We start from the raw sequence: 115,343 nt of genomic DNA, 5'->3' as shown, positions 1-115,343 counted from the left end.
GGAGCCCGCGCGGGACTGATCGCTCCTGATGAAACGACGATCGAATACTGCAGAAACCGTAAATACGCGCCAAAAGACGAAGAGTTTGAAAAAGCCGCTGCAGAATGGAAAGCGTTAAAAACCGATCCGGGAGCCGTCTACGATCGTTCCATCGTGTTAGACGGCAGCGAGATTTCTCCAATGGTCACATGGGGCATCAACCCCGGCATGGTTCTTCCGGTAGATGCTCAAATACCGGCGCCGGAAAGCATTGATTCTGACGACGGTAAAAAAGAAGCCATCCGCGCGTACGAATACATGGGGATTGAACCGAATCAAAAAATTGAAGATATAAAAGTCGAACATGTATTTATCGGCTCCTGTACAAATTCGCGGATGACCGACCTTCGCCAGGCTGCTGATATGATTAAAGGCCGAAAAGTCGCCGACAGCGTCAGAGCGATTGTGGTGCCGGGCTCTCAAAGCGTGAAACAGCAGGCTGAGGAAGAAGGGCTGCACCGCGTGTTTCTCGAGGCCGGCTTTGAATGGAGAGAATCAGGCTGCAGCATGTGCCTCAGTATGAACAATGATGTCGTGCCTGAAGGTGAACGATGCGCTTCCACATCCAACCGCAACTTCGAAGGCAGACAGGGAAAAGGCGCGAGAACACACCTTGTCAGTCCTGCCATGGCGGCAATGGCAGCCATTCACGGGCATTTCGTCGATGTAAGAAAGTTTTATCAAGAAAAAACAGTTGTGTAAGGAGTGCGCGAAAGATGGAACCTTTAAAAACGCATACAGGAAAAGCGGCCGTCTTAAACCGGATCAACGTCGACACGGACCAGATTATTCCGAAGCAGTTTCTGAAAAGAATTGAAAGAACCGGATACGGCAGATTCGCGTTTTTTGATTGGAGATACCTTGAGAACGGTGAGCCTGATCCTGAATTTGAATTAAACCGCCAGGTCTATGAAGGCGCGTCTATATTAATTGCCGGAGAGAATTTCGGCTGCGGCTCATCCCGGGAGCACGCTCCTTGGGCGCTGGATGATTACGGATTCAAAATCATCATCGCCCCGTCATTTGCCGATATTTTTCATCAAAACTGTTTTAAAAACGGTATGCTTCCCATCCGTATGCCGTATGATCAGTGGAAAAAACTCGCCGGTCAATATGAAAATCAGTCCCTTAATATGACGGTTGATCTGGAAAACCAGCTCATTCACGACAGCGAAGGACGAGAGATTTCGTTTGAAGTCGATCCTCACTGGAAGGAAATGCTGATTAACGGCTATGATGAAATTTCATTAACGCTTCTGCTGGAGGACGACATTCAGCAGTTTGAATCGAAAAGAAGTTCTTGGCTTCGAGCCTGAAAAAAGCCGTCCGGCATCTGTCCGGCGGCTTTTTTTGCTGTGCGCGTCATCCTTTCTTGTGTTTCCTGACGCGTGTTGATACACTTGAACAAAATAAGCGCCTGAAAGGAAATAAAGTATGACGCATGACAAGAAAAAAGCTGATATCATTCCTTTCCCCCGTCTGAAAGAACGCTTGGTTGATAAAGGGATGGCGGCCATGAAGGATAAACAGTATCAGGAGGCCCTCGAACTGTTTTCAGAAGCGGCAAGCCACGGTGATACCGAGTCCGACGTACATTTAGGCATGGCGATTTGTTTTCTGGAACTCGGGGAATTGGAAGAAGCAAAACAAGTTTGCGAGAAAATGCTGAATGAAGGGTACGGCCATTATTTTACCGTGCTGCAGGTGTATATGACCATTTTAATTCAGCTGAAACAATATGAAGAAGTCAAAAGCACAATTGAAGCTGTGCTGGAGGAAAACCAGCTGCCAGCAGAAAGTGCGGAACAATTCTACCGGCTGCTCGAATTCAGCCGCAAAATGACCGATCCCGATCAGCAGGATGAGGCGTGGGAGGAGGAATATGAGGACGTTCTTGATGCGGAAAAAGTGCTGAAAAGCCCCGCTGAACAAATGAATCTGATTCATTCTCTCAAAGACCGCAATATTGCGAAATACACGGGCCTTTTAAAAACGATCCTTCAAGATCCGGGCGCGCATCCGCTGATCAAAACGATGATTTTGACGCTTATGGCGGAGCACGACTATAGCAAACCGGTCCATATTACAAAATTCGGCGATTCAATGACCGCGATTCCGAGTGAAACGGTTCAGCCTGATGCGGCTCCGATTTTGCATCGTGTTCTCCGGGTGCTTGATGAAACGCTCGGCAATGAAAATCCTACATTATACGCCGCCGTTGAGGAGCTGTGGAGAAGGCATCTGTCCGTCCTGCACCCTTTTATGCCGAAGTTTTTGAACGCAGATTTATGGGCCGCGGCGCTTCATAAGGTCGGTTACGAGATGCACGGCATTGACATTGAGCCGGAGGAACTTCATATGATGTATGAGTTTGACAGCCGTGAACTCGAAGAAGCCTGCGCGATGATTAAGGATATTGAAGAAATTTCTTATTTGTAAATCACGCCATATAGTTGAAAGCGATAGGCGTTATGTTATAATATAGTGGTTGTATTTATGTATAGCGGTTTAACTGAAATGGGAATTACGGTTGGACAGGCTGCCAGTTCATTACATAATGATTCTGATTCAAAGCGGTTTTTTCTTTGACAAAGCCGCGGATTGCTTTAGAATGGAAGACCGACACAACCTGAATAGATTTTTGGAGGGAAACACATGTCTGTAAAATGGGAAAAACAAGAAGGCAACGAAGGCGTATTAACGGTTGAAGTTGATGCGGAAACGTTTAAAACAGCTCTTGATGATGCATTTAAAAAAGTAGTAAAACAGGTTTCTATTCCTGGATTCCGCAAAGGGAAAGTTCCCCGCGGTTTATTCGAACAGCGTTTCGGCGTTGAAGCTCTTTACCAGGATGCTTTAGATATTTTACTTCCTGTAGAATACCCTAAAGCGGTTGAAGAAGCCGGCATTGAGCCTGTAGACCGCCCTGAAATCGATGTTGAAAAAATCGAAAAAGGCGAAAGCTTAATTTTCACTGCAAAAGTGACTGTAAAACCGGAAGTGAAACTCGGTGACTACAAAGGCTTAGGTATCGAAAAAGATGACACGGCCGTTACTGACGAAGACGTACAAAACGAACTTAAAGCGCTTCAGGAGCGTCAGGCTGAGCTTGTCGTGAAAGAAGAAGGCGCTGTTGAAAACGGCGATACAGTCGTTCTTGACTTCGAAGGTTTCGTTGACGGAGAAGCATTTGAAGGCGGAAAAGCTGAGAACTACTCACTTGAAGTAGGATCAGGTTCATTCATCCCGGGCTTCGAAGAGCAGTTAACAGGTCTTGAAGCAGGTGCTGAAAAGGATGTTGAAGTGACATTCCCTGAAGAGTACCATGCTGAAGAGCTTGCCGGAAAACCAGCTGTTTTCAAAGTGAAAATTCATGAAATCAAAGCGAAAGAGCTTCCTGAGCTTAACGACGAATTCGCAAAAGACATTGACGAAGAAGTTGAAACGCTTGCTGAATTAACTGAGAAAACAAAAAAACGCCTTGAAGAAGCAAAAGAAAACGAAGCTGACGCTAAATTGCGTGAAGAGCTTGTTCTGAAAGCATCTGAAAACGCTGAAGCTGATGTTCCTCAAGCGATGATCGACACTGAGCTTGACCGTATGCTGAAAGAATTCGAACAGCGTCTGCAAATGCAAGGCATGAACCTTGAGCTTTACACTCAATTCTCAGGTCAAGATGAAAACGCGTTAAAAGAGCAAATGAAAGAAGATGCTGCAAAACGCGTAAAATCAAACCTGACGCTTGAAGCGATCGCTCAAGCTGAAAATCTTGAAGTGACTGACGAAGAAGTTGAAGCTGAGCTGACTAAAATGGCTGAAGCTTACAACATGCCGGTTGAAAACATCAAGCAGGCAATCGGTTCAACTGACGCGATGAAAGAAGATTTAAAAGTTCGAAAAGCAATTGATTTTCTTGTAGAAAACCGTTAATATGGTTCATAATAATAGACATAATAAAACAGGGCGCGATTAATTCGTGCCTTGTTTTGTACAATTATGATATAACTCTTTTTCTTGGGGCAAGATAGTCATTGCCGGGCTGTTTTTTGTCATACATATAGAATGTGCAAGCGCGAAACACATTGTTACCGTCTTACTGGAAAGTATGGTAAAATGCAATACATACTCGATCGTAGCAAGAACCGTTTTCTTTTGCCCTTCAGGTAAAAGAAAAAGTGAGACAAGATTAAGGGGTGAAAGAATGTTTAAATTCAACGAGGAAAAAGGACAATTAAAATGCTCGTTCTGCGGAAAAACGCAAGATCAGGTTCGTAAGCTGGTTGCAGGACCGGGTGTATATATATGCGACGAATGCATCGAGCTCTGTACAGAAATCGTAGAGGAAGAGCTGGGCACAGAAGAAGAAGTCGAATTTAAAGACGTTCCGAAGCCGCAGGAAATCCGTGAGATTCTGAATGAATATGTCATCGGACAGGATCAGGCGAAGAAATCACTTGCGGTTGCGGTATACAACCATTACAAACGCATCAACTCCAACAGTAAAGTGGATGATGTCGAGCTTTCTAAAAGTAATATTTCATTAATCGGGCCGACTGGAAGCGGGAAAACACTTCTTGCCCAGACACTCGCTCGTATTCTGAACGTGCCGTTTGCGATCGCGGACGCTACATCTCTGACTGAAGCCGGATATGTCGGTGAGGACGTAGAAAACATTCTCCTCAAACTGATTCAGGCAGCAGACTATGATGTAGAAAAAGCGGAAAAAGGCATTATTTATATCGATGAAATCGATAAAGTAGCGCGTAAATCTGAAAACCCGTCCATCACACGTGACGTATCAGGCGAAGGCGTTCAGCAGGCGCTGCTGAAAATTCTTGAAGGAACGGTTGCAAGCGTGCCGCCTCAAGGAGGACGCAAACATCCTCATCAGGAATTCATTCAGATCGATACGACGAACATTCTGTTCATTTGCGGCGGTGCATTTGACGGTATCGAACAAATCATTAAACGCCGTCTCGGACAAAAAGTCATCGGCTTCGGCTCTGATAATAAAGTTGCAGATCTGGAAAAAGAAGAACTGCTTTCTAAAGTTCTTCCGGAAGACTTGCTTCGTTTCGGGCTGATTCCTGAATTCATCGGCCGTCTTCCTGTCATTGCAAGCCTTGAGCAGCTTGACGAAACGGCACTGGTTGAAATTCTGACTAAACCTAAAAACGCACTCGTCAAACAATACAAGAAAATGTTAGAACTAGATGATGTCGAGCTTGATTTTGAAGAAGAGGCATTATCTGAAATTGCGAAAAAAGCGATCGAGCGAAAAACAGGCGCACGCGGCCTGCGTTCTATCATTGAAGGCATCATGCTTGACGTCATGTTTGATCTGCCGTCCCGCGATGACATTGAAAAATGTGTCATTACCGGAGCGACAGTGGCAGACGGAGAAGCACCGCGTCTTGTATTAAAAGACGGCACTGTTGTCGGTCAAGATAAAACATCAGCGTAACGTTACAAAACCTCCTGACTCGGATTGATCAGGAGGTTTTTTTCTTGTCCTGACCCTTCTGAAAAATGTTTATTCCGGGCTTTGCTGGGAGATACTAGCGGACAGAGGAATGAATTGGATACATAAATCGTTTTTTCAGGAGGGACCAGCATGAGTTGGACAGGGATCGCATTATTTGTACAGCTGTTTTTCGGGATAGTCATCGGATTATATTTTTGGAATCTGCTCAAAAACCAGCGTACACAAAAAGTGACGATAGATAAAGAATCAAAAAAGGAAATGGAACAGCTTCGCAAAATGCGCGCCATCAGTTTATCAGAACCTTTATCAGAGAAGGTGCGGCCGAAAAGCTTTCAGGATATTGTCGGCCAGGAGGACGGGATTAAAGCATTAAAAGCAGCGCTTTGCGGTCCGAACCCGCAGCATGTCATAATTTACGGGCCTCCGGGAGTCGGCAAAACGGCTGCGGCGCGTCTCGTATTGGAGGAAGCGAAAAAACATAAACAGTCACCATTTCAAAAGCAGGCCGTTTTTGTTGAGCTTGATGCGACGACCGCGCGATTTGATGAACGGGGTATTGCCGATCCGCTTATCGGTTCTGTGCATGATCCGATTTATCAGGGAGCGGGGGCAATGGGTCAGGCGGGCATTCCGCAGCCGAAGCAGGGGGCTGTGACCCATGCGCACGGCGGTGTATTGTTTATTGATGAAATCGGCGAGCTTCACCCGATTCAGATGAATAAAATGCTGAAGGTGCTTGAAGATCGGAAAGTATTTTTAGACAGTGCCTATTACAGTGAGGAAAATACGCAGATACCGAATCATATTCATGATATTTTTCAAAACGGGCTTCCCGCGGATTTCCGCCTGATCGGAGCGACAACGAGAATGCCGAATGAAATTCCGCCGGCCATCCGGTCCCGCTGTCTTGAAGTGTTTTTCCGCGAGCTGGAAAAGGATGAACTTAAAACCGTTGCGAAAAAAGCGGCCGACAAAATTCAGAAAGAGATTTCTGAGGAGGCTCTCGGTGTGCTGACCGCATATACGAGAAACGGACGCGAAGCCGTCAATATGATTCAGATTGCCGCCGGTATGGCGGTGACCGAGGACAGAAAAGAAATTACGACAGAAGATATAGAGTGGGTTGTTCATTCCAGTCAGCTTACGCCGAAAAATGAGCAGAAAATCGCTGATGAACCGCAAGTCGGTATCGTGAACGGACTTGCCGTTTACGGGCCGAACAGCGGCGCATTGCTGGAAATCGAAGTTAATGTTACGCCTGCACAGGACAAAGGCAGCCTGAATATTACGGGAATCGCAGAGGAAGAGAGCATCGGCAGCCAATCAAAGTCGATCCGCCGCAAAAGTATGGCGAAGGGGTCAGTGGAAAATGTTCTGACGGTTCTTCGCACAATGGGCATCAAACCTTCAGACTATGACATTCATGTCAATTTTCCAGGCGGAGGTCCGATTGACGGACCTTCGGCGGGTATCGCGATGGCTGCGGGGATTTTTTCCGCGATTCACCGCATCCCTATCGACCATACGGTGGCGATGACGGGAGAGATCAGCCTGACAGGGCTTGTCAAACCGATCGGCGGCGTCATCCCGAAAATTAAAGCCGCAAAACAGGCCGGAGCAAAAACGGTCATTATCCCTTATGAAAATCAGCAGTCCATTCTGAAACGAATAGACGGAATCACCATTAAAGCGGTAAAAACGTTTCAGGAAGTGCTTGACGTCATATTGGTAGACCCGCCTTCAGAACAGAAACCGTTTGATATCCAAATGAATAAGGAATCCGTATAAACCCCATTTTTATAATGGGGTTTTTTTATGGAGGACATCTTTTCCTTTTTCAGAACAGAAAGAAAGGGTATACTACGAAGAGACTGTTTTATATACAGGGCAGGCGGTAAGCCGATGATTGCCCGATCCCGGAATTGTACAACGATGAAAAAGTTGTATTATAATGGTTCATACTAAAGTCACGGAGGTGTCAGTCACATGGCAGAAGATACAAAACGCAGCATCCCGCTCCTCCCTTTAAGAGGTTTATTGGTATACCCGACGATGGTTTTACATTTAGATGTAGGCCGGGACAAGTCGGTTCAAGCTCTTGAACAGGCAATGATGCATGATCATATGATTTTTTTAGCCACTCAGCAGGATATTTCGATAGACGAACCGGGTGAAGAGGACATTTTCACCGTCGGCACTTATACAAAAATTAAACAAATGCTGAAGCTGCCCAACGGTACGATCAGAGTGCTTGTGGAAGGAATTCAGCGGGCGCAGATCCTTGAATACACCGAGCTCGAAGATTATACTTCGGTCGATATACAGCTGATGCATGAGGACGATTCGAAAGACGTGGAAGATGAAGCGCTTATGCGGACTCTGCTGGACCATTTTGACCAGTACATAAAAATTTCTAAAAAAATCTCCGCAGAAACGTATGCAGCCGTGACTGATATTGAAGAGCCCGGCAGAATGGCGGATATCGTCGCTTCTCATCTCCCGCTGAAATTAAAGGACAAGCAGGATATTTTAGAAACGGCGGATGTTAAAGAACGTCTGAATAAGGTCATCCGTTCTATTCATAATGAAAAAGAAGTGCTGGAAATTGAGAAAAAAATCGGACAGCGCGTCAAACGTTCGATGGAACGCACTCAAAAGGAATACTACTTGCGTGAACAGATGAAAGCCATTCAGAAGGAGCTTGGCGACAAAGAAGGGAAAACCGGCGAAGTTCAGTCGCTCACGGAGAAGATAGAAGAAGCCGGCATGCCTGAGCGTGTCAAAGAAACGGCGCTTAAGGAATTAAGCCGTTACGAAAAAGTGCCGTCAAGCTCAGCAGAAAGCTCTGTTATCCGCAACTATATAGACTGGCTTATCGCCCTGCCGTGGTCGGACGAAACAGAAGATAAACTGGATATTAAAAAAGCCGGGGAAATCTTAGACAAAGAGCATCACGGTTTAGAGAAAGTGAAAGAACGGATTCTGGAGTATTTGGCTGTGAAACAGCTGACGAAAACGCTGAAAGGGCCGATTCTTTGTCTGGCCGGACCTCCGGGAGTCGGAAAAACATCTCTTGCAAAATCAATCAGTACGAGCATGGGGCGCCGTTTTGTGAGAATTTCACTGGGCGGAGTGCGCGATGAATCTGAAATCCGCGGGCATCGGCGTACATACGTCGGAGCAATGCCGGGCCGTATTATACAGGGGATGAAAAAAGCCGGGAAACAAAATCCGGTCTTTCTCCTTGATGAGATTGATAAAATGTCGTCTGATTTCAGAGGCGATCCGTCTTCGGCAATGCTTGAGGTGCTGGATCCGGAACAAAACAGCACATTCAGCGACCATTATATTGAAGAGACGTTCGATTTATCGAAAGTGCTTTTTATCGCGACTGCGAATAACCTTGCTTCAATACCGGGCCCTCTCAGAGACAGAATGGAGATTATCAGCCTGTCAGGCTATACTGAAAACGAAAAGCTGGAGATCGTAAAAGACCACCTGCTTCCGAAGCAGATCAAAGAGCACGGGCTCACAAAGAGCAACCTGCAGATTCGGGATCAGGCGATTACCGACATCATCCGCTATTATACGAGGGAAGCCGGCGTGAGAACGCTTGAACGCCAGGTTGCCGCCATTTGCCGAAAAGCTGCGAAAGCCATCGTTTCTGAGGAAAGAAAACGCATTACCGTTACAGAGAAAAATTTGGCAGACTACCTCGGAAAACGGATATTCAGATACGGACAGGCGGAAACTGAAGATCAAATCGGGGTTGTCACGGGGCTTGCCTATACGACGGTCGGCGGAGACACGCTTTCAATCGAAGTGTCATTGTCACCGGGAAAAGGAAAGCTGATTCTGACCGGGAAGCTGGGAGATGTCATGCGGGAATCCGCCCAGGCGGCTTTCAGTTATGTCCGCTCAAAAGCGGAACAGCTCGGAATCGATCCGACATTCCATGAGAACCATGACATTCATATTCATGTCCCTGAAGGAGCGGTGCCGAAAGACGGCCCTTCTGCGGGAATTACGATGGCTACGGCGCTCGTTTCGGCATTAACGGACCGTGCGGTAAAACGCGAAGTCGGTATGACGGGAGAAATCACGCTGCGGGGCCGCGTGCTTCCGATCGGCGGACTGAAAGAAAAGGCGCTCGGTGCCCACAGAGCGGGCCTGACTACGATTATTGCGCCTAAAGATAACGAAAAAGATATAGAGGATATTCCTGAAAGCGTCAGAGAAGGACTGAAGTTTATATTCGTGTCACATCTGGATGACGTTTTGGAACATGCCTTAGTAGGAGAGAAGAAATGAAAGTTACAAAGTCAGAAATCGTGATCAGCGCGGTTAAACCGGAGCAGTACCCTGATGGGGGGCTTCCGGAAATCGCGCTGGCGGGAAGATCAAATGTAGGAAAGTCATCTTTTATCAATTCATTAATCAATCGGAAAAACCTGGCCAGAACGTCATCAAAACCGGGGAAAACACAGACCTTAAACTTTTACATCATCAATGATGAATTGCATTTTGTCGACGTTCCCGGGTACGGATTTGCCAAAGTTTCAAAAAGCGAGCGGGAAGCATGGGGGAGAATGATTGAAACCTATATGACGACCCGTGAAGAGCTGAAAGCCTGCGTGCAGATTGTCGACCTCAGACACGCGCCGTCTGCTGAGGACGTGAACATGTATGAATTCTTGAAATATTACGGCATTCCCGTTATCGTCATTGCGACAAAAGCGGATAAGATTCCAAAAGGAAAATGGGACAAGCACTTAAAGGTTGTCAAACAGACGCTTGATATGGACCCTGAAGATGAGCTGATTTTATTCTCCTCTGAAACAAAAAAAGGAAAAGATGAGGCATGGGGAGCCATTAAAAAAATGATCAGCAGGTAATGAAAAACCCAAAACGCAGCCGCGTTTTGGGTTTTATCGTATAGTTTTGTTCCGCTTGATAAACAATAAGAAAAGGCTGATTCCGATGAAAACATACGGCCAGTATGTTTTGAAATGTTCCGTCGGAATATTCAAGGATTCCATCCACGCCGTAATTTGTTTAAAGAAGTATAAAAAGAGGGAAAAACCAATCATGGCAACCGCTTCGTATACATATTCTTTTCTGGCGGCCGCAAATAAGGAGAAACCGAGTACGAAGAGCAGCATTTCGAAATCTCCCGGCCACCAAGAGAGCTCTGGTTTGGCGAAAAAGTGTAAACCTATTCCGAACAGAAGGATACCGATAAGGACGTGAGGCCCAGCCGCTTCCTTTTTGCCCTGATACAAGAACACGGCACCCAAAAGCATAAGGAGCACCGGCCATTCTCCCTGATTCGCAAAGAGGCGGACCTGTCCGCTCTGAAGCCATGCGAATAATGAAGCGGCAAGCAGAAGTCCCGGTAATAAAATTGATGTTTTTTTCATCCTGTCACCTACCCGCAGTAAAGGATTTTTAGTATGATGATTACAGAGGAAACGAAGCTTTTTATACTATAGCATAACATTTTTGAAATCTGTTCACATTTTCACGAAGAAACTATGTTATAATTATTATAAATAATAAATTCTATGTTAGAATGATTACAAATAAATTGCGATGTACGGGGGTGCATGAACGGCTATGCATATTCTTGTAGTGGGAGTAGATTATAAATCCGCCCCTATTGAAATACGCGAAAAAATAAGTTTTCAGCCGGATGAGCTTGCAGAAGCGATGCTCCGTTTAAAAGAAGAAAAAAGCGTTCTTGAAAACATTATCGTGTCAACCTGCAACCGCACTGAAATATATGCGGTGGTCGACCAGCTTCATACCGGCCGTTATTATATAAAGACATTTTTATCCGAATGGTTCTCGCTGCCGAAAGAAGAACTGTCTCCGTTTCTGAAATTTTATGAGAGCGATGCGGCGATCGAGCATTTATTCCGTGTGGCGTGCGGTTTGGATTCCATGGTCATCGGAGAAACACAAATACTCGGCCAGGTCCGTTCGAGCTTTAAAACGGCGCAGACAGAAAAGACAATCGGCACCATTTTCAATGAGCTCTTTAAACAGGCGGTGACTGTCGGCAAACGCACGCATGCTGAAACCGATATCGGCGCCAATGCCGTCTCCGTCAGTTACGCGGCCGTTGAGCTCGCGAAAAAAATCTTCGGCTCTCTGTCAAATAAGCACATTTTGATTCTCGGTGCGGGGAAAATGGGCGAGCTCGCCGCAGAAAACCTGCACGGCCAGGGCATCGGCAAAGTAACGGTCATCAACAGAACGTTTTTGAAGGCAAAAGAGCTTGCTGACCGTTTCTCCGGAGAAGCTCGCAGCTTAAACCAGCTTGAACATGCACTTGCTGAAGCTGATATTTTAATCAGCTCAACAGGCGCGAGTGATTTTGTCGTGTCTAAAGATATGATGGAGAGAGCGGGCAGACAGCGGAAGGGCCGCCCGTTATTTATGGTGGACATCGCTGTGCCGAGAGATCTTGATCCTGCGCTGAACGATCTTGAAGGTGTTTTTCTGTACGATATTGATGACCTTGAAGGAATCGTTGAAGCCAACTTAAAAGAACGCCGTGAAACCGCTGAAAAAGTCGAGCTGTTCATTGAAGCGGCAATTGTTGAGTTTAAGCAGTGGCTTAATACGCTCGGCGTCGTGCCGGTCATTTCAGCGCTGCGTGAAAAGGCGCTGTCGATCCAGTCCGATACGATGCAGAGCATTGAGCGCAAGCTGCCTAATCTGACGGTAAGAGAGAAAAAGCTGCTTAGCAAACATACGAAAAGCATCATTAACCAGATGCTGCGCGACCCGATTCTGAAGGCGAAAGAGATTGCGGCTGAAGCGGATTCCGAGGAAAAGCTGAAGCTGTTTATGCAGATTTTCGATATTGAGGATGAGGCCGGCCGCCAGCTGGACAAAAGCCTGGATAACCGCCAGACGGTTCATTCGTTTCAAAAGGCAGAAGCAAAAACGGGCTTACGTCCGCTTGTAAGTGAGTGAGGCTGTATGATTGATACAGCAATGGCAAGACTTAATGAAGCGACAATTGTTATTTATGCAGTAAGCGTCCTTTTTTACTTTATAGATTTTCTTCAACACAACCGGAAGGCTGGGAAAATGGCCTTCTGGTTGCTTTCTATTGTCTGGACTCTGCAAACCGTCTATCTGTCTTATTTTATGTGGCAGACGGGCAGATTTCCGGTCTTAAATATTACAGAGGCCCTTTACTTTTATGCGTGGGTGCTTGTTACGCTCTCACTTGTTGTCACGCAGATTCTGCGGGTTGATTTTATCGTGTTTTTCACGAATGTCATCGGTTTCTCGATGATTGCGATCCATACGTTTTCACCGACTGATCAGCATTCGGCTGCTTTTTCCGGCCAGCTGGTCTCAGAGCTTTTGGTCATCCATATCACAATGGCGATTCTCTCATACGGCGCTTTTTCCCTTTCTTTTGTTTTTTCGCTTCTTTATCAATTTCAATATTCTTTATTAAAGAAGAAAAAATGGGGAAAATGGCTGTTGAGAATTGAAGATTTGTCAAAACTTGATTATATGGCTTACGTTTTGAATGTCATCGGAGTTCCGATGCTGCTGTTAAGTTTGATATTAGGCGTGATCTGGGCGTATGTGTCTCTGGAAACGCTGTATTGGTTTGATTCAAAAGTGCTCGGCTCGTTTATTGTGCTGCTTTTATACAGCTACTATTTATATATCAGAATGATTAAGGAACTGCAGGGAAAAGTGGCGGCGTTATGGAATTCAGCATGTTTTCTCGTGCTGATGATTAATTACTTCCTGCTCGGAAGCCTGTCGCAATTCCATTGGTTCAGTTAACGTCACGCGCCAAACAGATTCGGGAGGAAAGAAAATGAGAACGATTAAGGTAGGTTCCAGACGGAGCAAATTGGCTATGACCCAGACAAAATGGGTGATTAACAAACTGAAGGAATTGAATCCTTCGTATAACTTTGAAATCCGGGAGATTGTCACAAAAGGCGACCGCATCCTTGATGTCACACTGTCAAAAGTAGGCGGCAAAGGTCTGTTTGTCAAAGAGATTGAACAGGCGCTGTTACATCAGGAGATTGATATGGCGGTCCACAGCATGAAAGACATGCCCGCTGTTTTGCCTGAGGGTCTGGTCATCGGCTGCATACCGAAACGTGAGGACCCGCGTGATGCGCTGATTTCCAAGGGGCATCAAAAGCTGGACGACATAAAAGAAGGCGGCATCATCGGCACGAGCAGTTTAAGAAGAAGCGCCCAGATTCTTGCTGAGCGTCCTGATCTTACCATTAAATGGATCAGAGGCAACATAGATACGAGACTTCAAAAGCTTGAGACGGAAGATTATGATGCTATTATTTTAGCTGCTGCGGGTCTTTCAAGAATGGGCTGGAAAGATGATGTCGTATCTGAATTCCTCGAACCGGACCGCTGTCTGCCTGCGGTAGGCCAAGGCGCTCTTGCCATTGAATGCAGAGAGTCGGATGAGGAGCTTTTGAAGCTGTTTGCGCAATTCACCGATGAGTATACGAAACGCACGGTGGCAGCCGAACGGGCTTTCTTACACGCGATGGAAGGGGGCTGCCAAGTGCCGATTGCCGGGTATGCGTCAGTCAATGACCGGGATGAGGTTGAATTGGTCGGTCTTGTTGCGTCTCCGGACGGAAAGACGATTTATAAAGAAACAGCGGCGGGACATGATCCGGAAGAAATCGGGAAACGCTGTGCGGCGATGATGTCTGAAAAAGGAGCCAAAGCATTAATCGACAGCGTAAAACAGGAGCTCGATCAGGATGGCAAATGATCTTCCTTTACAAGGAAAGACCGTGCTTGTCACCCGGAACAAAAGACAGGCCGCCCCGTTTCAAAAAAAAGTGGAGGCGCTCGGCGGAACGGCTGTTTCCGCTTCGCTGATCGCTTTTCAGGAAGCACTCCCGGGTGAATGTGCGGACAGTCTCCGGGAAGACCTTTCTGAGCCGGGGTGGCTTGTGTTTACAAGCGTAAACGGCGTCCGATTCTTTTTTTCCTACCTCGATGAGCACGGCCTTGCGCTTTCGGGACGGAAAAAAATCGCAGCCGTCGGTGAAAAGACTGCGCGCGCTCTTAAAGAGCGGGGAGCCGGGACGGATGCGATGCCTGATGAGTATGTGGCTGAATGTCTGGCTGATACATTAAAGCGGCACGCGGCGGCAGCCGAACCCATTTCAGTGATAAAGGGCAATTTATCACGCGATGTCATAAAAGCGGAGCTTGAGCCGCTTGGCTATCAAATAAGGGAATGGGTGCTGTACAATACCATTCAGGATGAAAAAGGAATGGACGAGCTGAGACAGGCTGCATCCCGCTCTCATTTTGATTTTATTACGTTTACCAGTTCTTCGGCGGTGCATACGTTTATGCATGCAGTCGGAGACGGAAAAAAAGCTTTGGAAAACAGCGGTGCGAGCTGCATCAGCATCGGCCCTTTGACGGAAAAAGCGCTATTGGAATACGGGATCTCATCCCATGTGCCTGACACCTATACGATTGAAGGCATGCTGGACGTCATGTGCAGCATGTCGGGAAAGGATAGATAATGATGAATCAAACATTTAACAGACACCGCCGTTTGCGCGCGAACGCTGCGATGAGAGATTTAGTAAGAGAAACACGTCTTCACCCTTCAGATTTTATTTACCCTTTATTTGTCGTTGAAGGGCTTGAAGGAAAAAAAGAAGTTCCTTCCATGCCGGGGGTTTATCATGTGTCACTCGATTTATTAAAGGATGAAATGGCTGAGCTCATATCACTCGGTATTAAGTCGGTCATCGTTTTCGGCGTGCCGGAAGAAAAAGATGACTGCGGAACTCAGGCTTTTCACGATCACGGCATTGTGCAAAAAGGGATTGCCGAAATTAAAAAGCATTATCCTGAAATGATCGTAATCGCTGATACATGCCTCTGTGAATATACGGATCACGGCCATTGCGGCGTTGTGAAAGACGGAGTAATCCTGAATGACGAGTCGCTTGAACTGCTGGCGCAGACAGCCGTCAGCCAGGCTAAAGCCGGCGCTGATATCATCGCTCCTTCAAATATGATGGACGGTTTTGTCACAGTGATCAGAGAAGCGCTTGATAAAGAAGGATTCACAAATATTCCGATCATGTCTTATGCCGTGAAATATTCAAGTGAATTTTACGGTCCGTTCCGCGACGCGGCTGACAGCACGCCGCAGTTCGGCGACCGAAAAACATATCAGATGGATCCGGCCAACCGCTTGGAAGCGCTCCGTGAGGCCGAATCAGACGCCGCAGAAGGCGCTGACTTTTTAATCGTCAAACCGTCTATGTCATACTTAGATATTATGCGTGATGTGAAAAACCGCCATCACCTGCCACTGGTCGCTTATAATGTAAGCGGGGAGTATTCCATGGTGAAAGCTGCTGCCCAAAACGGCTGGATTAAAGAAAAAGAAATGGTGCTTGAAATTTTAACGAGCATGAAACGTGCAGGAGCCGACCTCATTATGACGTATCATGCAAAAGACGCAGCAAAATGGCTTGCTGAATAAGAATTTCATTTGACGGGAGCTGAGGCAGATGAGAAGCTATGAAAAATCAAAAGCCGCTTTTAAAGAAGCGCAGAAACTGATGCCGGGCGGAGTGAACAGCCCGGTGCGCGCATTTAAATCAGTTGATATGGATCCGATTTTTATGCAGCGCGGCAAAGGATCGAAAATTTTTGATATTGACGGCAATGAATATATCGACTATGTGCTGAGCTGGGGGCCGCTCATTTTGGGCCACACCAACGACCGCGTCGTTGAAAGCCTGAAAAAAGTAGCGGAAAACGGGACAAGTTTCGGGGCTTCTACTGAGGTGGAAAACGAACTGGCCAAATTGGTAATTGACCGTGTGCCGTCTGTTGAAATCGTACGGATGGTCAGCTCCGGAACAGAGGCGACAATGAGCGCTCTTCGTCTGGCAAGAGGATATACCGGCCGTAATAAAATTTTGAAATTCGAAGGGTGTTATCACGGCCACGGTGATTCGCTGCTGATCAAAGCGGGATCCGGGGTGGCGACACTCGGCCTTCCGGACAGCCCGGGCGTTCCTGAAGGGATCGCGATGAATACGATTACCGTTCCGTATAACGACTTGGAAAGCGTTGCACTCGCATTCCGTGAGTACGGTGAAGATATCGCCGGGGTCATTGTTGAGCCGGTAGCCGGCAATATGGGCGTTGTTCCGCCGCAGGAAGGCTTTTTGCAAGGGCTTCGTAACATCACGGAACAAAATGGCGCGCTGTTAATTTTTGATGAAGTTATGACCGGTTTTCGCGTGGACTATAACTGTGCGCAAGGATATTTCGGTGTGACGCCTGACTTAACGTGTCTTGGCAAAGTAATTGGCGGCGGTCTTCCTGTCGGTGCGTATGGCGGCAAAGCCGAAATCATGGAACGAATCGCTCCGAGCGGTCCGATCTATCAGGCGGGAACATTGTCAGGAAATCCGCTTGCCATGACAGCGGGGCTTGAGACGTTACAGCAGCTCACACCTGAATCTTACCAAGAATTTGTGAAAAAAGGCGATATGCTTGAAGAAGGCATTTCCAAAGCCGCTGAAGCACATGGCATTCCGCACACGTTTAACCGCGCGGGCTCAATGATCGGATTCTTCTTCACAAATGAGCCTGTCATTAACTATGAAACAGCTAAATCATCTGATTTAGAGCTGTTCGCCAAATATTATAAAGGGATGGCTGACGCAGGCGTATTTCTTCCGCCGTCTCAATTTGAAGGATTGTTTCTCTCCACTGCGCATACAATGGAGGATATTGAAAAAACCATTCAAGCCGCTGAGAAAGTGTTCCAGACTATCAGCCGCTGATACCGAAAAGCCGATGCAAGCAAGTCTTGTATCGGCTTTTTTCAATGCCTCCTTTATCATATTTATCCGGATTGCGGCATACACCTTTAGTGACATCTAATTGTATGGATTAGATGAAAGGAGGATATGAACTTGCCGCATAATCACCGGTTGCAATTTTCTGTTGAAGAATCAATCTGTTTCCAAAAAGGACAGGAAGTTTCTGAATTACTTTCGATTTCATTAGACCCTGATATCAGGGTGCAGGAAGTAAATGATTATGTCTCAATTAAAGGATCATTAGAACTTACTGGCGAGTACAACATAGATCACAGCAGTCATTTCGAAGAGCTTGATAGAGAGCTGAGACATGTAGAGGAAGTGAGGGCGAGGGAGGATGGCACTGCCGAGCTTCTTCATTGTTTCCCGGTGGACATCACGATTCCGAAAAATAAAGTGAGCCACCTCAATGATGTTTTCGTTTTTATTGATGCCTTTGATTATCAGTTGACGGATTCAAGAATCTTAACCATTCAGGCTGATTTGGCAATTGAAGGACTGCTTGAGGAAACCGAGCCAAAAGAGCCGGAGATCCCTCTGTATGTGGCGCCTGAATTTGCCAGAGAAGAAATGATCAATCTTGCTGAACATCGTTCCGAGGAAGAAAATGAACCAGAATTAATGATACGTCAGATGCCTGAAGAGCCGCTGAGTGTATCGGAAGAAGAAACAACACAAGAAACCGTGGAGAATGAGGAAGAAACTCCGCCTATACTCAGGCAGGAAGAGGAAGAAGAAAAAGAGGAGGAGGAAACCGCCCCTGTTCTGAGGCTGGAAGAGGTGCCGGAACCTGTTTCAATTACTGAGCCTCCTCCTCCTGCTGCCGTCGAAGACGAAGAAGAGCCGGAAGAAGCTGAGGAGCCTGCAATCATGTCGGCTGAAAGGAATGAACCTGTATCTGAGGCGGACGAAGCGGAAGTGCTGGAAGAGCCAAAAGATGATGTTGAACCGGTTTCCCCTGCTTTTACTCTGACCCCGCATGCAGAAAAAACAGAGGTTGAGGAACAGCCCGCCCTTCAAATAGAAGAGCAGCCAGAGGCCGAACCGCTTCTCCGTCAGAGTGATCAAGAGGAGGCAGAAGACGAAGAGGAGCCTGCGGTTTTGGAAGACGAAGAGGAGTCTGCGGTATTTGAAGAAGAACAGGAGCCCGCTTATCGCGAGTTCGTTCCGGAACCGCGGGAAGAGGAATTTTACAGCGCTCCTAAGTTTCTTGAGGAAGAAACCCAGACTGATGAAGGGTTTGAAATTGAGGTAAGGAAGATGGCGCAGCCGGAGGAGGAAACCGGGGAGCCTCTTGATTTGTCTTTTCAGTTTTCAAAACTGCCGCCTGAAGAACCGGCGGCATCTGAACGGCCTGAGCCGCTTATGTCCGAAAGAGAGAATGAAGAACCGGCACCGAAAACGGATCAGAAGGAAAATGACAACTCTCATTATTTGACAAAATTATTTACAAGAGAAGAAGAAAAGTTTTCGAGAATGAAAATTTGCATTGTACAGCAGCAAGATACAATCGACCGGGTGTGCGAACGATATGACATCACATCCCAGCAGCTTATCAGAACGAATTCTTTATCGTTTGATGACGAGCTTGAAGAAGGTCAGCTTCTGTATATACCTGAATATAAAAACAGCCATGCGTAAGCACAAAGAGGCAGTAAAAATGTGGTGAATGGAATGGAAGCAGTCCAATCAGTGCTTCAGGAATACGGGCTGGCGGCTGAGTATATTGAGCCTGTCAGCCCGCATGTATGGAAAGTCTACTCAAACCACGGCATTTTTGCTTTGAAACAGCTCAAGCCGGCCCGCAGCAATGAATTTACGGACCATATGATTGAGATTGAGGAGAAAGGCTACCGTTCATTTGTTCCGATCTACCGCACGCATGCAGGCGATTTTTTTGCCGGAAGCCAGACGGAGGATTCTTATTATTTAATGCCTTGGCTTCAGTACGATCAGGAAGAAGAACGGGATCAAAAGCATGTTTACCTTTTTAAAGAGGTTGCGAAGCTCCACTCCGCGACCGTGCGGGACATCCAAATCAGTACTGAAGATATCAGCAGCTTTTATGAAGCAACGAAAAGAGATTGGGAAAATGATAAGCTTGTCTATGAACAATTTGCCGACCGGGCGGAAAAAGAGTGGTACCTTTCTCCTTTTGAACTGCAGGCCGTTACGTATCTTACAGAAACGGTTTCCGCCGTCAATTTTGCTCTGGAGCGTCTGGAAGAGTGGTTCGAAGCGGCAAAGGATCTTGATAAGACAAGGGCGGTGATCAATCACGGCAGCTTATCGAGCCGCCATTTTCTATATAATGACGTGGGAGCGGGGTTTTTCACCAATTTCGAGAAAGCTGCGCTGGGACCTCCGCAAAATGATCTGCTCGGCTTTTATTCCAGAATGTTCAGAAGCTATCCGAAAGCGTGTCCGGAGTGTCTTGACTGGTTTTATACGTATCATAAATCATTTCCGCTCCGTGAAGCGGAAATCAGCCTGTTTCTCAGCTATATGGCTTATCCGTCCGGCATGTACAAAGTGCTGAAACGGTATCAGACCGCCCAAAGGGGCTCTGAAAAAGAAGAGTGCTCGCAATTATTAAGGGCGTTTTGGCAGATGAAAAATGTTGAACCTTTTCTCATGAAGGTGTATCAGATTGAGCAGGAGAAAAAAATAAAGGCGGAAAACGAGTCCTCTTCATAACGGGACTCGTTTTTTTATATCCATTCCAAATGCAGGGCGCACGCTAAAAACAGCAGGATGGCAAGCAGCAGGACATCAAAAGTCGTCGGAAAGAAAATCGTCCTGATTCCCTGAAAGATCGTAATCGGTATAATGACTTGCGCGGATACAAGGCGGACCTGTCTGGCCCACTGGGGGAGCGAATAAGAATTGAATCTTTTTTTCACGGCAATTCCTCCTCACATTCGCCTTTCTCTGTATCGTATGTGAGGAAAAGGGCGGGGTGCATGCCCATTTATGTATGACGGCAGCGGTTTTTGGAAAAGATGATTGACGAATCAAAAACACTTTTACTATAATAAAGAACATAATAAATAAGATCATGAGCTGATAGAATACACCTGCTTTGAACGGGAAGAGTACAAGAAAGACGCATGAAGAGAGAGAAGCTACTGTGCTGAAAGGCTTCTTATGCCGTCTCATTGGAAGGTCGCCCGGGAGCATAATTTCTTGAACATACAGTAGAGAAATTCGGGCCGCACCCGTTATCCGTTTAAGTGCATGAACAGATCTGTTCATGAAAAAAGGTGGTACCGCGAAAGAGCTTTTCGTCCTTTATCAGGATGAAGGCTCTTTTTTAGTTGCTCAGCCATTTCTAAACATGCTGGAGGGTTATCATGGATACAAACGAACAAACAATGCCGACAAAATATGATCCGTCTGCGATTGAAAAAGGCCGCTATGATTTTTGGCTGAAAGGAAAATACTTTGAAGCGGGCGGCGATCAAACGAAACAGCCGTATTCTGTCGTCATTCCGCCGCCGAACGTGACGGGCAGGCTGCACCTCGGTCATGCGTGGGATACGACGCTGCAAGATATCGTTACGCGTATGAAACGCATGCAGGGCTATGACGTGCTCTGGCTTCCGGGGATGGACCATGCCGGCATCGCCACTCAGGCAAAAGTCGAAGCGAAACTCCGCGAACAGGGCACGAGCCGTTATGACCTTGGCCGCGAAAAATTTCTCGAAGAAACATGGAAGTGGAAGGAAGAGTATGCTGATTTCATCCGCAGCCAATGGGCCAAAATGGGACTTGGACTCGATTATTCTCGCGAACGTTTCACTCTTGATGAAGGGCTGAACAAAGCCGTGCGTGAAGTATTCGTCAAATTGTACGAAAAAGGCTTGATTTACAGAGGCGAATATATCATCAACTGGGACCCTGCCACAAAAACGGCTTTATCCGATATTGAAGTGATTTACAAAGACGTACAGGGCGCGTTTTATCATTTGCGCTATCCGTTAGCAGACGGTTCAGGCTCAATTGAAATCGCGACCACCCGTCCGGAAACGATGCTTGGCGACACGGCTGTCGCGGTTCATCCTGAAGATGAGCGCTACAAGCACTTAATCGGCAAAACGGTGATTCTGCCGATTACAAACCGCGAAATTCCGATCGTCGGCGATGATTATGTTGATATGGAATTCGGATCAGGTGCCGTTAAAATCACGCCAGCCCATGACCCGAATGATTTTGAACTCGGAAACCGCCACAATTTAGAGCGGATTCTCGTCATGAATGAAGACGGAACAATGAATGAAAAAGCGCTCGAATATAACGGCATGGACCGGTTTGAATGCCGCAAAAAACTCGTCAAAGATCTCCAGGAGGCAGGCGTTCTCTTTAAAATCGAAGACCATATGCATTCTGTCGGCCACAGTGAGAGAAGCGGCGCCGTTGTTGAGCCGTACCTGTCCACACAATGGTTTGTCAAAATGCAGCCGCTGGCAGATGCGGCGGTTGACCTTCAGTCAAAAGAAGAGAAAGTTCACTTTGTTCCTGACCGTTTCGAGAAAACGTACCTCCACTGGATGGAAAACATCCGTGATTGGTGTATTTCCCGTCAGCTGTGGTGGGGCCACCGCATCCCGGCTTGGTATCATAAAGAAACCAAAGAAGTGTATGTCGGCCTTGAGGCGCCTGAAGACAGCGAAAATTGGGAACAGGATTCAGACGTGCTTGATACATGGTTCAGCTCCGCGCTGTGGCCGTTTTCCACAATGGGCTGGCCTGATGAAAGCGCTGAAGACTTTAAGCGGTATTACTCAACCGATGTTCTTGTGACAGGGTATGACATCATCTTCTTCTGGGTATCCCGGATGATTTTCCAAGGTCTTGAGTTTACCGGCGAGCGCCCGTTCAAAGACGTGCTGATTCACGGCTTAATCCGTGACGAGCAGGGCAGAAAAATGAGTAAATCCCTTGGGAACGGCGTTGATCCGATGGATGTCATCGACAAGTACGGAGCGGATTCCCTCCGCTATTTCCTGGCAACCGGAAGTTCACCGGGGCAGGATCTGCGTTTCAGCTATGAAAAAGTGGAATCCACATGGAATTTCGCAAATAAAATTTGGAACGCCTCCCGTTTTGCCTTAATGAACATGGATGGCATGACGTATGACGAGCTTGATCTGTCCGGGGAGAAATCAGTTGCTGATAAGTGGATTCTCACAAGACTGAATGAAACGATTGAAGATGTAACACAGCTTGCGGACCGTTATGAATTCGGAGAAGTCGGACGCCACCTGTATAACTTTATCTGGGACGATGTGTGCGACTGGTACATTGAAATGGCGAAGCTTCCGCTGTACGGTGATGATGAAGCGGCGAAGAAAACAACACGCTCTGTCCTGGCGTACGTGCTTGACCAAACGATGCGTCTTCTTCACCCGTTTATGCCGTTCTTAACGGAGGAAATCTGGCAGCACCTTCCTCATGAAGGCGAGTCAATCACGATCAGCTCTTGGCCGGTTCCGGTGCCGGAACATACGGATAAAGAGGCGGCTGCTGATATGAAACTGCTCGTTGAATTAATCCGTTCTGTCCGCAATATCCGGAGCGAAGTCAACACACCGATGAGTAAGCAGGTTGAGCTTTACATTAAAACATCTACGGAAGACATTGCCGGCCGCCTAGAGAAGAACCGTTCTTACGTTGAGCGTTTCACGAATCCGAGCACGCTGAAAATCGGGACGGATATCACTGCGGCAGACAAAGCGATGACAGCAGTCGTCACTGGAGCGGAAGTCATTCTGCCGCTTGAAGGGCTGATTAACATTGATGAGGAAATCGCCCGTCTGCAAAAAGAATTCGACAAGCTGACAAAAGAAGTCGAACGCGTTCAGAAAAAACTCGGCAACGAAGGATTCATCAAAAAAGCTCCTGAGCATGTCATTGAAGAAGAACGCGCAAAAGAGAAAGACTACACGGCAAAACGCGAAGCTGTCCGGCAGCGGATTGCAGAGCTGAAAGGCTGATAAACCAGCGGGGCGGTTTCCTAAGAAACCGCCTTGTCGTATAAAAGAGGGGATTTCATTGTTTAATACGTACAAAGAAGCGATCAGTTGGATTCACGGCAGACTCAAGTTCGGCGTTAAACCGGGCCTTCTCCGTATGGAAAGGCTGATGGAAAAATTGGAACACCCGGAAAAGAACATCCGCGCCATTCATGTGGCGGGCACGAACGGCAAAGGATCAACCGTCTCTTTTATCCGTTCCGTGCTTCAGGAAGCCGGTTATACGGTCGGCACATTCACATCTCCTTACATCATTACGTTCAATGAGCGTATCAGCGTCAACGGCACGCCGATTTCTGATGAGGAATGGAGAGCGCTCGTTAATGAAATAAAACCGATAGTCGATGAGCTTGATAAGACCGATGCCGGAACGGCGACAGAATTTGAAATCATTACAGCGTGTGCATTTTTATATTTTGCGAAGCGGGATGATATCGATTTTGTCATTTTTGAAGCGGGGCTGGGCGGCACATTTGATTCAACCAATATAGTGCAACCGCTCTTGTCGGTCATTACAAGTATCGGACATGATCATATGGCGATTTTAGGAAATACCATCGAGGAGATCGCCGGGCAGAAAGCCGGTATTATCAAAAAATCCATTCCTGTCATTACAGGCGTCAATCAGCCGGAAGCACTCGGCGTTATTGAAGCGGAAGCCGAAAAGAAGCAGGCTCCGTGCCAGTCGCTATATAAAACGTGCAGACTTTTTAATGAAGCGGCGCTTCCGTCCGGTGAAAGCTTTTCGCTCGAAACGGAAACGAAATGCTATGATGACATTCAAACATCGCTGATCGGCATTCATCAAAGGCAGAATGCGGCATTGGCGATATTGGCCGCTGAATGGCTGAATCGCCTGACAGTCGCCGCCATTTCTGAAGAAGCATTGCGAAACGGTCTGAAAAAAGCTTCGTGGCCGGGCCGATTTGAACGGATTCAAAGCCGTCCTTTAGTATTTGCAGACGGTGCGCATAACGAAGAGGGCGTTGAAACGCTGACAGAAACGATCAGGCAGCGCTTTGCTGATAAAAACATCCATGTCGTATTCAGCGCATTAAAAGACAAACCGTATCAGGAAATGATTAAAAAGCTTGAAACCGAGGCAGACTCCATTCATTTTATTTCATTTGATTTTCCGCGTGCTTCAAGCGCAGAAGACCTTTACAATGCAAGCAGTCTTGCGAACAAAAGCTTCGATGAAAACCCGGACAGTGTGACAGAATGGATTAAGCAAAAAGACGGCGCGGATGATGTCATCATCATTACCGGGTCCTTATATTTTATTTCAGAAATGAGAAAGCGGCTTATCTGACAGCTCTTCGGATACCCGGCAAACCATTTTACGGTTTTGCCGGGTGTTTTATGAGGAAAATATAGTTTCAGCCATTTCAGGCATGATTTTTTCTATGCTACAATCTGAGCCAGATTGATAGAAAAGGTGTGGTCTGAGTGCTTTTGATTCTGTTTTTGCTCGGTTTGATTTTCGGTTCTTTTTTTTATACAGCAGCGTGCCGTATCCCGCTTCGAATCTCGGTTATTTCGCCGCGCTCATCCTGTTCCTTTTGCGGCTTGCCGCTCTCCTGGGGTGAGCTGGTGCCCGTCGTTTCTTATGTCCTGCAAAAAGGGAGATGCAGAAACTGCAATGGGAAGCTGTCGATTATGTATCCGGCGGCGGAATGCTGGACGGCATGTTTATTTACGGCTGCCGGTATTCATTTCGGTTTCTCAACAGAACTGTTAGTCGCGCTTTTATTTCTGTCTCTATTAATGATTGTTACCATGACAGATCTGCAATATATGCTGATTCCTGACAAGGTTCTGCTGTTTTTTCTGCCGCTTCTCATCGTCGGCCGTATTTTTTCTCCGCTGGATTCATGGTATGCAGGGTTTGCCGGAGCCGTTTGCGGATTTTTTCTGCTTATTTTTATCATGTTTGTCAGTAAAGGAGGCATCGGTGCGGGTGATGTGAAACTGTTTGGGGTGATCGGCCTTGCGCTGGGCGTGAAGCTCGTACTCATTGCATTCTTTCTTTCCGTTATAATCGGAGCCGTATACGGGATGTGCGCCGCAGCGGGCGGCAGGCTTGGAAAAAAGCAGCCTTTCCCATTTGCGCCTGCCATCGCGGCCGGGAGCGCTGTGAGTTATTTATACGGTGATGAACTGTTTTCGTTTTACATCAAACTCGCTTCCGGAGGAGCTTGAAAAATTTGGCGAACGTTTTTTGGACAAGACGACAAAAGTCTTGTTCTTTTTTTTTTCGCCTATGCTAAAGTGTGAACCATGATCAGTTCAAGGTACGGCCAAGACGAATGCAAGGGGGAAGAGACGTTGAAAAAAAGGAAGAGCAAAAAGAACAGCAAAGCCAAAAACAGTGCCCTTAAAGTAACGATTAACGGAAAAGAAGAAACGATGTATGGACAAGAAGATGTGAAAGAAGGCGGGGAGAAAACCGTCACATTTTCAAATTGGGAAGAAACAAAGAAGGCGGAGCAGGAGATCGCAGCTTCCCATGAAGATCCGAAGGAAGAAGATTTCAATTGGGATGATGAGAAGAATCATGAGGTATTTGAAGATGATCCGAAAGTTGTCCCGCCATATCAAAAGAAAAACGCAGGCCCTCATTTTCCGAAAAAGAAGCAGCCGTCTTCTCCCGTAAAAAAAGCGGTCACGACAATTGCCGTTGCGGCTGTTTTAGGCACCGGGCTCGGCCTCGTCGCCTTAAATATGTCGGGAAGTAAAGAAGCCGCCGCTCCAGCTTCCGCCGACAAAGGTTCACAAGGGCAGACGGTGAAAGCGGGGGATGTTTCAAAAGACAAAAAAGAAACAAGCGGCACAGGAAATACGGAAGAGTCAGGCGGAAACTATAAAACATATGCGGTGCAGGCCGGAAAATTTTCATCAGAAAAAGGAGCGCAAACGCTCGTTGACCAGCTGACTGAAAAAGGTTACTCGGCCGTCTCTTTGGCAAAAGAAGACGGATACACATACGTGATCGCCGGTCTTGCAGCGGAAAAAAGCTTATCACAGCAATTGGGTCAGGCGTTGATAGACCATGATTTTGAGGCATGGGGCGGAAAAGAGCTCAGCTTTGCGGTCGATTCAGGCTTGGAAGACTCTTTTAAACAGGCATCTGAGCTCTCGGCCAAAGCAATTACCGGTAAAGATATTTCAAAAACAGATGTGGCTGAAGCAGCCAAAGCGGCAGATGGCGCAGCCGCCGCTGACAAAAAGCAGAAAGAGGCCGTCCTTCAAGCGCTGAAAGAACTGGAAACGTCCGGTTCCGAATCCGGCTGGAAAGCCCAGAAAGAGCTTTTAAGCGTTGTAAAATAATATTTCTTTCTCCCGTCATGCGGCGGGATTTTTTATTTTGTCATCAAAAAGTTATTTTTCTGAAATTGTGGTTGTCCGTTTGATTTGGTAGGATAGACGAGTATCTTTTTTTCTTAAGCAAACCCTGAAAGGATGACAATCATGACAATACGCTTAATACTCGCATCACAATCTCCGCGAAGAAAAGAACTCCTTAATCTTCTTCAGATTCCTTACAGCATTATTGCGAGCCGCACAGATGAAAAATTAAATCGAAACCTTTCGCCGGAAGAAAACGTCCAATGTTTGGCCGAGCAAAAAGCCGGTGCTGTATTGGCCGAAAATCCCGATGCAGTCGTTATCGGGGCTGACACGATGGTGTGCATAGACGGTGAATGCCTCGGCAAACCGCGTGACAGAGAAGAAGCGGCACACATGCTGCGGAGGCTTTCCGGCCGAAGCCATCAAGTCATTACGGCGGTCAGCATTCAGACGCATGACCGGAAAGAAACGTTCTGTGACAAGACGGAAGTGACGTTTTGGCCGCTCAGTGAAGACGAAATACAGCTCTACATTGAAACAAAAGAACCGATGGATAAAGCAGGTGCATACGGCATCCAAGGAAAAGGCGCGCTTTTAGTGAAAAAAATAGACGGTGATTTCTATTCTGTCGTCGGGCTTCCTGTCGCTAAAACAATGAGAGCCCTGAAAGAATTTAATATAAAAGCTTGATGTTCAAACCGGGAAGGGGAACAAGGAGGGGTTGATCATCCGTGATCTGCCGTTGAAATTAAGAGATTTCCCCGAAAAAGAAAAACCGAGAGAGCGGCTTCTGCACTGTGGGGCCGAACATCTTTCTAACAATGAATTGCTCGCCATCCTGCTGAGGACGGGAACGAAACATGAGTCCGTTATGAATCTCTCTCACCGGCTGCTGAGGACGTTTGACGGGCTGCGTCTGTTAAAAGGCGCTTCTGCCCAGGAGCTTTCCAGCATCCCCGGAATCGGCACGGTGAAAGCCGTTCAGATCCTTGCTGCAATTGAGCTGGGGAGCCGTATTCATAAGACATCCGCCGGAGAGCATTGCGTCATCCGTTCTCCCGAAGACGGGGCGAAGTATGTGATGGAGGATATGCGCTTTTTATCCCAGGAGCATTTTGTCTGTTTATATTTAAATACCAAAAATCAAGTCATTCATAAACGCACCGTTTTTATCGGAAGTCTGAATTCATCTATTGTCCACCCGCGGGAGGTGTTTAAAGAAGCTTTCAAACGATCCGCCGCGTCCTTCATTTGCGTTCACAATCATCCTTCAGGAGATCCCACACCGAGCAGGGAAGATATAGAAGTAACTAGACGGCTTTTTGAGTGCGGAAATTTAATCGGCATCGAGCTGCTGGATCATTTGGTCATTGGTGACAAAAAATTTGTGAGTTTAAAGGAAAAAGGATATTTGTAACACTTTTTTTTTCGTTGATTTAAGATATAATAGATTTTATGAGTTTTTCCCTTTAGGGTATTTTTGCTTTAAGAAAGGAAGATACATACATATGTTCGGAATTGGTACAAGAGACCTTGGTATAGATTTGGGAACCGCGAATACGCTTGTGTTTGTTAAAGGTAAAGGAATCGTAGTGAGAGAGCCGTCAGTGGTTGCTCTGCAAACGGATACGAAATCAATCGTTGCGGTCGGTAACGATGCTAAAAACATGATCGGAAGAACTCCGGGCAACGTGGTTGCGCTCCGTCCGATGAAAGACGGCGTTATCGCTGATTATGAAACAACTGCGACAATGATGAAATACTACATTAATCAGGCTGTGAAAAATAAAGGATTGTTTGCGAGAAAGCCGTACGTTATGGTGTGTGTGCCGTCAGGTATTACTGCCGTTGAAGAACGGGCGGTTATCGACGCGACAAGACAAGCTGGCGCACGTGACGCTTATCCGATTGAAGAACCGTTTGCGGCAGCAATCGGCGCGAATCTTCCGGTATGGGAGCCGACGGGCAGCATGGTCGTTGATATCGGCGGCGGAACAACTGAAGTGGCGATCATTTCTTTAGGAGGCATTGTCACGTCTCAGTCAATCCGCGTAGCCGGTGACGAAATGGACGACTCAATCATCAGCTATATCAGAAAAACATATAATCTGATGATTGGTGACCGTACGGCGGAAGCCATTAAAATGGAAATCGGCTCAGCGGAAACCGGTGAAGAAAATACGTCTATGGAAATCCGCGGCCGCGATCTCCTGACAGGTCTGCCGAAAACGATCGAAATTACGGCAACGGAAATTGCAAACGCGCTGCGTGATACAGTTCTCTCAATTGTTGACGCGGTGAAGAGCACGCTTGAAAAAACACCGCCTGAGCTGGCCGCTGACATTATGGACAGAGGTATTGTGTTAACTGGGGGAGGCGCCCTGCTCCGCAATCTCGACAAGGTCATCAGCGACGAAACGAAAATGCCTGTTCTTATCGCTGAAGATCCGCTGGATTGTGTTGCGATCGGCACGGGAAAAGCACTGGAGCACATCCATCTTTTCAAAGGAAAAACAAGATAATCAGGAGTTAAATAGAAGAGGTGTATCACGATGCCGAACAAACGGTTAATGCTATTACTTCTGTGTATTATCATATTGGTGGCTATGATTGGATTCTCGCTGAAGAACGGCCGTAATACCACCTGGCCTGAAAAGCTGATCGGTGATACGACGGGAGTATTTCAAAATATTTTTCACACGCCTGCCGAGTATTTTGCAGGGTTCTTCGGGGACATAAAAGACCTGAAAAACACGTACAAAGAAAACGAACGCTTAAGACAAAAGCTGGACGGACAGACGCAATATGAAGCGAAGCTCCAAGAACTCAAAGATGAAAACAAGAAGCTGCGTGATGAACTCGGGCATGTCAAATCGATTTCCGACTATGATCCGATTTTAGCAACCGTTATCGCCAGAAATCCTGATCAATGGTACAAGCAGATCATGATCAATAAGGGAACAAAGCAGAAAGTGGCCAAGGACATGGCTGTCACAAACGAAAAGGGTGCGCTTGTCGGGAAGATCAAAAGCAGCGGACTCAACAGTTTCACATCCGCCGTTCAGCTGCTGAGTGATGTTGACCGCAATAACAGAGTGGCCACCAAAATCTCCGGCAAAAAGGGAAGCAAAGGCTACGGTTTAATTGAGGGGTATGACAAAAAGAAGCAGACTCTCAAAATGACCATCCTTGAACCGGATGAAAAACGTGAAGTGAAAAAAGGCGACCTTGTGGAAACCTCCGGAACGGGCGGCGTATTCCCTCAAGGGCTGACGGTCGGTGAAGTAACAGATGTAGAATCGGATGCGTACGGCCTGACGAAAATCGCTTACGTGAAACCGGCTGCGGACCTGTATGATCTCGACCATGTCATCGTCGTGAACCGAAGCGTAGCAACAGGGGAGGAAGGATCGTGAAACGTTTCCTTCTCCCTTTGATTATGATTGTGGTCTTTTGTGCGGAAAGCATCTATACAGATCTGGTGCATTTTCCGTTCGTTTCCGACGAGCAGCAGGTCGTTCCGCACTTTCTTTTGCTCGCGCTGATTTTTATGTCCGCTTATATCAACCAAAAGCATGGGGTGATCTACGGTTTCATTTTCGGGCTCCTTTATGACATCAATTATACGGGTGTTTTAGGCGTTTATATGTTTGGTTTTGCCGGCTTATGCTACCTGGCGGCCAAAGCGTTTAAGGTGCTGCAGACAAACGCCCTGATGGTCATTCTGGTCGCTGTGCTGAGCGTATGTGTGCTTGAATTTTACGTCTTTGGCATTCAGACGTTGATCCGCAGCGGCACAATGACGTTTAACGATTTTGTCATTCAGCGGTTTTTGCCGACTGCTGTGCTGAATATTGCGGGAGCCATTATATTAGTCCTGCCCTTTAGGCTGTTTTATATAAGTCTGAAGAAAGAATTAAGAGATGAGTAAAAAGGATTTTATCTTTTTTTGACGAAAAGAGTATGTTGTTGAGGTGAACATTGATGAAGACCAAAAAGCAGCAATATGTAACAATAAAAGGAACAAAAAACGGCTTAACATTACATCTTGATGATGCGTGTTCTTTTGATGAGCTACTCGATGGTCTTCAAAATATGCTGTCAATTGAACAATATACTGATGGCAAAGGCCAAAAAATCAGTGTTCATATTAAACTCGGGCATCGGTATCTGTATCAGGAACAGGCAGAGCAGCTTACTGAACTGATCGCGTCAAAGAAAGATTTAGTCGTGCATTCAATCGACAGTGAAGTCATCGCCAAAGAAGAAGCGCAACGGATAAAAGAGGAGCAGGAAATTGTTTCTGTTTCTAAAATTGTCCGTTCAGGTCAGGTGCTTCACGTGACGGGAGATTTGCTTTTAATCGGAGATGTGAATCCCGGCGGTACGATCAGAGCCGGAGGAAATATATTTGTTCTCGGTTCATTAAAAGGGATTGCCCATGCGGGTTATAACGGAAATAACCGGGCTGTGATCGCCGCATCCGAAATGATGCCGACACAATTGAGGATCAATCACGTGTTAAATCGCTCCCCAGACCACATTCAAAAAGGGAACGACATGGAATGTGCTTATTTAGATACTGACGGAAATATGGTCATTGAACGCCTTCAGCAATTGGCTCATTTAAGACCTGATCTAACAAGGCTTGAGGGAGGAATGTGAAATTGGGTGAGGCTATCGTAATAACTTCGGGAAAAGGCGGAGTAGGTAAAACAACAACATCTGCAAACCTCGGTACCGCCTTAGCCATTTTAGGGAAGCGCGTCTGTTTGGTAGACACAGATATCGGACTGCGCAACCTTGATGTCGTAATGGGTCTTGAAAACAGAATTATTTACGACTTAGTAGATGTAATTGAAGGCAGATGCAAGACGCATCAGGCGCTTGTCAAAGACAAACGTTTTGATGATCTGCTTCATTTAATGCCGGCTGCCCAGACAAGCGACAAAACGGCTGTTGTCCCTGAGCAGATCAAATCGCTTGTGCAGGAGCTTAAGCAGGAATTTGATTACGTCATTATTGATTGTCCGGCCGGAATTGAACAAGGCTATAAAAATGCCGTTTCCGGAGCTGATAAGGCGATTGTGGTGACGACGCCGGAAATATCAGCGGTGCGGGACGCTGACCGCATTATCGGACTTTTGGAGCAGGAAGATATCGAACCGCCGCGCCTCATCGTCAACCGCATCAGAAATCACCTGGTGAAAAACGGTGATACGATGGATGTGGATGAGGTTGTTCATCATCTGTCTATTGATCTCCTCGGAATCGTTGCTGACGATGATGAAGTGATCAGAGCTTCAAATATCGGCGAACCGATTGCCATGAATTCCAAAAACCGCGCCAGCATTGCTTACCGCAATATCGCCCGGCGCATTTTAGGAGAATCCGTTCCTTTGCAGGTGCTTGAAGAGCAGCAAAAAGGGATGATGGCGAAAATTAAGTCATTTTTCGGTGTGCGATCATAAATATACTAGAATACAAAGATCTGATGAAGCCCAGCTTATCAGGTCTTTTTTGTTTTTCAACAGGGCGCATATTTGCAATGGACAAGGCATAGGATGTACAAACCCAACGATTGCAAAGGATGATAGCGATGAGTCACAGAGCTGATGAAATTAGAAAAAGACTGGCCAAAAGGAGAAAACCGCGCCCAGAATCAAAACGGACTTTCGTTCATAACGCCCAGACGCAGAAGCCTCCCGCATGGCAGACGTCCAAGGAGCAGGAAAAGCACGGGCTTCTTCCGGACTATGAATATCAAACGGAACATCCGCCCGAATTCAACGGACGGCATCCATTGATCAGCGCTAATTCTATTATTTTAAAATGCCTGCTGGCCGCCTGTCTCGTGCTGGTTTCCGCTATCGCCTATAAAACTGACAAACAGCCGCTGAGTCAGATCAAACCGGCGATCGCACAGACTTTTCAAAAAGAATTTCAGTTTGCTGCCGTAAACAATTGGTTTGTATCCTCCTTCGGAAACCCGCTCGCATTTCTCACTCCGGGAACAAAAAAGAAAGACGGTCAGGTGGCGGTCAGCCAGGAGATGGCCGTTCCTGCCGCGGGGAAAATCCAGCAGAACTTTCAAAATAACGGAGAAGGCGTCGTTGTCGAAACGGCCAGTGAAACCATTGACAGCGTAAAAGAAGGGTACATTATGGAAGTGAGCAAAGATAAAAAAACAGGGCTGACGGTGAAGGTGCAGCATGCCGACAATACCAGCAGCATTTACGGCCGGCTCAAAGATGTTGACGTATCATTGTATGACTTTGTCGATAAAGGGAAGAAGATCGGTTCGATCAAGCTCAGCGATAAAGGTAAAGGCCAGTACTATTTCGCGATTCAGGATGGCGATAAATTCATAGATCCGATCCAGGTGATCACATTTGATGAATAAATGGCTCAGCCTTCTTTTCAAAATTCATGTCCATCCTTTTCTTTGGATTATCATGGGGCTTGGTTTTCTGACGGGGCACATCAAAGCGCTGCTGTGTCTTTTGCTGGTCGTATCCGTTCATGAGCTGGGGCATGCTGCTCTGGCTGTGTTTTTTTCGTGGCGCATTAAACGCGTCTTTTTGCTCCCTTTCGGCGGGATGGTTGAGGTGGAAGAGCACGGAAACCGGCCGCTGAAAGAAGAATTTGCTGTCATTCTGGCGGGCCCGCTTCAGCACGTATGGCTTCAGGCGGCAGCTTGGCTCCTTTTCATCTCCGGATTTGCAAGTCAGCAGACATTTGAGATGTTTACCTTTTATAATCTCTCCATTCTTTTGATCAATCTGTTGCCGATCTGGCCGCTTGACGGCGGAAAGTTCGTGTTCTTATACTTTTCTAAACAAATGGCTTTTCAAAAAGCGCATCTCCTCAGCCTGCAGACTTCGGCCGTTTCCGCGCTTTTGCTCTGCTGCTGGATTGTACTGGCCGTCCCCCTGCAGGTCAGTGCATGGGTGCTGTTCGTCTTTCTCGCCGCTTCCTTATGGGATGAATACCGAAAGCGGCATTATATTCAGCTGAGGTTTCTTTTAGAGAGATATTACGGCAAAAACCGCGATGTCGCCATGCTGCATCCTTTGACGGTCGCGGCCGATGCCAAAGTAAAGCATGTCATGGCTGAATTCAAACGGGGATGCAAGCACCCCATTATCATTGAGAAAGCCGGCGAGAAGCTCAGCCAGCTTGATGAAAATGAAGTGCTTCATGCATATTTTGCCGATAAGCGGACTGATTCCTCAATGGAAGACTTGCTGCTGCCTTACTAAATAGATTGACATATCCTTTTGGTTCTGATATATTTTTTAATGTTATGGATGTAGCACCAATGCTACAACCGCTCAGTACAGGTGATAAGAGCTTTTAAAGCCCCCTGCTGCTGGCGAGTCTTAGTCTAATAGGAGGTGCAGAGAATGTACGCAATCATTAAAACAGGCGGAAAACAAATCAAAGTTGAAGAAGGTCAAACTGTTTACATCGAAAAACTTGCTGCTGAAGCAGGTGAAACAGTGACGTTTGAAGACGTATTGTTTGTTGGCGGAGACAGCGTGAAAGTCGGCAACCCAACAGTTGCAGGCGCGACAGTTACAGCTAAAGTTGAAAAACAAGGCCGTGCGAAAAAAATCACCGTTTTCCGTTACAAGCCAAAGAAAAATGTTCATAAAAAACAAGGTCATCGTCAGCCTTATACTAAATTGACAATCGAAAAAATCAACGCGTAAGCATGATTGAGGCAACAATTCGAAGATCCCGGAATGACGGGGGCATTTTGTCCTTTGAAATGACGGGACATGCCGATTTTGCTGAACATGGACGAGATCTCGTTTGCGCCGGGGTTACGGCTGTCGTTTTCGGAGCGGTCAATGCGGTTATCGCGCTGGCTCCTCTCGAACCGATTCTTGATATAGGCGAGGACGGGGGTTATTTCTACTTTGAATTCCCTGAATCCGCTGATCAGGAAGCTTTGCAAAAAGCGCAGCTGCTGATTGAAGGCATGATTGTTTCTCTTGAAACGATCGAACGGGATTACAGTGAACACTTACGGTTGACTGCAAACCAAATATAGGAGGTGAGTTACATGCTTAGATTAGATCTTCAGTTTTTCGCTTCTAAAAAAGGTGTAGGTTCTACAAAGAACGGACGTGACTCTGAATCTAAACGTTTAGGCGCTAAACGTGCAGACGGTCAATTCGTAACAGGCGGATCTATCCTTTACCGTCAACGCGGAACGAAAATCTACCCAGGTGAAAACGTGGGCCGCGGAGGAGATGACACTCTTTTTGCTAAAATCGACGGAACTGTTAAATTCGAACGTTTCGGACGTGACCGCAAAAAAGTGAGCGTATATCCTGTAGCTCAATAATGACACAAAAAACTCCGGTCGTTGACTGGAGTTTTTTTTGCAGTAAGCGGAGTAACATCAAGAATGAAAAGCAGAGGACGCGTGAGTGAACCCCGCCTTGAATGAGGACATCAGCTTCTCATACCCACTGGATATGTTCCCCAAGCAGTGATACCAAAAATGTTTCTGCCTGGCATCCGCATGCATGCGATCCGAAAAAGGAACATGATGAACCAGGAAAAACAAGTGTTTTTCTAACAAAGCCTTCTCTGTTATAATTCATAGTACACACTTATCAAGACTCCTAAAAAGAAATAAAACGATTGGGAGTGCGAAAATGAAGGATGTATCGAAGAAACAAGAAGAACCAGTAAGCGAGGCGGCTCTGATCAATGAGCTGATCCAATTAATGGGTCATTTCCGTCATGATTGGATGAATAAGCTGCAGCTGATAAAAGGAAACTTAAGTTTGCAGAAGTATGACAGGGTCGTTGAAATAATTGACGAAATGGTCATAGATGCAAAACACGAATCAAAGCTCTCAAACCTGAAAACCCCGCACTTGGCGTTTGACTTTTTGACATTTAATTGGAAGTCCCGTTATATGAGGCTCGAATACGAAGTGCTCGGAGAAATAAAAGATTTATCGGCATATGATCAAAAGCTGTCGAACCTGATGAGAAAACTGTTTCATCTGTTCGGGCTGGCGGTAAGCAATGAAAGTGAAAATCATCTGACCGTATCGCTGCAGACGGATCACCCTGACAGACAGCTTATTGTATATCTCGATTTTCATGGAACGATTGCTAATGCAGATGTGTTTGATGAATTTCGCAAATCCCGGTATGAGGACTTTGATGTCATGCAATTTGAGCTGACCGGCCATGAATGTGTGGCCGAAATTGGAATGAACTAGCGGTTTTTTACGGTTTAGAACGGAGGAAATTATGTTTGTAGATCAGGTGAAAGTATATGTAAAAGGCGGCGACGGCGGTAACGGAATGGTTGCGTTCCGCCGTGAAAAATACGTGCCGAAAGGCGGTCCTGCCGGCGGTGACGGAGGCAATGGAGGCGACGTCATTTTTGAGGTGGACGAAGGACTGCGCACGCTTATGGACTTCCGGTATCAGCGGCATTTCAAAGCGATACGCGGCGAGCACGGCATGTCTAAAAATCAGCACGGCAGAAACGCGGAAGATATGGTTGTTAAAGTTCCCCCCGGTACAGTCGTGACAGATGACGACACAAAACAGGTCATTGCCGATCTGACTGAACACGGACAGCGCGCCGTCATCGCAAAAGGCGGACGCGGCGGACGCGGGAATACCCGCTTTGCGACACCGGCCAACCCGGCACCGCAGCTGTCAGAGCACGGAGAGCCCGGAAAAGAGCGCTATATCGTGCTTGAACTGAAGGTGCTTGCAGACGTAGGTCTCGTCGGCTTCCCGAGCGTCGGAAAATCTACGCTTCTGTCTGTCGTTTCATCAGCAAAGCCGAAAATCGCCGATTATCATTTTACAACGCTTGTTCCGAATCTGGGCATGGTGGAAACAGATGACGGAAGAAGCTTCGTCATGGCGGATCTGCCCGGCCTGATTGAAGGGGCGCACGAAGGGGTCGGCTTAGGCCACCAATTTCTCCGTCATATCGAACGGACGCGCGTCATCGTTCACGTCATTGACATGTCAGCGATGGAAGGCCGTGATCCGTATGAGGATTATGTGACCATAAATCAGGAGCTCAGTGAATATAACCTGCGGCTGACGGAGCGCCCGCAAATTATCGTTGCGAATAAAATGGACATGCCTGAGGCGGCTGAAAATCTTAAAGCGTTTAAAGAAAAGCTTCAGGATGACCACCCTGTCTTCCCGATCAGCGCGGTGACAAGAGAAGGGCTTCGCGATCTTCTGTTTGAAGTCGCCAACCAGCTGGAAACAACGCCTGAATTCCCGCTCTATGATGAAGAAGAGCTGGCGGAAAACCGCGTGATGTACACGATGGAAGACGAAGAAATTCCATTTAACATTACCCGTGATCCGGACGGTGCATTTGTGCTTTCGGGTGACAGCCTGGAACGCCTCTTTAAAATGACTGACTTCTCCCGTGATGAATCCGTCAAGCGTTTTGCAAGACAGATGCGCGGAATGGGCGTTGATGAAGCGCTCAGAGAACGCGGTGCTAAAGATGGCGATATCATCCGGCTTCTTGAATTTGAATTTGAATTTATTGATTAAAAAGACGGAGAGCTTGCGATGCAGGCTCTCTGATGTAAGAGGGAGGGGTGCAGGTGAAAGAAGAGACATTTTATTTAGTGCGTGAAGACGTTCTGCCTGATGCGATGCGGAAAACCCTTGAAGTCAAAAAGCTGCTGGACAGAAAAAAGGCTGAATCGGTTGCAGATGCCGTGCAGAAAGTCGATTTAAGCAGAAGCGCTTTTTACAAATACCGAGATGCGGTTTTCCCTTTTTACACCATGGTTAAAGAACAAATAATCACACTTTTCTTTCATTTGGAGGATCGGTCAGGCGCATTATCCCAGCTTTTGCAGGCGGTGGCTGACTCAGGAAGCAACGTGCTTTCCATTCACCAGACGATTCCGCTTCAGGGCAGGGCGAATGTCACGCTCTCAATCAGCACGTCCGCAATGGAAGAAAACATTCATACGTTAATGAATAAACTGAGAAAATTTGATTTTATAGAAAAAGTTGAGATCTTAGGGTCAGGCGCGTAAGGAGAGAAGAGAAACATGAAAGTCGGTTATTTAGGGCCAGAAGCCACATTTACACATCTAGCAGTCAGTTCCTGCTTTCAAAACAGCGTGACACAAGCACCTTATCATACAATACCGGCATGCATGGATGCGGCGGTTGCGGGAGAAGTTGATCTTGCGTTTGTTCCCTTGGAAAACGCGCTGGAGGGCTCTGTTAACTTAACGATTGACTATTTAATTCATGAGCAGCCCCTTGCGATCGTGGGGGAAATGACGCTGCCGATCCACCAGCACCTGCTCGTTCACCCTTCGAAAGAAAATGAGTGGAAACAGCTTGAGAAAATTTATTCTCATTCACATGCGATTGCACAATGTCACAAATTTCTTCATCGGCATTTTTCGTCCGTTCCTTATGAGTATGCGAAGTCAACAGGTGCGGCTGCCAAGTATGTGAGTGAGCATCCGGAACTTCCGATCGGCGTGATTGCAAATGAAATGGCGGCTGCTACATACGGATTGCGCATCGTGAAGCGGGACATTCAGGATTATCAGGACAACCACACGAGGTTTGTCATTCTTTCACCTGAAAAAGACGTTTCATTTGAAGTGAGTGCCAAACTGTCTTCACGACCAAAAACGACGATGATGGTGACGCTTCCCCAAGATGACCAATCAGGCGCGCTGCACAGGGTGCTGTCGGCTTTTTCATGGAGAAACCTGAATTTATCAAAGATCGAATCGCGCCCGACAAAAACGGGTCTCGGCAACTATTTCTTTATTATTGATATTGAACAGGCGATGGATCAGGTGCTGATTCCCGGTGCCGTTCAAGAGATGGAAGCCCTCGGCTGTCGGGTCAAGCTTCTGGGAACATATCAATCCTATTCCATATAAAAAAAGCCCTTTCAGAGGGCTTTTTTTAATCTTTTATTAATATTCCTGCCTCATCCAGCGCTTGGCATGCTTGGTCAATCCGCTCTTTTGTCGGTGCGCTTAACGTATGGAGATGAACGCCTTCGGTCAGCTGTGAAAGGTAAGCGGCATTTGTCGAGTTAATGTGGTCCATGAATTGTTTGACTTCTTTCCGTGTGCTGACTCTTATGGCGGCGGTTAAATCGCCGTATACGGGGTGTTCAATGATGACGTCCTTTATGGTGACACCTTCATCGACAATGAGTTCAAGCTCTTCTTCCGTTCGCTCCGGTCCATGCAGACAGGCGACAATCCGTTCGGCATGATTTTCGCTGCCGGCATTCATGCTGATGTATAAATAACCTTGGCTTGTTGCGATAATCGGCTCGTTTTTTGCTTTCAAGAGTGATATGTCCTGCACGATCACCTGTCTTGAGACATTTGCTTTTTTGGCCAATTCGCCCCCTGTTAATGGTGAGCCGGCTTCTTTCAGCCAAAGAAGCAGCATGTCGCGTCTTTTCGCCCCCGTAAGCTTCGTTCCTTCTGTCAAATTGCTGATTCTCCTTTCTTTTGCTCCCATAGCGCCGTTAATGTATGTATCAGCATATCAAGCTGTTCACATGTTGTTTCATTTCCGAATGAGATCCGGAAAAACTGCCGCGCTTCCCGTTCGGTTTTTCTCAGCGCCTTCATAGCTGAAGAAGGGCCTTGACTGCCGGCGGAACATGCGCTCCCGGTTGAGATGCAAATATCGTTACGATTACATTCTAACATAATATATTGTCCTTCAAAGGAGTGAAAAAAACACCCGACGATGTGGGGCAGGCATTCACCGCCGGTTTCTTCCTCCGAAAATGAAATGGGAAGGCCCTGAAGCCGAATTTGTTCATAAAAATAATTCCTCAGCCTGTCAGCGTGCTCACGGTGTTCCTCCATGTGTTTCACCGCATACTCCGCAGCCGCAGTAAAAGCGCCGATGGCCGGCACATTCACCGTACCGGGCCTGAACCCGTTTTCATGCACGGTATGCGGATAAACCGGCTTCCAGCTGATGCCGGGCCGAATGTAAACAGCCCCGGTGCCTTTCGGGCCGTATACTTTATGGCCGGAGACGGAAAGGGCGTCGATTCCCGCCTGATCCGCATCAATCGGCAGTTTGCCGAAACTTTGAACACAATCGCAATGAAGAAAAATGTTTCTCTTATGGAGAAAAGCGGCCAGACGATCCACAGGCTGGATGAGGCCGGTTTCTGAATTCGCGTGCTGTATGGAAACGAGCCCTGTGTCAGGACGCACATGAGCCGCCAAAATGTCCTCGGTTATAAGGCCGTTTTTGTCGGGATAAATGACAGTGACGTCAATTCCCTGATCAGCTAAAAACGCCGCGGCATTATGGATCGAATGGTGCTCCATTGCGGTCGTAATAAAATGTTTTTTGCTTGCGGGGAGACCGTGCAGCAATGATTGGACGGCCAGAATGTTCGCTTCCGTGCCGCCGCTTGTAAAATAAATGCCGTCTGCCGCGCCCCCGATCAATCTTCCGGCAGACTGTCTGCAATATTCCAGCACATCCGCCGCTCTTCCCCCGGCGTCATGAAGGCTGCTTGCATTTCCGTATACCTCTGTACTGAGCTGCTGAAAGACTTCAGCCGCTTCTTTACTTAAAGGCGCTCCCGCCGCGTAATCAAGATAAATCATACAGGCCGTCTCCTATCCGTTTATGTTAAAAAAAGCTTGAGTTTATTTTATCGTTGTGTAAATATAGGTGTCAAGACAGGTGTAAATATAACAGGAGGGTGATGTATGTCTGAAAAAACAATTATCGTCATTGGTTCGGGGACGGCGGCCCTCGCCTGTGCTTCTTCATTTCCTCCGTCATACCAAGTAACCGTCATTACGAAAAGAAACGTAACGAACAGCAATTCGCATTATGCTCAAGGCGGGATTGCCGTTTCATACGCAACAGATGACTCCATTGAATCCCATGTAAACGATACACTGTATGCGGGATGCGGCCACAATGACGTGACAGCCGTGCGGCATTTGCTGCAAAGCGGACAAAGCATGATAAACAGGCTGATAGAAAGTCAATTTCCATTTGATATGAAGTCAGACGGAACGTTTTGTCTCGGCAGGGAAGGTGCTCATTCCAAAAGAAGGATTCTTCACGCCGGGGGAGATGCGACTGGGAGGATTTTGGTTGGGTTTCTGCTTCAGCAGCTGAGGGACGGAATCCGGATCATTGAACACGAAACGGCGGTTGATCTTTTGATTGAACACGGACGATGCGCAGGCGTTGCCGTAAAAGATGCTTCAGGTTCAGTTTCTTACAGAAGAGCGGATTGTGTAGTGCTGGCATCAGGCGGTTGCGGCAGTCTGTATCAGTATCACACAAATGATTCCTCCATAACGGGCGACGGCATTGCTCTTGCCTATCGTGCGGGAGCCGAGATCACAGATATGGAGTTCACCCAATTTCACCCGACCCTCCTTGTGAAAAGCGGGACTGCGTACGGGCTGATTTCTGAAGCGGTGAGGGGGGAAGGCGGATATTTAACGGATCGCTCCGGCCGCAGGATCATGGCGGGCAGACACGCGCTTGAAGATTTAGCGCCGCGGGATGTCGTGTCACGGGCGATTTTTGAAGAAATAATGAAAGAAAACCCCGTTTTTATGAATTGCAGCCGCATAGCTGACTTTAACAAACGCTTTCCGACCATATCAGGCATTTGTAAATCAGCGGGTGTTGATTTTGAAAGCGGGATTCCCGTAGCTCCGGGAATGCATTTTTTAATGGGCGGAGTAAGAGCCGATACATGGGGAAAAACGTCTGTGCCTGATCTTTATGCCATTGGCGAGACCGCCTGTACAGGCTTGCACGGGGCAAACCGCCTTGCGAGCAACTCACTTCTGGAAGCGCTGGCAAGCGGACAAAGATGTGCTGAACATATCACGCAAACGCCATTAAATGGAAGGTATAAAAAAGCTTCGAAGAAATCTGACGTCATCTTACAAGTGCCGGATACAACGCTTCACAAGCTCCAAGCCAAAATGACAAACGGAGCCGGCATCATCAGGGAGAAAGAAAACATGCGGGCGCTGGCATCCTGGCTTAACAAAGTATCTGTGCATCATATAAATGTGAAGGATATCACAATAGAACAAGCCGAGCTATCCTGCTTATGGCAGACTGCACAACTCGTCGTGTCCTCTGCTCTTATCCGGGAAGAAAGCAGAGGCGCTCATTATCGCGCTGATTTTCCTAGGGCAGAGAAAAAGTGGCACGGAAAACAAATCATTCATTCAACATCTGGAACAGTTATCAGAAAAAACGAAGGGATTGGGGAAATATGGACATTCTGCAGCTGAAACAAATGCTGACACGTTTTTTTCAGGAAGATATCGGAACGGGTGATGTGACGTCACAAGCGATTTTTTCTGATGAGCATTGTAAGGCGAAGATTATCGCAAAAACGGACGGCGTGTTTGCCGGGGAAGCTGTTATCCGTGAAGGATGGGGGCTTTTACACAATGACATTCGCATCCGTTCCCTGAAAAAAGACGGAGAGCGGATGAAAAAAGAAGACGTGCTCGCTGAAATGGAAGGCCCTGCGGCGGCTCTTCTAACGGGAGAACGGGTCATTCTGAATCTTATACAAAGAATGTCAGGCATTGCGACAATGACGGATGAGGCCAAAAGGCGTCTTGATGATCCGACCATTAAGCTTTGCGATACGAGAAAAACAACACCCGGGCTCAGAATGCTGGAAAAATACGCGGTCCGAATCGGAGGCGGCTGTAATCATCGCTTCGGCTTATATGACGGCATCATGATTAAAGATAATCATATTGCCGCCTGCGGATCGATAAAAGCGGCGATGGAGCGGGCACGAAAAGTAGCGGGGCAGATGCTTGCGGCAGAAGTCGAAATTGAAACCGAACAGCAGCTGCTGGAGGCAATAGACGCAGGCGCAGACGTTATTATGTTTGACAACTGCCCGCCAGAGACCGTCCGGCGTTTTGCAGGCATGACACCGGGCCATATCAAAACGGAAGCATCCGGCGGCATAACGCTGGACACATTGCCCGATTATAGAGGAACAGGCGTACACTATATTTCACTGGGATTTCTGACTCATTCAGTAAAAAGCGCCGATATCAGCATGGATGTCGCGACGGAACAGGGGGCTTTTTCATAATGTCTATTTTTGACGTATTAACTGCATCAGCTGAAATGATGCCGAGCCATTATAAAAACATGAGCATCGGAGAAATGGAGGAGCGGGTCGCCGAAATTAAACGGTCCTTCGGAAAGCGCCTGTTCATTCCGGGACATCACTATCAAAAAGATGAAGTCATACAATTCGCCGATACGGCTGGTGACTCCCTGCAGCTTGCCCAAGTGGCCGAAAAAAATAAAGATGCGGAATACATTGTGTTTTGCGGCGTGCATTTTATGGCGGAAACGGCTGATATGCTGACCGATGATAACCAAACCGTGATTTTGCCCGACATGCGCGCCGGATGCTCGATGGCTGATATGGCAGATATACAGCAGACGGACAAAGCATGGCAAGAGCTTCAAGAGCTGTACGGTAACACCATCATTCCGTTAACATATGTTAACTCGACGGCGGAAATTAAAGCGTTCGTCGGACGGCACGGCGGAGCGACCGTCACCTCTTCGAATGCCCGGAGCGTGCTGAAATGGGCTTTTAAACAAAAAGAAAGAATTTTATTTTTGCCGGATCAGCATTTAGGCAGAAATACAGCTTATGACCTCGGCATTCCGCTGACTGAAATGGCTGTATGGGACCCTGCGCAGAACCGATTGCTTACTGATCACCCGGAAAGCATTAAGGTCATCCTTTGGAAAGGACATTGCTCCGTACATGAAAAGTTTACAGCGGAAAATATCTCTCAGCTGCGGCAGCGGGACGCTGACATCCGCATTATCGTTCATCCCGAATGTTCGCGGGAAGTGGTCTCGCTCAGTGACGACAGCGGATCTACCAAATACATTATTGATACGATTGAACAGGCTGAACCGGGAAGCAAGTGGGCAATCGGCACGGAAATGAATCTTGTTCAGCGCCTCATTCACTCGCACCCGGATAAACAGATTGAATCATTGAATCCGGATATGTGTCCGTGTCTGACAATGAACAGAATCGACCTCCCGCATTTATTGTGGTCGCTTGAGCAGCTTGAAAAAGGCGAGCCGAAAGGTGTCATTAAAGTGCCGAAAGCGGTTCGGACAGAAGCGCTTCGTGCTTTGAACAGAATGCTGAGCCATACGTAAAAATAAAAAACTCCCCTCCTTTCCAATTTTTTTATCATCATGCCCAGCTCGCCTGCATATAGTGTGAAGAAACGTATTGTAATGACAAATGTACCGTTCACGTTTTGTGCATAGGAGGGGAAAACGTTGAAAATTCATATCGTTCAAAAAGGCGATTCGCTCTGGAAAATAGCTGAAAAATACGGAGTTGATTTTGAAGAATTAAAAAAATTGAATAATCAGCTTAGCAATCCAGACTTAATTATGCCTGGAATGAAGATAAAGGTGCCTTCAGAAGCCGTTCCGGTCAGAAAAGAACCAAATGCAAACTTCGGAACGTCTGCGCATAAGCATGAGCATCCATATGCTAAAGAAAAACCGAAAACAGTTGTGGACATCGAAGACACCATAGCGGAAGAACAAAAACCGTCAATTCCGTATGTGCCGCCGATCCCTGAAAAACATGAAAATGTGCTGCCGGAAGCTGATATGAATCAATATTATCCGTCCAATCAGCTGTTTCAGCCGTGGTCGCCTCCTAAGCCGGAGGAACCTGTGACACATTTTGTCGAGCCGAAAGAGAAAGAGTATGACAATAACATTCCACAACAGGAGGAAATGATCAACATGGAAAACGCGAATTACCCGAATATGCCAAAGGCGCCTGAAGTCGGAAAGATGGAAGAAGAAAACGCCGCTTATCATATGCCGAATATGCCAAACATTCCGAATGCTCCGTTTCCGAATATGCCGGCCGTTGAACCGTTTATGCATTACCCGATGCCGTGCATGCCTTGTCCTTGTCCGGTTCCGGTGACACCGATGCTGCCGGGTTCGGGGTTATGCCACCCGTTCTTCCCTGTAGGCGGAGGTTTCGGCGGTTTTGGAGGCTTTCCGGTAATGCCGATGCCATATTCGTACGGATTCCACCCGGGATTTGGCGGTTATGGTGAATTTGAAAACCAGGCTCATGAAAACGCAGAGCATTATGGTGGTTTCACATCAGGTTTCGGAGGTGCTTCGTACGCTCACATGCCGTATTACGGCGGATATCCGTCACATCACGCAAACGCGCCTCATCACGATGGGAAATATAAGGATGATGATTGCGGCTGCCATGATTCACATCATCACCATCATCACCACGGGTCTCATCATCATCACGCAAATATGCCTGTGCAGCCATTTCCGAATGTGGGGGCAAATGCCGGATATTTTATGCCTTACGGCGGAGCAAATCCCAATGTCTCGCCTAATCAGCCGAGTCCAAATCAAGTATTCGGACGGCCGGAGGAAGAAGAAGATTAATGTTTCGGGACGATGTATGTCGTTCCTTTTTTTATGTCCAAATGAGGAATGGTCATAACTGACAAGCTTAAACCCGCCGTCGGCAGCACATCCTAAACATGAGCGGAAAACGCTCACACAGCGATGAATCCACGGGGGGTTTTTCCATTGGGCAAAAAATTGATGACGATCGCAGGCGTTTTAGCCGTGACGGCAAGCTTAACGGCATGCGGAGCAAATAATGCCATGAATGACGGACGCTACAATCAGACAACACGTCCGGTCGGGTATTATTCAAATGATAATGATAACGGCAGACGCCAGTACGGCATGGACCATCAAGGACCTGTTTCCGAAATGATGGAAAACCGAAACGGCCGCCGAAATACGACAAACGTGTCTGACCAAAATACGCCGAATAACGGGGTTCCGTTAACAACGGACGGCACATACAACGGCCGCAACGTCAATACGCCGCCGGCCGCGATGTCTTATAATGGGTATGACAATGCCGAAAACATCAGAACGGCGGCAAAAATTGCAAACCGCGTGAAGAAAGTAAAAGGCGTTCAGGACAGTCAGGTCATCGTGACTGACACGAGAGTCGTCATTGCTGTCAGAACAAATCATCCATTTACGAAAAATAATGATAAACAAGTCAAGCATGCAGCCAAAAAATTCGCGGACGGCCGCACAATTAAAGTGTTTACCGATAACGCGACTTTTACAAAGCTTCAAGACATGAACAAAAACAGCCGTTAGACTTAGACTGCCGGATGATTCCATCCGGCAGTATTTTTTATCATTTCTTTACATATTTTTAAAACGCTCTTTATATTGTCCTGTTATCATAAAAGCAATATAAAATTGTAACGGAGGGGCCGGGATGAAAAAAACAGAGCATGACAATAGCTGCGGGACAAAAACCGTGTATCTGACTGTAAGAGGATACCGCCTCAAACTGACGCCCGGACAAATGAAATTGATTTCAGCCAGCCGGGCATAATCATCGGGGCAGCCTTCCATAGGAGGGCTGCTTTTTTTCGGCTGAAACAGACAATAGAAAGAAAACGATTAAGCACCGGCATCTTTGGTCAAACTAGCATCAAGAGTTTGATTGAATAAAGAGGTGTTATTGGTGAAACGAATTTGCGGTGTGCGTCTTTTGTTTATGCTTATCTTATCAGCAGCAGTCCTGATTTGCGGAGGAAACGCCGCATACGGGGCAGAGGTTGAGCATTACGGACCGCTTCGGGTGCATGTTCAGCTGGAAAAGGTCTATTTGGACGGTGATGTCGGCATTGAACATACGGATGAAACCGTTTTGGCGATGGAGGACTTTTGGGCCGCATATGCCGGCTGGACGCTCGTTGAGCAAAAAAAAGGCTTCGTCCTTTTCCGTAAGCATGTTGATGATATTTCTCCGCTCAGTAAAGTAAACGGTTATATCGGTGTCACAGACGGGGGCGTCATTTCCACTTTTCACGGCCGTCCCGGATCGCTGGCGGAACCGATCCAGTCTTTCTTCCAGATTGATTTAGAGCGGCTGGAAAGCCGATTGCAAAAGCACTTGGAACACGGTATACCATACAGGACAAAAGCGGAGTTTGAGAGCGTGATCGATCATATTAAGACTTACAGCGGCTGACTTTGACGCAAGACATGTTACACATGTCTTTTTTTTCTGAATGAAAGGTGTCAAAGCGAACATACGTTAACTTTTCTATAAGACTTTGGCTGTTTTTGTGTTACAATGATAAGCAGTCAAAGAGGTGAATAGGTGTGATTGAATTCGTGAAGGGGACGATTGATTATGTATCTCCCCAATACATCGTGATTGAAAACGGCGGGATCGGCTATCAGGTCTTCACTCCGAATCCGTTTATTTATAAGGTAAGCAATCAAGAGACCATTTTTACGTATCATCATATAAAAGAAGACGCCTTTTCTTTGTACGGCTTTTCAACCCGGGAAGAAAAAGCGCTTTTCACAAAGCTGCTGAATGTCACCGGCATCGGTCCGAAAGGGGCGCTCGCCATTCTCGGTTCCGGTGATCCGGGAGCCGTCATCGAAGCGATCGAACAGGAAGATGAAGCCTTTTTGGTGAAATTTCCTGGTGTGGGCAAAAAAACGGCACGGCAGATTATTCTTGATTTGAAAGGCAAACTGGCCGATGTCGTGCCTGAAATGATTGACAACCTGTTCAATCATGAAGCGCGCATTGAAAAACAAGAGGCTGAAACGGCGCTTGATGAGGCGCTTGAAGCGCTCAGGGTTCTCGGCTACGCCGAAAAAGAAATTAAAAAAGTGCTTCCTCACTTAAAAGAGGAAACGGCGCTTTCAACAGACCAATATGTGAAAAAAGCATTGCAAAAATTATTAAAGTAAGGTGATGTTCATGGATGAACGGCTCGTTTCAAGTGAAGCAGACAGCCATGAATCAATAATCGAGCAAAGCCTCAGGCCGCAGAACCTCGCCCAGTACATCGGGCAGCAGAAGGTAAAAGAAAATCTGCGCGTGTTTATCGATGCGGCGAAAATGAGGCAGGAAACGCTTGACCACGTTCTTTTATACGGGCCTCCGGGTCTCGGAAAAACAACGCTTGCGTCTATCGTGGCCAATGAGATGGGTGTGGAGATGCGGACGACGTCAGGACCCGCTATCGAAAGACCGGGAGACTTGGCAGCCATTCTGACGGCGCTCGAACCCGGGGATGTGCTGTTTATAGACGAAATTCACAGGCTGAACCGGTCAATCGAAGAAGTGCTGTACCCGGCGATGGAGGATTTCTGCCTTGATATCGTCATTGGTAAAGGCCCGTCCGCCCGCTCCGTCCGCCTTGACCTTCCGCCTTTTACGCTGGTAGGGGCGACGACCAGGGTCGGCTTATTGACCGCGCCGCTCAGAGACCGGTTCGGGGTGCTGTCCCGCCTTGAATACTATACGAAGGAAGAACTGACAGATATCGTGTCAAGAACGGCTGAAGTATTCGAAGTTGAAATCGAAGAAGCCCCGGCTTTGGAAATCGCCAGACGGTCAAGGGGAACGCCGCGGGTTGCAAACCGGCTTCTCAGAAGGGTGAGAGATTTTGCCCAGGTGCTCGGCGACAGCCGCATCACGGAAGAAATCGCTCACGACGCGCTCGAACGTCTTCAAGTCGACGCGCTCGGCCTTGACCATATTGACCATAAGCTGCTGATGGGCATGATTGAAAAATTCAGCGGCGGTCCCGTCGGCCTTGATACGATTTCCGCGACAATCGGAGAAGAACCGCATACAATAGAAGATGTGTACGAACCGTATCTTCTTCAGATCGGATTTCTCCAAAGGACGCCGAGAGGACGGGTCGTGACCCCGGCTGTGTATGAGCATTTTCGATTGGAGGCACCCGCCTGTGACTGACTTTCCGAAGATTCTCATGGTTCTCGGTGCTGTTTTGCTTATTGCCGGCGCAGTCTGGCACTTTGTCGGAAGGCTGCCCGGAGATATTTTCGTTAAGAAGGGAAATGTCACATTTTTCTTTCCCGTTGTCACTTGTATTGTGATCAGTGTGATACTATCCATTCTGCTCAATTTTTTCGGCAGAATGAAATAACAATAGACAGAATAAAGGTGAAATGATGAAAGTCGATTTATTTGATTTTGAACTGCCTGAACGCCTCATTGCCCAAGTGCCGCTGAAAGAGCGTGACGCATCGCGTCTGATGGTGCTTGACAAACAGACGGGCGGACTGACGGACAGTTCATTTAAAGAGATTGTCAGCTTTTTTAAAGAAGGGGATTGTCTCGTTTTGAACAATACCCGTGTGCTGCCCGCCAGATTATTCGGCACAAAAGAAGATACGGGAGCGAAAGTGGAGCTCCTTTTATTAAAACAGGAAGAAAACGATACATGGGAAACGCTCGTAAAGCCGGCGAAACGCGTAAGAAAAGGTACGGTTCTGACATTTGGCGACGGCCGGCTGACAGCAGTCTGTACGGAGGAGCTTGATCATGGCGGCCGAAAAATAAAATTCCGGTATGACGGGATTTTTTATGAAGTGCTTGAATCTCTCGGTGAAATGCCGCTGCCTCCTTATATTAAAGAGCAGCTTGATGATAAAGAGCGGTATCAGACCGTCTTTTCAAAAGAAATCGGTTCTGCCGCCGCCCCGACGGCCGGACTTCATTTTACGGAAGAGATTCTGGACGAGCTGAAGCAAAAGGGCGTGCGGATTGAATTTATCACCCTTCACGTGGGGCTCGGCACTTTCCGCCCAGTCAGTGCAGATGATGTGGAAGAGCATAACATGCATGCGGAATTTTATGAAATGACGGAAGAAACCGCCGCCTCTTTAAATGAGGTCAGAAAGGCGGGCGGGCGCATCGTGTCGGTCGGAACGACATCAACGCGCACCCTTGAAACCATTGCCGGCGAGCATGACGGCGTATTCACCGCTTCAAGCGGCTGGACGTCCATCTTCATTTATCCGGGATATGAATTTAAAGCGATTGACGGCATGATCACTAATTTTCATCTGCCGAAATCCTCGCTTATCATGCTTGTTTCTGCGCTTGCCGGCAGAGAGCATGTGCTTTCCGCCTACCGTCATGCGGTAGAAGAGGAATACCGTTTCTTCAGCTTTGGCGACGCCATGCTGATTATCTAATTTGAATGACAGGAGGCCTCATACAAAGTGGCTGAACAACCGATACGTTATGAATTTATAAAGGAATGTAAACAAACGGGAGCGCGTCTGGGCAGAGTTCATACGCCCCACGGCTCCTTTGAGACGCCTGTATTTATGCCGGTCGGCACGCTTGCTACGGTGAAAACGATGTCTCCGGACGAGCTGAAATCTATGGATGCGGGTATTATTTTAAGCAATACGTACCATTTATGGCTCCGCCCGGGACATGACATCGTAAAAGAAGCAGGCGGTCTTCATCAGTTTATGAACTGGGACCGCGCGATTTTAACGGATTCCGGCGGTTTTCAGGTCTTTTCATTGAGCAAGTTTCGTAATATAGAAGAAGAAGGCGTTCATTTCCGCAATCACTTAAACGGAGACAAGCTGTTTTTATCTCCGGAAAAAGCGATGGAAATTCAAAACGCCCTCGGTTCCGATATCATGATGGCGTTTGATGAATGCCCTCCGTACCCGGCAGAGTATGATTACATGAAGCGCTCTGTGGAACGGACCAGCCGCTGGGCCGAACGCTGCCTGAAGGCGCACGGACGCTCTGATGAGCAAGGGCTGTTCGGAATCGTACAGGGCGGAGAGTACGAAGACTTGCGGACACAAAGTGCCAAAGACTTGGTTTCGCTTGATTTTCCGGGCTATGCCATAGGCGGATTATCTGTCGGCGAGCCGAAGCACGTCATGAACAGAGTGCTTGAGTTTACAACTCCGCTTTTACCGAAGGACAAGCCGAGATATTTAATGGGTGTGGGTTCACCGGATGCCTTAATTGACGGCGCCATCCGCGGCGTTGATATGTTTGACTGCGTGCTGCCGACCCGGATTGCCCGAAACGGCACGGTGTTCACGAGTGAAGGGCGCCTGAATATGAAAAATGCCAAATATGAGCGCGATTTCCGTCCGATTGACGAAGAGTGCAGCTGCCATACATGCAAAAATTACTCCCGCGCTTACATCAGACATTTGATCCGCTGTAATGAAACGTTTGGAATTCGATTAACAACTTACCATAACCTTCATTTTCTGTTACACTTAATGGAGCAGGTCAGACAAGCTATCCGGGAGGATCGTCTTGGTGATTTCCGAGAAGAGTTCTTTGAGCGTTACGGCTATAATAAGCCAAATGCGAAAAGCTTCTAAATAAAAACCATTTTTGAAAGGAGGGAAACAGATGGGTACTTTAGGCACAATCGTTCCTATTATTTTAATGTTTGCAGTGCTTTATTTCCTGCTCATCCGTCCGCAACAAAAGCAGCAGAAGGCTGTGCGCCAGATGCAGGAAGAGCTGAAAAAAGGAGATTCAGTGGTGACAATCGGAGGATTGCACGGCACTGTTGATTCAATTGATGAGAGCAAGGTCGTCATTAAAACAGGTGATAACACCCGTTTAACTTTTGACCGTCGCGCAATCAGAGAAGCTTCCGCTGAGTAACAGCGAAGCTCATACATACTAAAAAAGAGCGGAGAATCCGCTCTTTTTTTATTACGCTGATCTGCTTCCTTTCAAATTCACTCCGAAAATGCCGCCCAGCATACTGACTCCCAAAAAGCCGAGGTGAAACAAAAGCTGACCGGATGTAAACGTTTTTCCGAACCCTAAATATTGAAACAGCAAGATGATTAACGAGAAACAAACGGCGGTTAACGCTCCGATCATCCAGCCTTTTTCTTTCGCTTTGCCGCCGGAAATAAAACCGCCCGCAAATAAAGATAGAAAAGAAAGCGCGGTGATCAGCCAGCTGAAAGATGACTCTTCCATTGAGGTGACCGTCAGTAACAGTGAAATCGCCAAACTCGTCAGCAGCATCACTGCAAAGATAGCCACTAAGCCGTACAAGACGCCTTTTCCCACTTGTTTCGTTTCTTCCATTTTTATCTCCTCCCCGCCCTGCGGCCTGACATATGACAAGCCGGAGCCTGTCTTTTTCTAAATGTATTCTCTGAATGTTCGGATTAGACGTAAAAGCATCATGTTCAGCTCATTTCTTACATAAAACAGAGCGGATGGCAAATGCTATGACCGTTGGAGGTGCGATATGGGAGATATTTTCATTATTACGTTTCGTACGATAGTGCTTTATATCATCATTCTTGTGATTTTCAGGCTGATGGGAAAGCGGGAAATCGGAGAGCTGAGCATTTTGGATTTTGTCGTTTCCATTATGATTGCTGAGATAGCGGTTTTGGCAATTGAAAATGTAGAGGATCAGCTTTTGCATACCATTGTGCCGATTGTCATTTTAATGATTATTCAGGTAAGCCTTGCTTTTGTCTCGCTCAAAAGCCAAAAAATACGGCAGCTGCTTGACGGCAAGCCAACCACTATCATTAAGCAGGGAAAAATCGACGAACGGGCGATGAGATCACAGCGCTACAATTTTGACGACCTTCTGATGCAGCTGAGGGAAAATAACATCGAAAGAATTTCTGACGTGTCATACGCCGTTTTAGAGTCATCAGGAAAACTGTCAATCGTCAAAAAGAAAAACAATAAGGATAAGCAGCTGGAAACGCCGCTCATCGTCGATGGAGTCGTTCAAAACGAGCATTTAGACAGAATCGGGAAAGACAAACACTGGCTCGAAAAAAATTTAGCAAAAAGAGGATATCGCGATCTTTCGGAAATATCATTCTGCACGTTTACAGACGGGGCTTTTTTTATTGATATCAAAAATGAAAAAGAGGAGCCTTAAACCGGACTCACCGCATTACAAACCGGCCGATGACCGGAATCCGGATCAGCTCCTCCCTTTTAATCAGTCTGAATATCAGCAGAAGCACAATGTACAGTATCACGGTCATTGCAATCCATCCTGTGAGATTAACAGCCTCTGACCCTGAAAAATGAACGGCGTGCTTTATAATGCGGCTCACATAACCGCAAATGAATATGACGGCAAAGCAGAGCGCGTATTCTTTTATTTTAATGCTGATCGGGAGCACTTTGCTTACAGTGGCCGCATGCAGCAGGGTGACGAGGACCATTCCCGTCACAATCGCCAATGCCGCGCCCATAATGCCGAGCGAAGGCCTGGTCGCCAGCACAAAAATAAGGCCTGTTTTAACAGCGGCTCCGATAAAACTGTTCATCATGGCGGCCCCGGCTAAATTAAGCGCCTGCAGCACCGCTTGAAGGGGCCCCTGAAAATAATAAAGCAGAAAAAACGGCGCCATCACTTTAATAAATACCGCCGCATTAGTTGATCCGTACATGACGGACATCAGCTCATCAGCGAAAGAGAATAAAATAACCACTGAAATGCCCCCGCTTAAAAGACACAGCCTCATCGCCTGTTCCAGACGGTATTCGACAACTTGCAGCTTTTTTTGCTCCATTCCTTCACTGATCGCAGGAACAAGCGCCGTTGACAGAGAATAGGTTATAAAGCTGGGCAGCGTCAAAACCGTCATGGCAAAACCGGTCAGCTCCCCGTACTGGCTGGTGGCAGCAGCGGTGGCCACTCCTGCAATCGCAAGGCTCTGCGCGACGACAATAGGCTCAAAAAACCAAGACAAGTTTCCGATGAAGCGGCTTCCGGTTGTCGGAAGCGATACGCTCATCAGCTGGCGAAAAGTTTCTTTTCCATTTGCAATCGACTTAAAAAATTGTTTTCTGATTCTGATTGTTTTTTTTGCTTTGAAACAAATGAATAAATAAATAAGAGAGGCGAGCTCCCCGATGACAGACGAAATCATGGCTCCGGCCGCGGCATATTCAATTCCGTACGGCAGAAACACCGTCGTGCAGACCGCTACAAGTGAAATCCGCACAATCTGTTCAAGCACTTGTGAAAACGCCAGCGGGTTCATATTCTGCCTGCCCTGAAAATAACCGCGCAGCACGCTGGAGATTGCGATAATCGGCACGACGGGCGTAATCGCCAAAAGCGGGTAAACCGTGCGTTGATCAGTCAGCATCGTTTCGGCCATAATCGGCGCAAAGCATAAAAACAGCGGCGTGAAGATGAGACTTAATATCCCGGTGATGGTAAGCGACATCACTAAAATATGTTTCATTTTTTCCCGGTCCCCCCGGGCGCTTGCTTCAGCGACAAGCTTGCTGATGGCAACAGGGAGGCCGAATTGGGTCAAAGTGGTGGCCAAGAAAAATGTCGGGGCAGCCATCATGTACAATCCGACCCCTTCTTCACCGATAAACCGGGCGATGACCACCCGGTTGACAAAGCCGAGCATTCTTGTAATCATCCCGGCTGCGATGAGAATAAGAGTGCCCCTTAAAAAAGTCTGTTTTGCCATTTTACAACCCCTGCCTTCTCAAACTACCTGGAATCATATACAATAAGGATATGCGCCGATGTCGTCCGAGCATGACAAGTCTTCGAGAAAAAGGGAAAAAGGGAAAAAGGAGCGAGCGCCCAGTGGAGAAACATCCCGCCGAAATGTATAAAGATCATTTGCGGCCTTTTTTGTACAGTAAACTTGAAGAGTTCAAAATCCTCGGATACGATGATGTTGAACATGAGAGTTTATGGTCATACCTAATACATAAAAAGTGGAAAAAGAAAACAGAACTGCCGCTGTATGAATTGGCCGGCGATATTTTATCAGTTAAAATTGGCGATTTTATGAACTATGCAACCGTCGAAGCTTTTAAGTCGTCTAATTGGCTGGAAAGCGATGAAGGTCAGGAAGCTTTGGATGAACTGCTGAGACAATGATTTGACGGCATAGGTTTAAGGAGGAAATACATAATGAAAAAAGGACGCTTGATTGCGTTTTTCCTGATCGTATTATTGATCGGCACAGGGCTGGGGTATTTTACAAAGCCGGCTGCCAATAATATTACGTTAGGATTGGATTTGCGCGGCGGGTTTGAAGTTCTGTACGATGTGCAGCCCGTCAAAAAAGGCGATAAAATCACAAAAGACGTGCTTGTCAGCACGGTGCAGGCGCTGAACCGCCGGGCTAACGTTCTCGGCGTAAGCGAGCCGAACATTCAGATTGAAGGGAACAACCGCATCCGCGTACAGCTTGCGGGCGTCACGAATCAGAACAGGGCACGCGAAATTCTGTCAACGGAAGCGCAGCTCTCGTTCAGAGACACGAATGATAAAGAGCTGTTAAACGGCTCTGATCTCGTGGAAAACGGAGCGAAGCAAACTTTCGATCCGACGACGAACGAACCGATTGTCAGCGTGAAGCTGAAGGATGCGGACAAGTTCGGAGAAGTGACGAAAAAAGTCAAGAAAATGGCGCCTAATAATCAGCTCGTCATCTGGCTTGATTATCAAAAAGGCGATTCATTTAAAAAAGAAGTCGGCAAAAAACATCCGAAATATGTATCCGCTCCGAATGTGAGCCAGGAATTAAATACGAAGGATGTCACAATTGAAGGCCAGTTCACCGTTCAAAAGGCAAAGGACTTGGCCAATATTTTAAACGCGGGCGCGCTGCCTGTGAAACTGACCGAAAAATACTCTACTTCAGTAGGGGCGCAATTCGGACAGCAGGCTTTACATGATACGGTAGAGGCCGGCATCATCGGGATTGCACTTGTTTTCTTATTTATGCTGCTTTATTACAGACTGCCGGGTCTCATTGCGGTTATCACGCTTTCTGTATATGTGTATATTACGCTTCAAGTGTTTGACTGGATGCAGGCGGTGCTGACGCTTCCGGGTATCGCGGCGCTCATTTTGGGTGTCGGGATGGCGGTTGACGCCAACATCATCACCTATGAACGGATAAAAGAAGAGCTGAAACTCGGCAAATCCGTCCGCTCGGCTTTCCGTTCAGGGAACAGACGGTCATTTGCGACGATTTTCGATGCGAATATCACAACAATCATCGCAGCGGTCGTGCTCTTTATTTTCGGGACAAGCTCTGTAAAAGGGTTTGCGACGATGCTGATTTTGTCAATTCTGACAAGCTTTATTACAGCTGTCTTCCTTTCAAGATTCCTGCTCTCTCTTCTTGTGGAAAGCAGATGGCTTGACCGGAAAAAAGGCTGGTTCGGCGTCAAGAAAAAACATATTATGGACATCCAGAAAACAGATGAAAATACTGAACCGCATACGGCGTTCCAAAAATGGGATTTCACGAGCAAGCGAAAATACTTCTTTATTTTCTCAAGCGCTGTAACCATTGCGGGAATTATCATCTTACTGATCTTTAAACTCAACTTGGGAATCGATTTTGCAAGCGGCGCGCGGATTGACGTGCAGAGCAATCATGCCTTGACGGCGCAGCAGGTTGAAAAAGACTTTGACTCTCTCGGCATGGATCCGGAAAACATCGTACTCTCAGGTAAAGAGAACCATGTTGCCGCGGCCCGGTTTGTCGGAGAGCCATCTAAAGAAAAGATCGCTGAAATCAAAACGTACTTTAAGGACAAATACGGAGCTGAACCGAACGTCAGCACGGTATCGCCGACAGTCGGAAAAGAACTGGCCCGTAACGCCTTATACGCCGTGGCAATTGCTTCACTCGGCATCATTATTTATGTGTCAATACGTTTCGAGTACAGAATGGCTGTCGCCGCAATTGTATCCCTGCTGTATGACGCTTTCTTTATCATCGCGTTTTTCAGCATCACAAGGCTGGAGGTTGACGTAACCTTTATCGCCGCTGTTCTCACCATTATCGGTTACTCGATAAATGATACGATCGTTACATTTGACCGGATACGCGAGCAGATGAAAAAACGCAAGCCGAAGTCATTTGCCGATCTGGAACACATCGTGAATCTGAGCTTGCAGCAAACCTTTACACGCTCGATTAATACGGTCTTAACCGTAGTGATTGTTGTCGTCGTGCTGCTCATTTTAGGCTCATCGTCAATTACAAACTTCTCCGTCGCCTTATTGATCGGTTTATTGACGGGTGTTTATTCTTCTCTTTACATCGCCGCACAGATGTGGCTTGTATGGAAAGGAAAAGAATTCAAATCGAAAAAATCAATCGAAGAGTAAAGGGAAACAGGCTGTCTTGCAGAAGACAGCCTGTTTTTTCAGGCTGCATTGAACTTAAAACCTGCATTTGCTATAATGACATACGCTTACATAATCAATCATCACTGTAAAAACATGTAGGAGGGTTCTTATGAACATTCGTGAGTCGGAGCTTCCGGGCATCGGCCAGAAAGTCGAAGTCATTACGAAAAATCGCGATAAAATCAGTATTATTCTTCATGATGACGGCAGAAGAGAGCTCTATTACTTCGATGAGAATGATCATGACGAGTGCTTGGCATCCGTTGAATTTAACGATGAAGAGGCGAGGCAGATCTCCGCTATTTTAGGGGGAATGACGTATAAACCGAAAGCGCTGGAATGTGTGGAAGTTGCGCTTGACGACCTCGTCATTGAGTGGTTTAAAGCCGAATCTCATGCACCGGCTGTCAGCCGCACAATCGGGGATTTGGATATCAAAGAACACTACAACGTCCAGGTAATTGCGATCGTGAAGAAAAACCGGCAAAAACAGCTGACCCCCGGCTTTGATACCGTGATTGATGAAGGGGACACCCTCGTCTTATCTGGGGAAAGAAGCGGATTGAAAAAGCTGGTCCGCGAGCAGTTAACGGCCCGGATGTCCTGAGCCTGGGGTTTACCCGCAGGAAAATGAGGGAAAAGATAAGAATTAATAAGTGGGGGCTGACGCATGAATAAACAATGGACTATTATATTCGCTTTATTATTTACTCTGATTGTCGCCATTTTTGCTGTCATTAACGTGCGGGCGGTTGAGGTTGATTATCTGTTCGGAACCGCTGAATGGCCGCTGATTTTAGTCATTTTAGGCTCTGTGTTAATGGGGGCGCTGATCGTGTTTTCAGCCGGTATATTTCAAGTGATGAAGCTGAAGCGCGAAATTAAGATGCTGCGGAAAGAAAACAGATCCGCCGCTGAATTGCCGGCTGATCCGGACGGCAGAAAACCAGCCGCGCCGCCGGAAGAAATGCTGGAAGAGAAAAAAGGATCAGAATAACATTTGAAACCCCTCAGTCCGCTCTAGTATAATAGGGTGGTTGAGGGGTGAATTTATGTTAGCGTCAAAAATGCGCTGGGAAATCCAGCAGCCGGATAAGGAAAAGGTCAAATCACTCACAGAACAATTGGACATAACACCTCTTGTGGCATCGCTGCTTGTAAAAAGAGGTTTTGATACTGCCGAAAGTGCAAGGCTGTTTTTACATACAAAGGATGCAGACTTTTATGACCCGTATGAATTAAAGGGAATGCGGGAAGCAGTTGATCGGATAAAGCTGGCGGTTTCCCGCGGGGAACCGATTATGATTTACGGAGATTACGATGCAGACGGCGTTACAAGCACGTCAGTGATGCTGACGGCGCTCAGACAGCTGTCAGCGAACGTTGACTTTTATATTCCCGACCGTTTCACAGAAGGCTACGGCCCGAATGAACAAGCTTTCCGCTCCATAAAAGAGCGGGGATTTTCACTTATCATTACAGTGGATACGGGTATCGCCGCCGTTCATGAAGCTGAAGTCGCAAAAGAGCTCGGTTTAGACGTCATTATTACCGACCACCATGAGCCGGGACCCGAGCTTCCTGACGTATTTGCGATTATCCACCCGAAGCAGCCGGGCTGCAGCTATCCGTTTAAAGAATTGGCCGGCGTCGGTGTAGCGTTTAAGCTTGCCCACGCGCTTACGGGTTCTTTGCCGGAAGCTATGCTGGACTTGGCGGCGATCGGTACGGTTGCTGATCTGGTGCCCCTGCATGATGAAAACAGATTAATAGCGTCGCTTGGGATCGAAAGGCTTCGGACGACAAATCGGCCGGGTCTCAAAGCTCTGATTAAGCTTTCCGGCGGCGATATCGGACAAGCTGATGAGGAAACGATCGGGTTTCAGGTCGCACCGAGGCTGAATGCCGTCGGAAGAATAGAACAGGCTGATCCCGCCGTGCACCTGTTGATGACCGATGACCAGTTTGAAGCGGAGGAGCTGGCTTCGGATATTGACCGGCTGAATAAAGAGCGGCAGAAAATGGTGAAAACCATGACCGAAGAGGCTGTTGAAATGGTTCAGCAGCAAGGCGGAAACCCTTCTGCCATTGTCGTGGCAAAAGCAGGCTGGAATCCGGGGGTTGTCGGTATTGTCGCATCGAAGCTGGCTGAACGCTTTTACCGGCCCGCTGTCGTGCTGGGGATTGATGAGGAGCAGGGAATCGCCAAAGGGTCGGCGCGAAGCATCAGAGGCTTTAACCTTTTTACGAGCCTATCACAGTGCAGAGACATTCTTCCTCATTTCGGCGGACATCCGATGGCCGCAGGAATGACTTTGAAGGCTGAAGATGTGGCGGATTTAAGGGACCGGCTGAATCAAATGGCTGAAGAAACCCTTACCGAAGAGGATTTTATCCCCGTTCAGGAGGTTGATCTTGTCTGCGGCGTCGAAGACATCACCGTTGAAAGCATTACAGAATTGAATATGCTGTCGCCGTTCGGCATGCTTAACCCTAAACCTCATGTGATGGTGGAAAACGCCGTGCTTGATGAAGTGCGGCTGATCGGAGCAAATAAAAATCACGTGAAAATGACGGTGAAAAATGATTCCGCCGTTCTCGACTGCGTCGGCTTTAACAAAGGAGAGCTTGAAGCCGGGATTGTTCCCGGATCAACGATTTCCATTGTCGGCGAGATGTCTATTAATGAATGGAACAACAGAAAAAAACCCCAGCTGATGATTAAAGATGCTGCGGTGCCGGAATGGCAGCTTTTTGATATCAGGGGCAAGCGGACGTGGGAAGACACGGTCACTGCGCTGCCTAAGGAAAAACGGGTGCTCATCAGCTTTAACGAAAAAACCGCCCAAAAGCTCCGTGCCGAGCTTTCGGGTGAGCTGGCTGAAATCACGTCGGAATCCGAAGCGGAAGCTCTTCCGCTTGACGGAAAGTATGCCGTTTTTCTGGATGTGCCGCCGTCAGCGGACCGCCTCCAGCGTATGCTTGACGGGAAGAGGCCGGAACGGATTTATTTTGTTTTTATTAATCATGAAGAACATTTCCTGTCCTCATTTCCATCGCGGAATGACTTCAAGTGGTTTTACGCATTTCTCTTGAAAAGGGGCACTTTTGACTTAGGCAGGCATGGTTCAGAGCTTGCAAGACACAGAGGATGGTCAATTGACACAATCAATTTCATGACAAAGGTGTTTTTTGATCTCGGTTTTGTTAAAATAGAAGATGGTGTGCTGTCTGTCGTGAGCGGCGCGAAAAAACGCGACCTCGCAGATTCGCAAACCTATCAGGTAAAACAGCAGCTGATGGAATTAGACCAGAAGCTCAATTATTCCGCAGCCCATGAGCTGAAGGAATGGCTGAATAAGCTGATGAACCAAGGTTCAGAGGCTTATGAAAGTACGAGGAGGACATAGAACAGATGGATCTTAAAAAATACGTAACAATTGTGCCCGATTACCCGAAAGAAGGCGTGCAATTTAAAGATATTACGACATTGATGGACAAGGGCGACGTATACCGTTACGCGACTGACCAAATTGTTGAATATGCAAAAGAAAAAGAAATTGATTTAGTTGTCGGGCCTGAAGCGCGCGGCTTCATTATCGGCTGTCCGGTCGCATATGCGCTCGGAGTCGGCTTTGCACCGGTTCGGAAAGAAGGAAAACTTCCGCGTGAGGTCATTAAAGTCGATTACGGTTTGGAGTACGGCAAAGACGTACTGACGATTCATAAAGATGCGATCCTGCCGGGACAGCGCGTTCTGATTACTGATGACTTATTGGCAACAGGCGGAACGATCGAAGCAACGATTAAGCTTGTGGAAGAGCTTGGCGGCGTCGTAGCCGGTATTGCGTTTTTAATTGAGCTTTCTTACCTTGACGGCAGAGCAAAGCTTGACGATTACGATATTTTAACACTAATGAAATATTAACCGCATATGGAAAAAAGCACTCGTGTCAGGGTGCTTTTTTCCTATTATTTCATCATCCTGACAGATTCTTTAGGTGTTTTGAACTTCTGCCCTTTACATCTCTCGTTTTTTTCTTGATAATAAACTAATACAGTTTACATTTAAAAAAGGTGATTCCATGGCGAACGAACAAGTATTGACTGCCGAGCAAGTAATAGATAAAGCGCGCACTTATCTGCCGGAGGAGCAGATTGCGTTTGTTGAGAAAGCTTACCTGTATGCGCAAGACGCGCATCGCGAACAGTACCGCAAATCAGGTGAGCCGTACATCATTCATCCGATTCAGGTGGCGGGAATCCTCGTGGATCTGGAAATGGACCCTTCCACGATTGCGGGCGGATTTCTGCATGACGTGGTCGAGGACACGGATGTCACCCTCGATGACCTGAAGGAAGCATTTTCTGAAGAAGTGGCGATGCTTGTCGACGGTGTAACGAAGCTCGGTAAAATTAAGTATAAATCTCAAGAGGAGCAGCAGGCGGAAAACCATCGAAAAATGTTTGTCGCTATGGCTCAGGATATCAGAGTCATATTGATCAAGCTGGCGGATCGCCTTCATAATATGCGGACGTTAAAACATCTTCCGCAGGAAAAGCAGCGGAGAATTTCAAATGAGACGCTGGAAATTTTCGCTCCGCTGGCCCATCGGCTCGGGATTTCTAAAATCAAATGGGAGCTTGAAGACACCGCTCTCCGTTATTTGAATCCTCAGCAATATTACAGAATCGTTAACCTCATGAAGAAAAAGCGCGCGGAACGCGAACTTTATGTCGAAGAGGTTGTCAATGAAGTGAAAAAACGCGTCGAAGAAGTGAATATCAAAGCGGACTTTTCAGGCCGTCCGAAGCACATCTACAGCATTTACCGCAAGATGGCGCTGCAAAATAAACAGTTCAATGAAATATATGATCTGCTCGCCGTCCGTATTCTTGTCGGAAGCATTAAAGACTGCTACGCCGTACTCGGCATTATTCATACGTGCTGGAAGCCGATGCCGGGCAGATTCAAAGATTATATTGCGATGCCTAAGCCTAATATGTATCAGTCTCTGCATACGACCGTAATCGGGCCTAAAGGCGATCCGCTGGAAGTGCAGATCAGAACGTTTGAGATGCATGAGATCGCTGAATACGGGGTGGCTGCACACTGGGCATATAAAGAAGGCAAGGCTGCAAACGAAGAAGCGACATTTGAGAAAAAACTGTCCTGGTTCCGCGAAATTCTGGAATTCCAAAACGAATCTACCGATGCGGAAGAATTTATGGAATCGCTGAAAATCGATTTATTTTCTGACATGGTATACGTATTTACGCCAAAAGGCGATGTCATTGAACTGCCGTCAGGCTCTGTACCGATTGATTTTTCCTATAGGATTCATTCGGAGATCGGCAACAAAACAATCGGAGCGAAAGTCAACGGGAAAATGGTGACGCTTGACCATAAGCTCCGGACGGGCGACATCGTCGAAATCCTGACGTCCAAGCATTCATACGGTCCGAGTCAAGACTGGGTCAAACTCGCACAGACGTCACAGGCGAAACACAAAATCCGCCAATTTTTCAAGAAACAGCGCCGTGAAGAAAACGTCGAAAAAGGCCGTGAGCTAGTCGAAAAAGAAATTAAAAATCTTGATTTTGAAGTGAAGGATGTTTTAACGCTCGAAAACCTTCAAAAGGTTGCCGACAAGTTCAATTTCTCAAATGAAGAGGATATGTACGCGGCGGTCGGGTATAACGGGATTACCGCTTTGCAGGTGGCCAACAGGCTCACCGAAAAAGAACGGAAGCTGCGTGATCAGGAAGAGCAGGAAAAAATCGTTCAGGAAGTCACTTCCGAGCCGAAACAGTATCCGCAAGGGAGAAAACGGGAAGCAGGTGTGCGCGTGAAAGGTATCGACAACCTTCTCGTCCGTTTGTCGAAATGCTGCAACCCGGTGCCAGGCGATCATATTGTCGGTTTTATTACAAAAGGGCGCGGTGTATCCGTTCACCGTGATGACTGTCCGAACGTAAAAACGAATGAAGCGCAGGAACGTTTGATCCCTGTTGAATGGGAGCATGAATCACAGGTTCAAAGACGCAAAGAATATAACGTTGAGATTGAGATTCTGGGGTATGACCGTCTCGGGCTGTTAAATGAAGTGCTTCAGGCCGTAAATGAAACGAAAACCAACATCTCGTCTGTCTCGGGCAAATCCGACCGCAATAAAGTCGCTACGATTCATATGGCGATTTTTATTCAAAACATCAATCATCTGCATAAAGTGGTCGAGCGGATTAAGCAGATCAGAGACATATATTCAGTCCGCCGGGTAATGAACTAAAAGGAGCTTGCTATGAAATTAGTTGTTCAGCGTGTAACAGATGCAAGTGTGACAGTTGACGGCGCTGTCGCCGGCCGGATCGGTCCCGGCATTATGGCGCTTGTCGGCGTCACTCATGAAGATACAGAGGAAGATGCCGCTTATTTGGCGGATAAAATCGTGAATCTCCGGATTTTTGATGACGAAAGCGGCAAGATGAATTTATCGCTTTTGGATACAGGCGGAGAGATTTTATCAGTTTCCCAGTTTACGCTTTACGGCGAAACGAAGAAAGGGAGGCGCCCGAATTTTATGAATGCGGCGAAACCGGATCAGGCTCTGCTCCTTTATGAAAAGTGGAACGAACTTCTTCGCGAAAAGGGAGTCAAAGTGGAAACCGGAATATTCGGGGCCATGATGGATGTTCAGCTGACGAATTCCGGGCCCGTTACATTGATTATGGATTCTAAACAATAAAAAAAGCTGCCGTTTGGCAGCTTTTTTTATGATTGAAAATAATGTTCCAATCCGCTTTCAATTCCGTCTGTCACTTTTTCCTGGTAAGAGCCGCTATGTATGATTGTTTCTTCTTGCGGTTGACTGAGATAGCCGAGCTCATACAGCATGGCAGGCCGTTTATTTTCTCTCAGGACGTAATAATCTCCAAACAGAACGCCGCGATCGGGGATAGGCGAACGCTTCACTACTTCAGAATGGACGTCTGAGGCAAGCTGCCGGTCTTTAGACGGACTGTAATAATAAGCGGTGCTTCCTCTTGTTGACGTATCGGCATAGCTGTCATAGTGGATGCTGATAAAGGCATCCGCATTCCTGTAATGAGAGGTTGAAACCCTGGCCTGCAGGCTGATAAATGTATCATCCTGTCTTGTGATATACACGTTTGCACCAGCCGCTCTCAATTTTCCGGCCAGCAGCTTAGCGGTTTTAATCGTTACGTTTTTTTCAAACTTTCCGGAGTAGCCGATCGTTCCGCTGTCTTTACCTCCGTGTCCGGGATCAACGACGATCGTTTTATTTTTAAGTGAGCCGCTGCCGCCTGACGTGTTGGGAGAAGGTGCTTCTCCTGTTTCTTCACCGCTTTTAGACGTTTGCACGACCCAGTTTGCCACATATGCCGTTTGTCCGTTTTCCAGCCGGACTTCATACCATTTGCCGCTTGAGCCGACAATCGGATAGGCTGAGCCTTTATCCGCTCTTTTTACGATAGAAGCGGAAGTCGAGGCTGAGCTCCTTAAGTTGGTGCCGCCGTAAACGATATACGCTTTTTTCGAGGTGTCTGAGCCGTCTCCCGAACCGGATGCGCTGTCCGATGAGTCAGAATCCTTTATGATGTAATGGCTTGCTGCCCAGCCTCTTTGCCCGTTTGCTTCAATTTTCAGCCAGCCGTGGTCTTCGCTTAAGATGGAAACCTTTGTTCCGCGTGATAATTTAGTCATAATGGCTGAATCATGTGACGCTGCACTTCTGACATTCAATGAAGAAACGCCGACGGTCCCGTTCTTTGAACCGCTTTGGGACGAATTTGCTTTCGTATCCGATCCGCCGCTGTCCGCGGTGACGTATTCGGAAGAAACCCATCCGGTTGTGCCTTGATAAGAAATGTTCACCCATCCGCTGTTCTTGTCCAGCATGGATGCATGTGCGCCTTGCGGAAACTTGCCGATGACTTCATATGATGTCCCCGGGCCTTTTCTGATGCGGAGGTCAGGGTCGGTGGAAGTGACCGTTCCGCTTTTTGCGGATGCATTGTCTGCTCCCCCGGCTGTTTTTGATATCAGCCAGGAAACGACCCATCCGGTTTTACCGGGGCTCAGCTGAAGCTGTACCCAGTCTCCCTCTTCCTTGAGGACGGGGTATCTTTCCCCTTTTTTTACTTCAGCCTTAATTCCGTAGCTCAGGCCGGGACCGCCTCTGACATTGATCTTGTCTGTCGCGATGACCGCTTCTCCCTCTGCGGCGACTGCGGTGTGGAATGACGGAAGAAGCGCTGTGATGATGACGCCGCATAAAATAAGAACAAGAGTTTTCTTATTCATGGCTGTCCTCCTTTCTGAACTAACTAAAATACATTCTTGTATAATATCGTATTTTCCTTGCTGAATGTTAAATAAAAATAAATTAGTTTGTTTATACTAGTCATAAATTCAGCGAAAAGGTGTGCAAATCATGAAATTTCAACCAAAAATGGGACGGGCGCTGCATGATGCGGAAGGAAATCTTCAGTTCAGTGATCAGAGCGATAGAGAGAAGGACGGTTTTCTTGAAGAGACGGCAACGGAGTTCGGTCTCTTATCGAAAGAAGCGGTCGCAAGGAAAAACAGACGGAATAAAACTTGACAGGGGCGTGCAATCCCATTATTATAATAGAAATTGATGTACATAAGTCATGATAACGATTTTGAACCGATAATGGAGAAGAGTAGGTCAGAATGCATGGAGAAGAGAGGAACCGTCCTGGGCTGAAAGCGGATCCGCACTGCATCTTTCTCGAAACAACACTCCGGAGGTTCCCTGCTGAACGCTTTGCCGGTAAAGGGCATCAGTCATTAGGCAGCGGACGTGAACCTGCGTTAACGGTCAGAGCGGGGATGCTTCGGCATTCCAACTAGGGTGGCACCACGGGTATAACTCTCGTCCCTACTATACATGTATAGTAGGGGCGGGAGTTTTTTTATTTCATGTTTTAATGAAGAAAGACATTAAGGAGGCCTGTAACATGGCATATCACATTCCAAGAGGCACACAGGACATACTGCCGGGTGAATCAGACAGATGGCAGTTCGTCGAACAAATTATGAGAGAGACGTGCCGCGCTTATCAATATAAAGAAATCCGCACGCCGATCTTCGAACATACGGAATTATTCGCAAGAGGCGTCGGTGAGTCTACAGATATCGTACAGAAAGAAATGTACACTTTTGAAGACCGTAAAGGGAGAAGCCTGACGCTTCGGCCGGAAGGAACGGCCGCTGCAGTACGCGCGTTCAATGAAAATAAATTATTTGCGAATCCGGTGCAGCCGACGAAGCTGTATTATGTCGGACCGATGTTCCGTTATGAACGTCCGCAGACGGGGCGCTTCCGTCAATTCTATCAATTCGGAATTGAAGCGATCGGCTCCAAAGATCCGGCCGTGGATGCAGAAGTCATCGCGCTTGCAATGAGTATTTACCGTAAAGCCGGTTTGAAAAATGTCAAGCTTGTTCTGAACAGCCTGGGCGACCAGGACAGCCGCAAAGCCTACCGGGAAGCGCTCGTCAAACATTTTGAACCGCGTATCGGAGAATTTTGCTCAGACTGCCAGTCACGGCTGCAAACAAACCCGCTCAGAATTCTTGATTGCAAGAAAGACAGAGAGCATGAGCTGATGAAAACGGCTCCGTCAATTCTTGATTACTTAAATGAAGAATCAGCCGCTTATTTCCAAAAGGTGCAGCAGTACATCACGGCGCTCGGCATTCCGTTTGAAATTGATCCGAACCTTGTCAGAGGGCTTGATTACTACAACCATACCGCTTTTGAAATCATGAGCAATGCGGAAGGCTTCGGAGCGATTACAACCCTTGCCGGAGGCGGCCGCTATGACGGTCTTGTCGAACAGATCGGCGGACCGGAAGCGCCGGGTATCGGATTTGCGATGAGCATCGAACGTCTGCTGGCAGCCATTGACGCTGAGAAAACAGAGCTTCCTGTCAATCAGGGGATTGACTGCTACATCGTGACGCTCGGAGAAAAAGCGAAGGATTATTCCGTTTCTCTCGTGTACAAACTGAGAGAAGCGGGCATCTCAAGTGAAATCGATTATGAAAACAAAAAAATGAAGGGCCAATTCAAAACGGCTGACCGTCTCGGCGCGCGCTTTATTGCGATTTTAGGGGAAGATGAACTCGCCCAAAATAAAATCAATGTAAAAGATGCGGAAACAGGAGAGCAGCGTGAAGTGGTGTTAGACGAGCTGATACAAGTGTTAAAGGCAGACCAAAAGCAGTGAAGGAGAGGAACGCTATGTTTGGAAGAACCTATTATTGTGGCGAGATAACTGAAAAAGCAATTGGCGAAACCGTCAAATTGAAAGGATGGGTGCAGAAACGGCGTGATCTCGGCGGCTTGATTTTTATTGATTTACGCGACCGTTCGGGTATTGTGCAAGTCGTGTTCAACCCTGACGTATCGAAAGAAGCCCTTGCCGCGGCAGAAGCAATCAGAAACGAATATGTGCTTGATATCGAAGGCACGGTTTCTGCCCGTGAAGAAGGCACGGTGAATCCCAACCTGAAAACCGGTAAAATTGAAATTAAAGCCGAAGCAGTGACGGTGCTCAGCACGGCGAAAACACCGCCGTTTCCGATCAGTGACCAGGCGGCTGACGTTTCAGAAGACGTCCGGTTAAAACACCGCTATTTGGATTTGCGCCGCCCGGCGATGTTTCAAACATTGCAAATGCGCCATCAAGTCACAAAATCCATCCGCCATTTCTTGGATGAAAACGGATTTCTTGATATTGAAACACCGATTTTAACAAAAAGCTCACCAGAAGGCGCCCGTGATTACTTAGTGCCGAGCCGGGTGCATGAAGGGGAATTTTACGCTCTTCCGCAATCGCCGCAGATTTTTAAACAGCTTCTGATGGTGTCGGGCTTTGAACGGTATTATCAAGTGGCCCGCTGTTTCCGCGATGAAGACTTGCGTGCCGACCGCCAGCCGGAATTTACGCAGATCGATATCGAAATGTCCTTTATGAGTCAAGAAGACATCATGGCTCTGGCCGAAGAGATGATGGCGAAAGTCATGCTCGAAACAAAAGGCGTCGAAGTATCGCTTCCGCTTGCGCGAATGACATATGAAGAAGCGATGAACAGCTACGGCTCCGACAAGCCTGACACCCGCTTCGGCATGCTGCTGACGGACGTATCAGACATTGTGAAAGATACTGAGTTTAAAGTGTTCTCATCAGCCGTTGCCAACGGCGGTGTTGTAAAAGCGATCAATGTCAAAGGCGCTGCCGGCGACTATTCCAGAAAAGATATTGATGCGCTCGGCGTTTTTGCCGGAAATTACGGTGCGAAAGGCCTCGCTTGGGTGAAAGTTGAAGCTGACGGCGTAAAAGGTCCGATTGCGAAATTCTTTGATGATGAGAAGCAGGCAAAACTGGCAGAAGCGCTTGATGCTTCTGAAGGCGACCTGCTCCTGTTCGGCGCTGATAAGTTTGAGGTTGTGGCCCAATCCCTCGGCGCGCTTCGCTTAAAGCTCGGTAAAGAACGCGGCCTGATTGACGAAAGCCTCTTCAACTTCCTGTGGGTTGTGGACTGGCCGTTACTGGAGCATGACGAGGAAGAAGGCCGTTTCTATGCGGCTCACCATCCGTTTACAATGCCTGTCCGTGAAGATCTTGACCTGATTGAAACGGCGCCTGAGGATATGAAAGCGCAGGCTTACGACCTTGTCTTAAACGGCTATGAACTCGGCGGAGGCTCAATCCGTATTTTTGAGAAAGATGTTCAGGAAAAAATGTTCGGGCTTCTCGGCTTTACAAAAGAAGAAGCGGAGGAGGAGTTCGGATACCTTCTCGAAGCTTTTGAATACGGCGCCCCTCCGCACGGCGGAATTGCGCTCGGCTTAGACCGTTTGGTTATGCTTCTTGCGGGCCGCACAAACTTAAGAGATACGATCGCTTTCCCGAAAACGGCAAGCGCAAGCTGCCTTCTTACGGAAGCGCCCGGCGAAGTGAGCGACGCCCAGCTTGAAGAACTTCACCTTTCTGTCAAAAGAAAAGTGAAACAGTAAAGATCAGCAGTTTGTTTCTTGAAAATCAAAATCTGCTGTGATATGATTTTGACAAGTTAAATAAAGTCCTGATGTGTTAGTTGTACACCTAGTTTTGACCGAACATTTTTTTGATTTGGGAGCCCGTATTTTTAAATGGCGTACATGCCTCTTTTCATTCGGTAAAGGGGACTTACAAAATTTAAAAAAGGGCACCCACCTGCTGAGAGCGGGTTCAAAACGAAGGAAAGCTGCAACGGCACAATTGGGACTTTATTTTTTGTGCGCTAAAACAGCGGCTTCTGACAAGCCGAGTTTATAAAACCAGAATGTGGAGTGAGGTTCTTGTTACATCAGTTTTCCAGAAATGAGCTAGCGATTGGAAAAGAAGGGCTGGACACGTTAAAAAACAGCACGGTGGCCGTTCTCGGCGTCGGCGGAGTCGGTTCATTCGCAGCCGAAGCATTGGCGAGGTCCGGAGTGGGACGGATCGTGCTTGTCGATAAAGATGATGTTGACATTACAAATGTAAACCGCCAGCTGCATGCGCTCTTGTCGACGGTGGGGCAGCCAAAAACGGACTTGATGAAAGCGCGGATCGCGGATATAAATCCGGATTGTGACGTCGTTGCCTTAAAAATGTTTTATACGGAAGAGACGTATGAGCAGTTCTTTGAGTATCCGCTCGATTACGTCATTGACGCGTCGGATACGATTCATTATAAAATTCATCTGATGAAAGAATGTCTGAAACGGGATGTTCCGCTGATTTCGAGCATGGGAGCGGCGAATAAAACAGACCCGACACGCTTTCAGATTGCTGATATTTCAAAAACCCATACTGATCCGATTGCCAAAGTCGTCCGTACTAGACTTCGCAAAGAGGGCATTAAAAAAGGCGTTCAGGTCATTTTTTCTGATGAAAGCCCGATCGTCATCCGTGAAGATGTCAGAAAAGAAGTCGGGAATGACGAAGCGAAAATCCGCAAAGCGCAAATGCCGCCGTCTTCCAACGCCTGGGTTCCGTCAGTGGCCGGTCTGATCATGGGCGGACATGTCATTATGGAGCTCTTAAAGGATATTGACATTAAACGGGTTAAAGATAAATAAAAAGAAAAACAGCCTTCTTCAGGAAAGGCTGTTTTTTATTTGAATAAAGCCGCCGTTCACACGAATGGCCGGCCGGTATAAAAAAAGACAAGAACACATTGGGTGTCCTTGCCGATTATTTCTTCTGTTTCATCAGTTTTTCATACACTTGTTTTATGGCGGCTTCAAATTTCCCCGTTTGTTTCGGTTTATAGTATTGTTTGTTTTTTAACGGATCAGGCAAATATTGCTGTTCGACCCATCCGTTCTCGAAATCGTGAGGATATTGATAGCCGATTCCGCGACCGAGCTCTTGGGCTCCTTTATAGTGAGCGTCTTTTAAATGTTTCGGCACATCGCCGATTTTACCCGATCTGATATCTTTGAGCGCTTCATCAACGGCTGAGATGGCGGAGTTTGATTTTGGCGAGAGGCATAATTCGATTACCGCATTCGCCAGCGGAATTCTCGCCTCGGGAAAGCCGATCCGCTCTGCGGTCTGAATCGCGCCCAGCACCCGGGGGCCTGCCTGCGGGCTTGCAAGGCCGATATCTTCATAGGCGATCACGAGAAGCCTTCTGGAAATGCTTTCAAGATCGCCGGCTTCGATCAGTCGGGCCAAATAATGCAGTGCGGCGTTTGCGTCTGAGCCGCGGATTGATTTTTGGAATGCCGATAAGACGTCATAATGCGCATCTCCGTCTTTATCATGGGTATAGCTTTTTTTCTGCAGACATTCTTCCGCTGTTTCCCGCGTAATGCGGATCGTGCCGTCACTTGATTCCTTTGTGGAAAGCACGGCAAGCTCCAGTGCATTCAAAGCGGAGCGGACGTCCCCTCCGCACCCTTGCGCGAAATGATCCATCGCGTCGTCGTCCACCGAAACACTGTAGGAACCGAGTCCCCGGTGTTCATCTGTGAGCGCTCTTCTCAATGCCTGCTTGATCAGATCCGGTGTTAACGGTTCGAGTTCGAATATCTGGGTACGGCTTCTGATGGCCGGGTTAATGGCATGATAAGGATTGGCGGTGGTCGCGCCGATTAAAATAATCATGCCGTTTTCTAAATAGGGCAGCAGAAAATCCTGCTTCCCCTTATCAAGCCTGTGCACTTCATCAAGTATTAAGATGACCTGGCCTGACATTTTCGCTTCCTGTACGACAATTTCCATGTCTTTTTTATTATGAATGACGGCATTCAATTTTCTGAATGCGATGCTTGTCGATCCTGCGATCGCTGTGGCGATGGACGTTTTTCCGATGCCCGGCGGTCCGTACAGGATCATGGATGATAGGTGCTTTGCGCGCACCATTCTGCCGATGATTTTATCTTCTTTGACCAAATGTTCCTGGCCGATAATGTCTTCGATATTGGCAGGCCGCATCCGATACGCCAATGGTTTCATGAACATCTCTCCTTACATATACAGGGTAACGGAAAACGGACGATTAGAAAAGCGAATTGCGGCGGGCCCCGTGTTTCAATGAAAATTAGGATAAGTTATGTTATAATAACAGTTGGTCTATAAGATACTAAACTGATTATTCATATCCATTTACTTGTATAAATTAACAATTAGAATTGACTGGGGTGTTCATATTGAAAATATCGACAAAGGGAAGATACGGGCTCACCATTATGATTGAATTGGCGAAAAAGCACGGAGAAGGTCCGACGTCGCTCAAAAGCATCGCCCAAACAAACAGCCTTTCTGAGCATTACTTGGAACAGCTTGTATCACCGCTCAGAAACGCGGGACTCGTAAAAAGCATCAGAGGCGCTTACGGCGGTTACGTGCTCGGCGGCCAGCCAGAAGAGATAACGGCCGGAGATATTATCAGAGTGCTGGAAGGCCCGATCAGTCCAGTAGAAGTGCTTGAGGATGAAGAGCCTGCCAAGCGGGAGTTATGGATCCGCATCCGGGACGCCGTAAAAGACGTGCTGGACAGCACGACGTTAGAAGACCTTGCGAGCTACACGGACGGTGAGCAGGAAGCTTATATGTTCTATATTTAAACCAGAGGTGTAAAGACAATGGAACGGATTTATTTAGATCACGCCGCGACTTCCCCGATGGATGAGCGTGTACTCGAAAAAATGAAGCCTCATTTCTTCGGCAGCTTCGGCAATCCGTCAAGCATTCATTCGTTCGGAAGAGAATCCCGGAAATGGGTCGACGAAGCGAGAGCGGACATCGCGCGTGAAATCAGTGCGAAAGAACAGGAAATCATTTTCACAAGCGGGGGCACGGAGGCTGATAATTTAGCGATTCTCGGAACGGCTGCCGCCCGGAAGAATGAAGGGAAACATATTATCACGACCGCTGTTGAGCATCATGCCGTATTACACGCCTGCGAAAAGCTGGAAGAAGACGGTTTTGAGGTGACATACCTCATCCCCGGCCCTTCAGGACGGATCAGTGCAAATCAGGTGAAAGAAGCGCTTCGTGATGATACAATCCTTGTTACCGTCATGTATGGCAATAACGAAGTCGGAACCATTCAGCCGATTGACGAAATCGGAGAGCTGTTAAGCGGGCATCATGCCTATTTTCACACAGATGCCGTCCAGGCATTCGGTTATATACCGATCGACGTGAAAAAAAGCAGAATTGACATGCTGTCTGTTTCCGGTCACAAGCTTAACGGGCCAAAAGGGACAGGCTTTTTATATGTAAATCAAGAGGTGAAGCTGTCACCGATTCTTCTTGGGGGCGAGCAGGAACGAAAGCGGCGCGCGGGTACGGAAAATGTACCGGGCATTGCCGGCTTAAAGGAAGCGGTCGTCCTTTCAAGCCGTGAACGGGAAGAGAAAACAGCGATGTTTAAGGAGTTTAAAAACATCATCATGAGAACGCTGGAAAAAGCCGGCGTCACAGCGGAGGTGAACGGAGATGCCGAGAACTGCCTGCCGCATATTTTAAACCTTTACTTTCCCGGTGTGCCGGTGGAAGCGCTGCTGGTCAATCTTGATATGGAAGGCATTGCCGTCTCAAGCGGATCTGCGTGTACGGCGGGGTCCGTTCTTCCGTCTCATGTACTTACGGCCATGTTCGGAAGTGAGAGCGGCAGGCTGACCTCGTCAATCCGCCTCAGCTTCGGCCTCGGCAATACGGCGGAACAAATCGAAACAGCCGCCGAAAAGCTTGCCGCCGTCGTCAAACGGCTTGCTTAAAACGGCGGACTTACGTTTTTAATGGAGTGAATGCAAATGGAAAAACGGCCGGAGGATACAAGAGTCGTAGTCGGCATGTCCGGCGGCGTGGACTCTTCCGTGGCGGCCCTTCTGCTGAAGGAGCAGGGCTACGATGTAATCGGAATCTTTATGAAAAACTGGGATGATACGGACGAAAACGGTTTTTGCACGGCGACGGAAGATTATGAAGACGTCATCCGCGTCTGCAACCAGATCGGAATTCCGTATTATGCCGTCAATTTTGAAAAACAATATTGGGAAAAGGTATTTCAATATTTCCTTGATGAATATAAAGCCGGAAGAACTCCAAATCCGGATGTCATGTGCAATAAAGAAATTAAGTTTAAGGCTTTCTTGGATCATGCTTTATCACTTGGCGCGGATTACCTCGCGACAGGCCATTACGCCCGCGTGGACCGAAGCGGAGATACAGTGCGCATGCTTCGCGGCCTGGATGAAAACAAGGATCAGACTTATTTTCTGAATCAGCTCAATCAGGAACAGCTCAGTAAAGTCATGTTCCCGATCGGTGATCTGCAAAAAAGCCGCGTGCGGGAAATTGCCAAAGAAGCAGAACTTGCGACAGCGGCGAAAAAAGACAGCACGGGAATCTGCTTTATCGGCGAACGCAACTTCAAGACGTTTCTCAGCCAATATCTCCCTGCTCAGCCGGGCGATATGATGACAATGGACGGGGAAGTAAAAGGGCGTCATGACGGACTGATGTATTATACGATCGGACAGCGCCACGGTCTTGGAATCGGCGGAAGCGGCGAGCCGTGGTTCGCCGTCGGTAAAGATCTTGAAAAAAACATTCTGTATGTTGATCAGGGATTCCATAACCCGCTTCTGTATTCTGATAAAATTACGGCGACAAATATCAGCTGGACACGTCCGGGTATGATGGACGGCGGCGAAATGACATGCACGGCGAAATTCCGCTACCGTCAGGAAGATCACAAAGTTACGGTGAAAATGACGGGTGCTGACGAAGCGGAAATCATTTTTGACGGGCAGGTCCGCGCTGTAACGCCGGGACAAGCCGTCGTTTTTTATGACGGAGAAGAGTGCCTCGGCGGCGGAACGATTGATGACGTCTATAAAGACGGAACAAAATTGTGGTACGTATAACACATGTAAAAAACCTCAACTCGCATGTTGGGGTTTTTTAGCGAAAGGAAGTTGAAAATGGATTATAATAAAATCGGAATCGACGCCATGCAGGAGGGCGATTTTGAAAAAGCGGCAGAGGCTTTTACGAAAGCGATTGAGGAAAACGGTCAAGATCCGGTGCCGTATATCAACTTCGCGAATCTGCTTTCTTCTGTGAACGAACTCGAACGCGCGCTTGCTTTTTACAACAGAGCGCTTGAATTGGACAATTCAGCGGCAGCCGCATATTACGGAGCGGGAAACGTATATGTGATGAAGGAATCGTTTTCTGAAGCGAAGGATATGTTTGAAAAAGCGCTTCGCTCCGGTATGGAAAACGGAGACTTGTTTTATATGCTGGGAACCGTTCTCGTTAAATTAGAGCAGCCGAAGCTTGCGCTGCCGTATTTGCAGCGGGCCGTTGAATTGAACGAAAACGATACGGAAGCGCGGTTCCAGTTCGGAATGTGTCTTGCAAACGAAGACATGCTGGATGAAGCATTGGCGCAGTTTGAGACGGTGATCGAGCAGGATCCAAGCCATGCAGACGCATTTTATAATGCCGGAGTCGCTTACGCCTACAAAGAAAATCGTGAAAAGGCGCTTGAGATGCTTGAAGGCGCAATCGGCATACAGCCTGATCATATGCTTGCGCTTCATGCGAAACAGCTTATCACCCAGTCATAACGAAAGGAGGGAAGGCTCGTGGATCAGCTGAAAATCGAGGAACAACCGTATGTAAAAGGCGTCATTCATACGGTCATTTACCACAATGACACCAACCTGTATACAGTGCTGAAAGTCAAGGTTGCAGAAACGTCTGAGGCGATCGAAGACAAGGTCGTATCCGTAACGGGCTACTTCCCTCTGCTGCAAGAAGATGAGACTTACACATTTTACGGAAAAACCGCCACACATCCCAAGTTCGGCCTGCAATTCCAGGCTGAACACTTTAAGAAAGAAATTCCGACCACAAAAGAAGGGATCATTCACTATTTATCAAGCGATCTGTTTGAAGGAATCGGAAAAAAAACGGCGGAAGAAATCGTCAAAAAGCTCGGAGACGGCGCGCTGAATAAAATTCTGGCTGATGCGTCGGTGCTTTACGATGTGCCGAAAATGTCCAAAAAGAAAGCGGATAAGCTTGCCGGAGAGCTGCAGCGGCATCAGGGGCTGGAGCAGATTATGATTTCTCTTAACCAATACGGTTTCGGACCTCAGCTTTCCATGAAAATTTATCAGGCTTACGAAACGGAAACCCTTGAGAAAATTCAGGAGAATCCTTATCAGCTTGTAAAGGACGTGGAAGGCATCGGCTTTGTAAAGGCCGACGAGCTGGGCGGAAAAATGGGTCTGTCAGGAAACCATCCCGAGCGGATCAAAGCGGCTATCTTATATACGATTGAATCGACCTGCCTTTCAGAAGGTCATACGTACATAGACACAAAGCAGCTGATTATCAATACGCAAACGCTTCTGAATCAGTCAGCTGGCGGAGGCCGCGTCACGGAAATGGATGCGGCTGAAGGCATCATCGCCCTCGGAGAGAGTAAGGATATCGTCATAGAAGGAGAACGCTGCTATTTTCCGTCTTTGTTTTACGCGGAACAAAATGTCGCAAAACGCGTGCTCGATATTGCGGCTCAGACGGAGTATGCCGATCAATTTCCTGAATCGGAATTTCTGCTTGCGCTCGGCGAACTGGAAGAACGGATGAAAGTTCAATACGCTCCGAGCCAAAAGGATGCTATTCAAAAAGCGCTGTCGTCGCCGATGCTTTTACTGACCGGGGGACCGGGTACGGGAAAAACGACCGTTATCAAAGGAATCGTGGAATTATACAGTGAACTCCACGGCGTATCGCTTGATCCCGGTGATTATAAAAAAGACGAGGCGTTTCCGGTGCTGCTTGCCGCGCCGACCGGAAGAGCCGCAAAACGGATGAGTGAATCTACGGGTCTGCCGGCTGTTACGATTCACAGGCTGCTCGGCTGGAATGGCGCTGAAGGCTTTACCTATAATGAGGATCAGCCGATTGAAGGGAAACTGATCATTATAGACGAAGCGAGTATGCTCGATATTTGGCTCGCCAGCCATTTGTTTAAGGCGCTCCCTAAGCACATTCAGCTCATCGTCGTCGGTGATGAAGACCAGCTTCCTTCCGTGGGGCCGGGGCAGGTGCTGAGAGACCTTTTGGCTTCTGAGGTGCTGCCGACCGTGCGCCTGACAGATATTTACCGTCAGGCGGAAGGGTCATCCATCGTCGAACTTGCCCATGATATGAAAAAAGGACTGCTTCCAAAAGGACTGACCGCGCCGACAAAGGACCGCTCGTTTATCCGCTGTAATTCTGCACAGATTAAAGAAGTCGTCGATCAAGTCGTTTCAAACGCGTTAAAGAAGGGATATACCTCCAGAGATATTCAAGTGCTTGCGCCGATGTACAGGGGAAAAGCGGGAATTAACGAGCTGAATATGCTTCTTCAAGACATCATGAATCCGCCGAAAGAAAAAAGGCGGGAGCTGAAATTCGGAGATGTCGTCTACAGAACGGGCGATAAAATATTGCAGCTTGTCAACCAGCCGGAAAACAATGTGTTTAACGGTGATATCGGCGAAATCGTGTCCATTTTTTATGCCAAAGAAAATACGGAAAAAGAAGACATGGTAGTCGTCTCGTTTGACGGCAATGAAATCACCTTTACGAAAAAGGATTTCAGCCAGTTTACCCATGCTTACTGCTGTTCCATCCATAAGTCTCAGGGAAGTGAATTTCCGATTGTCGTCCTGCCTGTCGTCAAAGGCTACTATCGTATGCTTAGGAGAAATCTCCTTTATACCGCCATTACAAGGGCCAAGAAATTTCTGATTCTTTGCGGAGAAGAAGAAGCGCTTGAATGGGGTGTCAAAAACAATGATGCCACCGTCAGACAGACGTCGCTTAAAAACAGGCTCACAGAGCAGACTGAAGAGATGGATGCAGAACTGGCCGCTCTGCAAAAAGAACTGCCGTTCAGTGTATATGATGCGAACATCGGAATGGAAGGCATTACGCCGTTTGACTTTATGGAAGAAAAAGCGTAAATAAAACCCGGCACATACGCCGGGTTTTATTGTGGAAGTCATTTCAAAGTATGGCGCCCGGCTTCTCGGCAAAACCTATACGTGTTCAACAAAAGGTGGTTGATCACACTTTGAGAACATGCCATGCAGCTGAAGGACGAACAGTTTATGACGAACACAACCGGCGCAGCCTCGGGATGATTTCGGATGTGTGTTTCTCTCTTGACGGCCGGTTTCTCGGTTTTGTGCTGGAGCAGAAACGCCTGTTTCACAACCGCCATCTTTTTTTAGCAGCCAGTGATATAAAAGAGATGGATCAAGAAGCCGTAGCTGCCGCCGAAGCTCATTTGCAGCCTTTGCCGAAGAGCTGTTTCACCTTTGAACAGATTAAGATGCAGCCGGTGAAATCGCCTGATGGTGAAATGTTCGGTTTGCTGGAAGATGTATACTTTTGTTTGGACAGGGGCATAATCGTAGCATATGAACTCACGGACGGTTTCTTTTCAGATCTGGCAGGCAGACGCCAAGTGCGCCGGGCCGCCGATACGCTTATTGAAGCGGGGAAAGACGGCATCGTCCTGAACGGATAAGAGGTGTAGTCTGTGCTTGTATGTCCGAACTGCAAAAGTAAAGATATCGGCAAAATCGGCGTAAACCAATACTATTGCTGGGGCTGCTTCATTGAGCTGACGGTGGCCAAAGGCAAAATTGCGACACATCAAGTAGAGGAAGACGGCACGTTAAGCAGTCTTGATGATTTGTTTTCTGAAGACGAACGCAGTATCAATTTTTAATTTTGAAAGGAGATACGCGCGATGGGCAGAACAATGACCTCTCTATTGGCTTTAGGAGCAGGAGCCGTTATGTATCGTATGGCTTCTCAGTCCGATATGCTGAATAAAAAAGGTATGAAACGGATGAGAAGACGAGTCATGAAAATGTTTTAAGTAAAAAAGGATACTTCTTCGGAAGTATCCTTTTTACGTTTGTCTCGCTTCCAGCCGTCTGGCTGCAAGAGACAGGCTGTAATTGACCGCAAAATACATCAGGGCCGCCAGCAGAAAGATCGGAAAAAAATACCCTCCGTCAGCGCTTTGTCCGTTTAAAATCTGCGCGTTATGAATCAGTTCGGGCAGAGCGATTACGACCGCAAGTGACGTATCCTTTAATAAAGAAATAAACTGGCTCACAATCGGAGGGACCATACGCCTGAGCGCCTGCGGCATCACGACGAGAAAAAGAGTCTGCGTATATGTCAGCCCTGAAGACCGCGCCGCTTCAATCTGTCCTTTTTCAACGGATTGCAAACCGCTTCTGATGATTTCTGACAGCATGGCCGATTCGAAAATTGTAAGCGCCGTGATGGCGGCCGCGGTAATTTCCAGTTTGATGCCGATTTCCGGGAGGGCAAAAAACGTAAAGAAAATGATTAATAACAGCGGCAGATTACGGATGGTTTCGACAATGGCGGCTATCACGCCTGAGACGGCGGGGATTTTCGCATAGCGCAAAGTGCCTGCGGCAAGCCCGAAAATAAAACTGAGAATAATGGAAATCAGCGCAACATAAAGTGTGATCAAAAAGCCGTTCCATAAAAACAGCAGATGATCCGGTGTATAGGCGCCGCTAAAATCCATGTTTTTCACTCTCCTTTTTTAATAACTTTTCCCGAGGCGTCTTTCCAAATAGTGAACTCCGATGCTGAGCGGTATTGTTAACAACAAATAAAAAAGCGCGACAAAGATATAGACATCAAACACGACAAGAGTGCTTGAGGAAACGAGATCCGCCTGATACATCAAATCCAGTCCCGCCACCACTCCGAGTATTGATGAGTTTTTGACAAGATTGAGAAATTGGTTTCCGAGCGGGGGAATCACGATTTTAACGGCCTGAGGGAGAATCACGTATCTCATCGCCTGACTGTAGGTGAAGCCTGACGATCTGGCCGCTTCCATTTGGCCCTTGGAGACAGTCTGAATTCCGGCTCTGATGGCTTCTGCGATAAAAGCGGACGTATATATCGTCAGCGCAATCGTCCCCGCCTGAAAGCCGTCCAGTCTCAATCCGGCGTTCGGAAGTCCGAAATAAAATACGAAGGTGATGAGGAGAAGCGGAATGTTCCGGATAAATTCCACATACGCAGTCCCGATCCATTGGATGGGTTTGAAAGCCGTGATTCTCATGACTGCGATCAGAACGCCCAGCGCGAAGCTGCCTGCCAGCGCGATGAAGCTCGCAAGCAATGTGTGCAGGAAACCGTCCATGTACATATCGAAGTTTTCCGTTAAAATTGAAAAGTTCATGCCATGTCACTCCTTATAAAACGGGGATGAGCATGCCTGCTCACCCCGCGGTCCGTTCTATTTTGCCGGTTCTTCTTTGATCCATTTTTTATAGATTTTGCCGTACCTGCCGTCGGCTTTCATTTTTTTCAAAGAAGCGTTGATTTCCTTGACGAGTCCGGATTGGCCTTTTTTGACGGCGATTCCGTAAGGCTCATCGGTGAATGTGCCGCCTGTCAGCTGATATTGTTTATTTTCATCCGCCATGCCGTATAAAATCGCATTATCAGTTGTGAGCGCATCTCCCTGTCCTGCTTTAAGCGCAGTAAACGCTTCGGCGTAATTTTCAAATTCCAGAACTGAGGCGTCAGGCGCTTTTTCTCTGATGTTTTGTGAGGAAGTGGAGCCTTTTACCGCCAACACTTTTGAACCTTTTTTGAGGTCTTCGGTGCTTTTGATGCTGCTTCCTTTTTTGACGAGCAGGGATTGCCCGGCTTCAAAATAAACGTCTGAGAAATCAACTTCTTTTTTCCGCTCATCCGTTATCGTCATCGTGGCCGTAATGGCATCGATATCGCCGTTTTGCAGCATCGGAATTCTCGTTTTCGACGTCACTTCCTTAAACTCCGCTTTTTTCTCATCCCCCAGAATATCTTTTGCGATCTGTTTGGCAATATCAATATCAAAGCCTTCAATATCGCCGGAGCTCGGGTTTTTCAGTCCGAATAATCTTGTATCAGTTTTGACGCCGAAGATGATCTTGTCTCTGTCTTTAATTGAGGCTAACGTGTCTTTTCCCGTACCCTTTGAATCGCCGGACGTTTCTTTCCCTCCGCAGGCGGCCAGCATAAAGACGGCCAGCAGAGATATCAAACCGACAGATAACCATTTTGTTACGCGTGACATAATCGTTCCCCCCCGTTTTCTTTTCAGTGATTTAAAATACGGCTTAAGAATAAACGCGCCCTCTCTTCACGAGGGCTTTCGTAAAACTCAGCCGGTGCAGCTTCTTCCAAGATGGCCCCCCCGTCGATAAACACGATGCGGTCCGCCACTTCTTTGGCGAATCCCATTTCATGGGTGACGACTACCATGGTCATGCCTTCTTTTGCGAGTGTTTTCATGACATCCAGCACTTCCCCGATCATTTCCGGATCAAGCGCGGATGTCGGTTCATCAAACAGCATAACCCCTGGCTTCATCGCAAGCCCTCTGGCAATGGCGACACGCTGCTGCTGGCCGCCTGAAAGCTGTGAAGGATAGGCGTCCGCTTTGTCCGGTATACCGACTTTTTTCAAATAATATAAGGCCGTTTCTTTTGCTTCTTCTTTTGATTGTTTGAGCACTTTGAGCGGTGCGAGCATGATGTTTTGCAGAACGGTTTTGTGCGGATACAGATGAAAATGCTGAAACACCATACCGATGTTGCGGCGGACTTTATTCATATCCGTTTTCTTGTCATGGATGGCGGCGCCATTTACCGTCAAGGCGCCTTCATCAACCGTTTCCAGCTGATTGATGCAGCGGAGAAGAGTGCTTTTTCCCGATCCTGAAGGTCCGATGATAACGACGACTTCCCCTTTTTTAATGTGCAGATTAATGTTCTTCAGCACGTGAAAATGTCCGTAGTGCTTATTTACATCCTGAAATGAGATCATGGCAATCCTCCTAGAAAAACATGTCATATAGACTAATGAGCTTTCGAATTAACTTAATGCTATGATAATTATTCAGATTTTTATGATTTATATTCAAACTTTTTCGTAATTTCTGATAATTATTTCCGTCAAGAGATCTGCGTCATAAGGCGGACTTTATGAAACGGGAATAATTCCGGCTTTCTGTCAAAAGATAAAGCAAGAGGTGAAACGTCATGCTTCAAAAACCGCTGCAGCTCTTAATGTGGACGGCTGTATGTCTGCTCGTTTTGTTAACAGTGTATGTCTTTTGTATGCTCGATATGTTATGGGCACCCATATGGCTTGTTATAAAATCTCTCTTTATTCCTATATTCATCGCAGTATTTATTGCTTATCTTTTACTTCCGATTACTGAATGGCTTCATGGGAAAGGGATGCCTAGAACTTTAAGCCTGCTTCTGATTTATTTCCTGTTTTTCGGCGGAATCGGCTGGGGGGTTTATAAAGGAGTTCCTGTTTTAATTGAACAGCTGCAGGATCTGTCTGAGAGCATTCCCGGGCTTGCTGAAAACTACAACAGCATGCTGAGGCATCTGCATAATCATACGGATCATTGGCCTGACGGAATGCACCACCGGATGGACAAAATGATTCAGCAGACAGAAACGTTCCTTGCCGGAACGATTGAGAGCACGATCAGAAGCATCCGTTTCGTGTTTGATTATATCCTGATTGCGGCGACGATTCCTTTTCTCGTTTTCTATATGGTGAAGGATATAGACGCCATGAAAAAGACGGTCTGGTATTTGACGCCGAAGTCCTGGAGGAAAAGGGGGAGCGAATTTCTGCGGGATGTCGACGACTCCCTCGGAGATTACATCCGCGGACAGCTTCTCGTTTGTTTTTTGCTCGGGTTAATAGCCGGCTGTTCGTTTTGGATGTTCGGCCTTCCTTATCCGCTGATCTTGGGCCTTGTCATCGGCATTACGAATGTCATACCGTATTTCGGCCCGTTTATCGGGGCTGTTCCGGCGCTGCTCCTTGCGCTGGCGCTTTCTGCAAAGGCTGTGATCATCGTGATTATCACGATTTTTATTCTTCAATTTATAGAAGGGAATATTTTGAGTCCGCTCATTGTCGGGCGAAGCCTCAGAATGCATCCCGTCGTGATTATGCTTGCACTTCTTGCCGGAGGAGAGCTTGCGGGGATTCCCGGCATGATTCTCGCCGTTCCGGCAGCAGCCGTTTTAAAAGTGACGGCCATTCACTTTTTGCGGATCAGGACGGAACATTGACATTCGGGTTCTGCTTGTCTATAATTTCGAGTAGAATACATACGAATCTCGAGTGACGGATATGAGTACGCCGAAGCCCTGTTTAAGAGAGAAGCTCCGATACGCTGAAAGGAGCTTCAGCAGAAGATTGGCCGAAGCTAATCCTGAGTGCAGTTAAAGGCTGCCGCAGTCCTGCGTTACGGGATGAAAGGTGACGGGTCTTTTTCGGCCTGTAATCAGGGTGGTACCGCGAGACAGCTCTCGTCCCTGTGTGAACGCATGGTTTGCATAGGGAGAGAGCTTTTTTGCTGTCGCAAAAGAGAATTTCGGGTAGTGATAAGGAGGAATATAGATGAAACACTTAACATCTGCTGAAGTGCGTCAAATGTTTTTAGATTTCTTTAAAGAAAAAGGCCATGCTGTTGAACCGAGCGCTTCATTGGTTCCGCATGAAGATCCGTCTTTATTGTGGATCAACAGCGGCGTTGCGACGCTGAAAAAATACTTTGACGGCCGCGTTGTGCCGGAGAATCCGAGAATTGTAAACGCGCAAAAATCAATCCGCACAAATGACATTGAAAATGTGGGGAAAACGGCGCGCCACCATACATTCTTTGAGATGCTCGGAAACTTTTCCATCGGTGATTATTTTAAAGAAGAAGCGATCACGTGGGCATGGGAGTTTTTAACGAGCGAAAAGTGGATCGGCTTTGATCCGGAGCTGCTGTCCGTAACGGTTCACCCGGAGGATGAAGAAGCCTATACGTTATGGGCGGAAAAAATCGGCGTTCCGGAAGAAAGAATCATCCGTCTGGAAGGGAACTTCTGGGATATCGGCGAAGGCCCGAGCGGACCGAATACGGAAATTTTCTATGACCGCGGCGAGAAATACGGTAATGACCCGTCAGATTCTGAATTGTATCCGGGGGGCGAAAATGACCGTTATCTTGAAGTGTGGAACCTGGTATTCTCAGAGTTTAACCACAATCCGGACGGCACGTACACACCGCTTCCGAAGAAAAACATTGATACGGGCATGGGGCTTGAACGGATGGTCTCCGTTATCCAGAATGTTCGGACAAACTTTGACACTGATTTGTTTATGCCGATTATTGAAGCGGCAGAGCGCATTTCCGGAGATGCTTACGGAAAGGATGCGTTGAAGGATACGGCCTTTAAAGTGATTGCCGATCATATCAGAACGGTCGCATTTGCGGTAAGCGACGGAGCGCTTCCGTCAAACGAAGGGCGCGGGTATGTACTGAGACGCCTCTTGCGCCGGGCTGTGCGATACGCGAAAACAATCGGTATCAGCCGTCCGTTTATGTACGAGTTAGTACCGACCGTTGCAGGAATTATGGACGCTTTCTATCCGGAGGTAAAAGAAAAGCAAGAGTTTATCGCCAAAGTCATCAAAACAGAGGAAGAGCGCTTCCATGAAACATTGAACGAAGGCCTGGCCATTTTATCTGACGTGATAAAGAAAGAGAAAGAAAACGGAAGCGGCATCATCTCAGGAAAAGACGTATTCAAACTGTACGATACGTACGGATTCCCGGTTGAATTGACGGAGGAATACGCGGAAGATGAACAAATGAAGGTTGACCATAAAGGCTTTGAAGCCGAAATGGAAAAACAGCGTGAACGGGCGAGAAATGCGCGCCAAGATGTAGGAAGCATGCAGGTGCAGGGCGGCGCATTACGCGACATTACCGCAGAAAGCACGTTTGTCGGCTACAGTGCCACAAAAGCTGAAGCCAAGGTGATCGAGCTTCTTCATGACGGACAATTAATCAGCGAGGCGCATGAAGGGGATACCGTTCAGATTCTTCTTGATGAGACGCCTTTCTATGCTGAAAGCGGCGGACAGATCGGTGACAGAGGTGTGCTGAGAAGCGCGCAGGCTGTCGTAACCATTAAAGATGTGAAAAAAGCTCCGAACGGCCAGCATGTACACGAAGGCACAGTGGATAGCGGCACGATTCAAAAAGGCGCAAGCGTGACGGCTGAAGTGGAAGATCAAATGAGAAGCGGCGTGGTGAAAAACCACACGGCAACCCACCTTTTGCACCAGGCGCTGAAAGACGTTCTCGGCACCCATGTCAACCAAGCCGGTTCACTTGTTACCGAAAATCGTCTTCGTTTTGACTTCTCTCACTTCGGTCAAGTGACTAAAGAGGAACTTGAGCGCATTGAAGGAATCGTCAACGAAAAGATCTGGGCGAGCATTCCGGTGGCGATTGACTTAAAACCGATCAATGAAGCAAAAGAAATGGGCGCAATGGCTCTGTTCGGCGAGAAATACGGCGATATCGTCCGTGTCGTACAAGTCGGCGATTACAGCCTTGAGCTTTGCGGCGGATGCCATGTCACGAATACGGCTGAAATCGGCCTGTTTAAAATCGTATCCGAATCAGGGATCGGCGCAGGTACGCGAAGAATCGAAGCCGTAACAGGAAAAGGCGCATATCAGGAAATGAACAGCCAGCTGAGCCTTTTGCAGTACGCTGCGGATGAGCTGAAATCAAACGTAAAAGACGTGCCGAAGCGGATCCAGTCTCTTCAAGCGGAGCTGAAAGAAGCGCAAAGAGAAAATGAATCATTACTAAGCAAACTCGGCAATGTGGAAGCCGGAGCCATTCTGTCTAAAGTAAAAGACATCGGCGGAGTAAAAGTGCTGGCTGAAAAAGTGAATGCGAAAGACATGAACCACCTTCGCACAATGGTGGATGACCTGAAGGCGAAGCTCGGTTCTGCGGTTATCATTCTCGGCGCCGTGCAAAATGATAAAGTCAACCTGTCAGCAGGCGTAACAAAAGACCTGATCGAAAAAGGCCTTCACGCCGGAAAAATGGTCAAACAAGCGGCTGAAGTCTGCGGAGGCGGAGGCGGAGGCCGTCCGGACATGGCGCAGGCCGGCGGAAAGCAGCCTGAGAAATTGGAAGAGGCGCTCACTTCTGCGGAAGATTGGATAAAATCCGTTTTATAATCCTTTCAACTAGTGTAGAATGATGATAAGATGAGGACCTCAGGCTGAACTTTGCCTGCGAATTTGGGAAAGAGGTGCAAAACGGTGAGCTCGTTTGATAAAACGATGAAATTTAATTTCTCCGATGATTCTGCTGAAACAAACGTCGAAGAAGTGCTGATTACGGTGTATGATGCGCTTCAGGAAAAAGGATACAATCCTATCAACCAGATTGTCGGATACTTGCTGTCAGGAGATCCTGCATACATTCCTAGGCATCGCGACGCCCGAAACTTAATTCGCAAACTGGAACGTGACGAATTAATTGAGGAATTGGTAAAATCCTATCTAGAACAGCATAAAGAGGCGTAAATACATTCATGAGAATATTGGGACTTGATCTGGGAACGAAAACACTCGGCGTAGCTTTAAGCGATGAAATGGGCTGGACCGCTCAGGGCATTGAGACGATAAAAATAAACGAGGCTGAAGGAGATTACGGTCTGGACCGTTTATCCGAGCTGATGAAAGACTATAATGTAGAGAAGATCGTACTCGGTTTTCCGAAAAACATGAACGGGACGATCGGTCCGAGAGGCGAAGCCAGCCAAACATTTGCGAAACTGCTTGAAACAGCGTACAATGTCCCTGTTGTGCTGTGGGACGAGCGTCTGACGACGATGGCGGCTGAAAAAATGCTGATCGCGGCTGACGTCAGCAGGCAAAAACGAAAAAAAGTCATTGATAAAATGGCGGCTGTCATGATACTTCAAGGGTTTCTGGACAGTCTAAACTAAGAGGTGAAAGAAATGGAACACGGTGAAAAACACATTACGATTGTCGATGATCAAGGCAACGAACAGCTTTGCGAAGTGCTGTTCACATTTGAAAACGACACATTCAACAAATCTTACGTACTTTATTATCCGATTGATGCTCAGGACGATGATGAAATCGAAATTCACGCTTCAAGCTTCGAGCCGAATGAAAACGGCGAAGACGGCGAACTGATGCCGATTGAAACTGATGAAGAGTGGGAAATGATCGAAGAAACGCTGAACACGTTTTTAGCGGAAGAAGACGAAGAATAAAATGAACAAAAAAGCCGGAGCGCATATGCCGCTTCGGCTTTTTTGTAATAAATTGCCGAATGCGCATGAATCATGTAGTATAAGAGCTGTTGGGAGGAAAATACTTGTATGAATATCAATCAGACTAAAAATTCATTTCTGCGTAAAAACAAAAAAACGACGATAATACTGTCCTCCGTGATCGCTCTTTTTATCATCATTTGCGGTGCTTTTTTCTATGGAAAATCACTGCTGTCTCCGGTTGACGAAGGCAGCAAAACGACAGTCAACATTAATATTCCGAGCGGTTCTTCGGTTTCGGCAATCGCTGAGATTCTTGAGGATCAGCATGTCATAAAAAGCAAAAAAGCATTTCAGCTGTATGTGAAGTATAAAGGCGCTTCTGGATTTCAGGCCGGATTTTACCATCTGAATAAAGGAATGGACGCGGATGCGATTATTAAAAAACTGACCGCGGGATCTGCGGGATATGCCTTTCAGATCACCGTTCCTGAAGGAAAACAGCTTACACAGATTGCTGATGCGATCGCAAACGAAACATCATATTCAAAAGAAGAGATCATGGCGAGACTGGACGACAAAACATTTATTAACAAACTGAAAAACAAGTTTCCTGATACGATAACGGACGCTCTTTCAAACAAGAAGCTTAAGCATCCGCTCGAAGGCTATCTGTATCCGGCTACATATCCGTTTAATGATCCGGATGCATCGCTTGACAAGATTTTGACGGCAATGGTTCAGGAAACAAACACCCGTATCGAAACGTATAAATCAGAACTGGAAAAAAAGAAACTTTCCGTCCATAATGCTTTGACGATGGCATCGCTTATCGAAGAGGAAGCCACCGCCAAAGCCGACCGTCACAAAATCGCAAGCGTTTTTTACAACAGGCTTGCAGAAAAAATGCCGCTGCAGACTGACCCGACGGTTTTATATGCGGCCGGCAAGCATAAAAGCCGCGTCTACTACAAAGACCTGAAAATTGATTCTCCGTATAATACGTATAAGAATAAGGGGCTGCCGCCGGGACCGATTGCAAATGCCGGGGATTCATCATGGGAAGCGGCTCTCAACCCTGACAAAACGGATTATCTCTATTTCCTGGCAAAATCAAACGGCGAGGTCGTTTTCACGAAAACATTAAAAGATCATAATAAAGCGAAGGAAAAGTATATTTCCAAAAAAGACAGCGAATAAAAGGAGGGCAAAAGCTCTCCTTTTATTCCATTCTGAAAGGTTTTATGATAAAATATATCGGGTTGTTTACTTATGAATAAAGAAGTGTCTTAAGAGAGTGTCCCCGCGGATTCGTCAGGGGCACTCCTTTTTAGAACGGAGGCTGTTTGCCGTGAATGATCGGTATGAACAAATAAACGAGTATATAAACGCGATGCTGAAGCCTCGGCCTGATAAAGTGAAAAAGCTTGAAGCCTATGCAAAAGAGCACCATGTTCCGATTATGGAAGAAGCGGGCATTGAAGTGCTGCTTCAAATGCTGTCGATTCAACAGGCGAAAAACATTTTGGAAATCGGCACGGCAATCGGGTATTCCGCCATACGGATGGCGCTTGAGCTTCCGGATGCGAATATTTACACGATTGAACGGGACGACAAACGCTATGAAGAAGCTGTGAACAATATAAAAGACTTTGAAATGGAAAATCGGATTCACGTACTGTACGGGGATGCGCTGACACTTTCTGAGTCTGTTCGTGTCACGGCTCCTTATGATGCCATTTTTATCGACGCGGCCAAAGGCCAGTACACGAACTTTTTTGAGCTCTATGAACCGATGCTTGCGCCGGATGGAGTCATTTTCACGGACAACGTCCTGTTTAAAGGGCTGGTGGCACAAGATCACTCGGAAATTGAGCCGAAAAGAAAACGGAAGCTTGTTGAAAAAATTGATCAATATAACCAATGGCTGATGAACCGCCCTGACTATCAAACGGTTATACTGCCGGTCGGAGACGGCATCGCCATCAGTAAAAAGAAGAGGTGAATGATCATGAAAAAACCTGAACTTTTGGTGACTCCGACTTCCGTACAGGATATTCTTCCGCTCATTCAAGCGGGCGCAACGGCGCTGTTAGTCGGAGAACAAAGATACGGCCTGAGACTGGCCGGAGAATTTTCAAGAGAAGATATAAAAGAAGCCGTAAAGACAGCTCACCAAGAAGGCGCGAAAGTGTACGCTGCTGTCAATGCTATTTTTCACAATGAAAAAGTGGACGAGCTGAACGGCTATCTTGCCTTTTTGCAGGAAGCCGGCGTTGATGCGGCTGTTTTCGGTGACCCGGCCGTTTTAATGGCGGCGCGGGAAGCGGCTCCCGAGCTCAAACTCCACTGGAGCACGGAAACAACGGGAACCAACTACTATTCCTGCAATTACTGGGGACGCAAAGGCGCACGGCGTGCAGTGCTGGCTAAGGAATTAAATATGGACAGCATCATTGACATAAAAGAAAACGCCGAAGTGGAAATTGAAATTCAAATCCACGGCATGACCTGCATGTTCCAATCCAAGCGTTCGTTAGTGGGCCATTACTTCGAATACCAGGGAAAAGTCATGGACATCGAACAGAAGAAAAAAGAAGCGGGCATGTTTCTGCATGACAAGGAACGGGGCAATAAATACCCGATTTTTGAAGACGAAAACGGCACGCACATCATGAGCCCGAACGATGTGTGCATGATTGATGAGTTAGAGGATCTGATGGACTCCGGCATTGATTCTTTCAAAATCGACGGAGTCTTGAAGTCTCCTGAATACTTAATTGAAGTAACCCGTATGTACAGAGAAGCAATCGATTTGTGCTTCGGCAGCCGGGAGACATATGAAGAGAAAAAAGAGAGCTGGATAGAACGGATTGAAAGCATTCAGCCTGTGAACAGAAGCATCGACACAGGATTCTTCTTTAAAGAAACGGTCTATTAAAAAGGAGGATGCAACGGATGACAGCCGTAAATCAAACCATTTCCAAAGTCGTAAACGGAAAACGCGTCATTACGAAAAAACCTGAACTCCTTGCTCCGGCAGGAAACCTTGAAAAATTAAAAATTGCCGTTCATTACGGAGCGGACGCGGTTTTTATCGGAGGACAGGAATACGGACTCCGCTCAAATGCGGATAACTTCTCTATAGAAGAAATCGCAGAGGGCGTAGAATTTGCCAAAAAATACGGGGCGAAAATATATGTGACAACAAACATTTTTGCCCATAATGAAAATATAGACGGTCTGGAAGAATACTTAAAAGCGTTGGGAGACGCGAAAGTTGCCGGAATTATCGTCGCTGATCCGCTGATTATTGAAACATGCCGGAGAGTGGCCCCGGATGTGGAAATTCATCTCAGCACACAGCAGTCCCTTTCAAACTGGAAAGCGGTGCAGTTCTGGAAAGAAGAAGGGCTTGACCGAGTGGTGCTTGCCCGCGAAACGAGCGGACTGGAAATTAAAGAAATGAAGGAAAAGGTGGATATTGAAATCGAAACCTTTATCCATGGGGCCATGTGTATCGCTTATTCAGGCCGATGCGTGCTGAGCAATCACATGACGGCCCGGGATTCCAACCGCGGCGGCTGCTGTCAGTCGTGCCGCTGGGATTATGACCTGTATCAGACAGACAGTTCGAACGCGGTCGCGCTTTACGGCGAAGAAGATGCTCCGTTTGCGATGAGCCCGAAAGATTTAAAATTGATTGAATCCATTCCGCAAATGATCGAGATGGGCATCGACAGCCTGAAAATTGAAGGCCGGATGAAATCGATTCATTACGTTGCGACGGTTGTCAGCGTGTATCGCAAAGTCATTGACGCATACTGCGCTGATCCTGAAAACTTTGTCATTCAGCAAGAATGGCTTGATGAGCTGGACAAATGTGCAAACCGGGATACTGCGCCTGCTTTCTTTGAAGGCACGCCCGGTTTTGAAGAGCAGATGTTCGGCGAACACGGAAAGAAAACAACATTTGATTTTGCCGGTCTCGTGCTCGCATATAACGAGGAAACTCAAATGGTGACGCTCCAGCAGCGCAATTTCTTTAAACAAGGTGACGAAGTGGAATTTTTCGGTCCCGAAATCGACAATTTCACATTCACCATCGGCACTATTTGGGACGAAGACGGAAACGAGCTTGATGCTGCCCGCCATCCCCTGCAAATCGTTACATTTAAAGTAGACAAAAAGATTTATCCGAGCAACATGATGAGAAAGGGGAAGTAATCACCAATGGGTAAGAGTCCTGTAGTTATAGGCATCGCAGGAGGTTCCGGATCAGGAAAAACAAGCGTCACACGTTCCATCTACGAACAGTTTAAAGGACACTCGATTTTAATGATCCAGCAAGACCTTTATTATAAAGACCAAAGCCATCTTCCGTTTGAAGAAAGACTGAACACAAACTATGATCATCCGCTCGCATTTGATAATGACTATTTAATCGAGCATATTCAAGAGCTTTTGAATTACCGGCCGATAGAAAAGCCGATTTATGATTATAAACTGCATACGCGTTCTGAGGAAACCATTCCGGTCGAGCCGAAGGATGTCATTATTCTTGAAGGCATTCTCGTTCTCGAAGATAAAAGGCTTCGCGACCTCATGGATATGAAACTTTATGTCGACACGGACGCGGATCTCCGTATCATCAGACGGATTATGAGAGATATTAATGAAAGAGGCCGTTCTATCGATTCTGTCATCGAGCAGTATGTCTCCGTCGTGAGGCCGATGCATAATCAGTTTGTTGAACCGACGAAACGCTACGCGGACATCATTATTCCGGAAGGCGGCCAAAATCACGTCGCTATTGATCTGATGGTCACGAAGATACAAACGATCCTTGAACAAAATGCAATTTTGTAATACCATAGCATAGACATAAATAACTCAGACCATATTATGTATAGGCTGGAAGGGAATGAGACAGTTCCCTTCTTTCCCTGTTTATAAACCGAAACATTTGCAGAAAACACACATTCAGTTTAAGATAAACAGTACCTATATGGGAGAGAAGAACGAGGACTGCCCTGTGTTCTCATTCTTGATTTTTTCGTTTATGCTCTCATACATAATCACACGTTATTGTTGAGGGACAACCACCAAGGAGTGAAGGAACATGGCACAAGAAAAAGTTTTTCCGATGACTCAAGAAGGAAAACAAAAACTTGAACAAGAATTAGAGCAATTGAAAACGGTTAAACGTAAAGAAGTAGTAGAACGCATTAAAATCGCAAGAAGCTTTGGAGATCTGTCAGAGAACTCTGAGTATGATTCTGCAAAAGAAGAACAGGCATTTGTGGAAGGGCGTATCACGACGCTTGAAAACATGATCCGCAATGCGAAAATCATCGAGGACGACGGCGGTTCAAATGTTGTCGGTTTGGGAAAAACCGTATCATTCATCGAATTGCCTGACGGTGAAGAAGAATCTTACACGATTGTCGGAAGCGCAGAAGCTGATCCGTTTGAAGGGAAAATTTCAAACGACTCGCCAATCGCCAAAAGCCTGCTCGGCAGAAAAGTGGACGAAGAAGTCACAGTTCAGACGCCGGGCGGAGAAATGCTCGTGAAAATTGTGAAAATTTCATAAGATCCGTTTAACAATGAAACACCTCGTCCAAAATGTGGATGAGGTGTTTTTTTATGATCGTATCAAAAAGGCTGAAAGCGGCCGTTATTTGTTTTCTGCTCGTGTTTTTCTTTCTGCTTGCCAGACTGGCTGAAATTCAGCTGTTTTTTACAGAATCTTTTTCAAAATCTAACATTAATCTGATTCAGGAAAGCGTCAAGCAGCGGACTGAAGAAGTTCTTATTTCAGACGGACGCGGCTCTTTTCTTGATCGGAACGGCGAAGAGCTGACCGGAAAAAAGCAGCCAGCCGTCGTTCTGTTTCCCTTCCTCGTGACTCAGGATTGGCCGGTTGACCGGGTATCCGCCATTCTCGGAATGAAACAGGAGGAGCTCAGGCAGCTGCTCACGAAGGCGAAAAAACCGGTGATCCTAAACAGCAAAAAAATCAAACATCTGACGAAACAATCTGTGTCAAATATCAATTCTTTGAAATATCCCGGCATTTACGGCGTATATATGAAAGACAGCAAAGAAACAAACATAGCCGCCCATCTGCTGGGCGCGACAAACCAGGACCCGGAGCTTTTGAAAAAGAAATACCCCGGCCGCAAGGAACTGCCGATCACGGCAAAAATCGGGACAAGCGGGATGGAGCGGACGTTTGATGAGTTTTTACTGGCGGATCAGGACACAAAACTTTTGTATCATGTCGACGGAAGGGGAAACCCTTTATTCGGAATGGACGTCAAATATACGGCTGAAGCAAACGCGTTTTATCCGCTGCAAGTCAAAACCTCCATCGACCGCAATATTCAAAAAGCAATGGAAGATGTATTGAAAGACCGCGGGTTAAAAAAGGGGGGAGCCGTCCTTTTAGACATTGAAAAAAGCAGTGTGCTCGGTATGGTATCAAAGCCTGACGCCGACATGTCAAAGCAGCAGACTCTGCAAAATTACATGCTGACGCCGATATATCCGGGATCAGTTTTTAAAACAGTGATCGCCGCAGCCGCAATTGAACAAAATGAAGTGAAGCCGAGCACTTCCTTTAACTGCAGTCTCAACCTGTACGGAGAGCCGGGTGACGACAAAGGCACGCTTAGTTTTGGAGAGAGCTTTGCCCAAAGCTGCAATTATACGTTTACAAGTCTTGCGGAAAAATTGGTCAAAAAAGATGACTCCGTTATTGAAAACATGGCGGAGAAGCTCGGTCTCACACAGCGGGCGGGCTGGGAAGGCAAGCTGTACCGGGAAGACGGATTCAGGCAATTGTATAATGAAAAAAGCGGCGTCATTTGGGGAGATGCCAAAGACAAAACCGTAAAAAGAGCAGTCGCACAGACGGCGATCGGGCAGAAAAATGTGAAAGTCACGCCTCTTGAAGTCGCCAATATGATGGCGACGATCGCACGCGGCGGTGAAAAAAAACAAGTCAAAATCGCAGACAAAATCGAATACAAAAACGGAACGACGATGGCGTCATTCAAAGATCAGCCGCTGAAGGGGAAAACCATTGATAAATATACGGCGCAGCAGCTTCAAAAAATTCTCAGAGAAGTCGTTACTTCACCGAAAGGAACCGGCAGGAGATTTCAGGATCTGCCGTATGCGGTGGCGGGCAAATCCGGAACGGCCCAGACGGGAATGTTCACAAAAGAAAAACAGACGCTTTACCACAAATGGTTTGCGGGATACTTTCCCGCGGACAAGCCGAAATACGCTCTCGTGGTGCTGCACATGGACACGCCGGGGGATAAGGCTCTGACAAATACAGTGTTTTATGATATTGTTAAAAAGGTACATGAAAATGAAACAAACTAGACATAGAACAACCGCTCAGCCCATGTTAAAATATATGCTGAGCAAGAGGGATAAAGGAGTGCAGAATGATTGAGCAATAAACAATCTCGTTTTGAAAACCGTGATAAGCGCAGAAAAGCAAATATGGTGCTTAACATTTTAATTGCTATCGTATCTATTCTTATTGTCGTCGTTGCAGTCAGCCTCTTCATCAACAGCCCGTCCAGCGACGTGAGCGAAAAAGCGGACACGAGCCAAAAGCAGGAAACACCTGCATCAGGCAAGACGAAGCAGACATCAGATGAAGACATAAAAGACAGCAAAAAAGATACGGCGTCAGACGATGACAAAAAAGATAAACAGGATAAGGACACATCTGATTCATCTTCAGACTCTGACAGCAAAAAAGATGATGATTCATCTAAAAGTGATGACAGCAGCAAAAAAGACTCTGATTCAAGCGATCCTTTTAAAGGAGCAGAAATAACAGAGGGCGGCTCATCCAGCAATGTCGATAAAACAATTGTTAACTCAAAATGGAAAGCGGTCGGCACAAAGCAGACTGGAGAACATACGGCGACGTATGATTCAAGCTCTGAAGACTGGTCTGAAATGCTCGACGCCATCTCTTATGCAACCGGCGTGTCAAAAGATAACATGACTGTGCTGTGGCTTGGAAACAATGGAAGCCCGCAAGATGCGAAGGGTAAAGTTTTAGACAAAACGAACGGCAAAAAGTATCAGGTCACCATCACTTGGCAAGACAAAAAAGGCTGGAAGCCGACAAAAGTAGAAACATTAAAATAACCGCAAAAAAGCAGCTGAAGAGTCAGCTGCTTTTTTCTGTCATACGTCAGCGGAAAAATGAACTGACGCGCTGTAAAGGATTCTGCCGTCAACGGCCGTCACCTGATGAGATACAGAACGGACGCGAAGCATAATCGCCTGGTTGTTTTCAATCTGAACGTTTATTTTCTTTTCAAGCTCCTGCAAAGATGCCGCTTCGAAAAATTCTACTTTATCTTTTATTAAATCCAATTGAAAATTCATCAGTACAGATCCTCCTGATTTTTCTTCTGAGTCAATGAAAGTATAAGCCTTTCTGCCGTAATTGCGCAATAATCCCAGAGTATTTTAGTACCCTTTCGTTCTTTTTTGTGATAGGATAGGAACTGTTCCACGATTAATCCATACTATACTCATAGGAATTATAAATTATGGAGAGTGAAAAATATGGGCCGTGAATTTATTCCTTTATTCGAAGATTGGGCAGCGACTTATGACGCCACGGTGCACGGGGCTGACAAACAATATGCCGATGTTTTTAAAGGATATGACAATATTCTGGACAGCATCGTCGCACTTTCGGGTTCAAACGTTTTAGAGTTCGGACCGGGCACTGGGAATTTGACGGCGAAATTAGCCGCCGCGAAAAAAAAGGTGTTTGGTGTAGAACCGTCTCCGTCAATGAGAAAACTGGCAGCTGACAAGCTTTCTGACAGAGCCGTGTTCAGTGACGGGGATTTTCTGGAGTTTCCCGCTCCGCCTTTTCAAATAGATACCATCGTCAGCTCGTACGCCTTTCATCATTTAACCGATGAAGAAAAGCAAACGGCTGTAAAGCAGTATGGCACAATCCTTCAGAAGCATGATAAAATAGTGTTTGCCGATACTGTCTTTAAAGATCAAGAAGCATACGATGAAGCTATAAAAAAAGCAAGCCGAAACGGCTATCATCAATTAGCGGACGATTTAAAGACGGAACATTATCCGACACTCGGGACAATGAAAAACATCTTTTCAGCTGAGGGGTTTGCCGCGCGATTTACGCAGCAAAATGACTTTGTCTGGATAATGGAGGCGATTAAACGGTAAATCGAAGGGATTGTGTATAAATGAAACTGGCAGTCATCGGAGCAATGGAAGAGGAAGTTACGATTTTAAGAAGCAAACTGAAAGACGCAAAACAAGAGATGATCGCGCACTGTGAGTTTACGACGGGCAGCTATGAAGGCGTCGAAGTCATATTGCTGAAATCAGGCATCGGAAAAGTCAACGCGGCGATCAGCACGACGCTTCTGCTTGACCGTTTCAAACCTGATTATGTGATTAACACAGGCTCAGCGGGCGGATTTCATCATACATTGAATGTAGGCGATGTCGTCATCTCAACAGATGTCCGCCACCATGACGTGGATGTGACGGCGTTTGACTATGAATACGGACAGGTGCCCGGTCTTCCGGCAGCATACAAAGCTGATGAAAAGCTGATCAGCATTACTGAGGAAGCGGTTTCTGAGCTGAACGGCATTCAAGTCGCCAAAGGCACAATTGCAACGGGAGATTCTTTTATGAATGATCCGAAGCGGGTTGAAGACGTGCGCGCCAAGTTTGCGGATTTGTACGCGGTTGAGATGGAGGCGGCGGCTGTCGCACAGGTGTGCCACCAGTTCAAAACGCCTTTTGTTGTCATCAGAGCTTTATCTGACATTGCCGGAAAAGAATCTGACGTTTCATTTGATAAATTTTTAGAACAGGCTGCCGTTCATTCAACTGAGCTTGTCCTGAATGTCATCAAACGAATTCACTAAGCGGGGGATTCTCGTTCTCCCCCGCTTCAGGGGGAGGACATATGTTGAACGTGATAACAGACATTACAGAACTGATCGGAAATACACCGCTGCTTCGCCTCAAGCATTTTGATATACCGGAGGGAACGGCGGTTTATGCTAAGCTTGAGATGATGAATCCGGGCGGAAGCATTAAAGACAGGCTGGGCGAGATGCTCATTGAAGATGCGCTTCGCACGGGAAAAGTAAAAGCGGGCGGCGTTATCATTGAAGCGACTGCCGGAAACACCGGAATCGGACTCGCTCTGTGCGCCAGAAAGCATCAGCTTCGCGCCGTTTTTTGCGTCCCGGAGCATTTCAGCAGGGAAAAGCAGCAGATTATGAAAGCACTCGGAGCTGACATCGTGCATACGCCGAGAGAAGAAGGCATGCAGGGAGCCATCCGGAAAGCGCTTGAGCTGGAGAGAGAAATCAGTAATTCTTATGCTGTTTTGCAATTTAAAAACCGAGTAAATCCATTGACTTACTACAAAACGCTCGGACCTGAAATATGGAACGCACTCGGCGGCAATATCCACGCTTTTGTCGCCGGAGCGGGTTCTGGCGGCACCTTTGCCGGCACGGCAGCTTATCTAAAAGAAAAAAGTCCTGCCGTCAAAACGGTTATCGTTGAACCGGAAGGCTCCATCCTGAACGGTGGAGAACCGCATGCCCATAAAACAGAAGGCATCGGCATGGAGTTTATTCCGGATTATATGGACGAGAGCCATTTTGACGCCATTTATACAGTAGAGGACGATAAGGCGTTTTCGTTCGTCAGAGAAGCGGCCGAAAAAGAAGGTCTCTTAATCGGCAGCTCATCAGGGGCGGCTCTGTATGCGGCGCTTGAGGAAGCAAAAAAAGCGCCCGCCGGGTCAAATATCGTCACTATTTTCCCTGACGGCAGCGATCGTTATATAAGCAAGAACATTTTCCAAGGAGGTCAGTAAGATGAAGAAAAAAACGCTGATGGTGCACGGAGGAATTACGGGAGATGAAAAAACCGGAGCGGTTTCCGTACCGATTTATCAAGTAAGCACATACCAGCAGCCGAAAGCGGGCGAGCACACGGGCTATGAATATTCAAGAACGGCCAATCCGACGCGGACTGCTCTTGAAAGTTTAATTACGGAGCTTGAAGGCGGCGCGGCGGGATATGCGTTCGGCTCAGGAATGGCTGCGATTACGGCCGTCATGATGCTGTTTGACAGCGGGGATCATGTTATTTTGACGGACGATGTATACGGCGGCACTTACCGGGTGATGACAGGTGTGCTGAACCGTTTCGGCATTGAAACGGATTTTGTTGATACGAGCAGCAAAGAAAAAGTCCAAAAAGCCATCCGTCCGAATACGAAAGCCATTTATATCGAAACACCGACAAATCCGCTTTTGAAAGTGACTGACCTCAAATTGATGTCTGACATCGCAAAAGAAGCGGGCGTATTGCTCATTGTCGATAATACGTTTTATACGCCGTATTTCCAGCAGCCGCTCAGTTTCGGCGCTGACATCGTGCTGCACAGCGCGACAAAATATCTCGGCGGCCACAGTGATGTCGTCGGCGGCTTAGTCGTAACGGCTGATAAAGAGCTTGGCGAAAAGCTTCATTATGTGCAAAACTCAACGGGCGGCGTTTTAGGACCGCAGGATTCATGGCTGTTGATGAGAGGCATTAAAACGCTTGGACTCAGAATGGACGCCATTAATCACAGCGCCGGAAAGATCGCCGAGCTGCTTGAAGCGCATGATGCCGTTCAGACGCTCTACTATCCGGGATCACCGAAACACCCGGGCCATGAGCTGACAAAAGCGCAAAGCTCCGGTTTCGGAGGAATGATTTCCTTTGATATCGGCAGCAGCGAACGCGTCGACGCATTTTTAGAAAAATTGAACCTGTTTACGATCGCGGAAAGCTTAGGAGCGGTTGAAAGCTTAATCTCCGTGCCGTCAAGAATGACACACGCTTCGATTCCGCGCGACCGCCGGCTTGCACTCGGCATTACGGACGGGCTCGTACGGATCTCAGTCGGTATTGAGGACACTGAGGATTTAACGGCGGATGTGAAACAGGCGCTTGATTCACTTTTATAAAGATTGGATAGATTTACATTCTCTGTCGGCTGTCAGCTTATATTATAATGTTGTTAGACTATAAAACTGGCAGGTGACCTTATATGGAGAAGAAAAGACTGAAATCATTAATAGAAGATTTTAAGCATTACGCATTTATTCTGCTTGCAGTCAGCACCTTCATTTATATCGGCGCGGTTCTTCCCGGACAAGGGCTGACTGCAGGCCAGAAAATGCTGATGTTTGTAACCGATTGTGTATTTTTAGCGGGCGCTTATTTCTGCGTTGACCGTTCACTTATTTATAAAAAGAGGCTGGACGAGGCCGATGAATAAAAAAAGCCATTGTCTTTTGACAATGGCTTTTTTCGTTTCTTATTCAGTTGGAGTTTTTCGTAATTCTTTTCCCATTCCTTTTAAAAACTGCAGCCCGAAGCCGAGCGCGCGGTTAATATCAGGGTCACCGGCGGCTTTCATCAGTTCAAACATACTGACTTTCCGGTCTTCTTTTAAAAAGCTTTGCGCCTGATCCGTTCCGGCCATGACGCTCTCTAAAAGTCTGCCCATAAATTCGGGGTCGGCTTTTGACAGCGCGCCTCCCGCGGCCATCATCGTATTCAGAAGATTTGTGACAGGTTCCCGGGAAATCTGACCGAGTGCGATTTTGGCAATTTCCTCTTTCGCCTGGAGCATATAGCCGGCGGCATCAAAAATGCCCAAGCCGTTCAGCTCTGCCATAATAGACATCGTTTTCGCGACGGCTTCTTCATTTTCTGCAAGAAGCGTCTTCAGCTCTTCCAGCTTTTCGGCTTTCAGCTGTTCCTCTGTTTTTGTTTCTTTATGAATTTCAGTAATTGGGCTTGCCATAATGCTTCCTCCTTTCCTTAATCAGTTAAATGCACATAGCCCGGACGGTTCCATTTTCGCTGCGCTTCCACACCGTTTTGCGGATGACGTTTTTTGTTCCGCGGATTCGTTTTCGGAAGAGGCGGAGTATCACAGGAACCGAGCACTTCCATGCGGACTTTTGTCTGCTTATAGGCAGGCGTATGTGTCCGTGAATCATACGCGGGCCCGGTCAGGAAATTAATCGCAGAATCTTTATCTGTAGAGTTCATCGGCAGATAAAGTTCGTTTGCACGGACGCGGTCTGTTACAAGCGCGTTTAATTTAACCGCTCCAAAAGGAGAGACGAGCCGGATCATTGTTCCGTCGCAAATTCCTCGTTCAGCCGCGAGTTCCGGCGATACTTCAACAAATACGTCCGGCACTTTAGACTGAATGCCTTTTGATTTGTTTGTCATATTTCCTTCGTGGAAATGTTCAAGCATCCGCCCGTTGTTAATGTGCAGGTCATATTCTTCAGGGAATACGGCAGGCTCCACCCAGTCGCTCAGCGCAAAACGGGCCTTTTTGTCAGGGAAGTTAAAGCCGTCTTCATAAAGAAGCGGAGTGCTTTCTCCTGTAAAGCTTCCCCATAGGAAGCTGTTCCAGCCGCTAAGAACGTCGTAGCTTGCTTTTCCGAAAAGCGGAGAAAGGCTCGCCATTTCTGAGAAAATGTCGCTTGGATGTGTGTAATTCCAATCAGCGCCTAAACGATTGGCTACTTCCTGAATAATCCACCAGTCGGGTTTTGCATCGCCAAGTGTCGGAAGCGCCTGATACAATCTTTGCACACGCCGCTCTGTGTTTGTAAATGTCCCGTCTTTTTCAAGAGAAGGAACCGCAGGCAGGATGACATCCGCGTATTGCGCCGTTCTTGAAAGGAAAATATCCTGCACAACAAAGAAATCAAGGCTGGATAAAATGTCATGAACATGGTTGGCGTTTGAATCGACGAGCGCCATGTCTTCACCGACAAGATACATGGCTTTCATGTTTCCTTCTTCAATCGCATGGAGCATTTCAATATTATCAAGACCCGGCTTGCCGTCAATTTTGACACCGTAAGCTTTTTCAAATTTAGCGCGTGCCGCATCATCGGTAATATGCTGATATCCCGGAAGCCAGCCCGGCAAAGTTCCCATATCACAAGCGCCTTGAACGTTGTTATGTCCCCGCAGCGGATAAGCTCCGGCACCCGGGCGGCGGTAGTTCCCTGTGGCAAGCAGCAGGTTGGAAATCGCCGCTGATGTATCAGACCCGCCTGTATTTTGGGTAACGCCCATCCCCCAAAGAACACAAGTGCCGTCTGCATCACGGATCATTTCGGCAATGCGGATCATCGTATCTTGAGAAAGTCCGGTGATGCGCTCTGCGTATTCTAATGTATATTTTTTCAGCGTTTCTTTATAATCATCAAAGTAATTGACGTTTTCATCAATAAACGCTTGATCGTGCCAGCCTTGGTCAATCATATATTTCGTCACTGCCATGAGCCAGACCTGGTCAGTCCCTTGTTTCGGGCTGATAAAGAGGTCGGACCGTTCAGCCATTTCATTTCTGCGCAGATCGGCAACAATTAATTTTTGGCCGTGCAGCTTATGCGCGCGTTTCACGCGTGTGGCGAGAACCGGGTGTCCTTCCGCCGGATTGGCGCCGACGATGAGCACGAGGCCCGCTTTGGCGATATCTTTAATTGTGCCGGCGTCACCGCCCATACCGACGGTGCGGAATAAGCCGTCCGTTGCCGGTGACTGGCAGTAGCGTGAGCAGTTATCCACGTTGTTGGTTTCAAATACTTGGCGCGCTAATTTTTGGATGACGTAATTGTCTTCATTCGTAATTTTAGAAGAAGAAATAAAACCGACAGAACCATTACCATACTCAGCCTTGATCGAACCGAGTCTTGAAGCGACAAGGTCAAGAGCTTCTTCCCATGACGATTCAACGAATGCGCCGTTTTTCCGGATGAGCGGTTTTGTAATCCGTTCTTCCGAATTCACGAAGTCCCAGCCGAATTTCCCTTTGACACAAGTGGAAATCGCGTTAACCGGAGCATCGGAAACAGGCTGAATTTTAAGGATGTCACGTCCTTTTGTCCATACTTCAAAAGAGCAGCCGACGCCGCAGAACGTGCAGACTGTTTTTGTTTTTCTCGTCCGTTTGTCGCGCATGGCCGCTTCCACTTCTGACACGGCGAAGATGCTTGTGTAGTCGGGTTCAACATTTTTCACTAAATCAATCATCGGTTCCATGACATCTTCTTTTATTCCTGTCATAAAACCGGCTTGGCCGAGCATTGATTTTTCCATCAGTGCGTTACAAGGGCAGACAGTGACACACTGGCCGCAGCTGACGCAGGAAGATTCATTAATGGCGACGCCTTCGTCCCAAATGACCCGCGGGCGGTCGCGCTCCCAATCAATTGAAAGTGTTTCATTCACCTGAAGGTTTTGGCACACTTCAACACATTGGCCGCAGGCGATGCATTGGTTCGGATCATAGCGGTAAAACGGATGAGACATATCAACCGCGCACTTTGAATCGTCTTTCGGCGTATACGGATATTTTTGATGCTCAATCCCCATCATTTCCGCTGTATTATGCAGTGTGCAGTTACCGTTGTTGTTATCGCATACCGTACAGTAAAGCAGGTGATTCTCGAGGAGGCGGTCCATGGCCTCCGTCTGAGCTTCTTTTACCCTTCCTGATGTAAGCGAGATTGACATTCCATTTTCTGCAGCCGTAGAACAAGAGCGCTGCAATTTCCCGTTTACTTCAACAATACAGGTGTCACATGTTTGAATCGGATCTACTTCAGGTACATGGCATATTTGCGGAATCTCAATTCCATTTTGATTTAAAATATCTAAAATCTTAGTCCCCTCTGGTGCTTCATACTCCGTGCCGTCAATTTTGACACGGATAGACTGAACGTCTGTCACTTCCAATTCCCCTCCATCTTTTAAACTCGAAAAAAGCCATGCACATAGATACCGGCCTCCTGTCCGGAGATCGGTAATAAATACGCATGGCGGAATAGTTCACTAGCAAGTCTTACTAACAGACCAATCCTATCTGTATAAAACGATAGACTCATAACACGTTTCCTATTACGAATCCATCTTCACTGCTTTTATTATAAGGTGATATTTATTATAATACAATACGAAAGGAAAACTTTAACCAGGTGAAATGTCACAAAGGGGAACCGGGAATGTCTTTCATAGGCTAAAATCGGAGGGGGACAATATGTCTAAAAAAATTCATGAATTTAACGATATTATCCGGAAATTGCGCAAAGAATTATTTGGAAAAGGACCGGAACGAATTCACACCGTCTTTGTAGATAACATGGCGGTATCTACGCTTTACGGCAATTTAAGCGCAAGTGAGCAGTTTATCGCACGCACGCCTGAAGGAAGGGAAATGGTTCACGCCGCACGGACCAGCTTAATTCAGGAGCTGTATTCAAAACAAACGCCTGACGGAATGGAAGAGCTTATCGGAGCAAAGCTCGTGCACCTGTTTTCAGATATTAAAATAGAGGAAAATATTGCTGTATCCGTGTTTGTATTTGACCGCCCAATTGAGGAGCATAAAGAAGAAATCAAGAGCTGATAATATTTAATTGACACTAAATTGTCACATTTGATATGATATGAACTGCCAGCAGTGGCTAAAGGACGATTTTTTATGGAATGTGTGCATGATCTGTACATGTTCTATAACGCATATTTTTATTCTGCTTGATATTGTTGTATGGGTATGCATACAAGTTAGGCAGCATTCAATCCCCCGTTTTCAGACGGGTTATTTGAATGCTGCCTTTTTTGTTGGGCGCCTTTTGAAACTGCCGGATGAATTGATAAATGGAGGGGTTATTATGGCTTTTCGTAAACCGGACGAAATAGCGGAGCTTGCGGTCGAAGCAGGGGTAAAAAAAGTGCATTCACCGCTTTCAGCATTGGTTGTATTAGGATTTTTGGGAGGAGCGTTTATCGCACTCGGTTATTTGCTTGATATTCGTGTCATCGGAGATCTTCCGAAAGAATGGGGCAGTTTGTCGAGTTTAATCGGCGCGTCCGTGTTTCCCATCGGGCTGGTGCTCGTCGTTCTTGCCGGGGCGGAGCTGATTACGGGAAATATGATGTCAGTATCCATGGCGCTGTTTTCCAGAAGAATATCAGCCGGTTCATTAGTGAAAAACTGGATCATCGTGACGCTGATGAATCTCGTCGGTGCGCTGTTTGTCGCTTACTTTTTCGGACATGTAGTCGGATTAACCGAAACGGGCCCGTATTTGGAAAAAACGATTGCAGTCGCACAAGGCAAATTGGATATGCCGTTTGGAAAAGTCATTGTTTCGGCGATTGGCTGCAACTGGCTTGTCTGTTTAGCCGTTTGGCTTTCTTTCGGCGCAGAAGACGGAGCCGGTAAAATCGCGGGTATATGGTTTCCGATAATGGCGTTTGTCGCAATTGGATTTCAGCACGTTGTCGCGAATATGTTTATCATCCCGGCTGCGATTTTTGCAGGCTCTTTTTCATGGGGAGATCTGATTCTTAATCTCATTCCGGCCTTTATCGGGAATGTGATCGGCGGCGCAGTGTTTGTCGGCCTTATTTATTTTATTGCATATTCAAAAAAGAATCAGAATAAACAAGGAATGAAAAGAGTTTCCTGAGGTAAGAAAGATGCCGGAAAACATGGACAATTGAAGCGGAATTCAAGCACATTTTCCGTCCAAATCTTGAAAAAAATGTTTACAAATTGGAAGTCGGTGGATATACTTACAAAGTAAGAAAAAAGCAAAGGGAGGTTGAGTCACATGACAATGTTAAACGGTAAACAAAACCCAAAATTGAATCGATTCAGCCTGTGGAAGAGTTCGTGTCCTTCCTTAACCTCTGCCTGTCAAGCACGTTAATTTCGGAGTATCAGGACATTCGCAGCTCCCCGCAGGGAAAGAAGCATCGGCTTCTTTTGTCTGCGGATTTAGTCTGCCCGCAGCGCATATGAAGTTTGCTGCGGGTTATTTTCGCTTGTGCGGATATTGAAAGGGGGTGAGCGATAATGACCATTAATCTTTTCTTTTTAACACTGACCATTTCAAAGCGTTTTAAAAGTGCGGAAGAGTACGAACGAGAACAGCAGGTCGAAGAGTTTTACAATGAAGCGAAAGAACGTCAGCTGAAACATTTTTATATGAACTAAGTGAACACGAAGAGCCAAAATGGAGGAGAAGGAGGAGATCATCATGTTCAGAATTGAACTGTTGAATCATTACACAATGGAGAAGGACCAGGTTTAGCGAAAATTTTTCTGTCACGGCGCAGACGGCCTGCATACCATGGTAAAGAAAGAAAAATTGGTAAGCGGGTGATAGCATGCAGGGCGGTCAGAACAGAATTCCATCCATCGGACACGGGTATGCGTCAATGCCCCATTCATTTAAACACGGCTACGGCAACCCGTACCGCCGTCAGAGAATGGCGGCGCTTTCCCGGCAGACAAGATATATGGCACCGTATTATTGGTACTAGAGCAGACGGAAAACATACGTTTTCCGTCTTTTTTTTATGAAATCTGAAATAAATTTCAAATAAATCGAAACGTTGATGAAGAGAACGCCGTCTAGTTAGCACCTCGTACTAATAGGAGGTAATATTATTTCTGAATAATAAATCACAGAAATAGAAAAGCGGGTGTTATACAATGTTGCAACATACATCTTCAGCATTAAAACGAATGCGCGCGAAATACTTTGCTAAATCAGAACCGGCACAACCGGTCATTCGACAAATCATGATGGATATACAGGAATACGACCGCATTCTGGAAATCGGAACAGGAAACGGCTCAATGTTTAAACAAATCATCGGACAGCTTGAAAAGGGCAGTCTTAAAAGTATAGAAACATCTAAACGTAAAATACGGAAAACACAGCGCGCAAACCGTTCGGCCATTAAGGCCGGGCTCGGAAACATTCAGCAGGGGCGGCCTGAAAGCATTCCGTTCCACGACCGCAGCTTTCATAAAGTCTTCTCTTTACATACTGCTGAAACAGTCAGCGATTACCGGATTGCATGTAAAGAAGTGTACCGCGTTCTTCAGATTGACGGGTGTTTTTACATCGTTTTGAAGCCTTCGCGGATGAGTGAAAATGATGTGATTCAGGTGCTGCGTGATCAGCATTTCAGAGACATTTCAGTTGTCAGCAGAGATTCATTCCATTTTATTACTGCCATTAAATAGAATATTTCTTGGGAAATAAAAAGAGCTGCTTAAGTCACTGCAGCTCTTTTTGTTAAATTGGGCATTTTTCCTTATTTTCGGTTATATCACACTTATTTTATATTAAAAAAAGTTTTTTTCTTATACAATGATTATCAGATGACCGTACATTTTAAATTTGAACAAGCGGAATGAATATTCATTCCGCTTTTGAAAGGGGGATTGGATGACAGCTTCAAACAAGGTTGAACTCATTATGAAAGCGTCGCTTACTTTGTTTACGGAAAGAGGTTTTGACGCGACGACGATTCCGATGATTGCCGCCCAGGCGGATGTCGGAACCGGCACCATTTACCGTTACTTTGACAGTAAAGAATCACTTGTAAATGTGCTGTATCAGGAAAGCGCGCAGCGTTTTATGAAAAAAGTCAAAACCGATTTTTCAAAAATATCTGTAAGAGAAGGGTTTCATCATCTTTTTTATTGTCTGATTGATTTTACAAAGGAAAGCGAGTACGCATTGTTTTTTCTTGAAACGAATAAGGACGCCTACTTTCTGAATGAAACGAGCCGTAAGCTTCTTGATGAATTAACACAGATGCTTGACGTCTTTTTTCAGCGCGGCAAGGCTGAAGGCGTGCTCCGCAGCCTCCCGTCCAATGTACTGATGGCGATTTTGCTCGGGGCATATCTTAAACTCTATCAGCTTGTCCGGACGGGAAGCGTCGAGATAACGAAACCGTTTCTGAAAGAATTGGAGCAATGCTCTTGGGATGCCATCAGGACTCATTAATTATTCGCCGAAGGAAGGAAGATCTATATGAAACAGCTAAGCGCAATACCGCAGCCGAAAACATACGGCCCTCTGAAAAATCTCCCTCACTTGGAAAAAGAAAAGCTTTCACAATCGCTTTGGAAAATAGCAGAGGAATACGGCCCGATCTTTCGTTTTGAATTCCCGAGCTCTGTCGGGGTCTTCGTATCAGGCCGCGAGCTCGCAGCAGAAGTCTGTGATGAGAAGCGATTTGACAAAAACCTCAGCAAAGCTTTGCTGAAAGTCCGTGAATTTGGCGGTGACGGATTATTTACGAGCTGGACAAACGAAAAGAATTGGCAGAAAGCGCATCGGATTTTATTGCCGAGCTTCAGTCAGAAAGCAATGAAAGGCTATCATTCAATGATGCTTGATATTGCCATGCAGCTCGTGCAGAAGTGGAGCAGATTAAATCCGAATGAAGAAATTGACGTCGCTGAAGATATGACGCGCCTGACGCTGGATACAATCGGCCTGTGCGGGTTTCATTACCGCTTTAACAGCTTTTACCGCGACACACAGCATCCTTTTATCACAAGCATGCTTCGTGCGCTGCAGGAGGCCATGCGCCAATCTCAACGGCACAGTCTGCAGGACAAGCTGATGATCAAAACGAGACATCAGTTCCAGCAGGATATTGAAGAGATGAATGCGCTTGTAGACCGGATCATTGCTGAGCGGAGGGAAAATCCGGATGAAAATCTGTCTGATCTTTTGGCATTGATGCTTGAAGCCAAAGACCCTGTAACGGGTGAAAGACTGGATGATGAAAATATCCGCTATCAAATTATTACCTTTTTGATCGCGGGACATGAAACGACAAGCGGGCTGCTTTCTTTTGCGATATACTGCCTGCTGAAAAATAAAGATAAATTGGAAAAAGCCGTTCAGGAAGCCGAACGGGTGCTGACGGGAGAAACCCCTGAATATAAGCAGATTCAGCAGCTGACCTATATCCGCATGGTGTTAAACGAAACATTGCGGCTTTATCCGACTGCACCGGCATTTTCTCTGTACGCGAAGGAAGATACGGTTCTCGGGGGGAAATATCCGATTGAGAAGGGACAGCCGGTGACGATTCTGACTCCGCAGCTGCACCGTGATAAAAGCGCGTGGGGAGAAGATGCCGAGTTATTCCGCCCTGAAAGGTTCAGTGATCCCGCGGCCATTCCGGCTGATGCATATAAGCCGTTTGGAAACGGACAGCGCGCCTGCATCGGGATGCAGTTTGCCCTTCAGGAAGCGACGATGGTGCTCGGTCTTGTGCTTAAGCATTTTGAACTGATTGATCATTCTGATTATGAGCTTACGATTAAAGAAGCTTTAACCATTAAGCCCGGCGATTTTAAAATCCGGGTGAAAAACAAGGACGTGTCCAATCAGCAGACCGCACAGAACCATAAAGCTGAAGGAAACGATCACAAAGAAGAAACGAAAGAAATACCGTCTCACGGAACCCCGCTTCTCGTCCTTTACGGATCAAATTTAGGAACAGCGGAAGGAATCGCGGAAGAGCTGGCTGACATCGGAAGAAGCAAAGGCTTTTCAACTGAAACCGGCCCGCTCGATGATTATGCCGGGAAATTGCCTGTGAAAGGCGCTGTCGTGATTGTAACGGCTTCTTACAACGGGGCGCCGCCTGATAACGCGGCGGGTTTTGTCAAGTGGATGGAAACTCTTGAAGATCAGGAATTAAAGGGTGTTTCTTACGCCGTCTTCGGATGCGGAGACCGCAACTGGGCCGCCACCTACCAGAAGATTCCCCGTCTTATAGACAAAGTGCTTGAAGAAAAAGGAGCAACACGGCTTACCTCTATCGGAGAGGGTGATAATGCCGATGATTTTGAGTACAGTCAAGAAGCCTGGGAAGATTCATTTTGGCAGGACATCATCAAGGCTTTTCATATAGAAGCCGCTCCTGAACAGCAAAACAAATCACAGCTATCAATAGAATATGTAAGTGAAGCAGCTGAGACGCCGATTGCCAAAACGTATAAAGCGTTTGAGGCCGAAGTCATCACAAACAAAGAGCTTCATACCGAAAGCAGCAAGCGATCAGTCCGGCACATTGAGCTGCGTCTCCCGGAAACAGAAACTTATCAGGAAGGAGACCATCTCGGGGTGCTTCCGCAAAACAGCGGGGAACTGATCAGCCGCGTCATTCACCGGTTCGGTCTCGACCCGAATCAGCACTTTAAAATCAGCGGACGGCATTTACCTCATCTGCCGATGGACCGGCCGGTTACTGCACCGGAGCTTTTGGCGTCATATGTAGAACTGCAGGAACCGGCTACGAGAGCCCAGCTTCGAGAACTTGCCGCACATACCGTGTGCCCGCCGCACCAAAAAGAATTGGAGCATCTTTATTCTGATGAAACGGCATATAAAGAAAACGTGCTGAAAAAACGAATGACCATGCTGGATCTGCTGGAAGATTATCCGGCATGTGAATTGCCGTTCGAGCGCTTTTTAGAACTTTTGCCGTCCTTAAAGGCGCGCTATTATTCAATCTCAAGCTCACCGAAGGCAAACAGCGGGGAACTCAGTATCACAGTCGGCGTTGTAACGGCTCCGGCTTGGAGCGGCCGGGGAGAATATCGCGGTGTTGCTTCGAACTACTTAGCCGGATTACAGAATGGCGATCATGCCGTCTGTTTCATCCGCTCACCGCAGTCCGGTTTTGCACTGCCTGAAAATACGAAAACTCCTCTCATTATGGTCGGAGCGGGCACCGGAATCGCGCCGTTCAGGGGATTTATCCAGGCGCGGGCTGCCGAAAAAATGTCCGGTAACAGCCTGGGTGAAGCTCATTTATACTTTGGCTGCAGACATCCTGAAGAAGACGATCTCTACAAAGATGAATTCGATCAGGCGGAGAAAACAGGCCTTGTCACCGTGCATCGGGCATATTCAAGGTTAGATCAGGACTGTAAAGTATACGTACAGGATGTCCTGCTTCGTGAGGCTGCACAGATTATTGCGCTTCTTGACCAAGGCGGCCATCTCTATATATGCGGTGACGGAAGCAAAATGGCTCCGGCCGTGGAAAATGTCCTGCTGCAGGCGTATGAAAAGGTGCATAACACTGATTCGAAAGTTTCCTTGAGTTGGCTTGAACAGCTGCAGGCGGAAGGAAGATATGCGAAAGATGTGTGGGCAGATGTGTAACAGAAGCGTGAGGTCACAACTGAAGAACGTCATATAATGGAAGAAAGCCGGCACGATATTTGAAATCTACTGAATCAAAAGGAATAGTTATAGGGAGTATCGTGCCGGCCTTAATTTTATTATCGGACAAAAGACACAAAACTTTAATGTTTTTATCAATTTATATGCAGGCGGCTATGTTTTCTTTTTTTAAATTCCGCCAAAAATAAAACCGGATAAGACAATAGCAGTAAAACCGAAATAAAAGAAATGATGCCGATCCAATGAAAATGCGTCCAAAAGAAACCGCCGCAAGACCCAGCCACGCTTGAACCGATATAATATGCAAGCAAATATAATGAAGAGGCTTGTGCGCGATGGTCACCGGCTGCGCGGCCGACCCAGGCGCTTGCAATCGAATGTGCCCCGAAGAACCCGAAGGTAAAGACGGCAATTCCCGCGATTTTAAGTGCAAGCTGGGGCAGAAGTGTCACCGCTGCGCCGGCCAGCATAACAAAAATCGCAATCTTTATCATTTTTGCGCTTCCGTAAAGGTCCGCTTTTTTCCCCATATAGACTGAGCTGAACGTTCCCGCGAGGTAGACAATAAAAATAAAACCGATCACAGTCTGCGACAAATGATAAGGAGCGGCCATTAAATGAAAGCCGATATAATTATATAATGTGACAAAACTCCCCATTAATATAAACCCCAGAGAAATTAACAAAAGCAGCCGTTTGCGGTGTATGACAGCTCCGTATTCCTTACATGCCGCTTTTAAGCCCGCATGCCGCTGAGATGAATGACGCGGAGCCGGAAGCAAGCGCCAAAACAAATAGCTTAATACAATAGAAAGAATACCGATGATGGCAAGCGCCGGCCGCCAGCCGAATAAATCGGTCAGAAGCCCCGTTAACAGCCTGCCGCTCATTCCCCCGATGCTTGTGCCGCTGATATACAGGCCCATCATTTTCCCGAGGCCCTTCGGATCAAACTCCTCGCCTACATACGTCATGGCGACAGCCGGAACGCCCGCCAGAAAAATACCGAGCAGCCCCCTCATCGCCAAAAGCGCCGGAAAAGCCGGACTGAATGCTGTTAACAGACCTAAAACAGAAGTGGCTGTTAATGAAAGCACCATTAACTTTTTTCTGCCGAAACCGTCAGATAACGAAGCGGCGGCCAATAATGAAAATGCCAAAACGGCTGTTGAGATGGATAAAGTTAAGCTCGCAGCCGCAGCGGAAATATGAAACTCTTCCGAAAACAAAGGCAAAAGCGGCTGTGTCGTGTAAAGAGTGGCGAATGTCACGAAGCCGCTGATAAACAGAGCCAAGCTGGCCTTTCTGTAAGCCTCTGTATGAGGCTGTATAAACGTCATGAATGTCCCTCTTTTCTCACTGTTGGTTATATATGTATCGTACGCTTTTCATTTCAATGTGTCTAATTTATAATAACTATGCAATTAATGCGTTTAGGTTATGAGGGAAGGGGAGAAGGAGAAATGGAGCTTCATCAAATTGACAACTTCATTGCGGCGGCAAAACATCAGCATTTCACAAATGCGGCAAAAGAAAGGATGATTTCTCAGCCGGCATTAAGCCGATCGATTATCAGGCTCGAAGAAGAATTAGGCGCGCCGTTATTTTACAGAGAGACGAAAGCAGTCCGGCTGACAAGGCACGGAGAGCAGTTCTTACTAAAAGCAAAACAAGCGAGACGCGCTTTAAATGAAGGCGTTGAACAAGTGAAAAAGAATATGAGTCTGGAGCACGGCGAAATATCCGTATCTTTTCTTCATACGCTCGGTTTGCGCTTAATGCCTCAGCTGATTGCCGAATTTAAAAAGCAATACCCAAACGTGACTTTCAGGCTCTACCAAGGCGCAAATGAAACGCTTCGCAAAATGGTGGAAACGGGAGATGCGGATATCTGTCTCAGCTCACCGCCGCTTCCCAGCGAGCTTTTACAATGGACGGTGCTGGAGAAAGAGCCTCTTTATGCGGTGCTTCCTGAAACCCATCCGCTTGCAGGGAAAAAAAGCATTCAAATGAAAGAAATGCAGGACGAGGATTTTGTCGGATTTAAACCGGGATACGGGCTGAGGTATATGTTTGACCTGATGTGCCGGGATTTGAATATACACCCGCATCTCGCATTTGAAGGGGAGGAAGTATCGACCATATTAGGGCTGACCGCCGCCGGCCTTGGAGCTGCAGTGCTGCCGAAAACCGCGGAGCATCAATATTTTCCGGTCGTTTTTCTTCCGGTGGCAGATTACCAATGCGAACGCACCATTGCGTTAGCCCAGTTAAAAAACCATGATCTCTCTCCGGCTGCGGAGCGTTTTAAACAGTTTGCACTTGAGTATTACAAAACACGAAATGCGCCGTCAGTCTCGTAAAATCGAAGTCACAATATGCTTTGAATCCCATTGCCCCTTCGAAAAAAATGTAATGGGATACTTGCGGGGAAACAGCTGCTGATGAATATCTTCAGCCGGCATCCCTGCCTTTGTTTTTGTGCTTACATATAAATCAACTGTACACATGCAATTTCACAGACAGAAACTGTATCGACCCGTTAGTCAAATGAATGTCATTGAACTTAGCTATCTTTTTTTGAGTGAATGGTCATTCACCATCTTTGTAATATCTTTCTTTCTGAAAATCCAGCATTGTAAATACGCGTCAGTAGAAGAGGTGACGAAACTGGTGTTACTATTGATATAAAGCAGAAAGAAATACGGATAACGGAGGAACACCATGGCGAAAAAAACGGTTAAAACAAATGCTGTCCGTATCATTGAACAGCAAAACATTCCCTATGAGCTTTTAGGTTACAAAACAGAAGGGGGACAGCCCGCAGACGGTCTTTCCGTTTCAGAGAAAATCGGATACTCTGCCGAATATGTTTATAAAACCTTAGTGGCCTCGGCAGGAACAGAACGTTATTACGTTTTTGTTGTTCCCGTTGCAAAAGAACTGGATCTGAAAAAGGCTGCAAAGGCAGTGGGTGAGAAGAAAGTGGAAATGATTGCCGTGAAAGACCTTTTAGGCGTGACCGGCTATATGCGAGGCGGCTGCTCTCCAATCGGCATGAAAAAATGGTTTCCGACTTTTATTGATAAATCCGCCGAAACACTGGAGTTTATGATTGTCAGTGCGGGGAAAATCGGAATGCAGCTGAAATTAGCGCCTCAACATTTAGCCGAAGCAAGCCGGGCAGCATTTGCAGATATTGTTTAAATGTCCGATAAATCCAATGAAATACACGTTTCAAGGGAGAATGATAATGAAAAAAAGATACGAAAACTTGAATGGCGTGAAGAATGAAAATGGATTCAGGGACATGTTGAGATGGATGAAAGAACGAAGAGAGAAAATAAAAGATTTAAGCGAGAACATTCCGAAAGCGGCCAATAGGGATGTTCACGAAGTTGCCGTCAATCGGACGGAAACGGCCATTACATGGATCGGCCATTCTTCATTTCTGATCCAAATACAGGGGCTTAACATAATCACCGACCCTGTATGGGCGCGGCGGATGGGTTTTCAAAAACGGCTGACAGAGCCGGGATATGAATTGAGCGAACTGCCTGATATTGATGCCGTGCTCATTTCACACGGACATTATGACCATCTTGATTTTCCGAGTATAAAAAAACTGAGAGGAACCCCGGATTTTTACGTGCCAGCGGGACTGAAAAAGCTATTATTAAAAAAAGGCTGCAAAAAGGTCTATGAAATGAATTGGTGGGATCGTTTTGAGGTGCGGGGAGTGAACATATCATTTGTTCCGGCCCAGCACTGGACACGGAGAACGCTCTGGGATACCGATACCTCTCATTGGGGAGGATGGGTCATAGAAAGCGAAAACGGCGAATCCATCTATTTTGCAGGAGATACAGGCTATTTCGATGGCTTCAAAGAAATCGGAGAAAGGTTTCATATTAAGGCGGCTCTGATGCCGATCGGAGCGTACGAACCGGAATGGTTTATGAAAGTGTCACATATCAATCCGGAAGACGCCGTGAAAGCGTTTTTGGAGCTGAAGGCTGACAGCTTCATTCCCATGCATTACGGGGCATTCCGGCTTGCTGATGATACAGGACCGGAAGCATTAAGCAGACTGCACAGCGAATGGACCCGTCTTGCGTTACATCCGCAAAAGCTGAAAGCATTAGCGCTCGGAGAAACATTTTGGCTGTAACAGCAGGTTTTCACTGCCGACACCAATCGTTTTTAAACGATTGGTGTTTTGTCGTCCAATGAACTCTGTATAAAATATGATTTTTCCGGAAACTGCGGTAAAAAACAAAACTTTTTACTCTTTTGTTTCCCTATATAATGTAAACGGTTTCGTGTGCGCAGTATTTTTATACTATCACAATTGTTCAAGCGGAAACGGACAGGAAGGATAGAAAAACAGATGAATTACATGAATTCAAGACAGAAAGAGATTTTGTATCTGTTGTTATCTGAACCTGATGACTGCTTAGTTGTGCAAGATTTCGCAGACAGGGTCCGATGTTCTGAAAAGACGATCAGGAATGATTTGAAAACGATTGAGGATTTTCTGAATGAACATTCTCACGCTCAGCTGATCCGAAAACCCGGATTAGGCGTCTATTTACATATATCAGAACAGGAAAGGTCATGGTTAAGCCGGCAAATGTATAATGAGCATTTCACTTGCAGGCATAAGACCGATGAAGAAAGAATACTTCACATTGCTTATGATTTATTAATGAATTCAAAGCCTGTTTCTGCAAAAGAATTAGCCGCACAGCACTTTGTGAACAGAGCATCCATTAAAAAGGATGTAAATGCGGTTGAAAAGTGGCTGAAGCGATTTGACCTCACGCTTGTTTCTAAACAGCGCCTCGGATTAAAGATTGAAGGGGACGAAAAAAACAAAAGAAAAGCATTGGCGCGAATTTCAGATTTGACTGATAATACGGAGTTTACAAGCCAATTTATAAAAAGTAAGTTCTTAAGCCATGAAGCGGATTTTGTGAGAAAAGAAATTAAATTATTACAAAAAACCCATTCTATCTATTTCACGGATGAAACATTTGAAAGTTTGCTGCTGCATACATTGCTGACAATCCGCCGGATCAAAATGAAGCAGCCGATCGCGATTTCTGCAAGACAGCTGGACGCAGTAAAAAAGAAGAAAGAATATGAATGGACACGGGCTTGTTTAAAACGGCTTGAGCCGGTATTTGCCATCCGGTTTCCTGAGGAAGAAGCCGTCTATTTAACTTTACATATTATAGGCGGGAAAGTCCGCTATCCATTGCAGCAAGAAAGGAAGCTTGATCTTGAAGATTCTGAGCTTCCAAAAGTCGTCAGGCATTTAATCAATCGAGTTTCAGAGCTGAAAATGCTGGATTTCCATAAAGACCAAGAATTGAT

115 protein-coding genes, 1 other RNA gene and 3 other annotated features (2 of these 119 running past the window's edge) are annotated in these 115,343 nt (G+C 46.9%); of the genes, 100 read left to right on the top strand and 16 right to left on the bottom strand.

Annotated elements, in window-relative coordinates; genetic code table 11:
- The 8 genes from leuC to yihA form a co-directional block, all read left to right on the top strand.
- Positions 1 to 741, top strand: the 3' portion of a protein-coding gene (gene leuC / locus QRX25_RS13155; protein ID WP_065982006.1) for a 3-isopropylmalate dehydratase large subunit. The gene continues 678 nt to the left of window position 1, outside the view; the window shows 741 of its 1,419 coding nt (coding positions 679–1,419); the start codon falls outside the window, past its left edge; its stop codon occupies positions 739 to 741.
- A gap of 14 nt (positions 742 to 755) precedes the next feature.
- Positions 756 to 1,355: a 3-isopropylmalate dehydratase small subunit gene (leuD, locus tag QRX25_RS13150; protein ID WP_065522614.1), complete on the top strand. Its 600-nt coding sequence runs from the start codon at positions 756 to 758 to the stop codon at positions 1,353 to 1,355.
- A gap of 118 nt (positions 1,356 to 1,473) precedes the next feature.
- Positions 1,474 to 2,478 (top strand): DNA damage checkpoint antagonist DdcA, encoded by a 1,005-nt coding sequence (gene ddcA / locus QRX25_RS13145; protein ID WP_065982005.1) that lies wholly within the window; start codon positions 1,474 to 1,476, stop codon positions 2,476 to 2,478.
- A gap of 216 nt (positions 2,479 to 2,694) precedes the next feature.
- Positions 2,695 to 3,969, top strand: a complete 1,275-nt coding sequence (gene tig / locus QRX25_RS13140; RefSeq protein WP_065522615.1) for a trigger factor — start codon at positions 2,695 to 2,697, stop codon at positions 3,967 to 3,969.
- Positions 3,970 to 4,240: 271 nt separating this feature from the next.
- A complete protein-coding gene (clpX, locus tag QRX25_RS13135) occupies positions 4,241 to 5,503 on the top strand; it encodes an ATP-dependent protease ATP-binding subunit ClpX (RefSeq protein WP_065982004.1) in 1,263 nt (420 codons plus the stop codon).
- Between the two features lie 150 nt (positions 5,504 to 5,653).
- On the top strand, positions 5,654 to 7,312 hold the full coding sequence (gene lonB, locus QRX25_RS13130; protein WP_212098577.1) for an ATP-dependent protease LonB: 1,659 nt from the start codon (positions 5,654 to 5,656) through the stop codon (positions 7,310 to 7,312).
- A 198-nt stretch (positions 7,313 to 7,510) separates the two neighbouring features.
- Complete coding sequence (gene lon, locus QRX25_RS13125) at positions 7,511 to 9,835, top strand: endopeptidase La (RefSeq protein ID WP_115997709.1); 2,325 nt, start codon at positions 7,511 to 7,513, stop codon at positions 9,833 to 9,835.
- Positions 9,832 to 10,419, top strand: a complete 588-nt coding sequence (gene yihA, locus QRX25_RS13120) for a ribosome biogenesis GTP-binding protein YihA/YsxC (RefSeq protein WP_003152626.1) — start codon at positions 9,832 to 9,834, stop codon at positions 10,417 to 10,419. Before lon ends, yihA begins: the two co-directional genes overlap by 4 nt.
- A gap of 33 nt (positions 10,420 to 10,452) precedes the next feature.
- On the opposite strand, the gene QRX25_RS13115 is transcribed toward yihA, so the two are convergent.
- Positions 10,453 to 10,944: a hypothetical protein gene (locus QRX25_RS13115; protein ID WP_065982001.1), complete on the bottom strand. Its 492-nt coding sequence runs from the start codon at positions 10,942 to 10,944 to the stop codon at positions 10,453 to 10,455.
- A gap of 196 nt (positions 10,945 to 11,140) precedes the next feature.
- Between QRX25_RS13115 and hemA the strand changes: the two genes are divergently transcribed.
- The 8 genes from hemA to ysxE all read left to right on the top strand — a co-directional run bounded on the left by hemA (position 11,141) and on the right by ysxE (position 20,124).
- On the top strand, positions 11,141 to 12,508 hold the full coding sequence (gene hemA / locus QRX25_RS13110; RefSeq protein WP_065982000.1) for a glutamyl-tRNA reductase: 1,368 nt from the start codon (positions 11,141 to 11,143) through the stop codon (positions 12,506 to 12,508).
- 6 nt (positions 12,509 to 12,514) lie between these two features.
- Positions 12,515 to 13,345 (top strand): cytochrome c biogenesis protein, encoded by an 831-nt coding sequence (locus QRX25_RS13105; protein WP_007408154.1) that lies wholly within the window; start codon positions 12,515 to 12,517, stop codon positions 13,343 to 13,345.
- A 34-nt stretch (positions 13,346 to 13,379) separates the two neighbouring features.
- The gene (gene hemC / locus QRX25_RS13100) at positions 13,380 to 14,321 is read left to right on the top strand and encodes a hydroxymethylbilane synthase (protein ID WP_065981999.1); all 942 of its coding nucleotides are present in this window, start codon (positions 13,380 to 13,382) and stop codon (positions 14,319 to 14,321) included.
- Complete coding sequence (locus tag QRX25_RS13095) at positions 14,311 to 15,093, top strand: uroporphyrinogen-III synthase (protein ID WP_115997708.1); 783 nt, start codon at positions 14,311 to 14,313, stop codon at positions 15,091 to 15,093. Before hemC ends, QRX25_RS13095 begins: the two co-directional genes overlap by 11 nt.
- A 2-nt stretch (positions 15,094 to 15,095) precedes the next feature.
- The gene (gene hemB / locus QRX25_RS13090) at positions 15,096 to 16,070 is read left to right on the top strand and encodes a porphobilinogen synthase (protein ID WP_088613212.1); all 975 of its coding nucleotides are present in this window, start codon (positions 15,096 to 15,098) and stop codon (positions 16,068 to 16,070) included.
- A 28-nt stretch (positions 16,071 to 16,098) separates the two neighbouring features.
- Positions 16,099 to 17,388: a glutamate-1-semialdehyde 2,1-aminomutase gene (hemL, locus tag QRX25_RS13085; protein WP_212098574.1), complete on the top strand. Its 1,290-nt coding sequence runs from the start codon at positions 16,099 to 16,101 to the stop codon at positions 17,386 to 17,388.
- A gap of 132 nt (positions 17,389 to 17,520) precedes the next feature.
- Positions 17,521 to 19,068 (top strand): LysM peptidoglycan-binding domain-containing protein, encoded by a 1,548-nt coding sequence (locus tag QRX25_RS13080; protein ID WP_212098570.1) that lies wholly within the window; start codon positions 17,521 to 17,523, stop codon positions 19,066 to 19,068.
- Positions 19,069 to 19,101: 33 nt separating this feature from the next.
- Entirely contained in the window at positions 19,102 to 20,124 is a 1,023-nt protein-coding gene (gene ysxE / locus QRX25_RS13075; protein ID WP_212101742.1) for a spore coat protein YsxE, read from the top strand.
- A 14-nt stretch (positions 20,125 to 20,138) separates the two neighbouring features.
- On the opposite strand, the gene QRX25_RS13070 is transcribed toward ysxE, so the two are convergent.
- Positions 20,139 to 20,330, bottom strand: coding sequence for a YszA family small membrane protein (locus QRX25_RS13070; RefSeq protein ID WP_013353069.1), 192 nt, complete (start codon positions 20,328 to 20,330; stop codon positions 20,139 to 20,141).
- 170 nt (positions 20,331 to 20,500) lie between these two features.
- Positions 20,501 to 20,722, top strand: a binding site (T-box leader).
- A gap of 58 nt (positions 20,723 to 20,780) precedes the next feature.
- On the opposite strand from QRX25_RS13070, the gene QRX25_RS13065 reads away from it, so the two are divergent.
- The 20 genes from QRX25_RS13065 (at position 20,781) to pheA (ending at position 38,752) form a co-directional block, all read left to right on the top strand.
- Positions 20,781 to 23,423: a valine--tRNA ligase gene (locus tag QRX25_RS13065; protein WP_212098567.1), complete on the top strand. Its 2,643-nt coding sequence runs from the start codon at positions 20,781 to 20,783 to the stop codon at positions 23,421 to 23,423.
- 58 nt (positions 23,424 to 23,481) lie between these two features.
- Positions 23,482 to 24,774: a bifunctional folylpolyglutamate synthase/dihydrofolate synthase gene (locus tag QRX25_RS13060; protein ID WP_212098564.1), complete on the top strand. Its 1,293-nt coding sequence runs from the start codon at positions 23,482 to 23,484 to the stop codon at positions 24,772 to 24,774.
- Between the two features lie 137 nt (positions 24,775 to 24,911).
- Positions 24,912 to 25,664 carry a prepilin peptidase gene (locus QRX25_RS13055; protein ID WP_212098562.1) on the top strand — a complete coding sequence of 251 codons (753 nt, stop codon included), beginning with the start codon at positions 24,912 to 24,914 and terminating at the stop codon, positions 25,662 to 25,664.
- A 126-nt stretch (positions 25,665 to 25,790) separates the two neighbouring features.
- The gene (locus QRX25_RS13050) at positions 25,791 to 26,792 is read left to right on the top strand and encodes an SPOR domain-containing protein (protein ID WP_212098559.1); all 1,002 of its coding nucleotides are present in this window, start codon (positions 25,791 to 25,793) and stop codon (positions 26,790 to 26,792) included.
- A gap of 141 nt (positions 26,793 to 26,933) precedes the next feature.
- A complete protein-coding gene (locus QRX25_RS13045; protein ID WP_212098556.1) occupies positions 26,934 to 27,503 on the top strand; it encodes a Maf family protein in 570 nt (189 codons plus the stop codon).
- A gap of 31 nt (positions 27,504 to 27,534) precedes the next feature.
- The gene (gene radC, locus QRX25_RS13040; RefSeq protein ID WP_065981989.1) at positions 27,535 to 28,230 is read left to right on the top strand and encodes a RadC family protein; all 696 of its coding nucleotides are present in this window, start codon (positions 27,535 to 27,537) and stop codon (positions 28,228 to 28,230) included.
- A gap of 91 nt (positions 28,231 to 28,321) precedes the next feature.
- Positions 28,322 to 29,335, top strand: a complete 1,014-nt coding sequence (gene mreB / locus QRX25_RS13035; RefSeq protein ID WP_013353062.1) for a cell shape-determining protein MreB — start codon at positions 28,322 to 28,324, stop codon at positions 29,333 to 29,335.
- 30 nt (positions 29,336 to 29,365) lie between these two features.
- Complete coding sequence (mreC, locus tag QRX25_RS13030) at positions 29,366 to 30,229, top strand: rod shape-determining protein MreC (RefSeq protein ID WP_007408166.1); 864 nt, start codon at positions 29,366 to 29,368, stop codon at positions 30,227 to 30,229.
- A complete protein-coding gene (mreD, locus tag QRX25_RS13025) occupies positions 30,226 to 30,744 on the top strand; it encodes a rod shape-determining protein MreD (protein WP_212098553.1) in 519 nt (172 codons plus the stop codon). The genes mreC and mreD overlap by 4 nt, the downstream gene beginning before the upstream one ends.
- Before the next feature lie 53 nt (positions 30,745 to 30,797).
- Positions 30,798 to 31,478, top strand: a complete 681-nt coding sequence (gene minC / locus QRX25_RS13020) for a septum site-determining protein MinC (protein WP_212098550.1) — start codon at positions 30,798 to 30,800, stop codon at positions 31,476 to 31,478.
- A gap of 2 nt (positions 31,479 to 31,480) precedes the next feature.
- Positions 31,481 to 32,284, top strand: a complete 804-nt coding sequence (minD, locus tag QRX25_RS13015; RefSeq protein WP_003152655.1) for a septum site-determining protein MinD — start codon at positions 31,481 to 31,483, stop codon at positions 32,282 to 32,284.
- A 128-nt stretch (positions 32,285 to 32,412) separates the two neighbouring features.
- Entirely contained in the window at positions 32,413 to 33,216 is an 804-nt protein-coding gene (locus QRX25_RS13010; RefSeq protein ID WP_212098547.1) for a M23 family metallopeptidase, read from the top strand.
- Positions 33,209 to 34,075, top strand: coding sequence for a site-2 protease family protein (locus tag QRX25_RS13005; protein ID WP_212098545.1), 867 nt, complete (start codon positions 33,209 to 33,211; stop codon positions 34,073 to 34,075). Before QRX25_RS13010 ends, QRX25_RS13005 begins: the two co-directional genes overlap by 8 nt.
- A 56-nt stretch (positions 34,076 to 34,131) precedes the next feature.
- Positions 34,132 to 34,206, top strand: a sequence feature (ribosomal protein L21 leader region).
- Between the two features lie 13 nt (positions 34,207 to 34,219).
- Positions 34,220 to 34,528, top strand: a complete 309-nt coding sequence (rplU, locus tag QRX25_RS13000) for a 50S ribosomal protein L21 (RefSeq protein WP_003152660.1) — start codon at positions 34,220 to 34,222, stop codon at positions 34,526 to 34,528.
- 2 nt (positions 34,529 to 34,530) lie between these two features.
- Positions 34,531 to 34,872 (top strand): ribosomal-processing cysteine protease Prp, encoded by a 342-nt coding sequence (locus tag QRX25_RS12995; RefSeq protein ID WP_038462961.1) that lies wholly within the window; start codon positions 34,531 to 34,533, stop codon positions 34,870 to 34,872.
- Positions 34,873 to 34,884: 12 nt separating this feature from the next.
- Positions 34,885 to 35,169, top strand: coding sequence for a 50S ribosomal protein L27 (rpmA, locus tag QRX25_RS12990; protein ID WP_003152662.1), 285 nt, complete (start codon positions 34,885 to 34,887; stop codon positions 35,167 to 35,169).
- 316 nt (positions 35,170 to 35,485) lie between these two features.
- Entirely contained in the window at positions 35,486 to 36,064 is a 579-nt protein-coding gene (gene spo0B / locus QRX25_RS12985; RefSeq protein WP_013353055.1) for a sporulation initiation phosphotransferase Sop0B, read from the top strand.
- Between the two features lie 31 nt (positions 36,065 to 36,095).
- Positions 36,096 to 37,382 (top strand): GTPase ObgE, encoded by a 1,287-nt coding sequence (gene obgE / locus QRX25_RS12980; RefSeq protein WP_065522665.1) that lies wholly within the window; start codon positions 36,096 to 36,098, stop codon positions 37,380 to 37,382.
- A 53-nt stretch (positions 37,383 to 37,435) separates the two neighbouring features.
- Positions 37,436 to 37,879, top strand: a complete 444-nt coding sequence (gene thrR / locus QRX25_RS12975) for a transcriptional regulator ThrR (RefSeq protein ID WP_007408173.1) — start codon at positions 37,436 to 37,438, stop codon at positions 37,877 to 37,879.
- Between the two features lie 15 nt (positions 37,880 to 37,894).
- Positions 37,895 to 38,752 (top strand): prephenate dehydratase, encoded by an 858-nt coding sequence (pheA, locus tag QRX25_RS12970; RefSeq protein ID WP_065981985.1) that lies wholly within the window; start codon positions 37,895 to 37,897, stop codon positions 38,750 to 38,752.
- 25 nt (positions 38,753 to 38,777) lie between these two features.
- Here the strand turns inward: pheA and QRX25_RS12965 are convergent, their stop codons facing one another.
- Complete coding sequence (locus tag QRX25_RS12965; protein WP_065981984.1) at positions 38,778 to 39,320, bottom strand: transcription repressor NadR; 543 nt, start codon at positions 39,318 to 39,320, stop codon at positions 38,778 to 38,780.
- Complete coding sequence (locus QRX25_RS12960) at positions 39,317 to 40,468, bottom strand: IscS subfamily cysteine desulfurase (protein WP_115997701.1); 1,152 nt, start codon at positions 40,466 to 40,468, stop codon at positions 39,317 to 39,319. Before QRX25_RS12960 ends, QRX25_RS12965 begins: the two co-directional genes overlap by 4 nt.
- Positions 40,469 to 40,573: 105 nt before the next feature.
- Between QRX25_RS12960 and nadB the strand changes: the two genes are divergently transcribed.
- The 13 genes from nadB (at position 40,574) to yajC (ending at position 51,453) form a co-directional block, all read left to right on the top strand.
- Entirely contained in the window at positions 40,574 to 42,139 is a 1,566-nt protein-coding gene (gene nadB / locus QRX25_RS12955) for an L-aspartate oxidase (protein ID WP_115997700.1), read from the top strand.
- The gene (nadC, locus tag QRX25_RS12950) at positions 42,121 to 42,969 is read left to right on the top strand and encodes a carboxylating nicotinate-nucleotide diphosphorylase (RefSeq protein ID WP_115997699.1); all 849 of its coding nucleotides are present in this window, start codon (positions 42,121 to 42,123) and stop codon (positions 42,967 to 42,969) included. Before nadB ends, nadC begins: the two co-directional genes overlap by 19 nt.
- Complete coding sequence (nadA, locus tag QRX25_RS12945) at positions 42,969 to 44,072, top strand: quinolinate synthase NadA (RefSeq protein ID WP_115997698.1); 1,104 nt, start codon at positions 42,969 to 42,971, stop codon at positions 44,070 to 44,072. Before nadC ends, nadA begins: the two co-directional genes overlap by 1 nt.
- 126 nt (positions 44,073 to 44,198) lie before the next feature.
- Positions 44,199 to 45,359: a spore coat assembly protein SafA gene (safA, locus tag QRX25_RS12940; protein ID WP_065981979.1), complete on the top strand. Its 1,161-nt coding sequence runs from the start codon at positions 44,199 to 44,201 to the stop codon at positions 45,357 to 45,359.
- Between the two features lie 147 nt (positions 45,360 to 45,506).
- Positions 45,507 to 46,100: a YhcN/YlaJ family sporulation lipoprotein gene (locus QRX25_RS12935; RefSeq protein ID WP_065981978.1), complete on the top strand. Its 594-nt coding sequence runs from the start codon at positions 45,507 to 45,509 to the stop codon at positions 46,098 to 46,100.
- Between the two features lie 124 nt (positions 46,101 to 46,224).
- Positions 46,225 to 46,344, top strand: coding sequence for a hypothetical protein (locus QRX25_RS19845; RefSeq protein WP_373925702.1), 120 nt, complete (start codon positions 46,225 to 46,227; stop codon positions 46,342 to 46,344).
- 165 nt (positions 46,345 to 46,509) lie between these two features.
- Complete coding sequence (gene bofC / locus QRX25_RS12930; protein WP_038463270.1) at positions 46,510 to 46,986, top strand: sporulation cell-cell signaling protein BofC; 477 nt, start codon at positions 46,510 to 46,512, stop codon at positions 46,984 to 46,986.
- A 134-nt stretch (positions 46,987 to 47,120) separates the two neighbouring features.
- On the top strand, positions 47,121 to 47,726 hold the full coding sequence (ruvA, locus tag QRX25_RS12925; protein WP_003152683.1) for a Holliday junction branch migration protein RuvA: 606 nt from the start codon (positions 47,121 to 47,123) through the stop codon (positions 47,724 to 47,726).
- 10 nt (positions 47,727 to 47,736) lie between these two features.
- Positions 47,737 to 48,741 (top strand): Holliday junction branch migration DNA helicase RuvB, encoded by a 1,005-nt coding sequence (gene ruvB / locus QRX25_RS12920; protein WP_065981977.1) that lies wholly within the window; start codon positions 47,737 to 47,739, stop codon positions 48,739 to 48,741.
- Positions 48,734 to 48,934 carry a DUF2905 domain-containing protein gene (locus tag QRX25_RS12915; protein WP_065981976.1) on the top strand — a complete coding sequence of 67 codons (201 nt, stop codon included), beginning with the start codon at positions 48,734 to 48,736 and terminating at the stop codon, positions 48,932 to 48,934. The genes ruvB and QRX25_RS12915 overlap by 8 nt, the downstream gene beginning before the upstream one ends.
- A gap of 25 nt (positions 48,935 to 48,959) precedes the next feature.
- Positions 48,960 to 49,988, top strand: a complete 1,029-nt coding sequence (queA, locus tag QRX25_RS12910) for a tRNA preQ1(34) S-adenosylmethionine ribosyltransferase-isomerase QueA (protein ID WP_065522675.1) — start codon at positions 48,960 to 48,962, stop codon at positions 49,986 to 49,988.
- Positions 49,989 to 50,015: 27 nt separating this feature from the next.
- Entirely contained in the window at positions 50,016 to 51,161 is a 1,146-nt protein-coding gene (tgt, locus tag QRX25_RS12905) for a tRNA guanosine(34) transglycosylase Tgt (protein WP_014472142.1), read from the top strand.
- A gap of 31 nt (positions 51,162 to 51,192) precedes the next feature.
- Positions 51,193 to 51,453: a preprotein translocase subunit YajC gene (yajC, locus tag QRX25_RS12900; protein WP_003152695.1), complete on the top strand. Its 261-nt coding sequence runs from the start codon at positions 51,193 to 51,195 to the stop codon at positions 51,451 to 51,453.
- Between the two features lie 51 nt (positions 51,454 to 51,504).
- Here the strand turns inward: yajC and QRX25_RS12895 are convergent, their stop codons facing one another.
- On the bottom strand, positions 51,505 to 51,891 hold the full coding sequence (locus QRX25_RS12895) for a TIGR04086 family membrane protein (RefSeq protein ID WP_013353039.1): 387 nt from the start codon (positions 51,889 to 51,891) through the stop codon (positions 51,505 to 51,507).
- Between the two features lie 166 nt (positions 51,892 to 52,057).
- Here QRX25_RS12895 and QRX25_RS12890 point away from each other — a divergent pair, with 166 nt between their 5' ends.
- Entirely contained in the window at positions 52,058 to 52,714 is a 657-nt protein-coding gene (locus tag QRX25_RS12890; protein ID WP_065981974.1) for a DUF421 domain-containing protein, read from the top strand.
- Between the two features lie 7 nt (positions 52,715 to 52,721).
- Here the strand turns inward: QRX25_RS12890 and spoVB are convergent, their stop codons facing one another.
- The gene (gene spoVB, locus QRX25_RS12885; protein ID WP_065522677.1) at positions 52,722 to 54,278 is read right to left on the bottom strand and encodes a stage V sporulation protein B; all 1,557 of its coding nucleotides are present in this window, start codon (positions 54,276 to 54,278) and stop codon (positions 52,722 to 52,724) included.
- A gap of 122 nt (positions 54,279 to 54,400) precedes the next feature.
- On the opposite strand from spoVB, the gene comN reads away from it, so the two are divergent.
- The 8 genes from comN (at position 54,401) to dtd (ending at position 63,720) form a co-directional block, all read left to right on the top strand.
- Positions 54,401 to 54,700, top strand: a complete 300-nt coding sequence (gene comN, locus QRX25_RS12880; RefSeq protein ID WP_115997697.1) for a post-transcriptional regulator ComN — start codon at positions 54,401 to 54,403, stop codon at positions 54,698 to 54,700.
- Between the two features lie 33 nt (positions 54,701 to 54,733).
- Complete coding sequence (gene secDF, locus QRX25_RS12875) at positions 54,734 to 56,953, top strand: protein translocase subunit SecDF (RefSeq protein ID WP_115997696.1); 2,220 nt, start codon at positions 54,734 to 54,736, stop codon at positions 56,951 to 56,953.
- A 130-nt stretch (positions 56,954 to 57,083) separates the two neighbouring features.
- Positions 57,084 to 57,581: a cation:proton antiporter regulatory subunit gene (locus QRX25_RS12870; RefSeq protein ID WP_115997695.1), complete on the top strand. Its 498-nt coding sequence runs from the start codon at positions 57,084 to 57,086 to the stop codon at positions 57,579 to 57,581.
- A gap of 63 nt (positions 57,582 to 57,644) precedes the next feature.
- Positions 57,645 to 57,971, top strand: coding sequence for a LapA family protein (locus QRX25_RS12865; protein ID WP_115997694.1), 327 nt, complete (start codon positions 57,645 to 57,647; stop codon positions 57,969 to 57,971).
- Positions 57,972 to 58,026: 55 nt separating this feature from the next.
- Complete coding sequence (gene recJ, locus QRX25_RS12860) at positions 58,027 to 60,384, top strand: single-stranded-DNA-specific exonuclease RecJ (protein WP_115997693.1); 2,358 nt, start codon at positions 58,027 to 58,029, stop codon at positions 60,382 to 60,384.
- Positions 60,385 to 60,389: 5 nt separating this feature from the next.
- Positions 60,390 to 60,902, top strand: a complete 513-nt coding sequence (locus QRX25_RS12855; protein WP_013353031.1) for an adenine phosphoribosyltransferase — start codon at positions 60,390 to 60,392, stop codon at positions 60,900 to 60,902.
- 157 nt (positions 60,903 to 61,059) lie between these two features.
- Positions 61,060 to 63,264, top strand: a complete 2,205-nt coding sequence (relA, locus tag QRX25_RS12850) for a GTP diphosphokinase (RefSeq protein ID WP_065981967.1) — start codon at positions 61,060 to 61,062, stop codon at positions 63,262 to 63,264.
- 12 nt (positions 63,265 to 63,276) lie between these two features.
- Positions 63,277 to 63,720 (top strand): D-aminoacyl-tRNA deacylase, encoded by a 444-nt coding sequence (gene dtd / locus QRX25_RS12845; RefSeq protein ID WP_013353029.1) that lies wholly within the window; start codon positions 63,277 to 63,279, stop codon positions 63,718 to 63,720.
- A gap of 26 nt (positions 63,721 to 63,746) precedes the next feature.
- On the opposite strand, the gene QRX25_RS12840 is transcribed toward dtd, so the two are convergent.
- Complete coding sequence (locus tag QRX25_RS12840) at positions 63,747 to 65,300, bottom strand: N-acetylmuramoyl-L-alanine amidase family protein (protein ID WP_115997692.1); 1,554 nt, start codon at positions 65,298 to 65,300, stop codon at positions 63,747 to 63,749.
- Positions 65,301 to 65,430: 130 nt separating this feature from the next.
- Here QRX25_RS12840 and QRX25_RS12835 point away from each other — a divergent pair, with 130 nt between their 5' ends.
- The 5 genes from QRX25_RS12835 to QRX25_RS12815 all read left to right on the top strand — a co-directional run bounded on the left by QRX25_RS12835 (position 65,431) and on the right by QRX25_RS12815 (position 70,137).
- Positions 65,431 to 65,601, top strand: a complete 171-nt coding sequence (locus tag QRX25_RS12835; RefSeq protein WP_161957662.1) for a YrzK family protein — start codon at positions 65,431 to 65,433, stop codon at positions 65,599 to 65,601.
- Positions 65,602 to 65,661: 60 nt separating this feature from the next.
- Positions 65,662 to 65,906, top strand: a binding site (T-box leader).
- Between the two features lie 74 nt (positions 65,907 to 65,980).
- The gene (gene hisS / locus QRX25_RS12830; protein ID WP_065981965.1) at positions 65,981 to 67,255 is read left to right on the top strand and encodes a histidine--tRNA ligase; all 1,275 of its coding nucleotides are present in this window, start codon (positions 65,981 to 65,983) and stop codon (positions 67,253 to 67,255) included.
- Positions 67,256 to 67,269: 14 nt separating this feature from the next.
- On the top strand, positions 67,270 to 69,048 hold the full coding sequence (gene aspS / locus QRX25_RS12825) for an aspartate--tRNA ligase (protein WP_065981964.1): 1,779 nt from the start codon (positions 67,270 to 67,272) through the stop codon (positions 69,046 to 69,048).
- A 62-nt stretch (positions 69,049 to 69,110) separates the two neighbouring features.
- Positions 69,111 to 69,303: non-coding RNA, 6S RNA (gene ssrS, locus QRX25_RS12820), on the top strand.
- A gap of 69 nt (positions 69,304 to 69,372) precedes the next feature.
- Positions 69,373 to 70,137 carry a tRNA threonylcarbamoyladenosine dehydratase gene (locus QRX25_RS12815; RefSeq protein ID WP_115997691.1) on the top strand — a complete coding sequence of 255 codons (765 nt, stop codon included), beginning with the start codon at positions 69,373 to 69,375 and terminating at the stop codon, positions 70,135 to 70,137.
- A gap of 115 nt (positions 70,138 to 70,252) precedes the next feature.
- Here QRX25_RS12815 and QRX25_RS12810 read toward each other — a convergent pair whose 3' ends face one another.
- On the bottom strand, positions 70,253 to 71,521 hold the full coding sequence (locus QRX25_RS12810; RefSeq protein ID WP_065981963.1) for a replication-associated recombination protein A: 1,269 nt from the start codon (positions 71,519 to 71,521) through the stop codon (positions 70,253 to 70,255).
- A 194-nt stretch (positions 71,522 to 71,715) separates the two neighbouring features.
- On the opposite strand from QRX25_RS12810, the gene cymR reads away from it, so the two are divergent.
- From cymR to QRX25_RS12770, 8 genes are all read left to right on the top strand, one after another.
- On the top strand, positions 71,716 to 72,132 hold the full coding sequence (gene cymR / locus QRX25_RS12805) for a cysteine metabolism transcriptional regulator CymR (protein WP_013353022.1): 417 nt from the start codon (positions 71,716 to 71,718) through the stop codon (positions 72,130 to 72,132).
- 18 nt (positions 72,133 to 72,150) lie between these two features.
- Entirely contained in the window at positions 72,151 to 73,290 is a 1,140-nt protein-coding gene (locus QRX25_RS12800; protein ID WP_065981962.1) for a cysteine desulfurase family protein, read from the top strand.
- Positions 73,291 to 73,326: 36 nt separating this feature from the next.
- Entirely contained in the window at positions 73,327 to 74,442 is a 1,116-nt protein-coding gene (mnmA, locus tag QRX25_RS12795; protein WP_065981961.1) for a tRNA 2-thiouridine(34) synthase MnmA, read from the top strand.
- Between the two features lie 87 nt (positions 74,443 to 74,529).
- Positions 74,530 to 75,150, top strand: a complete 621-nt coding sequence (locus QRX25_RS12790; protein WP_088030693.1) for a tetratricopeptide repeat protein — start codon at positions 74,530 to 74,532, stop codon at positions 75,148 to 75,150.
- Between the two features lie 18 nt (positions 75,151 to 75,168).
- The gene (gene recD2, locus QRX25_RS12785) at positions 75,169 to 77,547 is read left to right on the top strand and encodes an SF1B family DNA helicase RecD2 (RefSeq protein WP_115997690.1); all 2,379 of its coding nucleotides are present in this window, start codon (positions 75,169 to 75,171) and stop codon (positions 77,545 to 77,547) included.
- A 110-nt stretch (positions 77,548 to 77,657) separates the two neighbouring features.
- Positions 77,658 to 78,116 (top strand): PRC-barrel domain-containing protein, encoded by a 459-nt coding sequence (locus QRX25_RS12780; protein ID WP_065981959.1) that lies wholly within the window; start codon positions 77,658 to 77,660, stop codon positions 78,114 to 78,116.
- 12 nt (positions 78,117 to 78,128) lie between these two features.
- Positions 78,129 to 78,320: a YrzR-like zinc ribbon domain gene (locus tag QRX25_RS12775; protein ID WP_003152738.1), complete on the top strand. Its 192-nt coding sequence runs from the start codon at positions 78,129 to 78,131 to the stop codon at positions 78,318 to 78,320.
- Positions 78,321 to 78,341: 21 nt separating this feature from the next.
- Positions 78,342 to 78,473: a YrzQ family protein gene (locus tag QRX25_RS12770; RefSeq protein ID WP_003152741.1), complete on the top strand. Its 132-nt coding sequence runs from the start codon at positions 78,342 to 78,344 to the stop codon at positions 78,471 to 78,473.
- A gap of 33 nt (positions 78,474 to 78,506) precedes the next feature.
- On the opposite strand, the gene QRX25_RS12765 is transcribed toward QRX25_RS12770, so the two are convergent.
- Genes QRX25_RS12765 through QRX25_RS12750 form a run of 4 tightly spaced genes read right to left on the bottom strand, consistent with a single transcriptional unit; the run spans position 78,507 to position 81,469 of the window.
- Positions 78,507 to 79,163 carry an amino acid ABC transporter permease gene (locus QRX25_RS12765; protein WP_065522692.1) on the bottom strand — a complete coding sequence of 219 codons (657 nt, stop codon included), beginning with the start codon at positions 79,161 to 79,163 and terminating at the stop codon, positions 78,507 to 78,509.
- Positions 79,164 to 79,181: 18 nt separating this feature from the next.
- Complete coding sequence (locus QRX25_RS12760) at positions 79,182 to 79,832, bottom strand: amino acid ABC transporter permease (RefSeq protein ID WP_065981957.1); 651 nt, start codon at positions 79,830 to 79,832, stop codon at positions 79,182 to 79,184.
- Between the two features lie 57 nt (positions 79,833 to 79,889).
- Positions 79,890 to 80,717: a transporter substrate-binding domain-containing protein gene (locus QRX25_RS12755; protein ID WP_013353014.1), complete on the bottom strand. Its 828-nt coding sequence runs from the start codon at positions 80,715 to 80,717 to the stop codon at positions 79,890 to 79,892.
- 23 nt (positions 80,718 to 80,740) lie between these two features.
- Positions 80,741 to 81,469 (bottom strand): amino acid ABC transporter ATP-binding protein, encoded by a 729-nt coding sequence (locus QRX25_RS12750; protein ID WP_115997689.1) that lies wholly within the window; start codon positions 81,467 to 81,469, stop codon positions 80,741 to 80,743.
- 215 nt (positions 81,470 to 81,684) lie between these two features.
- Here QRX25_RS12750 and QRX25_RS12745 point away from each other — a divergent pair, with 215 nt between their 5' ends.
- From QRX25_RS12745 to QRX25_RS12685, 13 genes are all read left to right on the top strand, one after another.
- Positions 81,685 to 82,746 carry an AI-2E family transporter gene (locus tag QRX25_RS12745; protein WP_014472136.1) on the top strand — a complete coding sequence of 354 codons (1,062 nt, stop codon included), beginning with the start codon at positions 81,685 to 81,687 and terminating at the stop codon, positions 82,744 to 82,746.
- 331 nt (positions 82,747 to 83,077) lie between these two features.
- Positions 83,078 to 85,714: an alanine--tRNA ligase gene (gene alaS, locus QRX25_RS12740; protein ID WP_115997688.1), complete on the top strand. Its 2,637-nt coding sequence runs from the start codon at positions 83,078 to 83,080 to the stop codon at positions 85,712 to 85,714.
- An 84-nt stretch (positions 85,715 to 85,798) separates the two neighbouring features.
- The gene (locus tag QRX25_RS12735; protein ID WP_003152749.1) at positions 85,799 to 86,065 is read left to right on the top strand and encodes an IreB family regulatory phosphoprotein; all 267 of its coding nucleotides are present in this window, start codon (positions 85,799 to 85,801) and stop codon (positions 86,063 to 86,065) included.
- Between the two features lie 8 nt (positions 86,066 to 86,073).
- Positions 86,074 to 86,490 carry a Holliday junction resolvase RuvX gene (ruvX, locus tag QRX25_RS12730; protein WP_014470759.1) on the top strand — a complete coding sequence of 139 codons (417 nt, stop codon included), beginning with the start codon at positions 86,074 to 86,076 and terminating at the stop codon, positions 86,488 to 86,490.
- A 12-nt stretch (positions 86,491 to 86,502) separates the two neighbouring features.
- On the top strand, positions 86,503 to 86,784 hold the full coding sequence (locus tag QRX25_RS12725; RefSeq protein ID WP_003152751.1) for a DUF1292 domain-containing protein: 282 nt from the start codon (positions 86,503 to 86,505) through the stop codon (positions 86,782 to 86,784).
- A gap of 108 nt (positions 86,785 to 86,892) precedes the next feature.
- Complete coding sequence (gene mltG, locus QRX25_RS12720; RefSeq protein WP_212098542.1) at positions 86,893 to 87,984, top strand: endolytic transglycosylase MltG; 1,092 nt, start codon at positions 86,893 to 86,895, stop codon at positions 87,982 to 87,984.
- 151 nt (positions 87,985 to 88,135) lie between these two features.
- Positions 88,136 to 88,789 (top strand): O-methyltransferase, encoded by a 654-nt coding sequence (locus QRX25_RS12715; RefSeq protein ID WP_212098539.1) that lies wholly within the window; start codon positions 88,136 to 88,138, stop codon positions 88,787 to 88,789.
- 6 nt (positions 88,790 to 88,795) lie between these two features.
- Positions 88,796 to 89,725, top strand: a complete 930-nt coding sequence (locus QRX25_RS12710; protein ID WP_212098536.1) for a peptidase U32 family protein — start codon at positions 88,796 to 88,798, stop codon at positions 89,723 to 89,725.
- 17 nt (positions 89,726 to 89,742) lie between these two features.
- Positions 89,743 to 91,011, top strand: coding sequence for a peptidase U32 family protein (locus QRX25_RS12705; RefSeq protein ID WP_212098534.1), 1,269 nt, complete (start codon positions 89,743 to 89,745; stop codon positions 91,009 to 91,011).
- Positions 91,012 to 91,017: 6 nt separating this feature from the next.
- Positions 91,018 to 91,653: a uridine kinase gene (gene udk, locus QRX25_RS12700; RefSeq protein WP_003152763.1), complete on the top strand. Its 636-nt coding sequence runs from the start codon at positions 91,018 to 91,020 to the stop codon at positions 91,651 to 91,653.
- 253 nt (positions 91,654 to 91,906) lie between these two features.
- A complete protein-coding gene (gene greA / locus QRX25_RS12695) occupies positions 91,907 to 92,380 on the top strand; it encodes a transcription elongation factor GreA (protein ID WP_014470754.1) in 474 nt (157 codons plus the stop codon).
- A 53-nt stretch (positions 92,381 to 92,433) separates the two neighbouring features.
- The gene (locus tag QRX25_RS12690; protein ID WP_212098532.1) at positions 92,434 to 94,182 is read left to right on the top strand and encodes a peptidoglycan D,D-transpeptidase FtsI family protein; all 1,749 of its coding nucleotides are present in this window, start codon (positions 92,434 to 92,436) and stop codon (positions 94,180 to 94,182) included.
- 69 nt (positions 94,183 to 94,251) lie between these two features.
- Positions 94,252 to 94,968: a YrrS family protein gene (locus tag QRX25_RS12685; protein WP_115997683.1), complete on the top strand. Its 717-nt coding sequence runs from the start codon at positions 94,252 to 94,254 to the stop codon at positions 94,966 to 94,968.
- A 39-nt stretch (positions 94,969 to 95,007) separates the two neighbouring features.
- On the opposite strand, the gene QRX25_RS12680 is transcribed toward QRX25_RS12685, so the two are convergent.
- Entirely contained in the window at positions 95,008 to 95,211 is a 204-nt protein-coding gene (locus QRX25_RS12680) for a YrzA family protein (protein WP_003152771.1), read from the bottom strand.
- A gap of 183 nt (positions 95,212 to 95,394) precedes the next feature.
- On the opposite strand from QRX25_RS12680, the gene QRX25_RS12675 reads away from it, so the two are divergent.
- The 5 genes from QRX25_RS12675 (at position 95,395) to QRX25_RS12655 (ending at position 99,178) form a co-directional block, all read left to right on the top strand.
- Positions 95,395 to 96,036 carry a class I SAM-dependent methyltransferase gene (locus QRX25_RS12675; RefSeq protein ID WP_088613173.1) on the top strand — a complete coding sequence of 214 codons (642 nt, stop codon included), beginning with the start codon at positions 95,395 to 95,397 and terminating at the stop codon, positions 96,034 to 96,036.
- Between the two features lie 20 nt (positions 96,037 to 96,056).
- A complete protein-coding gene (gene mtnN, locus QRX25_RS12670; protein WP_003152774.1) occupies positions 96,057 to 96,752 on the top strand; it encodes a 5'-methylthioadenosine/S-adenosylhomocysteine nucleosidase in 696 nt (231 codons plus the stop codon).
- A gap of 44 nt (positions 96,753 to 96,796) precedes the next feature.
- The gene (locus tag QRX25_RS12665; RefSeq protein WP_212101740.1) at positions 96,797 to 97,720 is read left to right on the top strand and encodes an O-acetylserine dependent cystathionine beta-synthase; all 924 of its coding nucleotides are present in this window, start codon (positions 96,797 to 96,799) and stop codon (positions 97,718 to 97,720) included.
- Position 97,721: 1 nt separating this feature from the next.
- Positions 97,722 to 98,864, top strand: coding sequence for a bifunctional cystathionine gamma-lyase/homocysteine desulfhydrase (locus QRX25_RS12660; protein WP_115997681.1), 1,143 nt, complete (start codon positions 97,722 to 97,724; stop codon positions 98,862 to 98,864).
- 83 nt (positions 98,865 to 98,947) lie between these two features.
- Positions 98,948 to 99,178, top strand: coding sequence for a YrhC family protein (locus QRX25_RS12655; protein WP_014470746.1), 231 nt, complete (start codon positions 98,948 to 98,950; stop codon positions 99,176 to 99,178).
- Between the two features lie 39 nt (positions 99,179 to 99,217).
- On the opposite strand, the gene QRX25_RS12650 is transcribed toward QRX25_RS12655, so the two are convergent.
- Both QRX25_RS12650 and fdhF read right to left on the bottom strand, forming a co-directional pair.
- Positions 99,218 to 99,709, bottom strand: coding sequence for a helical membrane plugin domain-containing protein (locus QRX25_RS12650; RefSeq protein ID WP_014470745.1), 492 nt, complete (start codon positions 99,707 to 99,709; stop codon positions 99,218 to 99,220).
- A 17-nt stretch (positions 99,710 to 99,726) separates the two neighbouring features.
- The gene (fdhF, locus tag QRX25_RS12645) at positions 99,727 to 102,669 is read right to left on the bottom strand and encodes a formate dehydrogenase subunit alpha (protein ID WP_115997840.1); all 2,943 of its coding nucleotides are present in this window, start codon (positions 102,667 to 102,669) and stop codon (positions 99,727 to 99,729) included.
- A 307-nt stretch (positions 102,670 to 102,976) separates the two neighbouring features.
- On the opposite strand from fdhF, the gene QRX25_RS12640 reads away from it, so the two are divergent.
- The 7 genes from QRX25_RS12640 (at position 102,977) to QRX25_RS12610 (ending at position 109,943) form a co-directional block, all read left to right on the top strand.
- Entirely contained in the window at positions 102,977 to 103,345 is a 369-nt protein-coding gene (locus QRX25_RS12640; RefSeq protein ID WP_065981943.1) for a Na-translocating system protein MpsC family protein, read from the top strand.
- A gap of 265 nt (positions 103,346 to 103,610) precedes the next feature.
- Positions 103,611 to 104,411 (top strand): formate/nitrite transporter family protein, encoded by an 801-nt coding sequence (locus tag QRX25_RS12635; RefSeq protein ID WP_065981942.1) that lies wholly within the window; start codon positions 103,611 to 103,613, stop codon positions 104,409 to 104,411.
- A 389-nt stretch (positions 104,412 to 104,800) separates the two neighbouring features.
- Positions 104,801 to 104,941, top strand: coding sequence for a YrzI family small protein (locus QRX25_RS12630; protein ID WP_003152787.1), 141 nt, complete (start codon positions 104,801 to 104,803; stop codon positions 104,939 to 104,941).
- 173 nt (positions 104,942 to 105,114) lie between these two features.
- On the top strand, positions 105,115 to 105,270 hold the full coding sequence (locus QRX25_RS12625) for a hypothetical protein (protein WP_193551596.1): 156 nt from the start codon (positions 105,115 to 105,117) through the stop codon (positions 105,268 to 105,270).
- A gap of 172 nt (positions 105,271 to 105,442) precedes the next feature.
- The gene (locus QRX25_RS12620; RefSeq protein WP_065981941.1) at positions 105,443 to 105,982 is read left to right on the top strand and encodes a class I SAM-dependent methyltransferase; all 540 of its coding nucleotides are present in this window, start codon (positions 105,443 to 105,445) and stop codon (positions 105,980 to 105,982) included.
- A 205-nt stretch (positions 105,983 to 106,187) separates the two neighbouring features.
- Positions 106,188 to 106,754, top strand: coding sequence for a TetR/AcrR family transcriptional regulator (locus QRX25_RS12615; protein ID WP_065981940.1), 567 nt, complete (start codon positions 106,188 to 106,190; stop codon positions 106,752 to 106,754).
- A 27-nt stretch (positions 106,755 to 106,781) separates the two neighbouring features.
- Positions 106,782 to 109,943 (top strand): bifunctional cytochrome P450/NADPH--P450 reductase, encoded by a 3,162-nt coding sequence (locus tag QRX25_RS12610; RefSeq protein WP_115997679.1) that lies wholly within the window; start codon positions 106,782 to 106,784, stop codon positions 109,941 to 109,943.
- 155 nt (positions 109,944 to 110,098) lie between these two features.
- On the opposite strand, the gene QRX25_RS12605 is transcribed toward QRX25_RS12610, so the two are convergent.
- Positions 110,099 to 111,304, bottom strand: coding sequence for an MFS transporter (locus QRX25_RS12605; RefSeq protein WP_115997678.1), 1,206 nt, complete (start codon positions 111,302 to 111,304; stop codon positions 110,099 to 110,101).
- Between the two features lie 123 nt (positions 111,305 to 111,427).
- Between QRX25_RS12605 and QRX25_RS12600 the strand changes: the two genes are divergently transcribed.
- From QRX25_RS12600 to manR, 4 genes are all read left to right on the top strand, one after another.
- Complete coding sequence (locus tag QRX25_RS12600; protein ID WP_014470737.1) at positions 111,428 to 112,327, top strand: LysR family transcriptional regulator; 900 nt, start codon at positions 111,428 to 111,430, stop codon at positions 112,325 to 112,327.
- A gap of 361 nt (positions 112,328 to 112,688) precedes the next feature.
- Positions 112,689 to 113,171 carry a Cys-tRNA(Pro) deacylase gene (ybaK, locus tag QRX25_RS12595; RefSeq protein ID WP_115997677.1) on the top strand — a complete coding sequence of 161 codons (483 nt, stop codon included), beginning with the start codon at positions 112,689 to 112,691 and terminating at the stop codon, positions 113,169 to 113,171.
- Positions 113,172 to 113,217: 46 nt separating this feature from the next.
- On the top strand, positions 113,218 to 114,135 hold the full coding sequence (locus QRX25_RS12590) for an MBL fold metallo-hydrolase (RefSeq protein ID WP_115997676.1): 918 nt from the start codon (positions 113,218 to 113,220) through the stop codon (positions 114,133 to 114,135).
- Between the two features lie 219 nt (positions 114,136 to 114,354).
- Positions 114,355 to 115,343, top strand: the 5' portion of a protein-coding gene (manR, locus tag QRX25_RS12585) for a mannose transport/utilization transcriptional regulator ManR (RefSeq protein ID WP_212098529.1). 964 nt of this gene lie beyond the right edge of the window; the window shows 989 of its 1,953 coding nt (coding positions 1–989); its start codon is at positions 114,355 to 114,357; the stop codon falls past the right edge of the window.

Source organism: Bacillus sp. L381 (assembly GCF_030284525.1).
Classification (GTDB): Bacteria; Bacillota; Bacilli; order Bacillales; family Bacillaceae; genus Bacillus; species Bacillus amyloliquefaciens.
The sequence above is the reverse complement of the archived record's forward strand: the minus strand, read 5'-3'. Positions and strand labels throughout refer to the sequence as shown.

Excerpts from the sequence above, each read along its gene's own strand:
- leuD (WP_065522614.1), top strand. The coding sequence starts at position 756 with ATGGAACCTTTAAAAACGCATACAGGAAAAGCGGCCGTCTTAAACCGG.
- ddcA (WP_065982005.1), top strand. The coding sequence starts at position 1,474 with ATGACGCATGACAAGAAAAAAGCTGATATCATTCCTTTCCCCCGTCTG.
- tig (WP_065522615.1), top strand. The coding sequence starts at position 2,695 with ATGTCTGTAAAATGGGAAAAACAAGAAGGCAACGAAGGCGTATTAACG.
- clpX (WP_065982004.1), top strand. The coding sequence starts at position 4,241 with ATGTTTAAATTCAACGAGGAAAAAGGACAATTAAAATGCTCGTTCTGC.
- lonB (WP_212098577.1), top strand. The coding sequence starts at position 5,654 with ATGAGTTGGACAGGGATCGCATTATTTGTACAGCTGTTTTTCGGGATA.
- lon (WP_115997709.1), top strand. The coding sequence starts at position 7,511 with ATGGCAGAAGATACAAAACGCAGCATCCCGCTCCTCCCTTTAAGAGGT.
- yihA (WP_003152626.1), top strand. The coding sequence starts at position 9,832 with ATGAAAGTTACAAAGTCAGAAATCGTGATCAGCGCGGTTAAACCGGAG.
- QRX25_RS13115 (WP_065982001.1), bottom strand. The coding sequence starts at position 10,944 with ATGAAAAAAACATCAATTTTATTACCGGGACTTCTGCTTGCCGCTTCA.
- hemA (WP_065982000.1), top strand. The coding sequence starts at position 11,141 with ATGCATATTCTTGTAGTGGGAGTAGATTATAAATCCGCCCCTATTGAA.
- QRX25_RS13105 (WP_007408154.1), top strand. The coding sequence starts at position 12,515 with ATGATTGATACAGCAATGGCAAGACTTAATGAAGCGACAATTGTTATT.
- hemC (WP_065981999.1), top strand. The coding sequence starts at position 13,380 with ATGAGAACGATTAAGGTAGGTTCCAGACGGAGCAAATTGGCTATGACC.
- QRX25_RS13095 (WP_115997708.1), top strand. The coding sequence starts at position 14,311 with ATGGCAAATGATCTTCCTTTACAAGGAAAGACCGTGCTTGTCACCCGG.
- hemB (WP_088613212.1), top strand. The coding sequence starts at position 15,096 with ATGAATCAAACATTTAACAGACACCGCCGTTTGCGCGCGAACGCTGCG.
- hemL (WP_212098574.1), top strand. The coding sequence starts at position 16,099 with ATGAGAAGCTATGAAAAATCAAAAGCCGCTTTTAAAGAAGCGCAGAAA.
- ysxE (WP_212101742.1), top strand. The coding sequence starts at position 19,102 with ATGGAAGCAGTCCAATCAGTGCTTCAGGAATACGGGCTGGCGGCTGAG.
- QRX25_RS13065 (WP_212098567.1), top strand. The coding sequence starts at position 20,781 with ATGGATACAAACGAACAAACAATGCCGACAAAATATGATCCGTCTGCG.
- QRX25_RS13045 (WP_212098556.1), top strand. The coding sequence starts at position 26,934 with ATGACAATACGCTTAATACTCGCATCACAATCTCCGCGAAGAAAAGAA.
- mreB (WP_013353062.1), top strand. The coding sequence starts at position 28,322 with ATGTTCGGAATTGGTACAAGAGACCTTGGTATAGATTTGGGAACCGCG.
- mreC (WP_007408166.1), top strand. The coding sequence starts at position 29,366 with ATGCCGAACAAACGGTTAATGCTATTACTTCTGTGTATTATCATATTG.
- minC (WP_212098550.1), top strand. The coding sequence starts at position 30,798 with ATGAAGACCAAAAAGCAGCAATATGTAACAATAAAAGGAACAAAAAAC.
- QRX25_RS13010 (WP_212098547.1), top strand. The coding sequence starts at position 32,413 with ATGAGTCACAGAGCTGATGAAATTAGAAAAAGACTGGCCAAAAGGAGA.
- QRX25_RS13005 (WP_212098545.1), top strand. The coding sequence starts at position 33,209 with ATGAATAAATGGCTCAGCCTTCTTTTCAAAATTCATGTCCATCCTTTT.
- rplU (WP_003152660.1), top strand. The coding sequence starts at position 34,220 with ATGTACGCAATCATTAAAACAGGCGGAAAACAAATCAAAGTTGAAGAA.
- QRX25_RS12995 (WP_038462961.1), top strand. The coding sequence starts at position 34,531 with ATGATTGAGGCAACAATTCGAAGATCCCGGAATGACGGGGGCATTTTG.
- rpmA (WP_003152662.1), top strand. The coding sequence starts at position 34,885 with ATGCTTAGATTAGATCTTCAGTTTTTCGCTTCTAAAAAAGGTGTAGGT.
- spo0B (WP_013353055.1), top strand. The coding sequence starts at position 35,486 with ATGAAGGATGTATCGAAGAAACAAGAAGAACCAGTAAGCGAGGCGGCT.
- obgE (WP_065522665.1), top strand. The coding sequence starts at position 36,096 with ATGTTTGTAGATCAGGTGAAAGTATATGTAAAAGGCGGCGACGGCGGT.
- pheA (WP_065981985.1), top strand. The coding sequence starts at position 37,895 with ATGAAAGTCGGTTATTTAGGGCCAGAAGCCACATTTACACATCTAGCA.
- QRX25_RS12960 (WP_115997701.1), bottom strand. The coding sequence starts at position 40,468 with ATGATTTATCTTGATTACGCGGCGGGAGCGCCTTTAAGTAAAGAAGCG.
- nadB (WP_115997700.1), top strand. The coding sequence starts at position 40,574 with ATGTCTGAAAAAACAATTATCGTCATTGGTTCGGGGACGGCGGCCCTC.
- nadC (WP_115997699.1), top strand. The coding sequence starts at position 42,121 with ATGGACATTCTGCAGCTGAAACAAATGCTGACACGTTTTTTTCAGGAA.
- nadA (WP_115997698.1), top strand. The coding sequence starts at position 42,969 with ATGTCTATTTTTGACGTATTAACTGCATCAGCTGAAATGATGCCGAGC.
- QRX25_RS19845 (WP_373925702.1), top strand. The coding sequence starts at position 46,225 with ATGAAAAAAACAGAGCATGACAATAGCTGCGGGACAAAAACCGTGTAT.
- bofC (WP_038463270.1), top strand. The coding sequence starts at position 46,510 with ATGCTTATCTTATCAGCAGCAGTCCTGATTTGCGGAGGAAACGCCGCA.
- ruvB (WP_065981977.1), top strand. The coding sequence starts at position 47,737 with ATGGATGAACGGCTCGTTTCAAGTGAAGCAGACAGCCATGAATCAATA.
- queA (WP_065522675.1), top strand. The coding sequence starts at position 48,960 with ATGAAAGTCGATTTATTTGATTTTGAACTGCCTGAACGCCTCATTGCC.
- yajC (WP_003152695.1), top strand. The coding sequence starts at position 51,193 with ATGGGTACTTTAGGCACAATCGTTCCTATTATTTTAATGTTTGCAGTG.
- QRX25_RS12895 (WP_013353039.1), bottom strand. The coding sequence starts at position 51,891 with ATGGAAGAAACGAAACAAGTGGGAAAAGGCGTCTTGTACGGCTTAGTG.
- QRX25_RS12890 (WP_065981974.1), top strand. The coding sequence starts at position 52,058 with ATGGGAGATATTTTCATTATTACGTTTCGTACGATAGTGCTTTATATC.
- spoVB (WP_065522677.1), bottom strand. The coding sequence starts at position 54,278 with ATGGCAAAACAGACTTTTTTAAGGGGCACTCTTATTCTCATCGCAGCC.
- secDF (WP_115997696.1), top strand. The coding sequence starts at position 54,734 with ATGAAAAAAGGACGCTTGATTGCGTTTTTCCTGATCGTATTATTGATC.
- QRX25_RS12870 (WP_115997695.1), top strand. The coding sequence starts at position 57,084 with ATGAACATTCGTGAGTCGGAGCTTCCGGGCATCGGCCAGAAAGTCGAA.
- QRX25_RS12865 (WP_115997694.1), top strand. The coding sequence starts at position 57,645 with ATGAATAAACAATGGACTATTATATTCGCTTTATTATTTACTCTGATT.
- recJ (WP_115997693.1), top strand. The coding sequence starts at position 58,027 with ATGTTAGCGTCAAAAATGCGCTGGGAAATCCAGCAGCCGGATAAGGAA.
- QRX25_RS12855 (WP_013353031.1), top strand. The coding sequence starts at position 60,390 with ATGGATCTTAAAAAATACGTAACAATTGTGCCCGATTACCCGAAAGAA.
- relA (WP_065981967.1), top strand. The coding sequence starts at position 61,060 with ATGGCGAACGAACAAGTATTGACTGCCGAGCAAGTAATAGATAAAGCG.
- dtd (WP_013353029.1), top strand. The coding sequence starts at position 63,277 with ATGAAATTAGTTGTTCAGCGTGTAACAGATGCAAGTGTGACAGTTGAC.
- QRX25_RS12840 (WP_115997692.1), bottom strand. The coding sequence starts at position 65,300 with ATGAATAAGAAAACTCTTGTTCTTATTTTATGCGGCGTCATCATCACA.
- QRX25_RS12835 (WP_161957662.1), top strand. The coding sequence starts at position 65,431 with ATGAAATTTCAACCAAAAATGGGACGGGCGCTGCATGATGCGGAAGGA.
- hisS (WP_065981965.1), top strand. The coding sequence starts at position 65,981 with ATGGCATATCACATTCCAAGAGGCACACAGGACATACTGCCGGGTGAA.
- aspS (WP_065981964.1), top strand. The coding sequence starts at position 67,270 with ATGTTTGGAAGAACCTATTATTGTGGCGAGATAACTGAAAAAGCAATT.
- QRX25_RS12810 (WP_065981963.1), bottom strand. The coding sequence starts at position 71,521 with ATGAAACCATTGGCGTATCGGATGCGGCCTGCCAATATCGAAGACATT.
- QRX25_RS12800 (WP_065981962.1), top strand. The coding sequence starts at position 72,151 with ATGGAACGGATTTATTTAGATCACGCCGCGACTTCCCCGATGGATGAG.
- mnmA (WP_065981961.1), top strand. The coding sequence starts at position 73,327 with ATGGAAAAACGGCCGGAGGATACAAGAGTCGTAGTCGGCATGTCCGGC.
- QRX25_RS12790 (WP_088030693.1), top strand. The coding sequence starts at position 74,530 with ATGCAGGAGGGCGATTTTGAAAAAGCGGCAGAGGCTTTTACGAAAGCG.
- QRX25_RS12770 (WP_003152741.1), top strand. The coding sequence starts at position 78,342 with ATGGGCAGAACAATGACCTCTCTATTGGCTTTAGGAGCAGGAGCCGTT.
- QRX25_RS12765 (WP_065522692.1), bottom strand. The coding sequence starts at position 79,163 with ATGGATTTTAGCGGCGCCTATACACCGGATCATCTGCTGTTTTTATGG.
- QRX25_RS12760 (WP_065981957.1), bottom strand. The coding sequence starts at position 79,832 with ATGAACTTTTCAATTTTAACGGAAAACTTCGATATGTACATGGACGGT.
- QRX25_RS12755 (WP_013353014.1), bottom strand. The coding sequence starts at position 80,717 with ATGTCACGCGTAACAAAATGGTTATCTGTCGGTTTGATATCTCTGCTG.
- QRX25_RS12750 (WP_115997689.1), bottom strand. The coding sequence starts at position 81,469 with ATGATCTCATTTCAGGATGTAAATAAGCACTACGGACATTTTCACGTG.
- QRX25_RS12745 (WP_014472136.1), top strand. The coding sequence starts at position 81,685 with ATGCTTCAAAAACCGCTGCAGCTCTTAATGTGGACGGCTGTATGTCTG.
- alaS (WP_115997688.1), top strand. The coding sequence starts at position 83,078 with ATGAAACACTTAACATCTGCTGAAGTGCGTCAAATGTTTTTAGATTTC.
- ruvX (WP_014470759.1), top strand. The coding sequence starts at position 86,074 with ATGAGAATATTGGGACTTGATCTGGGAACGAAAACACTCGGCGTAGCT.
- QRX25_RS12725 (WP_003152751.1), top strand. The coding sequence starts at position 86,503 with ATGGAACACGGTGAAAAACACATTACGATTGTCGATGATCAAGGCAAC.
- mltG (WP_212098542.1), top strand. The coding sequence starts at position 86,893 with ATGAATATCAATCAGACTAAAAATTCATTTCTGCGTAAAAACAAAAAA.
- QRX25_RS12710 (WP_212098536.1), top strand. The coding sequence starts at position 88,796 with ATGAAAAAACCTGAACTTTTGGTGACTCCGACTTCCGTACAGGATATT.
- QRX25_RS12705 (WP_212098534.1), top strand. The coding sequence starts at position 89,743 with ATGACAGCCGTAAATCAAACCATTTCCAAAGTCGTAAACGGAAAACGC.
- udk (WP_003152763.1), top strand. The coding sequence starts at position 91,018 with ATGGGTAAGAGTCCTGTAGTTATAGGCATCGCAGGAGGTTCCGGATCA.
- greA (WP_014470754.1), top strand. The coding sequence starts at position 91,907 with ATGGCACAAGAAAAAGTTTTTCCGATGACTCAAGAAGGAAAACAAAAA.
- QRX25_RS12690 (WP_212098532.1), top strand. The coding sequence starts at position 92,434 with ATGATCGTATCAAAAAGGCTGAAAGCGGCCGTTATTTGTTTTCTGCTC.
- QRX25_RS12680 (WP_003152771.1), bottom strand. The coding sequence starts at position 95,211 with ATGAATTTTCAATTGGATTTAATAAAAGATAAAGTAGAATTTTTCGAA.
- QRX25_RS12675 (WP_088613173.1), top strand. The coding sequence starts at position 95,395 with ATGGGCCGTGAATTTATTCCTTTATTCGAAGATTGGGCAGCGACTTAT.
- mtnN (WP_003152774.1), top strand. The coding sequence starts at position 96,057 with ATGAAACTGGCAGTCATCGGAGCAATGGAAGAGGAAGTTACGATTTTA.
- QRX25_RS12660 (WP_115997681.1), top strand. The coding sequence starts at position 97,722 with ATGAAGAAAAAAACGCTGATGGTGCACGGAGGAATTACGGGAGATGAA.
- QRX25_RS12655 (WP_014470746.1), top strand. The coding sequence starts at position 98,948 with ATGGAGAAGAAAAGACTGAAATCATTAATAGAAGATTTTAAGCATTAC.
- QRX25_RS12650 (WP_014470745.1), bottom strand. The coding sequence starts at position 99,709 with ATGGCAAGCCCAATTACTGAAATTCATAAAGAAACAAAAACAGAGGAA.
- QRX25_RS12640 (WP_065981943.1), top strand. The coding sequence starts at position 102,977 with ATGTCTAAAAAAATTCATGAATTTAACGATATTATCCGGAAATTGCGC.
- QRX25_RS12635 (WP_065981942.1), top strand. The coding sequence starts at position 103,611 with ATGGCTTTTCGTAAACCGGACGAAATAGCGGAGCTTGCGGTCGAAGCA.
- QRX25_RS12630 (WP_003152787.1), top strand. The coding sequence starts at position 104,801 with ATGACCATTAATCTTTTCTTTTTAACACTGACCATTTCAAAGCGTTTT.
- QRX25_RS12625 (WP_193551596.1), top strand. The coding sequence starts at position 105,115 with ATGCAGGGCGGTCAGAACAGAATTCCATCCATCGGACACGGGTATGCG.
- QRX25_RS12620 (WP_065981941.1), top strand. The coding sequence starts at position 105,443 with ATGTTGCAACATACATCTTCAGCATTAAAACGAATGCGCGCGAAATAC.
- QRX25_RS12615 (WP_065981940.1), top strand. The coding sequence starts at position 106,188 with ATGACAGCTTCAAACAAGGTTGAACTCATTATGAAAGCGTCGCTTACT.
- QRX25_RS12610 (WP_115997679.1), top strand. The coding sequence starts at position 106,782 with ATGAAACAGCTAAGCGCAATACCGCAGCCGAAAACATACGGCCCTCTG.
- QRX25_RS12605 (WP_115997678.1), bottom strand. The coding sequence starts at position 111,304 with ATGACGTTTATACAGCCTCATACAGAGGCTTACAGAAAGGCCAGCTTG.
- QRX25_RS12600 (WP_014470737.1), top strand. The coding sequence starts at position 111,428 with ATGGAGCTTCATCAAATTGACAACTTCATTGCGGCGGCAAAACATCAG.
- ybaK (WP_115997677.1), top strand. The coding sequence starts at position 112,689 with ATGGCGAAAAAAACGGTTAAAACAAATGCTGTCCGTATCATTGAACAG.
- QRX25_RS12590 (WP_115997676.1), top strand. The coding sequence starts at position 113,218 with ATGAAAAAAAGATACGAAAACTTGAATGGCGTGAAGAATGAAAATGGA.